The 89,676-nt window shown below is 30.0% G+C and carries 69 protein-coding genes and 6 pseudogenes; 70 read left to right on the plus strand and 5 right to left on the minus strand.

Annotated features, from left to right (window positions below):
• The 46 genes and pseudogenes from HMPREF2801_RS05860 to HMPREF2801_RS06055 form a co-directional block, all read left to right on the plus strand.
• On the plus strand, window positions 1-1,216 hold a 1,216-nt coding region (locus HMPREF2801_RS05860; RefSeq protein WP_210394462.1), incomplete at its 5' end, for an amidase domain-containing protein.
• Between the two features lie 314 nt (window positions 1,217-1,530).
• Complete coding sequence (locus tag HMPREF2801_RS05865; RefSeq protein ID WP_070611162.1) at window positions 1,531-2,895, plus strand: hypothetical protein; 1,365 nt, start codon at window positions 1,531-1,533, stop codon at window positions 2,893-2,895.
• A 71-nt stretch (window positions 2,896-2,966) separates the two neighbouring features.
• A complete protein-coding gene (locus HMPREF2801_RS05870; RefSeq protein ID WP_148130081.1) occupies window positions 2,967-3,464 on the plus strand; it encodes a hypothetical protein in 498 nt (165 codons plus the stop codon).
• Window positions 3,465-3,609: 145 nt separating this feature from the next.
• Entirely contained in the window at window positions 3,610-4,695 is a 1,086-nt protein-coding gene (locus HMPREF2801_RS05875; protein ID WP_070611164.1) for an amidase domain-containing protein, read from the plus strand.
• A 173-nt stretch (window positions 4,696-4,868) separates the two neighbouring features.
• Window positions 4,869-5,159, plus strand: coding sequence for a DUF3847 domain-containing protein (locus HMPREF2801_RS05880; protein ID WP_023054990.1), 291 nt, complete (start codon window positions 4,869-4,871; stop codon window positions 5,157-5,159).
• 337 nt (window positions 5,160-5,496) lie between these two features.
• Window positions 5,497-7,131, plus strand: coding sequence for a MobQ family relaxase (mobQ, locus tag HMPREF2801_RS05885; RefSeq protein ID WP_070611165.1), 1,635 nt, complete (start codon window positions 5,497-5,499; stop codon window positions 7,129-7,131).
• A gap of 73 nt (window positions 7,132-7,204) precedes the next feature.
• Entirely contained in the window at window positions 7,205-7,378 is a 174-nt protein-coding gene (locus HMPREF2801_RS09325) for a hypothetical protein (protein WP_168162839.1), read from the plus strand.
• 184 nt (window positions 7,379-7,562) lie between these two features.
• Window positions 7,563-8,090: a PcfB family protein gene (locus tag HMPREF2801_RS05890; RefSeq protein WP_070611166.1), complete on the plus strand. Its 528-nt coding sequence runs from the start codon at window positions 7,563-7,565 to the stop codon at window positions 8,088-8,090.
• Window positions 8,091-8,292: 202 nt separating this feature from the next.
• Window positions 8,293-8,424, plus strand: coding sequence for a hypothetical protein (locus HMPREF2801_RS09530; RefSeq protein WP_023055007.1), 132 nt, complete (start codon window positions 8,293-8,295; stop codon window positions 8,422-8,424).
• A gap of 112 nt (window positions 8,425-8,536) precedes the next feature.
• Entirely contained in the window at window positions 8,537-8,953 is a 417-nt protein-coding gene (locus tag HMPREF2801_RS05895; RefSeq protein ID WP_023054996.1) for a DUF4829 domain-containing protein, read from the plus strand.
• An 84-nt stretch (window positions 8,954-9,037) separates the two neighbouring features.
• A pseudogene (locus tag HMPREF2801_RS05900) lies at window positions 9,038-9,766 on the plus strand (phage replisome organizer N-terminal domain-containing protein).
• Between the two features lie 152 nt (window positions 9,767-9,918).
• Window positions 9,919-10,143 carry a hypothetical protein gene (locus HMPREF2801_RS05905; RefSeq protein ID WP_004825731.1) on the plus strand — a complete coding sequence of 75 codons (225 nt, stop codon included), beginning with the start codon at window positions 9,919-9,921 and terminating at the stop codon, window positions 10,141-10,143.
• A 3-nt stretch (window positions 10,144-10,146) separates the two neighbouring features.
• A complete protein-coding gene (locus HMPREF2801_RS05910; protein WP_070611168.1) occupies window positions 10,147-11,793 on the plus strand; it encodes a recombinase family protein in 1,647 nt (548 codons plus the stop codon).
• Window positions 11,794-11,796: 3 nt separating this feature from the next.
• Window positions 11,797-11,880: pseudogene (locus tag HMPREF2801_RS09080) on the plus strand (Maff2 family mobile element protein); the annotation flags it as partial.
• A 10-nt stretch (window positions 11,881-11,890) separates the two neighbouring features.
• Window positions 11,891-12,754, plus strand: coding sequence for a VirB6/TrbL-like conjugal transfer protein, CD1112 family (locus HMPREF2801_RS05915; RefSeq protein ID WP_000466913.1), 864 nt, complete (start codon window positions 11,891-11,893; stop codon window positions 12,752-12,754).
• Window positions 12,755-12,763: 9 nt separating this feature from the next.
• Entirely contained in the window at window positions 12,764-13,054 is a 291-nt protein-coding gene (locus tag HMPREF2801_RS05920; protein ID WP_070611169.1) for a hypothetical protein, read from the plus strand.
• Window position 13,055: 1 nt separating this feature from the next.
• Entirely contained in the window at window positions 13,056-13,466 is a 411-nt protein-coding gene (locus tag HMPREF2801_RS05925; RefSeq protein ID WP_004827263.1) for a PrgI family protein, read from the plus strand.
• Window positions 13,378-15,780 carry a VirB4-like conjugal transfer ATPase, CD1110 family gene (locus tag HMPREF2801_RS05930; RefSeq protein WP_371327451.1) on the plus strand — a complete coding sequence of 801 codons (2,403 nt, stop codon included), beginning with the start codon at window positions 13,378-13,380 and terminating at the stop codon, window positions 15,778-15,780. Before HMPREF2801_RS05925 ends, HMPREF2801_RS05930 begins: the two co-directional genes overlap by 89 nt.
• Window positions 15,781-15,787: 7 nt before the next feature.
• Window positions 15,788-18,367, plus strand: coding sequence for a C40 family peptidase (locus HMPREF2801_RS05935; RefSeq protein ID WP_070611170.1), 2,580 nt, complete (start codon window positions 15,788-15,790; stop codon window positions 18,365-18,367).
• 14 nt (window positions 18,368-18,381) lie between these two features.
• Entirely contained in the window at window positions 18,382-18,621 is a 240-nt protein-coding gene (locus tag HMPREF2801_RS05940; RefSeq protein WP_001080402.1) for a hypothetical protein, read from the plus strand.
• The gene (locus tag HMPREF2801_RS05945; protein WP_070611171.1) at window positions 18,608-20,191 is read left to right on the plus strand and encodes a stalk domain-containing protein; all 1,584 of its coding nucleotides are present in this window, start codon (window positions 18,608-18,610) and stop codon (window positions 20,189-20,191) included. The genes HMPREF2801_RS05940 and HMPREF2801_RS05945 overlap by 14 nt, the downstream gene beginning before the upstream one ends.
• Before the next feature lie 14 nt (window positions 20,192-20,205).
• On the plus strand, window positions 20,206-21,066 hold the full coding sequence (locus tag HMPREF2801_RS05950; protein WP_054253447.1) for a CD1107 family mobile element protein: 861 nt from the start codon (window positions 20,206-20,208) through the stop codon (window positions 21,064-21,066).
• Between the two features lie 74 nt (window positions 21,067-21,140).
• Window positions 21,141-21,752 carry a DUF6088 family protein gene (locus HMPREF2801_RS05955; RefSeq protein WP_070611172.1) on the plus strand — a complete coding sequence of 204 codons (612 nt, stop codon included), beginning with the start codon at window positions 21,141-21,143 and terminating at the stop codon, window positions 21,750-21,752.
• A complete protein-coding gene (locus HMPREF2801_RS05960; RefSeq protein ID WP_070611173.1) occupies window positions 21,745-22,728 on the plus strand; it encodes a nucleotidyl transferase AbiEii/AbiGii toxin family protein in 984 nt (327 codons plus the stop codon). Before HMPREF2801_RS05955 ends, HMPREF2801_RS05960 begins: the two co-directional genes overlap by 8 nt.
• A 92-nt stretch (window positions 22,729-22,820) precedes the next feature.
• Complete coding sequence (locus HMPREF2801_RS05965; protein WP_070611174.1) at window positions 22,821-24,542, plus strand: DNA topoisomerase 3; 1,722 nt, start codon at window positions 22,821-22,823, stop codon at window positions 24,540-24,542.
• Window positions 24,535-25,494 (plus strand): DNA cytosine methyltransferase, encoded by a 960-nt coding sequence (locus HMPREF2801_RS05970; protein WP_070611175.1) that lies wholly within the window; start codon window positions 24,535-24,537, stop codon window positions 25,492-25,494. The genes HMPREF2801_RS05965 and HMPREF2801_RS05970 overlap by 8 nt, the downstream gene beginning before the upstream one ends.
• Before the next feature lie 51 nt (window positions 25,495-25,545).
• Entirely contained in the window at window positions 25,546-26,259 is a 714-nt protein-coding gene (locus tag HMPREF2801_RS05975; RefSeq protein ID WP_070611176.1) for a hypothetical protein, read from the plus strand.
• Between the two features lie 82 nt (window positions 26,260-26,341).
• Window positions 26,342-33,985, plus strand: coding sequence for a helicase-related protein (locus tag HMPREF2801_RS05980; RefSeq protein WP_070611177.1), 7,644 nt, complete (start codon window positions 26,342-26,344; stop codon window positions 33,983-33,985).
• 43 nt (window positions 33,986-34,028) lie between these two features.
• Window positions 34,029-34,685 carry a DNA-binding protein gene (locus HMPREF2801_RS05985; protein ID WP_070611178.1) on the plus strand — a complete coding sequence of 219 codons (657 nt, stop codon included), beginning with the start codon at window positions 34,029-34,031 and terminating at the stop codon, window positions 34,683-34,685.
• A gap of 314 nt (window positions 34,686-34,999) precedes the next feature.
• Window positions 35,000-36,547, plus strand: coding sequence for a sensor histidine kinase (locus tag HMPREF2801_RS05990; protein WP_070611179.1), 1,548 nt, complete (start codon window positions 35,000-35,002; stop codon window positions 36,545-36,547).
• A complete protein-coding gene (locus HMPREF2801_RS05995; RefSeq protein WP_070611180.1) occupies window positions 36,519-37,124 on the plus strand; it encodes a response regulator transcription factor in 606 nt (201 codons plus the stop codon). Before HMPREF2801_RS05990 ends, HMPREF2801_RS05995 begins: the two co-directional genes overlap by 29 nt.
• A 197-nt stretch (window positions 37,125-37,321) precedes the next feature.
• Window positions 37,322-37,732 (plus strand): annotated as a pseudogene (gene tnpA, locus HMPREF2801_RS09085) (IS200/IS605 family transposase).
• A gap of 150 nt (window positions 37,733-37,882) precedes the next feature.
• Window positions 37,883-37,957: pseudogene (locus HMPREF2801_RS09605) on the plus strand (IS3 family transposase); the annotation flags it as partial.
• 369 nt (window positions 37,958-38,326) lie between these two features.
• Window positions 38,327-39,877, plus strand: coding sequence for a radical SAM protein (locus HMPREF2801_RS06000; RefSeq protein ID WP_070611181.1), 1,551 nt, complete (start codon window positions 38,327-38,329; stop codon window positions 39,875-39,877).
• A gap of 24 nt (window positions 39,878-39,901) precedes the next feature.
• Window positions 39,902-40,138: a hypothetical protein gene (locus HMPREF2801_RS06005; protein WP_070611182.1), complete on the plus strand. Its 237-nt coding sequence runs from the start codon at window positions 39,902-39,904 to the stop codon at window positions 40,136-40,138.
• Window positions 40,139-40,290: 152 nt separating this feature from the next.
• Window positions 40,291-40,806, plus strand: coding sequence for a VanZ family protein (locus tag HMPREF2801_RS06010; RefSeq protein WP_070611183.1), 516 nt, complete (start codon window positions 40,291-40,293; stop codon window positions 40,804-40,806).
• 338 nt (window positions 40,807-41,144) lie between these two features.
• On the plus strand, window positions 41,145-42,914 hold the full coding sequence (locus tag HMPREF2801_RS06015) for an ABC transporter ATP-binding protein (protein ID WP_070611184.1): 1,770 nt from the start codon (window positions 41,145-41,147) through the stop codon (window positions 42,912-42,914).
• A gap of 385 nt (window positions 42,915-43,299) precedes the next feature.
• Window positions 43,300-43,464, plus strand: coding sequence for a hypothetical protein (locus HMPREF2801_RS09330; protein WP_168162840.1), 165 nt, complete (start codon window positions 43,300-43,302; stop codon window positions 43,462-43,464).
• On the plus strand, window positions 43,454-45,640 hold the full coding sequence (locus HMPREF2801_RS06020; protein WP_070611185.1) for a radical SAM peptide maturase, CXXX-repeat target family: 2,187 nt from the start codon (window positions 43,454-43,456) through the stop codon (window positions 45,638-45,640). The genes HMPREF2801_RS09330 and HMPREF2801_RS06020 overlap by 11 nt, the downstream gene beginning before the upstream one ends.
• Window position 45,641: 1 nt before the next feature.
• Window positions 45,642-45,908, plus strand: a complete 267-nt coding sequence (locus HMPREF2801_RS06025) for a CXXX repeat peptide modification system protein (protein ID WP_070611186.1) — start codon at window positions 45,642-45,644, stop codon at window positions 45,906-45,908.
• A gap of 1 nt (window position 45,909) precedes the next feature.
• Complete coding sequence (locus HMPREF2801_RS06030) at window positions 45,910-46,500, plus strand: ABC transporter transmembrane domain-containing protein (protein WP_246829986.1); 591 nt, start codon at window positions 45,910-45,912, stop codon at window positions 46,498-46,500.
• 200 nt (window positions 46,501-46,700) lie between these two features.
• On the plus strand, window positions 46,701-48,869 hold the full coding sequence (locus HMPREF2801_RS06035) for a radical SAM peptide maturase, CXXX-repeat target family (protein WP_070611187.1): 2,169 nt from the start codon (window positions 46,701-46,703) through the stop codon (window positions 48,867-48,869).
• 3 nt (window positions 48,870-48,872) lie between these two features.
• Window positions 48,873-49,139, plus strand: a complete 267-nt coding sequence (locus HMPREF2801_RS06040; protein ID WP_070611188.1) for a CXXX repeat peptide modification system protein — start codon at window positions 48,873-48,875, stop codon at window positions 49,137-49,139.
• Window positions 49,140-50,876, plus strand: a complete 1,737-nt coding sequence (locus HMPREF2801_RS06045; RefSeq protein ID WP_070611189.1) for an ABC transporter ATP-binding protein — start codon at window positions 49,140-49,142, stop codon at window positions 50,874-50,876.
• Window positions 50,877-51,388: 512 nt separating this feature from the next.
• Entirely contained in the window at window positions 51,389-53,308 is a 1,920-nt protein-coding gene (locus HMPREF2801_RS06050; protein ID WP_070611190.1) for a hypothetical protein, read from the plus strand.
• A complete protein-coding gene (locus HMPREF2801_RS06055; protein WP_070611191.1) occupies window positions 53,309-54,001 on the plus strand; it encodes an ABC transporter ATP-binding protein in 693 nt (230 codons plus the stop codon).
• Window positions 54,002-54,525: 524 nt separating this feature from the next.
• On the opposite strand, the gene HMPREF2801_RS06060 is transcribed toward HMPREF2801_RS06055, so the two are convergent.
• The 4 genes and pseudogenes from HMPREF2801_RS06060 to HMPREF2801_RS09610 all read right to left on the minus strand — a co-directional run.
• The gene (locus HMPREF2801_RS06060; protein ID WP_070611192.1) at window positions 54,526-55,878 is read right to left on the minus strand and encodes a relaxase/mobilization nuclease domain-containing protein; all 1,353 of its coding nucleotides are present in this window, start codon (window positions 55,876-55,878) and stop codon (window positions 54,526-54,528) included.
• 1 nt (window position 55,879) lies between these two features.
• Window positions 55,880-56,236 (minus strand): plasmid mobilization protein, encoded by a 357-nt coding sequence (mobC, locus tag HMPREF2801_RS06065; protein WP_000013363.1) that lies wholly within the window; start codon window positions 56,234-56,236, stop codon window positions 55,880-55,882.
• A gap of 165 nt (window positions 56,237-56,401) precedes the next feature.
• Window positions 56,402-59,116 (minus strand): ATP-dependent DNA helicase, encoded by a 2,715-nt coding sequence (locus tag HMPREF2801_RS06070; protein WP_070611193.1) that lies wholly within the window; start codon window positions 59,114-59,116, stop codon window positions 56,402-56,404.
• Window positions 59,109-59,297: pseudogene (locus HMPREF2801_RS09610) on the minus strand (hypothetical protein); the annotation flags it as partial. The pseudogene HMPREF2801_RS09610 and the gene HMPREF2801_RS06070, both read right to left, overlap by 8 nt.
• A gap of 741 nt (window positions 59,298-60,038) precedes the next feature.
• Between HMPREF2801_RS09610 and HMPREF2801_RS06075 the strand changes: the two are divergent.
• From HMPREF2801_RS06075 to HMPREF2801_RS06140, 14 genes and pseudogenes are all read left to right on the plus strand, one after another.
• Window positions 60,039-60,449: an RNA polymerase sigma factor gene (locus HMPREF2801_RS06075; RefSeq protein ID WP_070611194.1), complete on the plus strand. Its 411-nt coding sequence runs from the start codon at window positions 60,039-60,041 to the stop codon at window positions 60,447-60,449.
• Between the two features lie 434 nt (window positions 60,450-60,883).
• The gene (locus HMPREF2801_RS06080; RefSeq protein WP_004838488.1) at window positions 60,884-61,093 is read left to right on the plus strand and encodes an excisionase; all 210 of its coding nucleotides are present in this window, start codon (window positions 60,884-60,886) and stop codon (window positions 61,091-61,093) included.
• 78 nt (window positions 61,094-61,171) lie between these two features.
• Entirely contained in the window at window positions 61,172-62,407 is a 1,236-nt protein-coding gene (locus HMPREF2801_RS06085) for a tyrosine-type recombinase/integrase (protein ID WP_019132791.1), read from the plus strand.
• A gap of 144 nt (window positions 62,408-62,551) precedes the next feature.
• A pseudogene (locus HMPREF2801_RS06090) lies at window positions 62,552-63,013 on the plus strand (lysine--tRNA ligase); the annotation flags it as partial.
• 648 nt (window positions 63,014-63,661) lie between these two features.
• Window positions 63,662-64,846: a phosphoglycerate kinase gene (gene pgk / locus HMPREF2801_RS06095; RefSeq protein WP_070611196.1), complete on the plus strand. Its 1,185-nt coding sequence runs from the start codon at window positions 63,662-63,664 to the stop codon at window positions 64,844-64,846.
• Window positions 64,843-65,586, plus strand: coding sequence for a triose-phosphate isomerase (gene tpiA / locus HMPREF2801_RS06100; RefSeq protein ID WP_070611197.1), 744 nt, complete (start codon window positions 64,843-64,845; stop codon window positions 65,584-65,586). The genes pgk and tpiA overlap by 4 nt, the downstream gene beginning before the upstream one ends.
• Window positions 65,583-67,085 carry a 2,3-bisphosphoglycerate-independent phosphoglycerate mutase gene (gene gpmI / locus HMPREF2801_RS06105; protein ID WP_070611198.1) on the plus strand — a complete coding sequence of 501 codons (1,503 nt, stop codon included), beginning with the start codon at window positions 65,583-65,585 and terminating at the stop codon, window positions 67,083-67,085. Before tpiA ends, gpmI begins: the two co-directional genes overlap by 4 nt.
• A gap of 28 nt (window positions 67,086-67,113) precedes the next feature.
• Window positions 67,114-68,400, plus strand: coding sequence for a phosphopyruvate hydratase (gene eno / locus HMPREF2801_RS06110; RefSeq protein ID WP_070611199.1), 1,287 nt, complete (start codon window positions 67,114-67,116; stop codon window positions 68,398-68,400).
• Window positions 68,397-68,810 carry a SixA phosphatase family protein gene (locus HMPREF2801_RS06115; RefSeq protein ID WP_070611200.1) on the plus strand — a complete coding sequence of 138 codons (414 nt, stop codon included), beginning with the start codon at window positions 68,397-68,399 and terminating at the stop codon, window positions 68,808-68,810. The genes eno and HMPREF2801_RS06115 overlap by 4 nt, the downstream gene beginning before the upstream one ends.
• A gap of 136 nt (window positions 68,811-68,946) precedes the next feature.
• Window positions 68,947-69,594 (plus strand): response regulator transcription factor, encoded by a 648-nt coding sequence (locus HMPREF2801_RS06120; protein ID WP_070611201.1) that lies wholly within the window; start codon window positions 68,947-68,949, stop codon window positions 69,592-69,594.
• Window positions 69,594-70,457 carry a sensor histidine kinase gene (locus HMPREF2801_RS06125; protein WP_070611202.1) on the plus strand — a complete coding sequence of 288 codons (864 nt, stop codon included), beginning with the start codon at window positions 69,594-69,596 and terminating at the stop codon, window positions 70,455-70,457. The genes HMPREF2801_RS06120 and HMPREF2801_RS06125 overlap by 1 nt, the downstream gene beginning before the upstream one ends.
• 47 nt (window positions 70,458-70,504) lie before the next feature.
• Window positions 70,505-71,185 (plus strand): ABC transporter ATP-binding protein, encoded by a 681-nt coding sequence (locus HMPREF2801_RS06130; protein WP_070611203.1) that lies wholly within the window; start codon window positions 70,505-70,507, stop codon window positions 71,183-71,185.
• Window positions 71,178-73,646 carry an ABC transporter permease gene (locus HMPREF2801_RS06135; RefSeq protein ID WP_070611204.1) on the plus strand — a complete coding sequence of 823 codons (2,469 nt, stop codon included), beginning with the start codon at window positions 71,178-71,180 and terminating at the stop codon, window positions 73,644-73,646. The genes HMPREF2801_RS06130 and HMPREF2801_RS06135 overlap by 8 nt, the downstream gene beginning before the upstream one ends.
• Before the next feature lie 9 nt (window positions 73,647-73,655).
• A complete protein-coding gene (locus HMPREF2801_RS06140) occupies window positions 73,656-73,913 on the plus strand; it encodes a hypothetical protein (protein WP_070611205.1) in 258 nt (85 codons plus the stop codon).
• 389 nt (window positions 73,914-74,302) lie between these two features.
• Here HMPREF2801_RS06140 and HMPREF2801_RS06145 read toward each other — a convergent pair whose 3' ends face one another.
• Window positions 74,303-74,518, minus strand: a complete 216-nt coding sequence (locus tag HMPREF2801_RS06145) for a hypothetical protein (protein WP_070611206.1) — start codon at window positions 74,516-74,518, stop codon at window positions 74,303-74,305.
• 416 nt (window positions 74,519-74,934) lie between these two features.
• Here HMPREF2801_RS06145 and murJ point away from each other — a divergent pair, with 416 nt between their 5' ends.
• From murJ to fusA, 10 genes are all read left to right on the plus strand, one after another.
• Window positions 74,935-76,434: a murein biosynthesis integral membrane protein MurJ gene (gene murJ, locus HMPREF2801_RS06150; RefSeq protein WP_070611207.1), complete on the plus strand. Its 1,500-nt coding sequence runs from the start codon at window positions 74,935-74,937 to the stop codon at window positions 76,432-76,434.
• A gap of 71 nt (window positions 76,435-76,505) precedes the next feature.
• Window positions 76,506-76,829, plus strand: a complete 324-nt coding sequence (locus tag HMPREF2801_RS06155) for a DsrE family protein (protein ID WP_070611208.1) — start codon at window positions 76,506-76,508, stop codon at window positions 76,827-76,829.
• 157 nt (window positions 76,830-76,986) lie between these two features.
• On the plus strand, window positions 76,987-80,727 hold the full coding sequence (locus HMPREF2801_RS06160; protein ID WP_070611209.1) for a DNA-directed RNA polymerase subunit beta: 3,741 nt from the start codon (window positions 76,987-76,989) through the stop codon (window positions 80,725-80,727).
• A 37-nt stretch (window positions 80,728-80,764) separates the two neighbouring features.
• Window positions 80,765-84,355 (plus strand): DNA-directed RNA polymerase subunit beta', encoded by a 3,591-nt coding sequence (rpoC, locus tag HMPREF2801_RS06165; protein WP_070611210.1) that lies wholly within the window; start codon window positions 80,765-80,767, stop codon window positions 84,353-84,355.
• Window positions 84,356-84,776: 421 nt separating this feature from the next.
• Window positions 84,777-85,154 carry a hypothetical protein gene (locus tag HMPREF2801_RS09335; protein ID WP_168162841.1) on the plus strand — a complete coding sequence of 126 codons (378 nt, stop codon included), beginning with the start codon at window positions 84,777-84,779 and terminating at the stop codon, window positions 85,152-85,154.
• On the plus strand, window positions 85,142-85,744 hold the full coding sequence (locus HMPREF2801_RS06175; protein WP_070611212.1) for a hypothetical protein: 603 nt from the start codon (window positions 85,142-85,144) through the stop codon (window positions 85,742-85,744). Before HMPREF2801_RS09335 ends, HMPREF2801_RS06175 begins: the two co-directional genes overlap by 13 nt.
• A gap of 26 nt (window positions 85,745-85,770) precedes the next feature.
• Window positions 85,771-86,379, plus strand: coding sequence for a hypothetical protein (locus HMPREF2801_RS06180; RefSeq protein ID WP_070611213.1), 609 nt, complete (start codon window positions 85,771-85,773; stop codon window positions 86,377-86,379).
• Between the two features lie 181 nt (window positions 86,380-86,560).
• A complete protein-coding gene (rpsL, locus tag HMPREF2801_RS06185) occupies window positions 86,561-86,974 on the plus strand; it encodes a 30S ribosomal protein S12 (RefSeq protein WP_019124174.1) in 414 nt (137 codons plus the stop codon).
• A 92-nt stretch (window positions 86,975-87,066) separates the two neighbouring features.
• Window positions 87,067-87,537, plus strand: coding sequence for a 30S ribosomal protein S7 (rpsG, locus tag HMPREF2801_RS06190; protein WP_070611214.1), 471 nt, complete (start codon window positions 87,067-87,069; stop codon window positions 87,535-87,537).
• Window positions 87,538-87,552: 15 nt separating this feature from the next.
• Window positions 87,553-89,628, plus strand: a complete 2,076-nt coding sequence (fusA, locus tag HMPREF2801_RS06195) for an elongation factor G (protein WP_070611215.1) — start codon at window positions 87,553-87,555, stop codon at window positions 89,626-89,628.
• Window positions 89,629-89,676: the final 48 nt, after the last annotated feature.

The following is an 89,676-nucleotide window of genomic DNA, read 5'->3' on the forward strand; positions in this document are numbered from 1 at the left end:
ATTAATAGCCATGGTTATGTTGTTAACAGCAATGGCAACAAATGTATTTGCTTCATCAGCAAATAATAACTCAGAAGTTAGCCCTAAAGAATGGCAAAAATGGTTTAATGGTCTAAGTAAAGAGGAACAATTAAGTGTAAACTATGAGCCAAGTCAAGTTTTAAAAGCACTTAGTGCTAATGAAGTTTCAAAAGTTAATATTGACGACAAATATGAAACCAAAACCTTTTTGACAGAACTACAGAACCTATATCCGACCATGGAAAAAAAGTCTATAAATCAATATATATCATCTTATATTGAGATTTTCAATATGTACAGGGGTATGTATCCAAATCTTTCAAATAAGGCTATCGCAGAAAAAGCAAAAGCGAATATGTTAAATAAGATAGAGTATACGATTGATGATTCAGAGTATGAAGCTAAGGATATTATAATCCGCTCAGCTAAAGAACCTGATGGGTATGAAGCCATTGTTGACTATATAAATAAAAATCTCAAGCCTAATTACTACGCTACTTTGGACACGACAGAAGAAAATATAAATATTCTAAAAAGACATATTAATAGTTTACCAAACGAAGTCAAAGAATCAGCATTGTTATATATTGAGGATATGGAATCAGAAGATAATTTCGACGAAACAATTGCTAAAAAATATTTAAAAACAAATATTTTATATAGAAGCTCTGAAAAAGATGCAGCTTCAAAATGTGTTGCTTATGCAAAAGAGTATTGGAAAGATTATAATCCCAGCTATCCTGATTGGGATGTTGATTGTGCTAATTTCGTTTCTCAATGTCTGTATGCGGGAGAAAAAAAGATGAAAGACGAATATCCTAAAATAGACGATAGTAGAAACTGGTTTTCTTATGGTTCAAAAAAAGACCCAAGCAAAGTATCTTCTACATGGCGTGGGGCAAATATGTTTAAGTGGCACTGGGTCTCAAGATCATATGCTTATAAGGATTTCGATCTGAGTAAAAATGGAGAACTTACAAGGTTATACAACTATGCACAAGCTGGATACCCTATATCTTTTTTAAACTCTAAAGATGGCGCATATCATACTTTAATAATAACTGGCTTCAACAATAATACAAAAGATGTTGGCGTAAGAAACCATTCAGGTAGAGTCAATAATGAAAATACAGGTGTAAGATGGCTTAGTGGAGATAATGTTAAAGTAAGAGTATATGTCGTTTATAAATTATAACTAGGGTTTGATGAGTTAAGTGTAACAAGACAATATATTAGCCTTTTAGAACGTGGAGAGGCTCAAGCTACAATTTTTATAGGAATAGAAATCGCCAACAAACTAGATATATGTGTTTACACATTATTTGGTTTTGACGAGTGTGAGTGTTGTAATGTAGGCACAGGAGGTAATTAGATGATATATTTAAATCCACAAAGGTATAAGAACGGCGACAAATATAATAAATAAACTAATAATTTGAGATTTATCAGTTTATTTATCAACAAATCAACAGTTTGCTAAAGCGAGAGAAAGTGAAAAAGGAGGATTTTATGAAGAAGTTTTTATTAATTTTATTAGCCTTAGTATTAGCTTTACCAGCAACAGTATTTGCACAAGGCTATATGAATGATACGACTAATTTTCAAAAATCGATGGAAATTTTAGAAGAACTCGGTTGTAATGTGGAAAAAGAACATCAATTATTTAACTTGAGATCAGCAAAAGATACTAATAGAGTTAATCTAGGAAATGAGTCTTTTGCTTTATTAGATGAAGATGATAGGATAATATCAATTGATAGGATAAAAGAAACGAATGGAGATTATTTTAGACAAAATACACCGAAAAAAGATTTTAGAGTTACTCAAAATTTAGTTGAACAAAAACTTGTTAAAGAAGGATACGAGCTTGTTCATTCAGGTTATTTTGATGATACTACTTTAAGGTTAAGATATGAAAAGATGATGCCTTATGGTGGACATAACCAATATGATGCTTATGACGCTTATATAGATACAGAAAATGGTGCTTTAGTCAGTTTTAAGAAGAAAGGTATAGAGAAAAAGGAAATTTCTTTGAGAAGTTTTAGTCAAACTAAAAATCCTATTTCAGAAGATGAAGCTATAAGTATAGCAAATAATTTTCTAGAAAAATATAATAAGGAGCCAATTCAAGATTTAAGAATTGGAACAGCTATTCCTAATGATGATTTTTATAAAACCATAAAAGGAGATACAGTCGATGGAAACCCACTAATTATAAATGAAGACAATATTGCGAATCAGGATATCAGAGAAGCATACATTTTAAAAAATGAGAACATGGAAGTTTATGTCGATTTGTATTCTGGTGAACTTATTGGAGGAGACATATACATGTATGAAGGAGGAGCTATCTCAGCTCCTGACGTTGCCTATGGAACTGCTAGAGCAACTGATGCTCATGCTGGCTTAGCTAGAATGGGATATGATCCAGTCGATGTTGCTGCATCGGTAACTAATTTTAAGTCTAGAGCAAATACGATGTTAGGTTATGGTCTTAAAGCATTTTATGCAGGATGTCATGGTTCTTCAAATGTAATAGGGACAAATAAAAACGGGGGATCATTTCTTAAGTACAATGATGTTCCAAGCAGTAATTACCAATTTGTGTTTTTAGCTGCATGTAATACAGCTGCTAATACGAATTGGTCTGATGCATTTGGAATATATAATGGTATTTCAAAAAATAAAGCATTTTTAGGCTGGTATGAATCCATTAACTCAGTTCAAAATTATAATTATTGCTGGCAACTTTGGAATCAAACATCAAGGGGTAAATCAGTAAGAAATGCAGCTTTAGATGCAGCTAATAAGATAACTGAGTATTGTCCTATAAGATTTAGAGGCGATAGAAGTTATGATGGATTTGATTAATTATGTTTTGGATGTCAAATACCTTTCTAACTGATTATAATAATTCTATTGTAAAAAGAACAGCAGGGTTATTGTTAATAATATTTCTTATGGTTAATTTAAGCTCATGTTATAGTTCAAATGATATACCTATTGATAAAGAAAATAATAGAGAGTCTGTTATTGATAAAGAAAATAATGATGAGTCTGTTATTGATAAAGAAAATAATGGAGAGTCTGTGAAAGTATATATTTATGATGAGAAACAAGAGGGTTTTAAAGAACTAGATATATCTTCAGATCAACAAAGGAAAGTTTTAGAAGAATTGAATAAACTAAATAAGGATTGTAATTTATATGATTCAAATAATCAATATTTAGGGTTGGATACCGCTTATTCTGATGGAGCATATTTAATTAAAATAAAAAATGATGAAGAATATGAGGTTGAGATAGTAGAAGATAATCCAAATAGTGCAGATAATAGATACTGGTACAATGTAAAATCAAGAAATAAAGATATAGAGGGTATATATAAAACCCCTTACAATTTGAAAGAAAAAATAAATAGGATTGTATTAGAACAATGATTTACTTTGAATTGTCGCACTTTGATTTTAATTTGAGTCTCACATTCTAGAATATAGCTAGAAACAACAGTTGGAAAAATAGATAATATTTGATCTTAATGTCAAATATATTGAGGTCAAACAAAATTATAAGAGGAGGTTAGAAATGAAGAGAAGATTTACTCTATTAATAGCCATGGTGATGCTGTTAACAGCGATGGCAACAAATGTATTTGCTTATAACTCAGAGAGCATAGAACATGAAAAGATGTATTCTGTAAGTTCTGATAGCATAGAATATGAGGATTTAATGGAATTAAAAGAAGATGTTAAAGCCATAAATAATGATTATGATTTAGAAGAGGAATTGATTTTCGAAACTGAAGTCGGTGAAATTATAAATAAATATAGTAATAATAAAATCGATTTCAGAGAAAAAGCAACATCTCTTAATTATAATGACAGAGAAGAGGTAATCGCTGAAATATTAAAGATATATGATCTAAGTTCTACAGATGAAAAATTAAAATTAGATATTTATGTTAGAGGTGCATTGGAAACATTAATAACTGAAAATCCTACTAGACAAACAATGAATTTAGAAAAAGCATTTAATTCAATATATGAAAATCAATATAATGAAAAAGATAACTTATCTTTGCGTGCTTCAAATCAAGATCATTTTGATTACCTTGATGCAATATGGTATGCGCATAATTACTATGAAAACTATAATAGTAACTATCCTGACTTAAGTGGACCTATAGGAGGAGATTGTGCAAATTTTGTGTCACAAATTTTACATTATGGTGGTTATAGAACTGACAATAAATGGTATATTAAAAGAAAAAATTATAAGTATAATAACCCAAAAGATATTACAGAGCTGAATTATAGTTGGGATTTAGCTGATCCTAGTCCATGGATCAGTGCTAAGTATTTTAATAATTACTGGTCAAATATTGTAAAAACTGAAACAATTGATGATGATGATTTTGTAAATAAAAATATGTTTAATAAGCTAAATTTTTTTAAAGGAGACACGGTACAGTTATTAAGAAAAAAATATTTTAGCTATTATGGTTATCATACAATGTATATCACCGATTATACTAACAATAGTAAAAATAATCGTGATTTCGCAATGACATATCATACAAGGAATAGAATAGACAAACCTTTAGTTGATGTTGTTGAAGCTTTTATGAATGGTGGAGGAAGTTACAAAGTCAAATTTTTTAAAACACGATAAGAATGGTACTATATAAAATATGAATATAAAAATTTAATTGTAGTTAATCTTACAAATAAAAATTTATAAGATCATAAATGTAAGCTACACAGAGAATGACCTGAACCCCAAAATCCGGAATAAGGATGGAGGGGTTTTTAATTATGAATATTTAGAGATAAGGATTAATAGATATGAAAAAATTAGAACAAATAAGACAAAAGTCAAAAGAAATAAAAGATAAAATTGATGATACAGAAGAAAGACTAAGGCAACTAAAAAATCAAGAAAAAAAGATATTAAAACAAGACATAGTAAAAAGAAGAAAAGAAAGAACTCATAGGCTCATAACAAGAGGAGCAATTTTAGAAAGCCTTATAGAAAATGCAGAAGAACTAACAGATGAAGAAATAAAAATCCTACTAGAAGAAGCAACAAAGACAAAAGAATTTAAAGAAACACTAAGAATAATAAGAGAAAATTAGGAAAAATAAAATAATTAAATCTCCCTTAGATTTTCTAAGGGCGCAATTATACACCCTAAAGGGTGCTTGCGTCCTGCGGAGCCAAACCCTTGCAGGGAGCAACAACCATTCGCTTTTTAAAAGTCAAGGGTAAATAAACTCGCTAACGCTCGCCCTTGACTTTTAAAATTTGAAATGAACAAAACAATTAAGCCGACATACTGAAACAACAAAAATTAATTCAGTAGTCGGCTTTTTTTAATTCTATCATTTCAAAACGCTCATTCACAAAGTGGATATAGAAAATCTTCTAAGCCTCCGCCTAAAACAACAAAAAAAGAAAAAGGAAGTGATAAAAATGGCAGACAGTTTTCATTTTTCAGTAAACATAATATCAAGAGGAAAAGGAAAAAGTGCAGTAGCAAGTGCAGCATATATAAGTGGAGAAAAAATAAAAAATGAATGGGACGGAGTAACCCATGACTACACCAAGAAACAAGGAGTAATTAGCAAAGAAATATTTTTACCAGATCACGCACCAGAAGAATATAAAGACCGAAAAACCTTGTGGAACTCAGTAGAACTTTTTGAGAAAAATTCTAATGCCCAACTTGCAAGAAACTTTATCATATCCCTACCAAAAGAGTTAAGCATAGAAGAAAATAAAAAGATGATAGAAGAATATGTTCAAAACAATTTTGTAAAAGGGGGAATGATAGTAGACCTAGCAATTCATGATGAAAGTAGAGAGGGAAATCAAAATATCCACGCTCATATAATGACCATAGTAAGACCAATAAATGAAGATGGAACATGGGGGCAAAAAAGTAAAAAAGAATATATCCTAGATGAAAAAGGAGAAAAGATTTTAAACAAAAATGGAAAACCAAAGACAAGAAAAGTAGAACTAACAAGCTGGAATGATAAAGGCAATGTAGAAAAATGGAGAGAAAATTTTTCAGACCTTTGTAATAAATATCTGGCAAAAAACAAGATAGAAAAAAGAGTAGACCATAGGAGTTTTAAAAGACAAGGCATAAAACAAATACCGACAATACATCTAGGAGCAAGTGCCAGTGCAATGGAAAGAAAAGGAATAAGAACAGAAAAAGGAGATATAAATCGTGAAATAAAAAAACAGAATGAACTATTAAAAAACATAGGCAATGAAATAAAGAAAATAACATCATGGTTAGCAGGCTTTAAAGATAAGCTAAAAGAATCATACAAGGAATATAAAGACCAAAGTAAAAAGCAAATCGAAAATGAATCAGGACTCTTTAACCTCTATGAATATTTAAGCTTCTATCAAGAAATGCAGGAAAATAATAGAGCTGGATTATCATTTTATGGGAAAAGAAACAAAGCAATCTATGATCTAAAAAGATATGCAAGTGGAATAAATTCTCTAAGAGAAAATAAAATAAAAACCATATCAGACCTACAAGGACATATAAATAACCTAAGAAGTAAAAACTCTGAAATATATAAGACCATAAAAGAAAACAGTCAAAAGATAGAAGACCTTAATAAGTGCTTAGCCTATGCAAAGACTGTAAGAAAAACAAAGGCAACCTACCAATACTATGAAAGCAAGAAAATATTCAAAGAAAGCTTCTACAAGAATAATCAAAAGGAAATAGACCAACATATAAGGGCAAGAAACTTAATTGAAAAAATCAGTGGAAAGAAAAATTTAAGAGAAAAAGAATGGTTAGGAGAAATCAAAACCTTAGAAGATGAAATCAGTAAATTAAATACAGAGTCAGAAAAGATAAGGGAAAGATACAAGGAAATAAATCATATTAAATATGCAGTAGAGGTAGTAAATAAAGAATATGGTATTGACCTATCAATAGAAATTGACAAGGCAATTAAGAGAGGAGAAAAAGAAAGTATCATAGAAAAGATAAAAGAGTATAAGCAAGATAGTGATAGCTTTAATAAAAAAAGACAAATGACTAAAGACTATTACAAAAATCAAGAAAGATAAGACCTGGTAAAAATATCTTATCCAAGCTATAATATGACCAAGAAAATAAAGACCGTTTTAGGAGGTAATAGAGATGAATAAAAGGCAAGAGCTAATAGATGAACTCATAAAAGCAGATCAAGATGGAACATACAAAACATATAAAAGCACAGAAGAAGTAAAAGCAATGAACAATGAAGAAGTGCAGATATTATATTCCAACATGAAAAACTATCTATCAGACAAAAGAACACACATAAACTACTAAAAGTGGAAAGGTATTTTAAGCTATTTAAAAGTATAAAAGGTACAAATACCTAAGAAATATATAAAAACATCAAAAATAAGTATTCCACCACCAAGAACAATAAAATAAAAACAAGCAAAGGGAAGTATAGAAAAATTAAAACCTATACTTCCCTTTTTTTAATTCAAACAAAGGAGAGAAAAGCATGATAAACGAAGAAATAAGCAAAGAAGCAAGTCAAGCAGCACAAACCATAATAACATACACAATAAAGGCAGCAAAAGAATCAATCAACTTAGACAAAGAAATAAGAAAAAAGATGAATGATACTTTAGAAAAAGCAAACGGAAACTTAAAAAGCCTTATGGGAGATGAAATGAAAATAAAAGACCTCTACAAAAAAGGACAACTAGAAAATATAAGCATAGATCAAAGCGACCTCAAAGACTTAAAAAAAGAACTAAACAAACTTGGAGTAAAGTTTTCAGTAATGAAAAACAAAGAAAGCAAAAACTATGAAGTATTTTTCCAAGCCAAAGACATAAAAGTAATGGAATATGCCTTTAAGCAAGTCATAGCCAAAGAAAATAAAAAAGAAAAAGAAAGTATTCTAAAACAAATAAAGAAATACAAAGACCTATCCAAGAACAAGGATAAAACAAAAGAGAAAGTCAAAAGAAAAGTAAAAGAAAAAGTAAAACCAAGTAAAAAAGATATGACCAGAGAAATTTAAGGGAGTAACGAAAAGTTACACCCTTAAATAACCATAATAACAAGACTTCCGAAAAGCAGAAGTCCAGAATTCCGAAAATCGGAAATCAAGAATTTCGATTATCGAAAATCTGGAATATATCAATGTAGAAAGGATATAAAATAGAATAAACACAATATTTATGATATAATTAAAGCAGTTAAGAGGTCAAAGAGGTGCTTGTATGAATAAGAAAAATAACATAGATAGAGTTCATGATGATGTTTTTAATAGCATAAAAACATTAATGGATAAGGCAAGAAATGAAGTCGCAAGAGAAGTCAATCATCAGGAGATGAAAACAAAAAAGTCCTAGACCAAGCCCTTAAAGGGCAATGAAATAAATGAGACAGCCAAACAAAGAGTAAACCTCGGCAAGACACGTTATTATGTGGACAAGGTATTTTATAATTAAAGGAGAAAATATTATGAAAGGTGGTTTTAGAATTCTTCTTGCTATAATGATTTTATTTTCATTAACAGGATGTAAAGGGAAAACAGATGGAGATATTACAATTGATAAAGGTGATTCAAATAAATTTAGCCAAGAAGAAATAGATTCTGCAATTAAAGTAGTAAAGGATAATTTTTCATTCCCAGGCTCAGAATTAAAAGCAGTACGCTACGATGAAGCTAAATCTGATGATGTGATAAAAGAATTTATGGAATATGGAGCAGGCAAGGGCACTGATATAGATCCAAATAATATTATCGTTCTATTTTCAGAATTTGATGTGACTGGTAAAAATCCTGTATTAAGTAAGGATGAATACAAGAATTACAGCTGGACCTTAGTTCGACCAGACAAAGATGGGGAATGGAAGATAGAAGATCAAGGTTATTAAAAAATATAAGGAAAAATAAAATATAAATTATAAGGAGAAGTAGAGAAAAAATCTACTTCTTTTTTTATTGCAAGGAGGATTAGAATGGCAACAAACAAAAGATATTATTGGATAAAATTAAAAGAAGAATTTTTCACAGACAAAAGGATAAAAAGATTAAGAAGAATATCGGGAGGAGATACCTACACGATAATCTACCTCAAACTTTTATTATTAAGCCTAAAAGATGAGGGCAAACTCTATTATGACGGAGTAGAAAGTGATTTTATAAAAGAGTTAGCACTAACCATAGATGAAACAGACGATGATGTAATGGTTACGGTAAATTATTTAATCAATCAAGGCTTATTAGAAGTTGTAACAGAAAATGATGAATACTATTTAACTGAAATACCAAACTTAATAGGATCAGAAACAGCCTGGGCAGAGAAAAAAAGAAGATACAGACAAAATAAACAGAGGACATTGTCCTTAATGAGTCCAACCAATGTCCGACAAGAGATAGAGATAGAGAAAGATATAGAGATAGATAAAGAGAGAGAGGGAGAGATAGATAAAAAGTCCACCCCCATCTTTTATGGAGAGTACAAAAATGTAAGGTTAAGCAAAGAAGAATATAAAAACCTTAAATAAAAACTAAACTCATACACAGAAATAATGATAAATAAACTATCCAGATACATGGAAAGCAGTGGTAAGACCTATCAAAACAACTATGTGACAATCTTAAAATGGTATGAAGAAGATAAAGAAAAACTAAGACATCAAGGAGGAAATAAAAAAATGAACTATGATGTAGGAGAATCTTTATAGATAAAAAGAGGTGGAAAGCCACTATTAAAGACTTTAAGTCTAAAAAGGTATCAAAGTATGCCAGAGATAATAAAAATGTAAATATGACACTTAAAAGGCGATTAGAAAATTAAAAATCTAATCGCCTTTTTTATTGCATGAAAGGATAAGCTATGACAAAAAGACAAACAAAATACATTGTAAAAAGAAATTATGATAATAGAAGAACAGATACGGACGCTTTTCTAAGACTAATAAAAAAATCAAGCAAATTAAATAAGACTAATGAAATTGAGTATAACAAATATAATATTGATAGCAATAAAAAAGAGTGCTATAATAAAAATAGTTTTAGAGAAAGTTGTGTTATTTCTGAAAACTCAAACAAGGAGGAATAGGAAATGATACAAACAAATTCAAATCAATTTTCATTCAAAGCTGCAATTTATTGCAGACTATCTAAAGATGATGAGCAGAAAGGAGAGAGTGCCAGCATACAAAACCAAAAGGAACTTTTAGAAAACTATGTAAAATCAAGAGGTTGGAGTATTTATGATGTATATATAGATGATGGATATACTGGATTAAATACAAATAGACCATCATTTCAAAGACTAATCAGAGATATTGAAAATAAGAAAGTGGATATAGTTATAACTAAGGACTTATCAAGGCTTGGAAGAAACTATTTGCAGACTGGATACTATACAGAAAATTTCTTCCCAAAGAACAATGTCAGATATATAGCTTTAAATGATGGAGTAGATACCTTTCAAGATAACAACGAAATAGTTCCTTTTAAAAATGTTTTAAACGAGTTTTATTCAAGAGATGTTTCCAAAAAGATGAAATCTGCCTATATGACAAGAGCAAGGCAAGGAAAATTTATTGGTTGTCTTGCTCCAATAGGATATAGGAAAGACAATGATGATCCACATAAATTAGTAATCGATGATGAAACTTCATGGATTGTTGAAAAAATTTTTGATCTTGCTTTTAGTGGTTATGGAGTACAAGCAATTAGAAGAAGACTTTTTGAAGAAAAAATACCTACACCTACCTGGTGGAATAGAAAAAAAGGACTTAGAAATAAAAAAACTAAGTTAGAAATGACCGTAGATGGTGGAGAGTATTGGTGGGACTGCACCACCCTAAAAGAAATTATTGAAAACCCAGTTTATATTGGTCATATTGCTAGTCAAAAAGTTAATTATAAATTCAAAGTAGGTTGGTTATCCGATAAACCCAAAGAGGAATGGATAATAGTAGAAAATACACACGAACCTATTATTTCTGAAGATATTTATAATATAGCAAATGAAAAATTAAAGAGCAGGAGAAGACCATTTAAAAATGGAGAAGAAAGTATATTTGCAGGCATTGTGAAATGTCCCGATTGTGGAAAATCTTTAAATCTTGGAAGAAACAAATCGAAAAAAAGAGAAAAGTTACTCACTTGTAACACTTATAGAAGATATGGAAAGTCATTATGTAGTCAACATAGAATTTATTACGATACTCTTTATGAGATAGTGCTTAAAGATATTAGAAAAAATGCAGAAATAGCATTGAAAGACGAAAAAGAAATCATAAAAGCACTTGAAAAATCACGAGAAGTTGATAATGAAGAAGAACAAAAATTTATTATGGATAAGATTTACGAAGATCAGATAAGAGTAGAAGATTTAACTAAAAAGATTGAAAGACTATATGATGACTGGCTCGATAATAAGATAAGTGAAAGTAACTTCCAAAAAATTCTTGAAAAATCACAGAAAGAACAAGATTATCTAAACCAAAGAATAGAAGATAATCAAAAATTGATTGTTAAAGAAGATCTTGAAGATATTAATGTCAAAAAATGGATTGAACTCATAAAAAAACATAGGGATATAAAGAAGCTGGACAAAGAAACCTTAAACGAACTCATCTCAAAAATCTATGTTCACGAAAAAGAAGTAGTGAATGGAGAAATCACCCAAACAATTGATATTTACTACAATTTCATAGGAAATACAGACACACTACAAGTATTTTACAATCTCTAATTAGGCATAAAGCAGCTTATGGCTGGTGGAGGAATTGTGCTAATCGGGATCAAATTAATTCCACTACTTGCAAATGCTTTAAAATAGGAGAAAGTCTATGTTTGGTATCTTTGACAAGCTAACTGAATTTTTTAAGGATATGCTACTCGGAGGTATCAAAGCAAATCTTGAGTCCATGTTCTTAGATATAAATGACAAGGTAGGAGTTATTGCAACTGATGTTGGGAAGACACCAATGGGTTGGAATGGAGAAGTGTATAACTTCATAAAAAACATTAATGATAATGTGATCGTTCCAATAGCAGGTCTTATCATAACAGCAGTTTTATGTATTGAACTCATAAATATGGTTATGCAAAAGAATAATATGCACGATACAGATACTTTTGAGTTTTTTAAATACATTATAAAGATGTTTATAGCAGTCTACCTTGCAAGCCATGCCTTTGAATTTTCAATGGCAGTCTTTGATGTGGCACAAAATCTTGTAAACAAAGCGGCAGGGGTAATCACTACTTCTGCCACTGTTTCAGGAGATCAGATAGTTGCAATGGTTGATACATTAAAAGAAAAAGATGTTGGTGCATTAATTATGATATTAGTTGAAACAAGCCTTGTAAGGATTGCAATTCAATGTATATCTTTAACTATTACCTTAATAGTATATGGGCGTATGTTTGAAATATATGTCTACTCATCAGTATCATCCATACCATTTGCGACTATGGGAAATAAAGAATGGGGTCAGATTGGAACAAATTATATCAAGGGACTTTTTGCCTTGGGACTACAAGGTTTGTTTTTGATGATATGTTTAGGTATCTACACCGTTTTAATAAGAACGGTACAGATTACAGATATTCACGCAAGCTTGTTTAGTATATTAGGATATGCTCTACTACTTGGACTTATGATGTTTAAGAGTGGAACAGTTGCAAAAAGTATTATGAATACGCACTAGGAGGAATAAATGTTAAAAAAGAAAAATTGTGCTTTATTAGGACTTGGAATTTTATTGGGAGGAACTTATGAAATCTTAAAAGAGAAAAAAAGAAATGAAGAGATTAGAAACTTAAAGAGGAGAATAAATAGACTCGGAAGATGTCACAATGAATTTGTTATGTATCAAGGAGAATACAATGACAGAAATGAAGAAAAACAAGAAGAATTAGAAGAAAGAATTAGCTACCTGGAAGAGGAAACAACATCTAATTATGACCATATACTTGAACTTTCCAAAGTAGAAGTAGAGGGAGATTAAAATGGCATATGTACCAATACCAAAAGATTTGGACAAGATTAAAACAAAGGTTGCCTTTAACTTAACTAAAAGGCAACTTATAGGTTTTTCTGTGGCAGGACTAATTGGCATACCAACCTATTTATTTATGAAGAAATATCTACCTAATGATGTTTCAATCATTGTAATGCTAATAGTAACCCTGCCAATCTTTTTTATAACCTTATATGAAAAAGATACCTTAACTTTTGAAAAATATTTTAAATTTTTCTATCTTCATAAGTTTTATCAACCAACTAAGAGAATAAGAAAGGAGGCATACCTTGAAGCAAAGAAAAAAGCAAATCAGCGACTTAAATCTAAGGGAAAAACAATTAAAAAAAGACCGAAAGGAAGTAAGAAAGCTAAAAACAAAGAAAGATCCAACAAATAGTCTTCTAAGTGTAATTTTAAATAAACAGAAAAAGAGATTTACTGTTGAAGATACTATTCCCTATATAAGAATGTTACCAGAGGGCATTTGCCAGTTAGATGAAAAAAATTATTCAAAGACAATTTCATTTCAAGATATAAATTACCAGTTGGCATTGGAAGAAGATAGAGATTTAATATTTAGCCAATTTGCCAACTTTTTAAATTCTTTTGATCCAAGTGTCCACATTGAACTTTCGTATGTAAATCAATTAGGAAGAAATAAAGACCTACAAGACGCAATTAAAATTGCTGATAAGGGAGACTTCTATGACGATGTAAGAAAAGAGTTTAGGGAGATGTTAAAGCTTCAACTTGCAAAGGGGAATAACGGACTTAAAAAGATGAAGTATATAACCTTTACAACAGAAGCCGATAACCTAGAGCAAGCAAGGGCAAAGTTAAATAGACTTGAAGTAGATATTTTATCTAACTTTAAATCTATGGGAGTAAGAGCAGAGAGTCTTGATGGCGAAGAAAGGTTAAGGCTTGTTCACGATATGTTAAATCCAGATAAGAGCTTTGATTTTTCATATAAAGATTTGAAGAAGAAAGAGTCTACAAAATCACATATAACTCCCAATATCTTTAATTTTGCACCAGCAAACAATTTTAAATTTGGGAAATTCATTGGGGCGACAAGTCATTTTCAAATACTTGCAAGTGAGTTATCAGACAGAATGTTATCTGAGTTTTTAGATATTGATGACAATATTTATGTAGCTTTTCATATAGATGTAGTTGAACAAGCAGAAGCTATTAAACTCATTAAGAGAAAGAACACAGACCTGGACAGAATGAAAATTGAAGAACAAAAGAAAGCAGTTCGTGCTGGATATGATATGGATATTATCCCTTCAGATATAAATACTTTTGGAGCTGATGTTAAGTCCATGTTATCTGACTTACAAAATAGAGATGAAAGGCTCTTTGTAGTATCCATAGTAATGATGAATTTTGCTAGGACTAATCAAAAATTAGAAAACACTATTGCTCAAATCTCATCAATTGCTAACAGACATAATTGTCAGGTAAAAAGATTATCTCACCAACAAGAGCAAGGACTTGTTTCTGTCTTACCTTTAGGAGTTAATCAAGTCGAGATAAAAAGATTTTTAACTTCATCATCAACAGCAGTCTTTATGCCTTTTACAACAGAAGAGCTATTTATTGATTCGGCAAATTCTTTGTACTATGGCTTAAACGCCCTTAGCCAAAACTTGATTATGGCAGATAGGAAGAAACTAAAGAACCCTAACGGATTAATATTGGGAACACCAGGTTCTGGTAAATCTTTCTCAGCAAAGAGAGAGATGGCAAATGCAATTCTTGTAACAGACGATGATGTAATTATTTGTGATCCAGAAGGCGAGTATTCAAACCTTGTAAAACAATTTAATGGAGAAGTTATTAAAGTTTCGGCAAAGTCAAAGGACTATCTAAATCCACTAGATATAAATATGAACTATGGAGATGGGGACGCACCTTTAAAGGATAAGGCAAACTTCATAATGTCTATGCTTGAACTTGTAGTAGGAGGATCTGGTCTTACTGCTGCAGAAAAATCTGTTATAGATAGGTGTTTACCAAAGATATATCAAAAATATTTTGAAGACCCAAAACCAGAAAATATGCCTATATTAGGAGATTTATATGATATGCTCCTATCTCAAGAAGAGGGAGTTGGTAGAAAACTAGCAACAGAAATGGAAATTTATGTTAAGGGAAGTCTTAATGTCTTTAACAATAGGTCAAATGTTGACCTAAATAGGCAACTGCTCTGTTTTGATATAAAAGAGTTAGGAACACAACTTAAAAAAATAGGTATGCTTGTAATTCAAGACCAGGTTTGGAACAAGGTTTCGCTAAATAGAGGAAGCAAATCTACCAGATACTATATAGATGAGTTCCACCTTTTATTAAAAGATCCACAAACTGCTTCATATTCAGTAGAAATCTGGAAAAGATTTAGAAAATGGGGCGGAATTCCAACAGGTATAACTCAAAACGTAAAAGACCTTTTAACAAGTCAGGAAATTGAAAATATATTTGATAATACAGACTTTGTTCTAATGTTAAATCAAGCATCTGGAGATAGGGATATTCTTGCTAAGAAATTAAAAATATCGCCTTATCAGTTAAACTATATTACTAATTCAAATGCAGGTGAGGGACTATTATTCTTCGGAAATACTATTGTTCCATTTATAGATAAGTTTCCTAAAGACACCATGCTATATAAGCTAATGACAACAAAACCAGAAGAAACTAAGTAGGTGTGATATGGATAAAAAACTGAAAAAAGATTTTCAAAAGAAAATTATACGAAATAGGGACGCTCCTGAAAAGAATGTAGATAGTAAACTTGTTCATTCAGATGATTATACCAATAAGATAATTAAGACTAAGGATAGGTTCGGAGATAAAATTTCAGAAAAAGAATCTAAACTTATTCATGAGAATGTATTAGCTAAAGATCAAAAACAAGATAAACTAAAAGATTTTCAGAAGGCTAAAAACAAGGAAAGAATTAGAAAAGAAGTTTTAGATAATAAGGATAAGGCTGGAGAAACAAAACAAGCTAATCTTGAAATAAGGGCAGATGAAAGCTTCAAACTTGATGAAGATTTAGATGTAGACCTTAAAAAGGTGAACTTTGATAGTGAAAACAGTAGAAATATTAATTCTAATAAACTAACAACAGATGATATTTCAGCTAAGGCTCAACCAATAAGCAATAAGAAGGCATCAAGTAAAAGACAAGTTCTTAAAAATTATGAGGATAAACTTATCCATAGTAAGGATAAATTCCAAGACAAAATCAACGAGAAAGAGTCTAAGCGAATCTACACAAGTGAAAATAAACCTATCGAAGCAAGTAAAAGCAAGAGAATATATAGAGAAGATAAGCTTGTTAAAAACGAAATAAGTAAGAACGATAGTAATAATATCATCGATAAAAAGCAAAAGCAGAAACTTTATCAAGAAAAGAAGTTTAGAGATAAGGAAAAAATTTCTAAAGAAATAGATAAAGAAAATAAGCTAAGCGAAGTTGATACAGATAAGACTTTTGATAATCCTGAGTTTAAAGACAATAATCCTGAATTTATAAAAGATGAAAATGAAACAAGCCTTAAACCTTCAGAACAAAAGAAAGCTAATAAAAAGAAGACTTACTACAAGAGAAAAAATTATAAAAGTGATAAATTCACTCGAAAGAAAATCGATGACTTAAAAAATGACTCTAAGAAAGGTACACCGAAAGATTCTAAGAAAGCACAAGATGTTAAAGATTTTATCTCAGACAAAAAGATTGGAGAGCTTGAAAAGTCTAAAAGTAAGCTAAAGGATAATATCTTAAAGAATAAAACTAAAGGAAGTCTATCTTCTGGGGTTTTATTATCTGGAGCTAAGTCATCAGAGTTAGTGAGAGATTATTTAAATTCAGGGTCTGATAATACTGGTGTAGAATCTGGAGAAAAGGTCGCTAATGTAAGCTCTAAACTTCAGCATGGAATAAGGAAGTATAAGCTAGACAAAAAGAAAAAGTCCTTAAAAAAGCTATCTAAACTTGATAAAAAAATAAGAAAGAGAAAAAGCAAGTTGGAGTTTAAAAGTCGCTTGGAAGATTTAAAAAAGTCAGATGCCTATATAAAGAAAAATAGATTTAAGAAGTTTTACCAGAGAAAACAAATGAAGAGCATGATAGCTAAAAAGCACGAAACAAGACTTGTAGATAGAGTTAAAAAAGCTATTTTAAGTTTAGGTAAGGCTTCTAAAGAGCTAATCGTAAGAAAAAGTAAGATGGTTCTATTTGTGGTAATAGGATTAGGTCTTATGCTATCAATCATGATTGGTGTTGGAAGTGTTGGTATGAGTGGACTAAGTAACTCAGTAAACTCAGTAATGACAACAACATACCTATCACAAGATACAGTTCTAAGTGAAGTTAATCAAGAATTTTCATCAATGGAATATGACCTACAATCACAAATAGAAAGTGTAAAAACAAGTCATCCTGGATATGACGAATATATCATAAACAAAGAAGGAGAAATTGGTCATAATACCCATGAACTTTTATCCTATATAACTTCAAGATGTGGGGAAGTAAAATCAGCACATGAAGCAAAAGGCATTTTAAAAGAACTTTTCGATAAGATGTATAAGCTTGACTTTAAGGAAGAAATTGAAATTAGAACAAGAACAGTAGCAAGAACTAGATATGATAGTCGTGGCAATCCTTATACTAGCTATGAAAAAGAAGAGTACGAATATAAAAAGTTAATTGTAACTTTAAAGAAAAAAGAAATGGATGAAGTTGTTAGGGAAATATTTAAAGATTATCCAGACAATGTAGTTCATTATGAAGCTCTTCTTGAAGCTAAGGGGAATATGGGTGATGTTTTTGGATCAGGTAATGGGGACTTAGGAGAAATAGTAGATAATCCAAACTTTGGAAATCCTGGTCTTGCTTTTGATTCAGCTACTGCCAAAGCCTTATTTAATGAAGCAGAAAAACATATAGGCAAAAGATATGTGTTTGGAGCAAGTGGACCATCTAACTTTGACTGCTCAGGATTTGTATGTTGGTCATTTACAAAGTCTGGTGTAAAGAGTATGCCAAGAACAACTGCATGGAGAATATACAAAGACTATTGTAATCCAGTAAGTCCAAGTGAAGCTCAACCTGGAGATATTATATTTTTCCACTCAACATATAACAGTGGAACTCCAATATCTCACGTAGGAATATACGCAGGTAACGGAATGATGATTCACGCAGGAGATCCAATTCAATACACATCAATAAATTCAAAATATTGGAAATCACACTTTTATGGTTTTGGAAGACCAAGATAGAAGGGAGATATTATGTGAACAGAAAACTTATAAGTATTAGAAACAAAAAGAAAAAAATAGAAGAGAAATTAAAAGATTTAAATGCAAAATACAAGGAAATTTGCGATGAAGAAATACAAGTTGAAAATGAAGAAATAATTGTAACTCTTAGGAGGAACAATATTAGCTTGGAAGAATTAATGGAGAAAATCAATGATAGAAAAAGAGAAGAAAAATTAAAAGAAAAGGAGAACATTCATAATGAAGAAATTTAATACGAACAGACTAAGAGCCTTTTTTATGGCTCTTTTATTAGTTTTAACATCAACCTCAACTACTAATGTACTAGCTAAAGCTGATGATACAGATGGTAGTAAAAAAGTTATAGAAAGTTCAATAAGTAAAATTAGTGATTTAGAAAATCAGATCAAAGACTTAAATGATAAGAAACAAGAAGACCAATCAAAGATAGATGATTTAAAAGAAAAGTTAGAAACTTTCAAAGATAATGGAGAGAAACTAAAACAAGAAAAAGCTAAGATAGAAGAAGAGATTAGAGATAAAGATAATAAGATTGCTCAATTGAATAAAGAAATTGAGAATCTTAAAAACTCCAATAATGATGAACTAATAGCAGAAATTACTCAGCTTAAAGATGAATTAAAAAGATTGCAAGATGAAAATGCAAAACTAAAAGAAGATTATTCATCTACAAAATGGGAGTTAGAAGCTGAGAAAGAAAAGACCGATAAAAACGAAAATAAAATCAAAGAAATGCAAGAAAAACTCGAGTCTTTAGAAGAGGAACTTGCAAAGAAGACTAAAGAAATTGAGGATAAAGATAATAAAATTAAGGACTTAGAAAAAACTCTTGATGAAAAAGATACTAAGATAAAAGACTTAGAGTCTAAAAAGAAAGAAGCAGAAAATTCTAAGTCAGAATGTTGCAAGAAAATTGAAGAGCTTCAAAAGGCTATTGATAGTTTAAAAGAATCTTCTGAAAATACAAAAAAAGAATTAGAAGATAAGGTTAAAGGACTAGAAGAAAAACAAAAAGCTTCTGAAGAAGAAATTAAAAAGCTAAAAGAAGAATTAGATAAGAAAATTGAAGAAGCAAAGAAGTTAATCGAGGAAGCAAATAAAAAAGCAAAAGAAGAACTTGAAAAACAAGCTAAAGATGAAAAAGAAAAAAATCAAAACCAAGACTTATCTAAGAAATTAGATGAACTTCTAAAACTCCAAAAAGAAAACAAAGAGAAGAAAGAAGATAAGAGATCTCAAGATAAAAAGTGGGACGAACTTTTGAAAGCTGATGACAATAACATTCTAAATCAATTTGATCTTAACAAGATGAAAAAGCAAGAGGAACAACAAGGCAAAAAACAAGTTAAGGATGAAAAAGAATTTGCAGTTTTCCAAGTAGACAAAAACTTTTATAACATTATCAACAAAGATGGTAAGACAACAGTCTATATGGATGTAAAAACTTATGTGGATCAAGGAAGAACTATGATTCCAGTAAGATATATTGCTTATACTCTAGGTTTTAATGTTGAGTATGACAACTCTACTCGTGAAGCCATTTTCTCAAACAAAGAGAATAATATCTTAGCTAAAAAGACATTAAGACTAAATATTGATACTGGTGTTATGAAAGATTCAGATGGAAAGGTCTACAATTCAGATGTTAAGCCAGTGATTATAAATGGAAGAATTCATGCTTCAATTTCAAATATTGCTAAAGCTTTTGGAGCAAGTCATGGAGATATTAAAGATGGCAAAAACCAAACAATAGAATGGGACAATGCTAGAAAAGCAGTCTATGTATTTAAAAATGTAAAATAAGAAAGGATAGAAAAATGAATAAGAGTATTAAACGAGGAGTAGCCATAGCGTTACTCCTTTTTACATTTACAGTACCAGCAACTACATTTGCGATGACAAATGAAGGACAGATTGAAAGTCAAAACAAATCAATCTATGAACCACAAAAAGAAGAATTTGAAAAAATGTTGAAAGAAGATGTTTTTACACCATCAAAAGAAGAAATTCCTTATCAAGATGTTCCAAGAATACCAGGAAATACAAGTGAAGCAAATAAGCCTTCAAATAATCCTCCTAAGAAAACACCACTTGTAAAAGGTGGTAATACAAAGGCAGTAAATAATCTTGCGACTGGGGAAAATAAGGCAAGAGGTTCAGTAATTGAAAATGTCGATAGGAATGGAAAAGATATTACACCAAGTGGAGATACAGAAAAAGATAAAGAAAATCCAGTAGATGTAAGACAATTTTTAACATTTCAAACTAAAAGTGGAAAAACTATGCACCTAATAGTAGATCACTCATCAAATCAAGATAATGTAAGATTATTAACAGAAGTAGGAGAGCAAGACCTACTTAATATGATTGAATCAGAAGATAAAAATACTATAAAGGTTGAAGAGCCTAAGAAAGAAGAAGTAAAAAAAGAAGAACCTAAGACTGTTCCAGTAAAAGAAGAAAAGAAAAGTGGGATAGGTTCATTTCTAATTGTTGTACTTGTAATTGGAGGAGTTGTAGGAGCAGGATATTATTTTAAGGTAGTCAAAGCTAAAGAAGATAAAATGTTGGAAGACTTTGAAGAAGATGATGAGGATTATATTAGTGAGTCAGAAGATGAATCTGACAATGAAGAAAGTCATGAAGAATTTTTAGATGAAGATGATGAACTATTATAAGGATATGAAAATTTAATCTAAATTGAATATTTCTCCCGAATATGATACAATATTCGGGAGAAAGGTGGTGCAAAATGAATTCTTATTTAGATCAAATAAAAAATAGAATTAATGATTTTGATAGCAGGAAAGTTTTTATAAACAATGATTTTTTAGATATAGCAGGAAATGAAACTGTTCGTAGAACTTTAAATCAACTAGTTAGTGAAAATAAAATAACAAGAGTAATTAATGGATTCTATTATAATCCAAGATACAGTGAATTAATTGGAGAGTACGAAGCAGTATCAATTCACGAGTTGGCACTTGCTATAGCAAGAAAATACAATTGGAATATTGCACCATATAATAGCACAGCCTTAAACTTATTAGGACTTTCAACACAAGTTCCAACTCACTATAAATATATATCTAGTGGAAGATATAAGGAATATAAAATTGGGGATACGGTTTTAGAATTTAAAAAAGTAAATCCAGGAGAAATTGCTAATATGTCACTAAAGACTGCAACAGTTATTCAAGCAATTAAGTCTTTAGGTAAAGAAGATATAACCAGCGAAGTTATACAAAAGATAAGAGAAAACTTAAGTGAAAAAGAAAGAATAGACTTAATGAACGAGTCAAAATCAGTTCCATCATGGATATATGAAGTAATAAGAGAAATTTGTGAGGGTCAAAATGAATAAGTTTTATATAGAAAACAAAGAAGACTTAAGAGTTTTAATAGTAAATACAGCCAGAAAGAAAAATATATCTGAAGCAGTCATTGAAAAAGACTATTGGGTTACTTTTATCTTAGACTATCTATTTAATGAAAATAAATGGAAAGAATATTTAACCTTTAAGGGTGGCACATCACTTTCAAAATGTTTTGGACTCATTGAAAGATTTTCTGAAGATATAGATTTAATCTTAGATTGGAGAGTATTAGGCTATGAAGAAAAAGAACCATGGATTGAAAGGTCAAATACCAAGCAAGGTAAATTCAACAAAGCAGTTAAAGAAAAGACAGAAGAATTTTTAAGAGATGAATTTTTAAAAGTTTTAGAAGAAGATTTAAATGACATGGACTTTGAATTTTGGGTTGATAGTCTTCATCCACAAACAATTCTATGTAAATATCCTAAAATCTTTGAATCTAATTATTTAACACAAAATATAAGACTTGAAATAGGAAGCCTTGCAGCGTGGACACCTGCAATTGGAGTTAAAATTTCACCAATAATTAGTGAAGCATACCCAAATGTATTTAAAGAAAAAACTAATATAAGAACAGTCTCAGCAGAGAGAACTTTTTGGGAAAAGGCAACTATACTTCATCACGAAGCAAATAGACCAGAATCTTATCCTATGCCACATAGGTATGCAAGGCACTTTTATGACCTATATAAAATAGCAAATTCAGATTTTAAAAACAAAGCCTTAGAGGATAAAGAATTACTAAAGAAAGTGACTGAATTTAAAATGAAATTCTACCCTAGAAAGTGGGCAAGGTATGAAGATGCATTAAATGATAGATTGAAGTTAGTTCCAAGAGAGTTTCGATTTTCTGAAATAGAAAAAGATTATAAGGCTATGTCAGAAATGATTTATGGAGACTATCCAAACTTTGAAGAGATTATAAAAGTTCTTAAAGAACTAGAAAAAGAAATTAATAAGTAAGTAGAATTCTCCCAAAAATAATATGATATTCAGGAGAAATACTTTGAGCGAGAGAGAAATCTTTCGCTCTTTTTTTATTTATGGAGGTATTAATGAAGTTAGTAATAGCAGAAAAGCCAAGTGTAGCAGTTACAATTGCAAAAGTAATTGGAGCAAGAACAAGAAAAAACGGATATTATGAGGGGAATGGATACATTGTTTCTTGGTGTGTCGGTCATTTAATTCAAATGGCAAGTCCAGATAAGATAGACGAAAAATGGAAGAAATGGACAATAGACACTCTTCCTATAATTCCAGAAGAATATATTTATGAAGTATCTAAAAGTACTAAGAAACAATATGGAGTTTTAAAGAAACTTTTAAACGATAAGAACATCGACACAGTTATAAATGCTTGTGATGCTGGAAGAGAGGGAGAACTTATTTTTAGGCTTGTATATAATCAAGCTAAATGTAAGAAGAAGATTCAAAGACTTTGGATATCTTCAATGGAAAACAAAGCTATTGAAGATGGTTTTAGAAATCTTAAAGACGGAGAAAACTTTGAAGACTTATATAGATCTGCAAGTGCAAGAGCCATTGCAGATTGGCTGGTAGGAATGAATCTAAGTAGGCTTTATTCTTGCATTTACAAGGAAACATATTCAGTTGGTAGAGTACAAACACCAACTCTATATTTGATAGCTAAAAGAGATAGCGAAATAAACCTATTTAAGAAGCAAAAATATTATACAGTTGACCTATCTTATGAAGGATTAAAACTTGTATCAGATAGGATTGATAAAATTGAAGTTGCTGAACAACTATTAAATCTACTAGAAGATGAAATAGTTATTACAGAGGTAGAAGATAAAGAAATAAGCACAAAACCAGATAAACCTTATGATCTCACTACCTTACAAAGAGAAGCAAATAAATATTTTGGGTATTCAGCAAATGATACTTTAAATCTGGCACAAGGCTTGTATGAAAAGAAGCTAATCACATATCCAAGAACAGATAGTAGATATTTAACCGATGACATGGTTAATACTATGAAAGAATCATTAGAAGGACTTGAAGAAGATTTTAAAATCAATGAATCAAACTTTAAGTCTATTTTTAATTCATCTAAGGTTACAGACCACTATGCAATTATTCCTACTATATCAGGTATTGGAAAAGCCAAAGATTTATCTTATAAAGAATGCAAAATCTATAATCTAATTAAGGATAAATTATTTGCTTCATGTTCGGATAACTTAAAGGAATCAAGTAGAAAAATCAGATATGAATATGACAAGTTTAACTTTAATGCAAGTGGAAAGACTGTAATAGATGAAGGCTATACAAAATATCTAAAGACTTATGGAAAGGAAAGACAAGAAAATGAATTACCAGATGTAAATACTGGAGATAAAATTAAACTAACTTCTAAAAACATATCAGAGAAATTTACAAAAGCTCCAAGTCATTATAATGAAGATACACTTTTAAAGGCTATGGAGAGTGCAGGAGTAGAATCCTTGGATAAAGATATAGAAGTGGAGAGAAAAGGTTTAGGAACACCAGCCACAAGAGCAGGAATTATCGAAAATCTTATCCATAAGGATCTCATAAGAAGAGACAAGAAAAATTTACTAGTAACAGAAAAAGGCAATAGGCTTGTATCGATTGTAGAAGATAAGTTTAAATCAGCTGAAACAACATCTGAATGGGAAATGAAACTTGCAAAGATTAGCTCTGGTGAAGTAGATAAAGAAGACTTTTTAAGAGAGATCGAAGATAGTATAAGGGAGCTTGTAGATAGGTACAAGAATAATCTAAATGAATAAGGTGAAAATATTAGAGCTTTTCGGGGGCATAGGTGCTATTAGAAAGGCTTTTATTAATTTAAAGATACCTTATGAAGTTGTTGATTATGTAGAAATAGATAAGGCTTGTGTTAAATCATACAATGCACTTTATGGAGAAGATTATAAGTCAAAATCAGTAGTAGGATATAAAGGTCCTAATGAAAAGATAGACTTAATTATGCATGGAAGTCCTTGCCAAGACTTTTCAAGAATAGGAAAAAAGCTAGGAGGAGTAAAGAATTCAGGAACTAGATCAAGCTTACTATTTGAAACCATTAGAATAATTAAAGAAATGAAAGAAAAACCTAAATGGATAATTTGGGAAAATGTAAAGGGAGTCCTTGATAGAAATATGAGGGACTCCTTTTTTATTTATCTAAAAGAGTTAGAGAGCCTAGGATATGAAAGCAAGTATGAAATCTTAAATGCAATGGATTTTGGGATACCTCAAAAAAGAGAAAGGATATTTGTTGTTTCATGTCTTGGAGCAAATAACTTTTCTTTTAATAAATTGGAGAGGAAAGAAACAAGCCCACTAAGTGAATTTTTAGAAAAGGATGTAAGTGAACTTTATACAATAACCCAACCTTATATGCTGAAATTTTTAAATAAAGGCATAGATAATAGTTTTAAAGGGCGATTAAAAGTGATTAAAGCTTTTTCTTATACTATTTCTACAAAACAGATGAGAGTTCCTAATTCTGGAATAATTGATATTGGAAATAGTCAGTATAGGTATTTAACAGAAAGAGAATGTTTAAGACTCATGGGTTTTGATGACAGTGATATAGATAAATTAGAGGAAGTACATCCAAGAAGAAAAGATTGCACCTCAAGTAAACTATATAAGCAGGCCGGCAATTCTATTGTGGTCGATATTTTAATGGCTATTATAAAAGAAATTCATAGAATGGAGGTAGAAAATAATTAATTTAAAATGGGTATATATAATTAAATAAAAAATTAATGAGAGGTTTTATTTATGAGTAATGAAATTAATGAATATAATAATTTAAATCCACAGTATCTGTATTTAGAATTTGAAGTTAAATATAATGACAAATATAAATTTACATCAAAAAAATATTGGGATGATTTCAAAGCATGGTTTAAATCATATTACAAATCAGAATTATTTGTATTTTTTATAATTATTTTAATATCTACATCTTTATGTTCATTTATATATAAAGGCAACAATCTATATAAAATAATTTATGTTTTTTGGATGCCGACTTTCCTTATATGCTCTATAATAGATTATTATTTAGATTTCAAAATTGAAGAAAAAATAATTGCAAATAAGTCTGTAGATGAGATTTTCTTAAAAGAGAGAATAGAGATAAATAAGGATAATTTGGATAAATTAATAAAATCTAGTCAGGATGTGGGTAGTAGGGAGTCAAGAATTTTTATGGAATTAAGAAAAAGCAACTTATATTTAAATATAAAGTCTCTAATTATTGGATTTCTAGGAATAATCTTGGGGTATTTCTCTTCAATAATAACTAAAGGAAATATAGACAATTTTATGGAAAACATAGGATATGTATTTATCATATTTATTTTGACAATTTTATACTTGTTGTGTTTTTATATTTTGTATTATTCCATAATTAAAACCAGAAATAGAACAGTTGACTTATATATTCAAATATTAAAAGATAAAAAACTTACGTTAGATTTAAGGAAATAATCCAGTGAAATTTAGAGATAATAGACGGTAGAAAAATAAAACTCTGCCGTCATTTTAGTTTCAAAAATGGAAGGAGTAATAAATGCAAGTAAATGATTTTAAGAATATACAAGAAGCAATAAAGTATGAAGTTTTGCAAGATGAAAAAGAATATTTAAAACTCTTAAAAGTTATAGGTAACAATCAAAAATATGATTTTTCTAGCCAACTAAGTATATACAACAAAGAACCTGAAGCTAGAGCTTGTGCGACATTTGATATGTGGAAAAAATATTTTGGCAGAGTTGTTATGAGAGGTCAAAAGGGTATTCCAATTTTAGTTGGAAGTGATATAAATCAAAGAATTTCATATATTTTTGATATTAGTCAGACCACATCAATGGATAGGAATATTAATGAGGTTAGCTTATGGCAGTTTGACCACGAAAACCATAAGGAGGCTTTAAAAGTAATAATAAGAGATTCTTCATTTGAAGCTAGTGATTCACTCAATGAAAATATATTTTCTTTGAGTCGAATTTATGGAGATGAATATATTAGCTTGGCTCTTGCTGACTTGAGAATAGATATAGAGGATAGACTGAGTTTTGAAAAGTTTATGAGGGACTCAATATCCTATGCGGTAGCTAATAGGTTTAATACAGTTTATCCTATGGATATGGAAAATTTAAAAAATAATTTTTCGAGGATTAATACAATTTCTTTAGAGCAGATAGGTCTTGTAATATCAAGGGTTAGTGAAGATATTATAGATAGCACAATAGAAAGATCTAAGGAAATAGATCGTGCTAGGCTGCTGACAGAAAGGACCGGTGGCGACTATAATAAAGATATAGAAAATATAAATGAATATAGAGGAGGTCAAGATGATTTATATAGACGAGATGATAGGTCAAGAATTAGAGATGGACGAGTTTTCACAGATGGAAGCGACAGAGGAAATAGCGATGAAGATCGAGGAGAAAACCTTGGACATGATGGAGAAGGATCTGGAATTTATGGAGAGATTTCCGAATCCAACATACGCAGTTCTAAGACTGTCTTATCTAGTGGGGAGCGAGGACATGGAGAACTGGAAGAAACTTCAGGAAATGTACGAGGAGAAAACACTTTTGAATCATCTGAAGGAAATTCAGAATCAGGCAGTGGACTTTATCAAGAGAGAGAAAGTCAAGATGATGAAGGCACAAGGATTGACAGAGAAGATGATGAGAGAGAATCCAGAGGAATACCAAGGACAGATGAACAACTTGATGGCAACAGTGAAGAGAATAGCAATCAAGGAATACGTGGAAGCTTAGAAAATGAAATAAGCCAAGAAAAGGAAGCTGATGAAGCTTCTTTTTTTGATGGCAAAAACACTGAAAACGGAAAAGATTATTGGATTGTAGAATTTAATGGAAACCACGAATTAGTTCCCGATTATAGTGGGAAGATAGTAACCAAAGACTTAATCAATATCCTAAGACAAAAGGATATAGATGTTAAAGCCCATAATCAAACTCTTGGAGAAAATGAATTTGGAGAAATGACTGATGATTATATCGGATATTTCAAATTCTATTTTGACCACTATATAGATGGCGAAGTTGTCGAGCACTATAGGCTTGACCTTGGTGATGGTGAAGAAGTAAATGAGCGTGAATTTTCATATTTAGAAGAACAAGTTACATTAAGTGAGGAAAAATCTTTACAAGAAGAAGTTAAGGAAAAGATAGAGCCTAAATTTAAAATAGGTGATCAGGTTAGATATAAAGATAAGGACTTTACCATTACAGATTTTGATAAACTAAGTGGAGGACTTAAAACTGTAACCATTAGAGATAATATGGAATATCTAGGAGGTATGATTAGGGGTTCGGAGGTAATTCCATATAGAAACGATTCATACCTTGAAGAAATCTTTGAAAATATAAGTCAAACATCAGAAAAACTAGTAGTAAAGGTTGGTAAGGAATTTATTTTCGAAGATGAGAAGATCTTTGATGGAATTAACTTGATTGAAACAGGAACTAAAGTAGAAGTTAATGGAGAAGAAATTCCCTTATATAAGGGTGAAACATTTGAAGAAAGTAGAAAGATTGATGACCTTTTAGATAGTGGAAATTATGAGATATACAAATTATCTGAGTATGAAAAACAAACTGAAAGACAAGTAGAACAAGAAAGCTTTATTGATAAGTTCAATCCAGAAATTGACCAAATGATGGATAGATACAATGTGCCTAGGGAAGCAGCCAAAAACTTATTGAGAGGTAAAGAAGATTTAAAGAATCTAGGATATGAACCTAATAAGGAAAGGCTAAGTTTTGCTAGAAATTATGATTTGAAAAATCATATCTACTCAGAATACCTAACACCATCAGAAAAGCTAGATAAAAATATCAAAGCTATTAAAATGCTAAAAAGACTTGAAAATGAAAATAGGAGTCCAAGAGAGTATGAACAAGCATATCTTGCTGACTATTTAGGTTGGGGTGGTCTTGCCGATGTCTTTGATGAAGAAAAAGGAGGGCAATGGCTTGAAGCAAGGAATATTTTAAAAGAAAATCTAACAAATGAAGAGTATTTGAATGCTAAAGAGTCTACCTTAACATCGTTTTATACACCTAGAGAGGTAATGGATGGAATATATAAGACTCTAACAGATATGGGATTTAAGACTGGAAATATCCTTGAACCGTCTGCAGGAGTTGGTAACTTCATTGGTAATATGCCAAGTGAAATAAAAGGCTCTAAAGTATATGGAGTAGAAAAAGATAGTCTAAGCGGAAGAATAGCAAGAGAGCTTTATCCTGAAGCCAATATTCAAATTAAAGGCTTTGAAGAAACAAACTTCTCAAATAATTTCTTTGACTTAGTTATAGGAAATGTTCCCTTTGGAGATTTTAAAGTAAACGATCGTGAATATAACAGAAATAACTTTCTGATTCACGATTATTTTTTTGCCAAGTCAATAGATAAGGTTAGGAATGGAGGAATTATTGCCTTCATAACTTCATCTGGAACTATGGATAAAAAAGATGAATCTGTTAGAAAATATATTAATGCTAGATGTGAGTTTTTAGGAGCTATGAGGCTTCCTAATACAACATTTAAAGGTCTTGCTGGTACAGAAGTTACTTCAGATATTATTTTCTTAAAAAAGAGAGATTCAGTTATAGAAAGAGATGACGATTGGATACACCTAGCAACTGATAAAAAGGGTTTGACTTACAATAAATACTTTGTAGATAATCCTAAAATGGTATTAGGGGATATGAAAGAAGTATCTGGTAGATTTGGCAATACTATTACTTGTGATGAAAGAGAAGATGAAAATCTAAAGGATTTAATGGATCTTGCAAGTAAGGAAATATCTTCAAATTCAAAATATGAAGAGGTCGAACTATTGGAAGATGAAGAATTAAGTCTTCCAGCAACAGATGATGTTAAAAACTTTTCTTACACTATTATTGATGAAGAGGTCTACTTAAGAGAAAACTCAGTCTTAATTAAGCAGAATATATCAGATAAAAATAAAGAAAAAATAAAAGATTATCTTGATGTAATGAATGCTTTAAAAGATGTAATAGAAAAACAAAAGGACGATTTTTCAGACGAGGAAATAAAAGAGTCACAAACAAAGTTAAATGAGGTCTATGATAACTTTTCAAAGAAACATGGCTTTATTAACTCTTTATCAAACACTAGAGCCTTAAAGGAAGACTCGAACTTTCCTTTGGTTTCATCAATAGAAATACTTGATGATGAGGATAATTTCAAAGCTAAGAGTGATATATTCTCAAAAAGAACAATAACAAAGGCAAAAGTAGTAGACCATGTAGATACTTCCCTTGAAGCCTTAGTCTTATCAGTTTCACAAAAAGGATATGTAGATTTTGAATATATGGAATCTATCACTAATAAAGATAGGGACACATTAATTGGTGAGCTTGAGGGCGAGATATTTTTAGATATTAAGGATACAGACCTAATAAATAACAGAATGCCCTTTGAGAACTTTGACAATGACGATCCATTTCATTTTTCATATGTATCGGCTGATGAGTATTTAAGTGGAAATATTAGAGAAAAGATTGGCTATCTCAATTCATATATTGGAGAAATTGAAAATGTAATAGCTTTAGCAGCTTCTGAAAAGAAAGACACATTATTAAACGAGTTAGGCAAGCTCAAATATCAAAGAGAAAAATTACAAGAAGTTATGCCTGAAGAACTCACTGCTTCTGATATAAATGTAAGGTTAGGAGCAACTTGGATACCTCAAAAAGATATAGAAGATTTTACTTTTAATCTTTTAAAAACACCTGGCTATGATAGGTGGAATATAAATGTTAGGTTCTCACCACATACAAGTGAATGGAATATTGAAGGTAAAAGTGTTGACTCAACTAATGACCTTGCTAACATGACTTATGGTACAAGTAGAGTAAATGCCTATAAGCTAATTGAAAATGCTCTTAATCTAAAAGATACAAAAGTATTTGACCAAGTAATAAATGATGATGGTTCTAAGACTTCAGTATTAAACAAAAAAGAAACTATGCTTGCAAGTCAAAAGCAAGAACTGATTAAAGAAGAATTTAAGAATTGGATATTTGAAGATCCTGATAGAAGATATAGGCTAGAAAAGATTTATAATGAAAAATTCAATTCAATTAGAAATAGAGAATTTGATGGTTCTAACTTAACTTTTGATGGAATGAATACTGAAATCAGACTTCGAGAACATCAGAAAAACGCCATAGCAAGGACACTTTATGGTGGAAATACACTACTTGCCCATGTAGTAGGAGCAGGAAAAACTTTTGAAATGGTAGCTTCTGCTATGGAATCTAAAAAGTTAGGACTTGCAAGTAAATCATTATTTGTAGTTCCTAACCATCTAACCACTCAAATCGGGAGAGAGTTTATGCAATTATATCCGTCAGCAAATATTATGGTGGCAGATAAAAAAGACTTTCAACCAAAAAATAGGAAAAGATTTATTGGTAGGATTGCAACAGGAGAATATGATGCGGTCATCATAGGACACTCTCAATTTGAAAAAATACCGATGTCTAAGGAATACCAGGTAAGGCATATACAAGACCAAATAGATGATATAGTTTCCTTTATTGATGAGAATAAAAGAAATAGAGGGGAAAATTTCACAGTAAAACAACTAGAAAAGACAAAGAAGAAACTCTTGGTAAGACTTGGAAAACTAAATGATGACTTTAAAAAAGATGATGTAATAACCTTTGAAGAACTAGGAGTAGATAAGTTATTTATAGACGAAGCTCATAATTACAAAAACTTATTCTTGCATACAAAGATGAGAAATGTTGCTGGTATCGGTCAGAGTGAAGCCTTTAAGTCTTCAGATATGTATATGAAATGTAGGTATATGGATGAAATGACAGATGGCAAGGGAGTTGTATTTGCTACTGGTACACCAATATCAAATTCAATGACAGAGCTTTATACTATGCAAAGATACCTTCAATATGACGATTTAAAGGCAAGAGGATTAGAACATTTTGACGCTTGGGCTTCTACTTTTGGAGAAACAGAAAACACCTTTGAATTATCTCCAGAAGGCACTGGATATAGGCAAAAGACAAGATTTTCAAAGTTTTATAACTTGCCAGAGTTGATGTCTATGTTTAAAGAAGTAGCAGATATAAAGACTTCAGATATGTTAAATTTGCCAGTACCAGAAGCAAATTTTGAAGTTATTAAAACAAAACCTACTGAGGAACAAAAAGAAATATTAGAAGCTATTTCAGAAAGAGCTGACGCAGTTAGAAATAATCAAGTCGAGCCAACAGAAGATAATATGCTAAAAATTACAAATGATGGTAAAAAACTTGCCCTAGACCAAAGATTAATAAATCCACTACTTCCCGATGATCCTAATTCAAAGGTAAATGTATGCGTTAAAAATATCTTTTCGATTTGGGATAAGACAAAAGAAAAATCATCGACCCAATTAGTATTTTCAGATATGTCCACACCAAAGGGAGATGGAGAATTTAATATCTATGATGATATTAGAAATAAGCTAGTGAATATGGGAATACCTAAAGAAGAAATAGCCTTTATCCACGAAGCAGATACAGACAAACAAAAAGACGAATTATTCTCCAAGGTAAGAAGAGGAGAAGTAAGAGTGTTATTAGGCTCTACTCAAAAAATGGGAGCAGGTACAAATGTACAGAACAAATTAATAGCCTTACATGATTTAGACGTCCCATGGAGACCGTCTGACCTAGAGCAAAGAAGTGGTAGAATTGTTCGTCAAGGCAATGAAAATGATAGGGTAAATATTTTTAGATATGTTACAGAGAATACCTTTGATTCTTATTTGTGGCAGACGATAGAGAATAAGCAGAAATTCATTTCTCAAATTATGACTTCAAAAACTCCAGTAAGAGTTGCAGAAGATGTTGATGAAGCAAGCCTATCTTATTCAGAAATTAAAGCTTTAGCTACAGGCAATCCTCTGATTAAAGAAAAGATGGATTTAGATAACGAAGTTACAAAATTAAAAATGCTTGAAGCAAACTACAAGTCTAATAAATATAAGCTTGAGGATAAGGTAAATAAAATTTATCCTCAAAGTATTTTGAAAACTGAAATGGAAATACAAGCAGTTAAAGAAGATATTGCAAGTGTCGAGAAATTAGGAGAAGGAGACAGCAAATTTACTTCAATAAGTCTTGGTGGAAATAAAGTTTTAGATAAGAAAGAAGCTGGAGAGAAGCTATTAGAAGAAATAAAAAAGGTAAAAATAAATGATAGCAAGGTCATTGGTAAATATAGAAATTTAGACTTACAAGTTTCATATAACTTTATGACTAATACTCACAATTTTAAACTCCTAGGAAAAGCAGAATACTTCGGAGAGTTTTCAAACTCTACTGATGGCAATATAACAAGACTTGATAATGCCATTGAAAAAATGCCTGCAAGACTTGATAGATTAAATCAAAACCTTGAAAACTATAAAGAATCTTTAGAAAATGCCAAAGTAGAATTAACTAAACCATTTGAAAAAGCAGATGAGTTAAGGGATAAGACTCTAAGACTAGCTGAGATTAATAAACTTTTAGATATGGGAGAAGTAGAAGAATTAGAAAATCAATCACCATTATTAGAAGATTTAAAGAGAGCGATAGTAGATTATTCTAACTATGAGTTTTCAGAATCTAATAGCTATGAAGACTTTGACAAACTATACCCTGATTTAAGCCATATAGGACTTGCTTATACAGAAACACCTGATGGGAAGCACTCTATACAATATGAGGTAAATTTGGAAGAAAAAACATGGACTCAGTATGTAGATAATGTAGCTATTAGAACAGAATCTTTTGTAGAGGAAGATATATCTAACTCACAAGCTATTAAAGATATGACTGAAGCCATAAAGATGTCTAGTTTTGATTATCTGGTATCAGTAGATGAAGAAGATTTAGAACAAGCCTTAGGCTTAGAAATAGATGATGATGGAAACTTCTATGATCCACTAGCAAAAGATCTTGATAATGATGGAATACCAGATAGGTATGACAATGATTTTAAAGATAGTGATTACTTTGAATCAACTTATGATGTAGAGGATAATCTTCACGCAAGAGAAGAGAAACCATCAATATTGGGACAAATATCCAAATTCAAATCGGAAGAAGAAAAAGATAAAAATCAAGAAAAAAACGAAAAAGCACAAGAAAGATAGAGGAGGGCGAAAGGCTCTCCTTATTTAGTACAAGGAGGAAATTATGGAATACAAAGATATTAGAGAAAACTTAGAAGAAATGATGAATGATAATTACAAGGATTTTATAAAAGCACTTGTGAGCATAGAAAAAGGTGTTACTGACGAAAAGGCACTTGAAGAAGCCTATGTTTTATTTATGATCAAAGACACAACAGGTCTATTAAATGATGACTTTGACTATATGATTGATGATATGAAAGAACAAGGTAAGATTGTTGAAAATACCAATGAACTAGAAGAAAAAGACGACCTCATAAATCTCGTGGGTAATATAGCTGGCAAAGTAGAAAATCTGGAAAGAGAAAATGCTAATGGAGAAAAGTTCAAGGTAAGCAACTTTTCAATTGTTTCAAAAGATGACGATGGGAATAAAATTTATACCAATTGTTCAGCCTATGGAGATAAGACAAAAGATATAGAGAACCTAAAACAAGGAGATTTTGTTAAAATCTTTGGACAAGTAAAAACAAGCATTGATAACAACGGCAAGGAACATAAGAATGTTCGTATTTTGTCTTCTAAGCTCTTAAAAGCAAAAGAACAAGTAAAGAGTAAAGATAAAGATAAAAAGTCCATATTAGGGCAAATAAAAAGCTTTAAGACAGATGACAAAACTAAATCAAATAAGAAAGACCATAGCAAAGGTGCAGAAAGATAAAAATCGGCAGTCTTCGGACTGCCTTTATTTTTTGTTGAATAAACAATGATTATTAAAGTATTATTTGAATCTTTTACAAATTTTTGCTTAATACACAAAAGTTAGCTGTGATTTATTATTGATAAGGTTACAATAAATAAAAGAGTAAAAAATAACTAGAAAGCAGTAGGCAAAATATAAGATATTGAAATAACTAATTTATACTGAGATATAGTATATAATAATATTAGAAGAATATTGATATAAAATCACACATTGTCTATATCATAGAGTTACAATTATTTGTTTTTATCCAACATTTATAAGGAAAAATCATGAAAAGAAAAGATTTGGTTTTGATTGCTCATATTATATTACAAATTATTTTGTTCATACCTATAATTCCTTTTATAAAGTATCATCAACGAAAAGATATAGGAATTATAATAATAATTTTGCTGAGTATTGTAAATTTTATTTCGTATGTAATTACTATTTTAAATTCTGAAAATAAATTTGTAATAAAGCATAGTATACTCATTATATTATTTATAATATTTACATTGATAGAGGATTTAATATTAAGAGGTTTGTTAATAGGAAAACACATTGAATTAATCATATATAGCTTATTATTGCTAGAAAGTTTAGCGCTGATAAATTCAACATATAGGTTAAATATTAAAAAACTAATTATAACTATTATTCTTTTTATTTCAGCTTTAACAATGAATTATAATTATTCGTTATCCGATTTTATATATAAATATGTAGTTATTATTTTATTAATGAGTCCTAGTATTTCATATATATTAGATAAAAAAATAAGACATAATAATAAAGGGGTAATTTTATATTTACAAATATGTTTTATTATTTCTTTTTGTATTTATAAGAAAATCAATAGTATTGAGATTATTTCAATTAGTGAGTACCTACTATTATCAATTATATCAATGGAGTTGGTATTACTATATAAAATTATGATAACGGATGTAAGAAAAGGATTAGCACTATTTATCAAAGCCATGAGGAACCTATTTTTAGGTTATATTGTTTTATTTGTAATGCTATATTTAGTTGGTATTTCTGTAGTATATATTACTTTATTATCTTTTTACTTTTTTATATATTTAGCAGAATTTAGAAGTTATAAGGAATATAAGAAACATCAAAGTGTTACTTTTGATGAATTATTAGATAGTTATTATGTTGAAATATATAGAAACAGAGAAATTGAAAGACTTAATACTTTAAAAATTCAGACATTCTTACATGATGATATACTTCAAATTATAATAGCTATACGTAGATGGATTGAAGATAATTTGTTAGGCTCAGATAAAAATTATATATTACAGAATTTAGATAAATTGAATGATTTAATTCGACATGAAATTGATTCATTTAATCCTAAGATTAAAGAGTATAGTTCTTTGTACGATGCATATAATAAACTTATATCAGATTTAGAAGATATGTATTTAAGTAAACAGATGCTTATTGAATTTGAATGTAAAAAAGATATTGAACTTTCATCACCTTATGATGAGCTAGTATATAAATGTATTAATGAGTTATTAATAAATGCGTTTAAGCATTCTAAAGGTTACAACACTAATATTAGTCTGAAAGTAGAAAAAAATATAATTTACTTAACAGTTACAAACGTTGGAGATTATATAAAAGATAAAGATAAAATTAAAGAAGGCAATATAGGATTAAATATTCTAAGACTTAATTTAAAACAATACAGAGGCGTATTTGAATATAAAATATTTAAAAATAATGAAGAATTAGAAGAATCATATGTACAATTTAAAATAAAAATTCCATTAGATAGGAGAGTTATAAATGAAAATTTTGTTAATAGAAGATCATAAGATGGTAGCTACTTCCTTAAAAATGAGTTTAGAAACAGAACAATCTATTTCTGTAGATGTAATAGACTGTATTGAAAAACTTAATACAGATAAATCAATTCTTAGTTATGATCTATTACTAATAGATATTAATTTGACAGGAATAGAAGGAACAATAAATGGCTTAGATGTGGCTGAAGAATTGATTAATAAATATGAAGATATAAAAATCGTAATTTTAACAGCGTATAAATTAGACTTCTATATTAAAAGAGCTAAAGAAATTGGATGTAAAGGATTTATTTCTAAAGAAGAAGAGACAAGTAAACTAATAGATGATATAAAATCTATAGCTCTTAAAGGTAAAGCGATCTTTCCAGAAGAAAATCATATGTTAGAACCATTAACAAAAAGTGAACTTCAAATAGTTAAACTATATTCAAACGGATTATCAAGGAAAGAGTTAGCTAAAGAAGTAAATACAAATGTAAGAAGTCTGGCAGTATCTTTATCAAGAATATATCAAAAGTTAGGCGTTAGAAATTACCAAGAAATGATAGATAAAGTGCGTGAATTAGGATATGTTGATTCATTTTAGAGACAAGCATTAGAAATTTAGAATTCTAGTGCTTTTTTATTGTACACTTTAGCATGAATAAATCATCAGCTATGCTGGTGGTAGGAAAATAAACTTTAGCTTAAAGTAAAAACTCCCGTGATAAACTATATATGTTACTGGCAGTATCATAAATAGAATAGGGAGGTATCATAGATGGATAAAATAGTTTATCACATATATCTTGGGATTGTAAATATCACATAATATTTGCTCCAAAATACAGAAGACAAGTAATATATGAAAGATTAAAAAAAAATATAGGAAAAATTTTAAGGAATCTATTTGATAGAAAAGGAATATATATAATAGAAATAGAATGTTGTTCAGACCATATTCATATGTTGTTTGAGATTTAACCAAAATACAGATATCTCAAATAACGGGTTATTTAAAAGGAAAAAGTGTTCTAATAATATTTGATAGACACACGAATTTAAAATATAAAAATGAAAATATATATTTTGGGTGTAGAGGATATTATGTAGACACAGTAAAAAAATGCTAAAAAGATACAAAAATATATAAAAAATCAATAAAAAGAAGATCTCATGGAAGACCAAATAAGTATTAAAGAATATGTAGACTAATTTACGGGTAAGCAAGAGAACAAAATCAAAAAATGAATTGCTAGGATAATTCACCTATGGAGAATTTCTTCGGGATATAAAAAAAATTTACTATGGCAAAACATTTAAATCATTTAACGAACCAAAAAACAATAGAAGAATATATAATATTACAACGAAGAAAGAATAAAGACAAAACTTGGATATTTAAGTCCGATTGAATATAGAAAATTAAATGCAGATTAGCTATGATTTTTCCTAGGGGAAATCTTTAGGACAAAAAACCAGAGACAAATATTTCTAGTTGTCTCTGGTATAAAGTCCAACTTTTTGGGATCACCTTATTAAGTCGGTGGTTATGATTTATTATATATTTTTACATAGACATAATATCATTTTTATAAATTATTCTCAATGGAACATAAAAAATTAGATGTTAGAAAAATATTCACAAAAGTTAGCAGATTTATAAATTTATTTAAGTTACAATGCAACCAAGTAGATAAGAAAAGTAAGATTAGGGTTTGGGGATAATCCTCAATAATTGAAAATTAAGAACATCGGAATAAGGATTGCAGTAGGTAGTAGTTTAAATTCAAACCAAGGAGTACAAACATGAAAATTGATAAATATATAAATGATATTAAAAGTCATATGATTGGTGAAAATTTTTTCAGGCTAGGTAAAGCATTCAGGACATTTAATAATTTTTACTTTTTGGATACAGGGACAGGGAAAGTATTTCAAGTAAGTGAACCAACTTATAGAATCTTGGACTGTATCTTTAAAACTAATTCACTGGAAAAAATAAAAGAGATAGATATGGATGAAGATTTAATGGAAAAAGCCTTAGTTGAAATATGCTTGGAGATGAAGAAAAATAATTTGTTCTTAGCACCAGTAATTTCAAGAGAAAACATTGTTGGAAATCATATGAACTTAGAAAAAAATTTATCGAGCGAAATGAGTTCAGTTACACTAGAACTGACTGAAAAATGTAACTTGCGTTGCAAGTATTGCATATATGGGGAAACGAATGAGAACTACAGATGTTTTGGCAGTAAAGATATGTCATTTGACACAGCAAGAAAAGCAATAGATTTTTTGATGGAACATTCTAAAAGAGATAAAAAAGTTTATATTGGGTTTTATGGAGGAGAACCTCTACTGAAGTTTGATTTAATTAAGGAGATTTGTGAATATACAGAAACGAATTTCCCTGATAGAGAAATAATGTATTCTATGACAACAAATGGAACTCTGATTAATACTGAAATAGCAAAATATTTAGCGTCTAAGAGGAATCTCTCGTTAGTTATCAGCCTAGATGGTCCAGAAGATATTCATGATTCAAATAGAGTTTTTATAAATAACAGAGGTTCATTTTCAGAGACAATGAAAGGACTGGAAAAATTTGTAAAATATAAAAACTTATTAGACGGGACTCATTTCTTTCTAGTAAGTAGTGTGCTAACACCACCCTATAATAATGAAAAAATAGAAAAGATTGATAAATTTTTTAATAAAATGGCGGAAAAATATTGTTTTGGATTTTTGACCTCATATGTATCTAGAACAACTAAGGAAGAAGACTATGTTCCAATAATTATGAGAGAAGAAAATCAATGGGAAGATAATTTAAATGATTATTGGGTTTATGATCCATTAAACATCTGGACTTTGGCAAATTTGGATAGAGATCCTTTTTTAAAGAAAACTCTTGTTAAAGAATCGTTAATTGGTATTCACAGAAGAAATATATCCGATTCCCCAATTAGCTATTATTCTCTAAATGGATGTTGTGTTCCAGGTGGTAGACGATTATATGTTACGGTAAATGGCGAATATCTTCCATGTGAAAGAATAGGAACGACACCATATATAGGCGATGTAAATAGAGGCCTAGATATAGAAAAGATAAAGAAAGAATATATTGATAAATTTATTGATGAAGAAATAAGATATTGTGGAGAATGTTGGGCAATAAATTTGTGTAATAATTGTTATATAGACTGTTTTGATGATCACGGGATTAATTTTTCCCATAGACATGAGCTTTGTAAAAACACTAGAGGTATTTTATGTGAAAATTTGTCTATATACCATGAAATTTTAGAAAAAAATCCTGAAATAATCAATGGTCTAAATGATATTATAATTGAATAAAATAATTAAAAAGGAGGGAGTAAAGTGAAACAAATTAATCCAATAGGAAGGAAGCCAGGAGATTCTATTTATCCTATGGCTTGTTTCTGCTCATCAGATGGATCAAATGATGGTGGAGTAGCGAATTTTAACTCAGCAAAAGGTAAAGATACCTGCAGCCATTGCGGTTGTTATTGTGATAGCTATGGGTTACCTTTTCAAGTAAATACTGGCACATATAAAAGCAACGCATCGTATACTGACAGAACCTCATCAATATAATATGCAAGAAGTTAAATTATTATGTAGGTTAAGATATAGGTAGTAAGCAATTATAATAAGATCATGGTTATTTCAAGTTTTCAGAGCATACATATTGTTTTTCATATGTATGTTCTGTTTTTGAATTGGCTTATTGAATAGGAGAACTTTATATGAATAGAAATAAATTAATTAATATAATATTTTATATAAGTGGATTGGTATATTTATGTATATTAATTATGCTTTTATTTAAAGGGTTTTGGAAAAGAATGGATTCACAATCTATAAATTTAATTCCATTTAAAACAATATTTAACTACATAACTCTAATTGCTAGTCCTAAATTTGGATTTTCCGTAGAAAATATTGTTGGCAATATTTTATTATTTTTGCCCATGGGGATTTATTTAAATGTAATAACAGATCGGAATAAATTAAGTTTAACCATTATCATTTTGATTAGTATTTTAGTGGAAGTTATTCAATATTTGTTCAATCTTGGCATTTTAGATATTGACGATATTATATTGAATTCTATTGGTGGATTTATAGGAATAAAGACTTATAATTTTCTACTAACTAAATTCAAAACTAGAGATAAAATAAAAAGAATCACTATAGCAGCTTCTATCATGATATTTATTTTGATATGCGTTGTTTTATTCTATCAAAATATATATTTATAGTAAGAGAGTATGGGTTAATATAAATGAATATAACTTATTAAAATATGGGCAACTAAATATTTTACGGAGACATAATGTATGTTATGAGAATATATATTTATAAATAAATGGATGATTTAATTAATCTTTATTAAAGAATAAAACTTGAAATTATTCAATTATTACACTTATTGAACTAGTATCAACTATTATCCAAGTGATATCTACAATTATTTTAGCTTATTTTTGAATAAAGAATTAAAGGAAACAAGAATAGAATCATCTCAGTGAGAAATGTATCGCAAAGAAGACAATCTAAGATATTTGATGTACTAAAAGTTATGATAGGGGATTTCAATATGTGTAAGAACAGGTTCAAAACAAATATATTTTCAAATTTAAGCAAAATATTCAAATGTATTATGAACTTAGATAGCAAATATATTTTCATTTCTTTTGTATATACTATAATAGGTGGGGTACTACCATCATTATCTATCATTACTATGCAAAGAATCATTAATAAAATACAAACTGGGAGTGATTTGAAAAGTACTGCTTTAATTATTTTTTTATATCTAGGTATAGAAATATTTTCGATAATTTCAAGTAATATTATTTCCTATTATAATTCAAGCTTTAGTTTAAAATTTTCATTAAAATCATCAGAGAGGATTTTGTTTAAAGCTTCAAAGCTTTCTTTGTCTGATTATGAAAATAGTAAAACTTATGATTTAATAAATAGGGCTCAAAATGGAGGTGGAACTAGGCTATTAGATTATTATTTTGAGTTTACAAATATTATAAAACAGTTTATAACTTTGATATCATACTTATTAATTTTATTAACTTTTAGATTTTGGTTGGTATTCGCAATAATAGTTCTACCTTTTGTGCGATACATTATAAGCAATAATTATAATCGGAAAAGCTTTAATATTATAAAAAAAAGAACTAATGAACAAAGAAAAAATTGGTATATTACATATCTATTAACATACGGGAGTTTTTTTAAAGAATTAAAGATATTTAATTTATTCAATTATTTCATTAAAAAATATAGAAACTTTAATGAAAAATTTAATGATGAAGATTTACAACTTTCTAAAGATAGAACTATCACAAATAGTTTTTTATCGTTATTAGATATAATTATTGATGGAATGTTGTTATTTTATATTTTGAAGATGGGAATAGATGGAAACATATTAATAGGTAGTGTAATGATGTATGTTAGTACATTAACCGATTCAAAGGAAGGCATTTCTATGATACTTACGGGGATTTCAAATCTTATAAATGAAAGCTTATTTATAGATCAATTATTTGAGTATTTAAATTTACCTGAGGAAAATAATAGCGGAAAAATTAAAATAGACTTGATAAAATCTATTGAATTAAGGGATGTTTCATTTAAATACGAGAATGATGATAAATATGTATTAAAAAATATCAATTTAAAGATTAATGGAGATGAAAAAGTTGCACTCTTAGGAGTAAATGGAAGTGGTAAGACAACTTTAATTAAACTAATTATGGGATTTTATCAAAATTATGAGGGCGAAATTTTAATTAATGAAATTAATCTTGAGTTAATAGATAGGTTATCCTTATTAGATAGAATATCGACTTTATTTCAAGATTTTGCTAAATATGAAACGACATTAAGGAAGAATATAGCATTTGGCAACCTCGAAATATTAAATAAAAATGAAGATTTAAATATTATATTAAATAAATTTAAAATAAATGACATGCTTAATGAAAATGAAATTGAGTTAGACACTCAACTTGGGTCATTATTTGATAATGGGATAAACTTGTCAATGGGACAATGGCAAAAAGTAGCTTTAGCAAGAGCATTTACTAAAAATTCTGATTTATATATCTTAGACGAGCCAAATGCATCAATGGATTTGATTACTGAGTATGAAATATTTGAACTCTATGAAAGCATATTAGAAAATAAAATGGGTATCATAATTATTCATAAACTGAACAATATAACTAAAATTGTGGATAGGATAATAGTTTTAGATGAGGGAGAATTAGTTGAATCTGGAACACATGAAAATTTAATTAAGAATAACAAACTGTACTATAGGTTATATAATTTAAATAAGATTTAGAAAAGAACTTTCTCAAAAGCTAAATACTAATGTGAGAAGTTTATCAGTTACCATATCTAGGATATATCAAAAGTTGAATGTGAGAAATTATCAAGGAATGGTAGATAGAGTAAGAGAGCTAGGATATATTAATCCATTTTAAAGAAAAATATTATATAGAAAATACATTGAATAATAAAATTAGATCAGAGATATTAGAATATTTTAACTTGTATCTCTTTTAATTTGTATAAAAATATGTATAAATTTACGTTAATCTATATGCGTTAGTTAATTTTATGCACAAAAGTTAGCTGAAAAAATGGTATCTAGATATAAAATTATAAGTGATGATTAAATTGTAAATAGTAATAACATTAAAAAATTTTGAAAGGTGAGTGAGATAATGAATTATTCAAGCAAAATTAAAACAAAAGAACAAACAGTAACTCCACTTAACGTATGTAAATTTGTTTGCGTACAAACATGTAGGTATAGCTGTACAGCTAAAAATGCAGCAGATCATCCAAGATTTGGAAGTAAAAATTTAATTAACAAAAATGATAAATAATACTAATTATAAAATAGGAAAAGAAATTAATATTTGGAAAGATGGTATTGCACAAACATTAACATTTATTGTAACTGAGGATTGTAATTTAAGATGCAATTATTGTTATATTACACATAAATCTTCAAACAAAAAAATGTCATTTGATGTAGCTAAGAAATTTATTGATTATGTACTATCAGAAGAAATGATAAGACCCAAAGGAGTTATATTAGATTTTATAGGTGGAGAGCCACTACTTGAAATAAAACTAATTGATCAAATATGCGACTATTTTAAATTAAAAACATATCTACTAAATGATGAATGGTTTTGGGATTATAGGATTAATGTAACAACAAATGGGATCAATTATGCTAGTAAAGACGTTCAAGATTTTATAAAGAAAAATCAAGGGAAACTCGAGATTGCAATTACGTTAGATGGTACTAGAGAAAAACATGATATGCATAGAATTTTCCCAAATGGTAAAGGTTCTTATGATGAAATAATAAAAAACATAGAATTGTACAAAAATCAATTTCAAGCTTCGACTAAAGTAACATTTGCAAGTAAAGATTTGAAATATTTAAAAGATAGTATAATTCATTTATGGGAATTAGGAATATCTGATGTAGCAGCAAATGTAGTATTTGAAGATGTTTGGCAAGATGGAGATGAAAAGATTTTTGAAGATCAGTTAATTGAATTGGCAGACTATATCCTGGAAAATAGACTATTTGATAAATACTCCTGTACTTTGTTTGATGAATCTATAGGGTTACCAAACAGTGAAGAGATATTAGAAACTACTTCATGTGGTGCTGGAAAGATGATAGCAGTAGGTCCAGGAGGATCATTATATCCTTGTATGAGATATAAAGACTATTCACTAAACAATAAGAAAGAAATTACAATTGGTGATGTAGAAAATGGTATAGATTTTGATAAAATAAGACCTTATTACCTAATAAATACCAAGCTTCAATCAGACGATGAATGCCTTAATTGTGGGATTGCAAGTGGATGTACTTCATGCTTTGGTCATAATTATGACTCAGCCAATAGTAATACAAATTTTCAAAAAGCTAAGTATATTTGTAAAATGCATAAAGCAAGAGTTAGAGCAAATAATTATTATTTTGCGGAAATTTATAATAGGTATGGAATTAAAAGAGAAGTTAATAATGAAGGAAGAGATAAACTTTATTTTCTGTTGTCTAATTCACCAGTAAGAACTTGTGCTAGTAGTGAAAATAGAGGTGGAACTACTATTATGTCTATTGAAACTATAATACAAGGATTAGAATATGCTAGAAATAATTTCTTAAGACCAGTATTTATACACAATAAAAATGGATTATCGTTTGATATTAAAAAAATCAATTTAAAAGGACATAATATTTTACATATTTGCTCAGTAAAAAATCAAATAGATATAAGAAGAATAACTGATAATTACATACTCGTACTTGAAGCAGATAAGGACGAAAAAAATATTCAAAATATGGACTTTGAAAAAAACATTATATTAAATATTTCATTTAGAGATATAAGCAATATGAATAGAATTGTAACGAGTATCTTTGAGAAAACTGATAGGATTAATCTCAATATATTAGATTTTGATAAACAATTCGATCTTATATTATATGAAAAACAGCTCAAAAAAATTTCTGAATATATTTATCAAAAGTTTGTCAGTGAAGGCGTGATTAAAGAGCTAAATATGATAACTGATGAATTATTTATGAGAGAAAAAGAATTATGCGATAGTGGTTTAAATTCTTTTACACTTTCAAGTAATGGAAAATTTTATATCTGTCCAGAATTTTATTTTAACTCACCATTAGATGATATTGGTAATTTAAAAGATGGAATAAAGGAAAAATATAACAGTCATTTATATTCGGAAGAATATTCTCCTCTTTGCAATAAATGTAGTATTTGCCATTGTAATTCTTGTAGTTTCGAAAATTATATAAATACAAATGAAGTTAATATACCGCCTAAGAATTCATGTGTAAAATCTAGCATTGAATATAGAGTATCTTATGAATTACAGAAAAAATTATCAAAGTTAATGGACTTTGATAGATATATAAAACCATTAAATTATTTAGATCCATTTGTTGATGTTTTAGAAAAAAATCCTGTAAATGGAATTTTAAATAAAAAATACTTGGAGGATAACTAAGTTGAAAGAAGTTGGAACATTAACACAGGAAGAATGTAGTCATATAGAAGAGCTTCTTGAAAAGAAAATAGCTTTAGAAAACCTGTTGAAAATTTTATTTGAAAGTCAAAAAATTTATAAAAAAGTAAATAGAGATTATAAGAATATAGTAGAAGAATATGAGAAATGGTGGAGAGATACATCCGATAAATATATGTGGGAAAGTACTGAAAATTCTTTTTGGTCAATTGATTTTAAATCTAGAAAAGTATATTTAGTAGATGAATAATATGTATAATTGGCGTGAACATAAAATAATAATTGACAAATTTATATTATCACAGAAAAAGAAAATTATATATTTAATAATAGTCATACTATTAGGAATAATTGCAAGTATGGCGATTCCTTATATATTTGGAAAAATTATTGATTTAATAGTAATAAAAGATTTGCAATTAGTATTAAAGTTTATTCTTATAAGTCTATCTTTAAATATATTTCAAAGTTTAAGCAGTATTTTGGAGGAATGGATAGGAAATATATTATCTGTAGATTGTTCAAATAGTATAAAAGAAGCGATGTTCTCTAAAATATTAGATACGAGATGTGAATTTTTAAATTTGTATAGTGAAGGAGAACTTGTAAGCAGAATAGAAAATACAGGTGATAAAATTGTCAGTTTCTATATAGATTTATTTTCAAGCATAGTAATGATCATGTTTAGCATCATTATATTTGTCTATATTATGATTAGGATATCATTAAAGTTATTTATAATTGCAATTATATTACTTCCGTTGACCTACGTAATTAACTATATATTCAAAAGGACTATTATTAGTAAACAAAGATATGCACAAAAGTTAGCAGATTTTTGAATTTGTTTTAGTTATCATATGATTAGGAAGGCGAGAAAAGTTAAATTGGAGTTTGGGGATACTCCTCAACAAGTAAGAATTAAGACAATTAAGGTAAAAATAACAAGCTATTAATTTTCTATGAGTGCATATGCACTTGCTGTGTTTGCTATATTAGCTACACTAAACTAATTATTTTTAATGATTGAGGAGGACATGAAATGGCAAAAATGTATTCAGTTGGAGCTGGGGTTAAAGAGTGGAAAAATGGCATATCACAAAATATAACTTTTGTTGTAACAGAAGATTGCAACTTAAGATGTAAATATTGTTATATTTGTCATAAAAGTCCTGGAAAATCAATGAGCTTTGAGGTCGCTAAAAAATTTATAGATTATATTCTTAGTGATGAAATTTATAGACCAGAAGCAGTGGTTCTTGATTTTATTGGTGGAGAACCTTTATTAGAAATAGAATTAATTGATAGAATATGTGATTATTTTATAGTATCAGCTTATAACAAAGGCTCATCATGGTGGTGGAATTATAGAATTTCAATGACCACAAATGGTATAAATTATGATTCTGGGAAAGTTCAAGCATTTATAAAAAAATATTATGAAAAGTTAAACATTTCTATAACCTTAGATGGTAATAAGGAAAAACACGATTTACAAAGAGTATTTCCAGATGGTAGGGGTTCTTATGATTTCGTTAAGAAAAATATGGATTTATTATTAACACAGTTTACTGGGGCAACTAAAGTAACATTCGCGAGTGATGATCTTCCGTTTTTGAAAGATAGTATTATTGAGTTGTGGAATAATGGAATAACTGAAGTTGCTGCAAATGTTGTTTTTGAAGATGTATGGAAAGATAATGATGACAAGATTTTTGAACAACAATTAATAAGTTTAGCAGATTATATTTTGGAAAATAAACTATATAACAGATATTCTTGCACTTTATTTGATGATTATATTGGAGAGCCTTATTCAAAAGAACAGTTAAGTATGACAAGCTGTGGGGCTGGGAAAATGATAGCAGTCGATGGATATGGTAAAATATTTCCTTGCATGAGATATAAATCGTATTCTTTAAATCATCATGAAGAATGGGTTATTGGAGATGTGGATAATGGAATAAATTTTGAAAAATTAAGACCTTTTATAGGAGCTACAATAGCATTACAGAGTGATGAAGAATGCCTGAATTGCAATGTAGCTACGGGGTGTAGTTTTTGCTTAGGATTAAATTATGATGAAGCTAAAACTCCAACAAACTATGAAAGAAATAAATATATTTGTAAAATGCATAAAGCTAGAGTTAGAGCTAATAATTATTATTTTTCAAAGTTATATAATTTGTTTGGCATTGAAAGAAAAAATTTCAAAAATGAACAGTATAAATTGTATTTTCTTTTGAGTAACAACTACATAAACTATTGTTCAGAAGATGCAGGATCTAATAAAAGCATTCAATACATGGATAAAGAAATTATAAGAAAAGGGCTTGAGTTTGCATATAAAAACTTTATGTCCCCTGTTTTTGTACATGATAAAAACAGTATTAAGATTAGATGGGAGGAGTATTATGACAATTTTAGAATACTGCATATTATTCCTTATAGTTTGAAGAAACAAATACCAAAGGAATTTAAGAATATACTTTTTGTATTGGATGATTCATGTGATATTAATGATGAATTTTTAAGTAATTGTATATTGAATATAGATTCTTCCAAGATATTAGATATGCATAAAAAAGTAATACACGTTTTAAAATTTGTTGATAGAGTTAATATAAATATTGTAAATTTTAAGAAAAATTTTGAAATTGAGACTTATAAGAACGAGTTAAAGATAATTTCTGAATTTATTGCGAAAGAATTTAGAAAAACTAATAAATTGAAAGAGGTTAATGTAATAACAGACGATATATTTATAAATGAATTTTGTAATTGTTCAGCTGGAGATAAGAGCATAACATTATCTCCAAAAGGAAACTTTTATGTTTGCCAAGGGTTTTATTCAAAAGAACCTAATAATATAATTGGAGATGTTGAAAATGGTCTAAATAACTTTTGTAATAAGCAATTATTTACTATGAATTATGCTGCATTATGCAGAGAATGTAATGTATTTCATTGCTCATTCTGTGTATATAATAATTATAAAGAAACTGGAGAAGTAAATATTTCATCGTCTTTTCAGTGTATAAAATCTCATGTTGAAAAAGAAATTGGAGATCAATTAAAGCAAGAGTTAGAGATTGCAAGAGAGCAGAAAAAGAATATAGACAATAAATATTATAGGGATAATATTGAAAGAATAATGGAGTTAAATAATTTAGCCAAGAGGGGAATTTTAAAAAACATTGTGGAGGTGTAGAAAATGAAAAAAGTAGGAATGGTCACAGATAAAGAAAAAGATGAAATCGAAGAACTTTATGACAAAAAAATAGCTATTGAAAAATTATTAAGTTTAGCGACATCTAATAACAATAATGAACTATACGGAAAAGCTATTGAGGATTATACTAAGGTTAATAAAAAATTTGATGAATGGTGGGCTAAAATGGGAGAAAAATACCAATGGCAAGGCAATGAGAACGGGCAATGGAGTATTAATTTTGATACATGTGAGGTATTTCTAATATAAATGGTTGAGACCAATTTTTTAAAAATAAGCCGAAATATATATAAAACATTTATTACTCAAGAAAGGTTAAAAATGTTTATACTAATCGCAATAATATTCATGGGGATATTATCAAATAGTATAGAACCGTATATATTTGGTAAAATAATAGATCAAATAACAGTATTAAATATATATGAATTAAAAAAATATATTTTAAGTTATTTTTTTATAAGTCTCATATCATTAGTTTTAAGTATTTTAGAGACCATATATGCTCAAAATTTAATTATAAATATAACTAATAATTTAAAAAGTATGGTTTTTAAAGATGTTTTAAAAATTAGAGTTAAAAATTTAGAGAAAAAAGAGCGTGGAGGACTATTTGAACGTTTGGAAGGCGATACTCAAAAAGTGATATCCTTTTACATAGATGTGGTTTCAAGTAGCATAGTTATAATAGTTAACTTAGCTGTTGCAACATATTTTATGCTAAAAATATCTTTTAAACTAGCCATGTTTTCCATGCTATTTATACCAATTTCTTTTTTAATTAACATATATTTTAAAAGGAAGAAAACAATTATACAGATGGAATTAAAAAAATTTTATGATAAATATATTGGTTTTGCGATGTTTTCTATTTATCATATTGAAGATTATAAAGTATATAGATTAGAACAAAATTCATTAAATAAATTTAATGAATACTTAATTAAGTATAAGCATATATTGATGAAGGATGTTAAAAACCATCAATTGTCAGAAGGATTAAAAGATTTTTTTTCAATAGTATTCAATATAGGGAATTTATATTTAGCTAGTAAGTTTATTTTTAAGAAGAATTTAACGATAGGTCTATATATAGCTTTTAATAGTTATGCTGTAAAATTATTTTCTGCGATAAATAATATAATGAATTTAAACATGGATGCAGGTGGAGTAATTGTAAGTATAGAAAGATTAAATAATATTATAAGTGAAGAAAAAGAAGAAAATCCTATAAATAATGTTAGTATAAAAACAACAGATGTCTCAATACTTTTAGAGAAACTTAGTTTTGGTTATGAAAAAAATAAAGTTTTAAGAGAAGTAAATTTAAAAATTTATAGACATGGTTTATATTCTATTGTTGGTGAAAACGGATGTGGTAAAAGTACATTGTTAAAATTATTAGTAAAATTTTATGATAGGGATTCGGGAAAAATTTTCATAAATAATCAAGATATTGATTATTTAAAATATGAGGAGATTAGAAAAAACATATTATATATACCAAAGGAAAATTTTATATTGAATGAAAGTATATATGATAATTTAACAATAGCGGATGATAAAATATCAATTAAAGAAGTAGAAAAGGCATGTAGAAAAGTAGATCTTCATGACACAATAATAAAAACTTACAATGGATATAATAGTATTTTAGGAACAAATGGAATTAATTTTTCAAGTGGACAAGAACAAAAACTTATGTTAGCACGAATTCTTTTAAGTAAAGCACCGATAATTATTATAGATGAAATAACTGCGAATTTGGATGGATATGCAGAAAAAGAAGCTATAACTATAATACATGAAATCTCAAAAACAAAAATAGTCATAGCAGTTACTCATAGTTTAAATGTTGCTAAAGCTAGTGATGGAGTGTTTGTTTTAGATAATGGCTATATTGATAATTATGGAGACCATTTAAGCTTAATACAATCATCAGAAATGTATAAAAAGCTATTTGAGAACTATAATTCAATCAAATAATAGTTTATTATAAATAAATTTCAAGGAGGTGTAAAAATGAATAATTACGAAAGTAAGATAAGTGTATCTAATGATAATATATTATTTTCAGGATGCACGGGATGTAAAGGGAGCTGTAAGGGAGCTTGTACAGGTAGTTGCAGAGGAAACTGTTCAGGAAATTGCAAAGGTTCTTGTGTAAGCAAATCAGCATGGAGTTAATTTTTTAAAAATTTTTTAGGAGGACAGTTTATGAGTACGTATAGTAGTAAAATAAGTGAAAATAATACAGAAAATGTTGCAATGTTTACATGTGGATTAACTTGTAAAGATGGATGCAGATACAATTGTTACGGACATTGTTCAGGAGATTGTTCTGGGTCTTGTAAATCAGACTGTATGTATTCATGCAGTAGTTCATGTAGTGGTAAATCTAAGTAATTTTTTATTGAAATTAATGTGGGTATTTTATTAACATTTTATATGTTTATAAAATTATCTGCATTAATTTCAATTGTAATAAGGTATTATTGATGTATTTAACGAAATTATTTTTAAAAACTAACATAAAAGAAAAAGATTGTATATCTGTGTTACTTATCGGGGCTTTAACGGTAATGGTATTCAATATATTACCTATGGTTCTACAATCAATATTTTATTCCTTTGATAAATATGGTGCATTTCTGATGGAATATTATACATATAAAACGATTATAAAGTTTATAAAAATTATCTTCATAGGATATTTTTTATACGCATACTTTAATTTTATTAAAAGTAGAGGGGATTTATTCTATCTTTATAAACTCTTTGGGTCCGATATGTTAGAAATAATAGAACTAAATTTAATATTTGGATTTATTGTTTATATTTTGAACATATTATTAGGTTCTATACTTCTATATTTTTCTACTAGAATTTTTTATATAGTGATTAATTCAATATTTAATATAAACACATTTCCTAATAATATAAATTTTTCTGTGTATATGAACACCATTATAATATGGGGGATACTTATTCTATTAGCATCTGTATACAATAGTGCATATATATTTTTAAATGGTGGAGAAAAGCTTTACATAAAGAGTAAAGTAGATAAAAAAAGTATTAATAAAAATTATAAAAAAGAAAAAATATTTGCTATCCTACTTATAGTTATTAGCATTACTTTCATAAGCTTGTATTCCTTAAGGATTATTTCTTTTGAAATAGGAATTATGGTTTCTTTATTTTCATTTGTCTTAGGTTATACAATTTTAATTAATAGGTATATCTTTAATTATCCATTGAAACTTCGTAAGAATAATAAAGTTTTGGATGGTATAGCATTAGAAAGTAGTTTGAATAGATCTATAAAATTAAATAAAATTATTGTAAACTCGAATACCATAAGTGCTTTTATTCTTATGTATGTATTCAGTATATTTTTACTTTCGTATTGGGGTAGCGTTTCAGATAATGATATTGAGAAGCCATATATTTATGATGCTTTAATAATTGCTAACAATAAAGAAGATATTGAAGAATTAAATATTGATTTCGAAAAAGTAGAAAAGTCAGTGATATTTCCTTCTTATACTGTGCAGCTAGGAGTTAATGAATATAATGTAACTTCTGAAACTTTTTATAATAAGATACTTGATGAAAAATTACATTTAAAAAACGGACAAGGGAAACTTATTGAAACAACATCAAATAATGATAACTGGATTATTTATGAAGGAGAAAAAAAGAATTTTCATGTAAGTAGTAATGGAAAAAATAAAGATATACTAATAAATTCTTTAGATGGTAGATATGTATTTAGAGGTTTAGTTGAATGGGATAATTGGCTAATACTATCAGATGAAGATTTCAGAGAACTAATTCCAGAAAATGAGGACAACATACATTACTCAGAATTAATTAGATATGACAAAGATTATCGAAATCTATTAACGAATGAAATAAGTAACAAAGTAAAAGACAATGAAAAAGTACATGTATATTATAAGGATGTAATCGTAAATTTATTAAAAGGCTCTCAAAAATTAATGGTTATTATAGTGGCTTTAATTGTGCTTGCTATAAAAGGCTTTATATTATATTTGTATGAAATTAAAATAAAGAACGATTCTAATTCTATTTTTGAAAAGTATAAATTATTAGACTTACTTGGAATGGGAAATAGTCGATATAGACTGTTACGTAAGGAAATATTTTTAATGTATTTTAAGCCAGCAATTATTACTTATTTTGTAGTACCATTTATTGCTATCTTTCCTTTTTTTATAGATGTTGAAACAGAAAAATCAGTCACAAGTTTTTTAGAGCTTACAAAATTTGGTGTTAATGGTTTTGGATGTATATTAATAATATTTATTGTGTTTGATATAATCGTATATTTGAAAATTTCAAGAAATGTTATAAAAAATTTAAAATCAAACCGAATAGAGGTGAATGATTAAATGGATGAAATTATTAAAGTTGAAAATTTAAGTAAATCATATGGACAGAAGGGAAAAGGAGCTTATTGTCAAAAGGTATTAGACAATTTAAATTTAGACATTTATGGCGAAGACTTTATAGCAATTATGGGACCTTCAGGGAGTGGAAAAAGTACTCTCCTAAAAATAATTGGGCTAATTGATAATAACATAGATTCGGGAGATGTTTTCTTTTTAGGAAAAAATATCAAGAAAATGAATTTTTCTGAAGTTGCAAAATTTAGAAGAGAAAAAATTGGATATGTTTTTCAAGATTTCAAAATATTGCCATCAATTACCATATTGGATAATATTGTATTACCAAACTTAATAGCTAAAAAATCTCTGGAAGAAGCTAAAGAGAAAGCGTTAAGATATTTAGATGAATTTGAAATAAGCAATATATGTAATAAATACTCATATGAAATTTCTGGTGGAGAACTCCAAAGGGTTGCTATAATTAGATCATTAATGAATGATCCGGATATTATTTTTGCCGATGAACCCACAGGAAATTTGGATAGTGATAATACAGAACAGATAATTAGAATGCTAAAATACTTAAATGATAATTTTGGGAAGACAATAGTTATAGTAACACATAATAGCGAATTTATTAAATATGTAAAAAAGGTGTTTATTTTAAAAGAAGGTAAATTAACGCTAAGTTATTAAAAAGTAAACTATCATACAATGGAAGCTTTATTAGTAATTAAAAATTGAGATATAAATGATAGTGTGAAAAGTTTTGTGTATCAGGCTCCTGATAGGTGTATGTTGAGAAAATTAGTAGATCTTCTAGTTCTCTTTCTTTTAGTTGATTTAAGAGTAACAGCCAGTATTTGCTTGATTCGTTTTCGCCAATTCCACATGTCTAATATTTCTTTAAATCCTTCTAAATAGTATCATAGAGCTATATAAGCTGCTTTTTTTTACAATTATATTGTTTTCTCTCACATGGTAGTGGATATTATCGAGAAAATTATTGGATAAAGTTGTTCTAATGATATATTTTACCATTTTTTAATGGTTAGTAGTATTTTGTTTAGTCTTGTTTCCGGTCTTTTTTTACCATAAAAATTCCTCCTAACTATTATTATCTTATCAGGAGGAGTTTCTATACACAAACTATTTTACTGCTGCCTTATATAGACAGAATCAAATTTATAAAAAGTTTTAATAAAATTCAGTTGTATTGTTTAAACACTTTTGAAATTAGTTTTTAATTTTATATCTTTCTTGTAATAATTTTCATAGTTTTTCCTATACTGAACAAGGTCAGAAAATTGTTCTTTATTTAAAGAATACTCTTGCATAAGGGTGTTCTTTTTTTCTTGCAATCTATCGAGATTTGATAGTATTTCTTTTGTATTTGGTAATTTTTTATATTTTTCTAAAATTTCTTTAGCGGCTATTTTATAGACGGAAAGTTCGCTATAATACTCCTCTGCAAATTGCTTATCTTCAGGATTTTTCTTGTGGTATTTATAGATTTCACGATACTTATTTATAGTATTTATATTTTCCATATCTTGGGATAAACTCTTCATCTCAGTTTCAATTTTCTTTATTTTATCTAATAAGTCTTTTCTATCATTAGCAGATTTTTTAATTAGATCATCAAGTTGAGTGATTGAATTAATTCCTTGTTCTCTAAGTTTAATTATTGAATCAGCCATTGTTTTGATATTATGTTTTCTTGCCCAAACTTCATAACCTTTAGAGGATTGAGCTTTTTCATTAGTAGATATATCAATAACATTTCCTACACGCTTTTTAATAGGATTAGCTTTATTTTTAATTGCTAAATCTATTCTTTCTTTGATTTTTTCTTCGGTATAATCTTCTCCGATAGTCTTAGCTCTTGTAAATCTTTGCTTATCTTTATGGCGAAAAGCGATGTGTTTACCAAACTTAATTTCATAATCAAGAGATTTCATATTTTCTAAAAATTCTTCCCACGATTTAGACTTATTAATCATTCTGTCTATATCAAATTGCAGTTTAGATTTCCAGGAATTTCCTTTCTTGTTTTGGTCATATTCGTACCAAGATTTACCAGCAGTTTTATATTTTCTTTTGTAAGCTTCATAATATTTATCAATGACTGAAAGCTTATTTTCTTTACATAATTCATCGCTTTGATACCTGATTTTATGGTAAGTTTTTTTGTTAGATTGGTAGCATTTTCCAGTCTTGTAATTAACATTATTAAAAATAATATGGTTATGGATATGCCCTCTATCTATATGAGTTGCAAGAACAAATTCATAATCTTCTTTTAAAATTTTCTTACATAATTCCATTCCAATTTCGTGAGCTTTTATAGGATCAACCTCTCCTGGTAGAAAAGATTGGATTAAATGTCTAGCCAAAACTGTACCCTTAGTATCATTATCTTCTCGAGTTTTCAAAAATTGAATATGGGCAGTAGCTGGGTGACATTTAAATGAAGATACTAAAATTTTTTCATCAGTTTTTTCACTCTTAGTAATGTAGTCTATTGCCAAATTTAGAGTTGATTTTATAGGATGTATTTTTGTAATTGCCATATTAGTCACCAGAACTTTCTTTTGATTTATTAAGAAGTAGGGAATGAATCTGCCATATTTCTTTTGATAATTTTTCTATCTGCTTATTCATAGACTCAATTTCATTTTTGTATATAACACCAGTTGTATTAGTAGCTTTTGCAATCTGGTTTATATTATTTGTTGCATTTGAAAGCAGCCATTGTAGATTTCTAAATGGTTCTAAATCTACTACGTAAATTTCTTTTTCCAATACACACTTTCTAAGAAAGTGGGACATTGTTTTACAATTTGCAAGTTTCATTTTCTTTTCAAATATTTCTTTTTCTTCTTTAGTTAGTTTTATTTCTATTCTTTCATTTCTAAATCTATTTGCCATTTCATTCTCCTTTATAAAATAAATTTCGGGGTCTTAGGGTTCTCCCTAACAAGGTAAAAATTAAAAAAAATGGAGCATTCCGTAAAGGGCTGCTCCATTAATTTTCTCGTAAGTGTACGTACACTTACTGTGCTTGCTATTAAAGTTATAAGCGTTAAGCGAGTATTAATTATTATTTAAAATTTTTATTCCTGATATAGTTGATAGCAAATTAGCATCTCTATTTATATTTTTATGTTCCAAGTTATTTAATATATATTGTTCTGTTTCTGGACTCCAATATATTTTTAATTTCTTCTTTGCTCTAGTAATTGCGGTATAGAAAATATTGTGAGTTATTCGTTCTTCGGAATCTTTAGTTATTATTATTTTTACGGAATCATACTCTAATCCTTGAGCCTTATGAATAGATATAGCATAAGAAACTTGAAATGGAATACTGGACATTGCATCGTCATCATCATCAGTGTTATTTGCTTTTTCAACATCAAAAGAAATAATAGAATTTCCTGATTCTGAAATTCCTTTAAGTTGGAGATTATATCCCCAAGCATCTAATTCATTTATTGAATATTCTAATTCTATATCAAAAGTTATTCCATTATTAACATAAGAAATATCTTTTATTATACCCTTGGCGTTATTATGAATTAAAGGGGAAAATCGATTATTCTCATTGAAAAGTACCGGATCATTAACTTTATAAGAGTTCATTTCCCAAATAAAAGGTTTATTAGGGTTTTGATTTTGTAATAGTTTATTTATGTTGTTAATTCCATAAAGCCCATCATAATTTAAGCATAAAATTATTTCATCTATATATTGTTTTTTAAATATTGAGTCATTTAACATTTCAACATTTTCATTATCAATCATAGATTCAAGAATTTCAGGATTAATTTCACGAACATTATCCCAAACTTTTTTTAATTTATCATTTGTAGTTCTATAAGAATTAGTTAAATTGAATAATATTTTCTTAGTAACAAATTTGTTTATTAAACTGAACCAGTTTCCAAAATTTATTGATTCAATTTGATAAACATCTCCTACTAAAACAAGTAATTTAAAATTCATCTTTTCTAATATTTTAGCCATATTTAAATTACTAACTGTACTGCATTCATCTATAAATAATATATCACAGTTAATACTATCTTTGGAATGGAGATATTTACTTATAGTCATAAATTCACAATTTTTAGTGGCAATTTTCCTTCTCATATTCTCAACGGCGGGATGAGTATTAGCTATAAATACTTTATTTCTGTTTGACCAAAAATTAGAAATATGTTTTATAAAGGTAGTTTTACCTGTTCCTGCTGCTCCATAAATTATTGAAACACAAGATTGTGAAAACATATGTTTCAAAGCTTCCTTTTTATATTCATCGTCAATATTATAATTTTCAGTTTTTAGCCAAGATTCTACAGATTCCTGATATTGAACAACACCTTTATTAGATAAGTCCTTAATTCGATTAATTATTTTAACAGTATCATCCAAATAACCAGAAATATATAAATAATTTTTATACCTTTGTATATTTCTAGATTTATGTTTGTAATATAAAGAATTGTTATAATTTTCAATTAAAGATTCTATATTTTCAAAGCCACAAAGTTCTTCGATAGGTGTAAATAATTTACCATGAATTTCTGAATTGTTTTTTAATACTCGTGCAAGTAGTTCATGTTCATGGGAATCTATAGGTATTGAATCATAAAGGTCTTTAAGTCTAGGATTATGAAAAATCAAAGAAGAACAATATGGCATTTCATCAAACGGTATTGCTTTATAGCTTAAAAACAAGTTAGATAATTTCTCACATGAAGAATTAGAAAGTTGTCTTTTAATCGTTTCATTATTCATTCTATTAAGTAGATATAACAGGATATTAGCACCAGGATTCTTACTATTAACTATATCTCTACTCTTATCAAATAAAGAAGAAAGGAGTGTTTTTTTAGAATTAAAAATTTTATTTGAATAGAATCTATATTGTGCTTCATCCAGACCTATAAATTCATTTAATGAAAAGTTACTAGTAGTTAGAAATTGCATTAGATGGAAATATTCTGACGACTTGGTTTTTATTTTTAAATCTAAATTGAATATTTTAGCAAAATTATTTAATTCGCAAGGTCTTATAGATATCTCATAATTATCTATAATATAAATCGGCATTGTAGTGCCAAGCATATTAATACTATCTTTATATAAAGATAATTTAAGAGAATAGTTATCTGGAATATCTAAATTAGTAAATGCAATAATTCGACTATATTTACTAGTATTTGAGTATGCAGTTACAAAAGTAACTTCATAATAAATTTCACAGTCAATAAAAAATGGTTTTATTTTTTGTATATAGCATCTATCGTTATAATTTACTTTATTATTAAAATATCCTTTATTATTAATTTTTCTTGATATTTTAGTATGATATTCTAATAGAGAAGAATCAGTATTTAACGGAAATTTACCAAGATTATTTATAACATCAATATTATAATTATTTTTTAAAAATAATTTTGCTTTAAAAATATATTCATAATATTTAAGCATTAATCTTTCGGATGCTTCTTTATCATTTGTATAGTGAGAAACGGAAATGTTAAGTAATTTATAAAAATCAGATAGAAATTTATATTTATTATTTGATTTTATAAAATTAATTGCTTTTACTCTAACACCATTATAGTCTTTAGGGTCTAAATCTGTTCCGTTTGAAAAAACTTTTATGGCTATATCTTCAACTAGATTTCTTAGTTGGCTTAGTATATTTTGGCTTAATAGTCCTCTGTCATTGTTAAAGACATTAATATTATCATCAATAGATTTGCAAGTTATTGATATTGAATTATCTATTTTATTCATAATTCCCTCCATTAATAAATTTCATTCTACTTTCATATACAATCAAGCTTATTAGTAATACAATCACATAATGTATAAAGGAATTTATTATCATACTTTTTATTATTGGTAATTGATGATAAGTTTGACCTGTTATCTTAAAAGCGGTTAGTGTACTTGTAATAAAATCAAGTGATGACCATTGGACAACTGATAATTTTATTATATCAATTTATACTGAAAAAATCTTCTAATCACATTTATTGTTTTATCTTTTACCTAACAAATAAGCATGAGTGATGTCTTAGTTGGCTACATCATTATATTCATCATAAATTTTGTTACTAGGAAACAAATAACTTAGACTTTCCTGTTATTACTATTAACTCTACTTTTTCTTTTTCTATTCTTTTATAACTACGATTTTAATTATTTCTTTATTCTAAAAAATAATTAAAATCGTAGTTTATAATTTCTGATACTTTTTGCAAAGCTCTGTATATTTTATTTCTTTATTATAAATTTTTTTATAACTATACCCATCACATTTACAAATGATGCAAAACAGTAATCGTTTATAAAAATATGCACAAAAGTTAGCAGATTTATAAATTTATTTAAGTTATACTATACTTTAAAAGATAAAAACTTAGTTTCGGATTTATTATCACTATGTGAAAATTATCTAGTGAGAATAAGATCTTTATCAATTCAGAAAAAAAGGAAGGACTTACTTATGAAAATAACAATAATGGATCTAAGTAAATATTCCTTTTTCTATAATTTACTATGGTTATCATCAAGATAATTCTGATGAAAAATTAAATATTATCAACACTAGAAAGAGTTTCTTTCATTTTAGAGGACTAACCATGCCCAAGAGCAGGAGTCCTCCTTTTTTTGTCTAAAAACAAAAGACAAAAAAAGAATGGAGGAACCATATATGACAAAAGAATATTATATATATGTCGGTGGACAAAAAATCAAAGTAAGCGAGCAGATATACAAAGTCTACTGGCAAGAAAGAGAACACGAAAAATATTTAGAGCAGGTGGACAAGAAAAACCACTTGCTCTTTTTTTCATCTCTAAATCACGATGGGAATTTTGAAGATAATCTAGAAGATAAAAATGTTGATGTTGAAAAAGTTGTAGCTACACAAATGATGATTGAAGCACTAAGAAATGCAATGTCAAAGTTAAATAAAGATGAACGTGAAATAATTGAAAGATTATATTTCAATGATGAAACACTTCGTGCAGTAGCAAAGACTCAAAATATATCACATCCTGCTTTAATAAAAAGACGAGATAAGATTTTAGAAAAACTAAAGAAATTTATAGAAGAAATATAATTTCTGGTTACCAAAGAGGGCAAATTTTCCTTTATAAAGTGAGGGGAGTTTTGTCCTCTTTCTATTTTAAAAGAAATTTAAACAATATTTGAACCATAACAATTAAATAGACCAAGACAAGACATTAATCATTTTTGGAGCGTAATAATCTATCCGCCAAGATCTTTCTGCTGAATAATTCGGCAAAACAAGTACTGCTAAGCAAAAAGCAAGGGAAGAAGAAAGGGAGCGATAAGTAAGAGTTTGAATATAGGGAGGGATACCCTATTCGCTACGAAGAAAATGAGGATAATGATACTTCTAAGGTTGAAGCCGGCTCATCCTGAATAGAGGCGGAGGTGAGATACCTATGTTGCTAATCCAAGGCACTTGTCAATGTCAAAAAACTTTAAAAATATCAAAATTAATTTTTAAATATATTATTTGGAGGATTTATGATTAACGAAAATATAAAAGGTGTTCGTGTTTCTGAGAAAGCATTTCTAACATTAAAAGAAGCATCTGAATACTTCAATATTGGTCAAGATAAAGTTAGACAATTAACTGATGAAGATGATTGCAATTTTGTATTATTTAATGGTAGTAAGCGTCTTATTAAGAAAAAGTTAATGGAAGAATATTTAAATAGACAGTTCTCTATTTAATCTAAAACTATATATAAAACACGCTTAATGCGGTATTATAATTATAGCGTGTTCTTTTATCTAAAAAGGAGCATTTTTATGGTAAAAAGACGCAAAGATAGTAAAGGGGTTGTTTTAAAAGACGGTGAATATCAAAGGTCAAATGGCACTTATGAATTTAAGTGGCAAGACAAAATAGGTCGTAGAAAATCTATCTATGCGAAAACTCTAAAAGAATTAAGAGAAAAGGAATTAGATATTTTACGCAATACTATAGATGGAATCAACAACGAAGGAAGTAGCTTATCTGTAAATGATACTTTTAAGCTATGGACAAAGGTAAAAAGAGGTTTAAAAGATAATACCTTTAAAAATTACATCTATATGTATCAACAATTTGTCGAACCGACTTTTGGTCGTATTAAACTATCTGATATTAAAAGATCTGATGTAAGAAGTTTTTATAACAGATTAAAGGAAGATCAGGGATTGATGGTTTCTACCATAGATTGTGTCCATACTGTCTTACATCAGGTATTAGAATTAGCAGTGGATGACGAATATATAAGGTTTAATCCATCTGACAATGCTTTGAAGGAATTGAAAGTAGCTTATCGAAATGAATCTCCGAAGAAAAAAGCCATGACAATAGAAGAACAGGTGCTATTTGAAGAATATTTATCTAATAGTGATGAATATAAAAAATGGTATCCAATATTCATTGTTATGCTTTGGACAGGAATGAGAGTTGGAGAAGTCACAGGATTGCAATGGGACGATCTAGATTTTGATAATGGTCTTATAAATGTAAATAGGACTTTGGTATATTATAGTAAAGGTAAAGGATTAAATAATAGATATGCTATTAATACACCGAAGACAGCATCAGGTAAGCGAAGTATTCCTATGGTTCAAAAAGTAAAAGATGCTTTTCTTATGGAAAGAGAGTTACAAAAGACTTTTGGAATCGAATGTTGTGATTCAATCGATGGATTTAAAGACTTTGTATTTTTAAATAGGTTCGGAAAGGTTCACAATAATGGAACACTTAATAAAGCTTTAAGAAGAATTGTTAGAGATTGCAATTTAAGTATAATGGATAAAAATAAATCGAACTCTAATGATATTCTATTAGTTCCACATTTAAGCAATCACATTTTCAGACACACCTTTACTACAAGGCTTAATGAACAAAATATAAATACAAAAGCAATGCAGTCTATTCTAGGTCATTCTGATATTAGTACAACAATGGATATATATGTAGATGCAACAGAAGATTTTAAGATAGAACAGATGGGAGAATTTGAAAAAGCGATGAAATTTATATTTTAGAATTTACGACAGCTTACGACAAATTTACGACAATTTGCTAGAAATCTATAGGCACTTATAGAGAGTTAGCAAATTGTCGTAAATGGAGAAGTGCCATAAAATAGACTTTTATAGAGATTTAGACAATTATCTAAGGTAGAGGGGATTTTCCCAACAATGAAGCCAATAGGAAAAGAAGTTGCAGAAATAAATGCAAATAAAGCAGCAGATGAAAAATCAGCAGTAAAACTTGACCTATCAAAGGTAAAAGTTGAACCACTATTTGAAGAATTTGTTGACTTTGACACTTTCTCAAAATCTGATTTTAGAGTAGTTAAGGTTAAAAATTGCGAAGAAGTTCCAAAATCTAATAAACTTTTGAGGTTCACTCTTGATGACGGAACAGAAGAAGAAAGAATAATCTTATCAGGAATTAAAAACTTCTACTCTGCTGAAGAATTAGTTGGAAAAACTCTTGTTGCAATAACAAATCTTCCACCAAGAAAAATGATGGGAATAGAATCCTGCGGCATGCTCCTATCAGCAGTTTGTGATTATGATGGCGAAGAATTATTAAATCTTCTAATGCTAGATGACAAAATCCCAGCAGGGGCAAAATTATATTAATAAAAATTTTATTTATAAAAGTAAAAGGAACTGAGACAAATTTATCTCAGTTCCAATTTTTTTGCTTATTTTATTTTTTAAATTGCTTTAAGAGATTTAATATTTTAACCAGTAAAACAATTTTAATCACATGTAAAATGGTGTAGGGAATAAGGCCTGTTAGGATTGTCATGGTCGCTTCATATTTTTCCATAAAATCACATCTCCTTAAATAGCTCTTTTAATTTATTTAATATTAAAATTAAAAGGATAATCTCAATTATGTTAAAAAGATAATGAGGCTGGATCATTGTTAGGAATTTTATTATTTGCATTTTCATAATTAAGCTCCTCCATTAAAAGTCTAAGTAAAAATCTTTTTACAAATTTTTTCGTCTCCATTTTTATATCTATGTAAGTTAAAGTACATTTTCACACCTTCTTATTAGCTTTAATTGAAAAAAATTAAAGGACCTATACTTTTATCGATTTACCACATTATATCACAAAAAAAGAAAGTAAAGTTATAAAATATTTAATGGGAAATTTTTGTTAAATTAAGCGACAATAAATATTTATAAAGCCCTTCTAGTAACTTCAACTCTTTTCTTTTTATGGTATAATTTAAGTGTTAAATTTTAAGTGCAAATCGAAAATAAGAGGTGTAATGTGAAAAAAACTATTAGAGATTTTGATTTTAATGATAAAACTGCTCTTGTCAGAGTTGACTTTAATGTCCCCCTAAAGGATGGCAAGGTTACTGGCGACGATAGAATTGTTAAAGCTATTCCAACTATTGACTATTTAATTGAGAATGGAGCAAAAGTTGTGCTTATGAGTCACCTAGGAAGACCTAAGGGAGAATACAAGGAAGAATTTTCTCTTGCTCCCGTTGCTAAAAGAGCTGCTGAAATTTTAAAGAAGGACCTTAAATTTATCTCATCAAGAGAAGTTGTTGACGAAAAAGTTATAGAAGAAGTTAAAAATCTTAAAAGTGGAGAAATTGCTCTACTTGAAAATTTGAGATTTGTTAAGGGTGAAGAAAAAAACGACCCTGATTTTGCAAAAAAACTTGCAAGCCTTGGAGATATTTTTGTAAATGATGCCTTTGGAACTGCCCACAGAGCTCACGCTTCAAATGTTGGTGTGACAGAATTTTTGCCTTCCTGTGCAGGTCTTTTAGTTGAAAAGGAAATTAAATATTTTGAAGATGCCCTTAAAAATCCAGAAAAACCCTTTGCTGCAATTCTTGGCGGCTCAAAGGTTTCTGACAAAATTGGCGTAATCGAAAATCTATTGGAAAAAGTTGACACTCTTGTAATTGTTGGCGCCATGGCAAATACTTTTTTAAAGTCCAAGGGTCTTGAAGTTGGTAAATCTCTTGTGGAAGATGACAAGCTGGACCTTGCAAGAGAAATTATGGCTAAGGCAATTGATAAAGATGTAGATTTAATCCTTCCTAGAGATGTAATTGTGGCTCCAGAGCTTTCTGAAGATGCAAAGGGAACTTTAAAAGATGTTGAAGATGTAAGTGAAGATGACATGATTCTTGACATAGGTCGTGAAAGCCTAGAAGATATAAAGGCAGCTCTTGAAAAGGCAAATACAGTAGTATTAAATGGTCCTTGTGGAGTATTTGAAATCGAAGAATTTTCTCACGGAACTATTGAACTTGCAAAAATTTTGGCAGGTCTTGATGCCATAGTAATAGTTGGTGGAGGAGATTCTGTTGCCGCTGTTGAAAAGGCAGGCGTTGCTGATAAACTAACTCACATATCCACTGGTGGCGGTGCAAGTCTTGAAATGCTTGAAGGCAAAAAACTTCCTGGCATTGAGGCAGTTGAAGAAGCATGAGAAGAAAATATATTTGTGGAAACTGGAAGATGAACAAGACATCATCTGAAGCAAGAGATTTTGCAGAAAAAATAAATGAATTTAATTTTGAAAAGTCTGATGTTCTTCTTGCTCCATCTTTTGTTTCTCTTGAAAGTTTCAGAAAAAATTTAAATAAAAAAATTGAAGTAAGTGCGCAAAATCTTTCACAGTTTGACGATGGTGCCTACACTGGCGAAGTTTCAACTTCTATGTTAAAGGACATTGGAGTAGAAAATGTCATCATCGGTCACTCTGAAAGGCGAGAAAAATTTTTTGAATCCAACGAAATTGTAAATGCAAAGGTGAAAAAAGCTCTTGCAGATGATTTTCATGTAATACTTTGTCTTGGCGAAGCTATTGAAGTAAAAAATGAAAATAAAGAAGTTGAATTTGTAAAAGATGAACTTTTAAAGTCCCTTGATGGAATTAAAAATATTGAAAACATTACAATTGCCTATGAGCCAATCTGGGCAATTGGCACTGGCAAAACTTGCTCAGCTGATGATGCAGAGAAGATGTGTAGAGAAATTCGCCAGATAATTAATAAAAATTACGGAGAAATTTCTGAAAAAATTAGAATTTTATATGGCGGCTCTGTCAAGCCTTCCAATGCAAAAGAAATTTTGTCACAAGAAAATATTGACGGAGTATTAGTTGGTGGAGCCAGCCTTGATGTAGATAGTTTTGTTGAGATTATTAAAGCTGGTGAAAGTCTATGAAACCAACAATGTTAATAATTTTAGATGGCTTTGGTATAAGAGAAAGCCAAGTTGGCAATGCAGTTAAGCTTGCTAAGACTCCAACTATTTATGAATTATATAAAAACTCTCCTCACACAGAAATTTTTGCCAGCGAAGAATATGTAGGTCTTCCCCATGGACAAATGGGAAATTCTGAAGTTGGCCACTTAAACATTGGTGCAGGCAGGGTAATTTATCAAAATCTTACAAAAATTACTGAAGCCATAAAGTCAGGTGAATTTTTCAAAAATCCTGAATTTAAAAGAGCCATTGACAATGCAAAAAAGAAGGATTCAAAAATTCATTTAATAGGACTTGTTTCCAAGGGTGGAGTTCACTCACACTTTGACCACCTCTTGGCTCTTATCAAGTTAATGGCAGATGAAGGAATAGAAAAAACTTACATCCACACAATTACAGATGGTCGGGATGTTTCGCCTCATGCTGCTATAGATGACATTAAAGAACTTCAAGATGAAATCAAAAAAATTGGCAAGGGAAAGATTGCCACAATTTCTGGCAGATACTATGCTATGGATCGTGACAATAGATGGGAAAGAAGTAAAAAATATTACGACAACTTGACAAGTGATGGAGATTTTGTAGATGAAGATATTTTATCTTATATAAAATCTTCCTACGACAAGGACATCACTGATGAATTTTTATTACCTGCAAAATTTGCAAAAAATTCTGAAATAGAAGATGGGGACTCAGTAATAATTTTTAACTTCAGACCTGATAGGGTTAGACAAATTACTAGAGCCCTAGTTGACGATGACTTTAAGGGCTTTGAGAGGGAAAAAATAAATACCACTCTCGTTACAATGACAGACTATGATAAAGATATAAAAAATAAATTTGTTGCCTTTAAGGACGAAATACCAAGGGATACTTTGGGAGAGATTTTAGAAAAAAATAAAATCATGCAACTTAGAATTGCCGAGACAGAAAAGTATGCTCATGTAACATTTTTCTTTAATGGCGGACGGGAAAAGCCCTTTGAGGGAGAGGACAGAGTTCTCATTCCTTCGCCAAAGGTTGCAACTTATGACCTAAAGCCAGAAATGTCTGCCAATGAAGTCACTGATGCTGTAATTGAAAAATTAAGGGAAGACAAGTACGGCACCATAATTTTAAATTTTGCAAACACAGACATGGTTGGTCACACTGGCGACTTGCAGGCAGCCATAAAAGCTGTGGAGACAGTTGATAGTAACCTAGGCAGAATTTTAAAAGTCTTAAAGGAAAAAGATGGGGTGGCAATAATTACTGCAGACCATGGAAATTGTGAATGCATGATTGATGATGAGGGCAAGCCTGTCACAAGTCACACTACAAACCCTGTGCCAGTTTTCCTTTTCAATAAGGATGCAAAACTGAGAAGTGGCGGTGCACTTTGCGACTTATCGCCAACAATTTTAAAGATTATGGGAATTGAAAAGCCAGAACTTATGACTGGCCAAAGTTTATTTTAAATTTATAAATTATTAATTAGGAGGAATTATGAGTTTAATTGATTATGTTTATGCGAGAGAAGTCCTTGATTCAAGGGGAAATCCAACAGTTGAAGTAGAAGTTGGCACACTTAATGGTGGCTTTGGCTCTGCCATTGTGCCAAGTGGTGCCTCAACTGGAGTTCACGAAGCTGTTGAACTTCGTGACGGAGAAGAAAGATATAATGGCAAGGGCGTTGAAAAGGCAGTTGCAAATGTAAATGAAAGAATTGCCGAAGAATTAATTTGCTTCGATGTCTTTGACCAACTTGGCATCGACAAAATGTTAATAGAGCTTGATGGCACAGAAAACAAGGGAGAACTTGGTGCCAATGCAATTCTTGGAGTATCTATTGCAGTTGCAAGGGCTGCTGCTAATGAAGCAGGTCTTCCGCTTTACCAATACCTTGGTGGAGTAAATGGAAAAACAATGCCAATTCCAATGATGAATATAATAAATGGTGGCGAACACGCTGACAACAATGTAGACATTCAAGAATTTATGATTATGCCAATTGGAGCAGAAACTTTTAAGGAAGCTCTAAGAATGGGTGCAGAAGTTTATCATGCCCTTAAAAAAGTTTTAAAGGACAAGGGACTTTCCACTGGAGTTGGCGACGAAGGTGGCTTTGCACCAAATCTTGAATCAAATAAAAAAGCCTTCGACTGCATACTTGAAGCAGTAAAAGCAGCAGGTTATGAGCCAGGTAAAGACATTGTCCTTGCTATTGATGCAGCAGCTTCAGAATTTTATGATGAGGACAAGAAAAAATATGTCCTTGCAGGTGAAGGTCGTGAACTTACATCAGAAGAACTTTCAAAATTCTACCAAGAACTTGTAAATGAATATCCAATTTATTCAATTGAAGACGGACTAGCAGAAGACGATTGGGAAGGTTGGAAGCACTTGACAGAACTTATTGGCGACAAGGTTCAATTAGTTGGCGACGACTTTTTCGTAACAAATACTAAGAGACTTCAAGAGGGAATTGAAAAGAAATCTGCAAATTCAATTTTAATAAAATTAAATCAAATTGGAACAATTACAGAAACTCTTGATGCCATAGAACTTGCAAAGAGACACAATTACACAGCAATTATTTCTCACAGGTCAGGAGAAAGTGAAGACTCAACAATTTCTGATTTAGCTGTTGCAACAAATGCAGGCTTTATAAAAACTGGTGCACCAGCAAGATCTGAAAGAGTTGCAAAGTATAACGAACTTCTTCGCATAGAAGATGAACTAGGCGACCTTGCAATTTATCCTGGCTTTGATGCCTTCTTTAATTTAAAATGAAAATCTATTTTATAAGACATGGCGAGGCAGAAATTTATGCAGATGACGACTTCAAGAGAAAGCTCACTACTTTAGGCAAGAAAAAATTAGAGGAAAGCTTTAAGGCCTTTGCAAAAAATTTAAAAGACAAAAGATCCTTTAAAATTTACTCCTCACCTCTTGAAAGGGCAAAGGAAACTGCAGAAATTTTGGCAAAGCACCTGGACTCAACCTATGAAGTGAAGGACTACCTTGCCGGCGGAAGAATAAAAGATATCTTAAAAACTTTAGATAAAGATGACAATTACATCTTTGTCTCCCATGAGCCCTTTATATCAAATTGGATCTACCAGTTAACAGGCGACATGAAAATTATTTCAAGGGGCAGCATAAATTTAGTAGAAATTGATCCAAAAGAATTTACAGAATAAAATTTTTAAAACACAAGCACTGGCAAAGGTCGGTGCTTTTTTGTTGGGAAGACTTAAAAGAAACCAAGATGATTATGAATTCTTTTTAAAACTAAAGTGTGATAGAATTTGTTTACAAGATTGTGTTGGTGATTAAATGAAAAAGATAATTTTAATAGAAGACGATGAAATTTTATCAAGTGGCATTGAGTCTTACTTGTCAAAAAATGATTTTGAAGTAGAAACTTGTAAAAACTTTGAAGAAGCAAAGATAAAAATAAACAATTCTTTTGACTTGGCAATCTTAGACATAAATTTGCCCGATAATGATGGAATCGGTTTGTTGAATACTTTAAGAGAAAATAATGTTAGAGTAATAATAACTACAGTAAAAAACGATGAGAAATTTATCGTGAGAGCTCTTGACAATGGAGCAGATGATTATATTACTAAGCCTTTTAAACTAGCTATTTTAAGAGCAAGGATTGACAAGACTCTAAGGACTGCTCTTGTAAAAGATGATTTTATTAGCTTTAAAAATCTAAGCCTAAATAAAAATGAAGGAAGTTTTTATTATAAAGACGAGAAACTTGATTTAACAGCGCTAGAATTTGAAGTTATGAATTTATTTATAAATAATCCCAATAGAATTTTTACTCGAGATTTTTTGCTTGAGAGATTTTGGGATAGAAGAGAAAAGTTTGTCAATGACAATACACTAACTGCCACTATAAAAAGAATTAGAGATAAAAGTGACAGAGATATTATTAAAACAATCCGTGGAATAGGTTATAGGATGGACTGATGATTTATTTATTTTACTTTGTGAGTTTATTTGCTCTATATTATTTTTTGAAAACAAGAGAGAAAAAGAGAATAAAAGAACTTGAGAATTTAATAGATAGGCTGGGAGAAAAAAATTATTCGATTCCCATGGTGCAAGATGACTTTTCAATACTGGAAGACAAGATTTATAAGATATTTATAGAACTTGTTGAAGCTAGAGAATTAGTAGAAAAAAACTCAAAAAAGCAAACACAAAACCTAGAAGATATTGCCCATCAAATAAAGACTCCAATTACTTCAATGTTTTTTGACTTAGAGATGATCGATAAGGATGAGGATAATAAAAAAGAAATTGAAGGCCTTGAGCTTCAACTTGAAAGGCTTAACTCTCTTGCTGATATTTTATTAAAGCTATCTAGTCTTGATGCAAATGTAGATAAAATGGAAAAAAATGAAGTTTTAATTTCAGAAATAATTGAATACGCCTTAGATATTTTAAGAAAAAGTATTGATGAAAAAAACATTAAAATTATATTTGATTATGAGGACTCTGAGATAAAAGTTGATTATTATTGGGTTTCTGAAGCCCTAATAAATATTATTAAGAATGCCTTAAGCCTGGATAGAATTACAAAAATTAAAATTTCTACAAATAAAAATCCGATTTACACAGAGATAATAATTGAAGATGACGGCGGAGGTATTAAAGAAGAAAACTTCAAAAAAATATTTGAAAGATTTTACAAGAGTCCTGACTCTAAGGGCTTTGGCATAGGCCTTGCTATGGCAAAATCAATTATTGAGGCGAACAATGGAGATATATCTGTAAAAAATGGCAATGATGGTGCGGTTTTTAAAATTAAATTTTACAATGTCACTTAAAAGTCATTTTAACCCTTTATTATTGAGACAAATAGAGGGAGGTACATATGGAAATTGTTAGAACTGAAAATTTATCGAAAACTTATGGAAGTGGAGAAAATCTTGTAAGGGCAATTGATGATGTTAATTTAAAAATAGAAAAAGGAGAATTTATTGCAATTGTTGGACCAAGTGGATCAGGCAAGTCAACTCTTCTTCACTTGTTAGGCGGTGTGGACAATCCAAGTTCTGGAAAAATATTTATAGACGGCAATGACATCTCAAAATATTCATCAAAGGAATTAGCACTTTTTAGGAGGAGAAAAGTTGGCTTAATTTATCAGTTTTATAATTTAATTCCAAACTTAACTGTTAGACACAACATAGAACTTCCATTAAAGCTTGATAAGAGAAAAATCAATGAGGAAGCCCTATTAGATACAGTTAGAAAGCTAGGGATAGAAAATAAGTTGGATTCTTTTCCAAGTGAACTATCAGGAGGTCAGCAACAAAGGGTTGCCATAGCAAGGAGTCTTATCTATTCTCCGTCACTTGTACTTGCTGATGAGCCAACAGGAAACTTAGACAGAGAAAATTCAAGAGAAATAATTGAAATTTTAAAATATTTTAATAGGACTTTAAAACAGACAATTATTGTAATCACCCATGATGAGTCCATAGCCCTAGAGGCAGAAAGAGTAATAACAATAGTGGATGGAAAAGTAGTGGGAGATGAAAGAAATGAATAAGAAGAATCTCTCAATCTCACTTTCACTTTTTATAACTGCAATTTTCTTTACATTTTGCCTTTACTTTGGATATGTAAATAATAAGTTTGATTATGAACATTTTAGGAACAGATCAATTTATGATGCTAGAATTAAGACCGATACAGTTTCTGGTGAATCAAGTAAATTAAAAGAAATAAAGAATATTAAAGAAGTGGGAGAAGTTGCAGTAGAAAATAATTCTGCCAAGCTATCTCAAAATGTCTTAGTAATAAATTACACAGACCTGGGTTTTAACAAAATGTTAGAAGATAATATGTTAAAAGAGGGAAGTTTTGCCGCAAAGGATAACGAAATTACCATACCAAAAAGTCTTGCAAAAAAAGAAAATTTAAAAATTGGCGATAAGGTAAAAGTAGAATTTGGGAATAGATTAGTTGATGGAAAAATTATAAAGCCAGTTTCCAGTGTTACTAAGGATGAAGAATTTGCAAGAAAAAATAGCAAAGAATATGTAATAAGTGGTCTCACAAGAAATCTTTACAATGAAAATATGAAGATTTTTTATGCGTCTACTGTCATACCAAAGGATGCAAAAACTAATAGCTTTGTAAGATTTCATAATTTTAGAAAAGCCTACAATAATAAAGATAATTTAGAAAAAAATCTTGCATCTGTCTTGAATAAGGATAAAGTAGAACTTGAATTTAGCGAGATAATGAAAGATTACTATAATGTTGATGGAAGTCTTTTACAACAATATAGGCAGGTGATTGTAGACTCTCTTTTAATTTTTGCTACAATCCTTATTTTTATATTTTTTGTAAAAAATATTTTTACAGTTTGGGGGCTAAGAAAGATAAGAGAAATTTCAATGTACAAGTCCATTGGTTCAACAGATTATCAAATTTATAAATTGCTTTTAAAAGATGGATTAAAAATTTCACTTCTACCAATAGTTATGGGACATGTTTTCGGATATGGGGGAATCAACCTCCTCTATCTTGGTCTTCAAAGGATTGTAGAGGAAGAGGAAAAGTACAAGTATATAGAATTTTCGCCAAGCCTTTCACTTGTAGTTTTATTAATTTGCTTTTTTATAATTTTCATAGCAATATTTGCTCCAGCTAAAAAAATCGCAAGGATAAATATAATTGATGGTATAAAAGGTAACTTTAATGACAAAAGTATAAAACTAAAGAGAAATAAAGAAATTTGGAAGGAATTGAAGATAAATAATTTAAAAACTATTTCCTCTCAGAGATATATTTCTGCAATTGGAATGATAATTGTCTCAATTTTTTTGATAGTTTTCTCTATGGCAAAGTACAATAGGCTGAAAAATACTTACACTTATAATACGAATATTAATATTTTGATTCATTCAAATGAAGCTGAAATTCCAAATGTCTTAAAAGATATAATGAATACTACAGAAAATGACAGAGCCTTTCTTTCAACTGAAAAATATATTTCTCTTAGTAAGGAGCAAAATTATTCAGATGAGTTTAGATCTCTTAATTTAGATGAAAAAATGCGTAAATATTATGATAATGGCGAAGAATTTTATCTCGACGGAATTATAACGGCTTTAGATGATGAAACTTTTGAAAAGATAGGTGGCAAAAAGGGAGAGGCTTTGCTATTAAATAAAGTCCAAGTCAATCCAAACGCACCAATTGATGGATCAGAAACAACAAAATATTTTGAAAATATGGATATTTTAAATTACTCTATAACAGAAGAGAAAAATTACAATTATTCAATCAAAGTAGATAAATTAATCGATAGCACAAAGGACTTTAGGCAAAGAAGGCTACCCTTCTATGTGTATTTATACGTTGACTTTGACACATATTTTAAACTCTTAGATGACTGGAATAAGTACTATTTAAAAAATAATAATGACTTGAGAAGAAACACCTATGAACTATCAATGCAAGTTGATGAAAATAAGTTAGACGATATAAAGAATGAAGTTAAAGAAAAATTAGATTCTTCCATTGCCTATAATGAAACTTATAATTTAACTACAAGCAAAGATGTAGAAGCAAATCGCATGAAAGACGTAAAAACTTTTGGACTTATGATAATTTCTATTGCAAGTATAATTTTTATTTTAAATATAACTAATGGATATTCTTCCATTAATTTAAGTTTAATGGCAAGGAAAAAAGAAATTGGCTCTTTAATGTCTTGTGGAATAGATGAGGAAGAACTAAAACATAAATATACAAGAGATTTTATATTAGAAGAAATTAAATCACTGGCAATAGCTTTAATAGTAAGTTTTGCTGCTTTATTAATAATTGCAAAAATTTCGCCAACAATGGATATGAAAATTTTATTATCCTATTTTGAATATAAGTACTTCATTGCTTTTGCCATTTTGATTTATGGTATAAATATACTAATCTACAATTTATCTTTAAAAAATATTTTAAAGATTGATCCCATTGATTTGATAAGAGGATTTGACTAGGAGGTAGTCATGAAAAAAAGCCTTAGCAAGTATTTATTTGTCACAGGAGTTTTGATTTTTATAATTTCATATTTACTCCCAGTAGATTTTTTTGAAAATTTTACAAATTTAAGGCCCACAGGTCTTACCAGTTTATTTATCTGTAGGATTATTGGACTTATTGGTCTTATCTTTGCAGTAAAAGAAAAGTCAGTTTTGTTTGGAGTATTAAATTTTTTATTAATTATAATATTTCCACTCTTTATGTTTATTAACAGTTTAATATAATTTATTTTAAGTGATGTTAGGGATAATTAATTTTATTTTTAGCATCACTTTTTATTCAATAATTTTTATGAATTCGACTATACTAGAAATAAATTAAAAAATAGCAAAATGTTTCGAGTATAATCGAAATAAACAGAGAGAGGATTTAATTGGATTATATTTTTAGAGATTAGTTTATAGAAAAAATTAAGGAATTTATTGATATTAATGAAAAATAATTAAAATTGATTATGGAATAATTTAGATTAGAAATTAAATGACATCCTTAAGTTGGATTTATAGTCCAATTTAAGGATGCCATTTTTAAAGTTAAACAATAGCTTTAGAGTATCTTTTATATTTTATGTTAAAGGATATTATAAAGTTTATGGATTTAAAATTTTTTCAATTTATTTATCTTTATCAGAATAGTCTTTATATAAAAGATAAGTTCCCAATATGGTAGAAGCATATAAGTACTTTTTCATAAATTCTGCTTCCTCCCAAAATCTCATGTTAAAGAAACTGCCAGGAAGCACATTTAAAAATCTATCAAGAATAAGGATTACAAAGCTTAATATTATAGGGCTAATAAATACTAATATTAATAAAAACTTTTTTTTCATATTATATCACTCCTTAAAATGGATTCATTTACAGAAATGTGCTTATAAAAGTATGAAGTGTATCTTGCATTAGAGGAAGAAATACTAATAGTTTTTCAACTGATTCCAATCCTTGCATAAGAGCTAGTGCTAGCAAGCTTAAATGTTTCATATATCACTTTAATTATAATAATTTGCAAAGGTTTTGTCAAAAAATAGTGTATATCTATATGATGATAGCAAAACTTTAAGAGAAAAGCCCATAAACAATAAATATTTTTTATAATAGATGTATTTTTTCATCCATTAATTTTTATAATTATTTTTAATTAATATTATCTTATAACTTAATACTAAGTAAGTTGCTTGTAATATATCTTAAATAACTATATAATAACTTGGGGTTAAACCCGAGTTTTTTATTTAAAGGAGAAATGATGAAGACTTCATATATATTAATGGTGATTACAATTGTCTCAAAAATCTTTGGACTTTTGAGGGAAAAGGCCCTGGCATACTTTTTTGGCGTTGGCATGGTGGCAGATATTTTTCTAATTGCCTTCCAACTTCCCATGACCTTTACCAATGTCATTAGCGGCGCTGTTGCCAATGGCTACATACCCATGTATGACAAGATAAAGGAGAGAGAGGACAAGAAAAGAGCCGACATCTTTACTGCTAATCTTTCCAATATTATTTTAATTGTATTTATAATTGTTACTATTCTTTCTATTATTTTTGCACGACCTCTTGTAAAGTTAATGGCTGAAGGTTTTGAAGGCGAAAAGCTTGAGACGGCAATTTTTGTTTCAAGAGTTGCCATGCTCTCCATAGCTGTTACGGCTGTGAGCTCAATTTTTAAGGCCTATCTACAAATTCATGAAAAATTTATAACTTCAGTCCTTCATTCAATCTTAATGAATGTGATTTTAATTGGGGCCATGGCAATATCAAGAAATCTTGGCATAAATTATCTTGCAATAGGAATTTTACTTGCCTTTGTTTTGCAATATGGGATTTTTATTTTGCCAATTAAAAAACTTGGCTACAGGCACAGCCTAAAAGTTGACTTCAATGAAGACATGAAGGCAATGTTTGTCTCCATCCTTCCAATTTTAATTTCAACTTCAGCAATTGAAATTAACTTTATGATTTCTCGTTCCCTTGCATCGGGAGCCTACGCTGGCGGAATTTCTATTTTAAATTACGCCTACAAGCTTCAAAGTTTTGTAACGGGTATAGTTGTTACATCAATTATAACTGCAACTTATCCTAAGCTTGCCAACTTTGGTTCAAAAAAGGACTATGTAAACTTAAAGTCTGCCCTTTCAGAAGGACTTTCAAATATGCTACTACTTGTTGTGCCTGCAGCCTTTGGTCTATACATTTTTTCCTTTCCAATTGTAAATCTTTTATTTGTGGGGGGAGAATTTTCTGTTGATGACGCAAGGATCACTGCCACAGTTTTATCCTTCTTTGCCTTTGGTGTAATTGGTATTGGGGTCCGTGAAATTATTTCAAGAGTTTTTTATTCTCTTGGCGACAACAAAACTCCTGTCATAAATTCTGTATTAATAGTAGGAATTAATGTCGTCCTTGCCCTTTTACTTTCAAAACTAATGGGGATAAGGGGAATTGCTCTTGCAACTTCAATTTCTTTTTTAGTTGGAGCCCTTGCCCTTTACCTTTCATCAATTAAATTAATTGGAAATGTATTTAACAAGAAACTTTTTACAAATGTCATTAAAATCACTCTGGCATCAGCTGTCATGGCACTTGGCTCAAAATTTTTCTACAATATTTTAATAAAAAGCTTTGGAATAAATTTATCTCTTCTTATTTCTATAATTATTGCAGGCTTAATTTACCTTATTTTATTAATCGCCTTTAGGGTTGACGAGATAAGAGAGCTTTTGAAATTAATATTTAAGAAATAGCTAAAATAGGAATTTGCCTTTTATTTTCCTCTTTAATAGTGTAAAATATTAATTAATAAGGAGTGATAGATATGAAGGTAATTTTTCATGTAGTTGAAGCGGACAAATGGGAAGCTGTATTATCTAATGTTAGAGATTTACTAGACAATTTCGATGATATAAAAGTGGAAATAATTGCAATGGCAAAAGCTGCATCACTTTTCAACAGATATTTTGGAGTTGATTTCCATGGTGTACTTGGCAATCCTAAAGTAAACATTACTATAGGAAAGAAAGCCTTGGAAGAAAATCGCCTTTCAAAGGAATTAATACCTGCTGAAATCAAAGTAGAAGATTTGGTTATTACAAAAATAGTAAAACTCCAAAACGAAGGTTACGCTTATATTAGACTTTAAAAAAAAAGATTCTGCCAAAGGGCAGGATTTTTTTTGTTTTAAAGCTTGCAAGTTGTGTCAAAAAATGATAAAATACCTATTTGCATAATAATAATTAGAGTGGTGATTTGTACTCTAATTTGGTACACTCATTTGAAAGGCTAGGGTGAGAAAATTAATGGTACATCCTGTTAAATATGGGAAACGTGAGAGAATGAGTTTTTCTCGTGTAGACGAAGTTATGTCGCTACCAAATCTCCTTGACGTGCAGACTTCTTCATACAAATGGTTAATTGAAGAAGGGTTAAAGGAAGTATTTGATGATGTATCTCCTATCGAGGATTACTCAGGTAATTTAATTTTGGAGTTTGTCGATTATCATTTATCTGATGAAATCAAATATGATATTGACGAATCTAAACAAAGAGACACTAATTACTCTGCGCCATTAAAGGCAAAGGTAAGACTTATCAACAGTGAAACGGGAGAAGTTAAGGAACAAGAAGTCTTTATGGGCGACCTTCCTCTTATGACACCTACTGGAACTTTTGTAATTAACGGAGCAGAGAGAGTAGTAGTTTCACAACTTGTAAGAAGTCCAGGAGCATACTACAAAGAAGAAAGAGACAAGACAGGCAAAAAAATCTATTCGGCAACACTTATTCCAAATAGAGGAGCTTGGCTTGAATTCGAAACTGATGCTCAAGGCGTAATTAATGTAAGAATCGACAGAACTAGAAAAATCCCAATAACAATTCTATTAAGAGCATTGGGAGTTGAATCTAACCAAGAAATAATTGATGTTCTTGGCGAAAGTGAAGCACTTTTAAAGACACTAGAAAAAGATACTACTACTAATAAAAATGAAGCTTTACTTGAAATTTATAAAAAGTTAAGACCAGGTGAACCACCTACAATTGATTCAGCACAGTCACTTTTTGAAAATATGTTTTTTGACGACAGAAGATACGATCTTGCCAAGGTTGGAAGATATAAATTCAACAAAAAGTTGGGCATCAGCGCAAGAATAGAAAACAATATTCCTGCAGAAGACATAATAGACCCAATGACTGGTGAAATCTTAGCTGAAGAAGGAGAACTTCTCACTAGGGCTAAGGCTGAAAAAATTGAAGCAGCTGGTGTAAACCAAGTTCTTATAAAGACTGACGAAAACTTTGAACACGCAACAGATAAGACAATAGTAATAGGAAATAACTTTACTTTTGTTGATGCTTATGAACTTGACTTTGACATGGAAGAACTTGGCTTTAAAGAAAAAGTTTATAGACCACTTTTTGACCAGCTTTACGAAGAATATTCAGAAGATACAGAAAAATTCAAAGATGAACTTGTAAAAGCTCACAAAGAACTTTCTCCAAAACATATTTTAATCGACGATATTATCGCAGGAATTAATTATGAATTTGGACTTATGAATAATATTGGTTCAGTTGACGACATCGACCACCTTGGGAATAGAAGAATTAGGTCCGTTGGGGAACTTCTTCAAAACCAATTTAGAATTGGTATTTCAAGAATGGAAAGAGTTATCCGCGAAAGAATGACAGTACAAGATGTTGACGCAACTACACCACAATCACTAATAAATATTAGACCTGTGACAGCTGCCATAAAAGAATTTTTTGGCTCTTCACAACTTTCACAATTTATGGACCAAAACAATCCTCTATCAGAATTAACACACAAGAGAAGGTTATCTGCACTTGGACCTGGTGGGTTAAGTAGAGATAGAGCTGGATTTGAAGTGCGTGACGTCCATAACTCACACTATGGAAGAATGTGTCCTATTGAGACACCAGAAGGTCCAAACATTGGACTTATAACATCACTTACAACTTACGCAAGAATTAACGAATATGGTTTCATTGAAACACCTTATAGAAAAGTTGTTGACGGAGTTGTAACTGACCAAATTGATTATCTAACAGCCGATGTAGAGTACGAACAAATCATAGCTCAAGCTGACGAAAGGCTTGATGAAAATAATAAATTCGTTGAAGACAGAATTGCAGCCAGAGGTCATGGCGGTAATGCCGATATATTTGACATCAAAGATGTAAATTACATGGACGTTTCACCTCAACAAATAGTTGCAGTTGGTACTTCAATGATTCCTTTCTTGGAAAACGACGACGCCAACAGAGCCCTAATGGGTGCCAACATGCAGCGTCAAGCAGTGCCTCTATTAAAAACTGAAGCTCCTGTTGTTGGAACTGGTATTGAATATAGAGCTGCTAAGGACTCAGGCGTTGTAGTAGTTGCTAAAAACAAGGGTAGAGTTAAAAAAGTTGATGCCGTTCACATTGAAATCGAAAGAGAATTTGACAAGGGCATTGACACTTATAAATTACACAAATTCATGGGCGGAAACCAAGGCACTACAATTAACCAAAGACCAATAGTAAAGGCTGGCGACTCTGTAGAAGCTGGCGAAATCATTGCCGATGGACCAAGTACAGACCAAGGTGAAATGGCTCTTGGTAAAAATATCCTAATAGCCTTTATGAACTGGGAAGGATACAACTACGAAGATGCCATGCTTGTAAGTCAAGAACTTGTAATTGACGATGTACTAACTTCACTTCACATTGAAGAATATGAATCTGAAGCAAGAGATACAAAACTTGGACCTGAAGAAATCACTAGAGATATTCCTAATGTTGGCGAAGATATGTTAAAAGACCTTGACGAAAGAGGAATTATAAGAATTGGTGCAGAAGTTAAACCTGGAGATATCCTTGTTGGCAAGGTAACTCCAAAGGGTGAAACTGAACTTTCTGCAGAAGAAAGACTTCTTCGTTCAATCTTTGGTGAAAAGGCAAGAGAAGTAAGAGATACTTCCCTTAGACTTCCTCATGGTGAACAAGGAATTGTCGTAGATGTAAAGACTTTTAATAGATCAGATGGCGACGAACTTCAACCAGGCGTAAATGAAATGGTGAGAGTTTTTGTCGCTACTAAGAGAAAGATTCAAGTTGGAGATAAGATGTGTGGTCGTCACGGCAACAAGGGGGTTATTTCTAGGGTAATGCCTAAGGAAGATATGCCTTACATGCCAGATGGTACACCTATCCAAATTGTTCTTAACCCACTAGGGGTTCCTTCTCGTATGAACCTTGGACAAGTTCTTGAAGTTCACTTGGGGCTTGCTGCCAAAAAACTAGGATGGCACGTTGCCACTCCAGTATTTGACGGTGCCAATGAAAATGACATTTTCGATACACTTGAAGAAGCTGGATATTCTAGAGATGGAAAGATTCAACTAAGAGATGGTAGAACTGGAGAAGAATTTGACCACCCTGTAACTGTTGGTTACATGTATATGTTAAAACTTCACCATTTAGTTGATGAAAAGATCCACGCTCGTTCTACTGGACCTTACTCACTTGTTACACAACAACCTCTTGGAGGTAAGGCACAATTTGGTGGACAAAGATTTGGAGAAATGGAAGTTTGGGCTCTAGAAGCTTATGGTGCAAGCCATACTCTTCAAGAAATGCTTACAGTTAAGTCTGACGACATTGTTGGTCGTGTTAAGACTTACGAAGCAATTGTTAAGGGCGAAAATATTCCACAACCAGGAGTTCCTGAATCCTTTAAGGTTTTAATAAAGGAATTACAAGCACTTGCTCTTGAAATTCAAGTACTTGATGAAAATGGAAATGAAGTTGACCTTGAAGTTGATGAAGATGAACTAACAAAGATTGACAACATTGACGACAAAAATACAGAAACAGATGACGAAATAAAGGAACTTATTGAACACACAGGAACTGCAAATATTGGCATCAGAACAATTTCCAATGACGAAGTTGAGTCTTTTGAAAACAGTCACTTCTTCGAAGATGAAGATGACGAAGAAGACGATTTTGATGAATCCGATGAAGCTGAAGATTAATTAGTTATTTTAATTAATAGGAAAGGAGAAGTGCTCCTTGAGCGAACATGAATTATTCCATTCAATAAAAATTGGACTTGCTTCACCAGAAAAGATCAGATCATGGTCTTATGGCGAAGTAAAAAAACCAGAAACAATAAATTACAGGACATTAAAACCTGAAAAGGAAGGTCTATTTTGTGAAAAAATATTTGGGCCTACTAAGGATTGGGAATGTTCCTGTGGAAAATATAAAAGAGTAAGATACAAGGGAGTAGTCTGCGAAAAATGTGGCGTTGAAGTCACAAAGGCTAAGGTTCGTCGTGAAAGAATGGGTCATATTGAACTTGCTGCTCCAGTATCACATATTTGGTACTTTAAGGGCATACCTTCAAGAATGGGTCTTGTGCTAGACATGAGCCCTAGAGCTCTTGAAAAAGTTCTTTACTTTGCATCTTATGTTGTAACCTATGTTGAACCAGGCGAAACAACTCTTTATGAAAAGCAACTTCTTTCAGAAATTGAATATAGGGAGTTCAAAAGAGAATATGGCGACAAGTTTACTGCCAAGATGGGTGCTGAAGCCATTAGAGACCTTCTTGTAAAAGTTGACCTACAAAAGGAAAATGACGAACTACAAGAAGAACTTCAAGATGCAACAGGACAAAAGAAAATTAGAATCACAAGAAGACTTGAAGTAATAGATGCCTTCATCCAATCAGAAAACAAACCTGAATGGATGATACTTGATGCAATCCCAGTAATTCCACCAGATTTAAGACCAATGGTACAACTTGACGGTGGCAGATTTGCAACAAGTGATTTAAATGATTTATATAGAAGAATTGTAAATAGAAACAACAGACTTAAAAAGTTAATGGACATCAACGCTCCAGACATTATCGTTAGAAATGAAAAGAGAATGTTACAAGAATCTGTTGATGCTCTTATAGATAATGGAAGACGAGGAAGACCTGTAACTGGTCCTGGCAACAGACCACTTAAATCTCTATCAGAAATGTTAAAGGGTAAACAAGGCCGTTTCCGTCAAAACTTACTTGGTAAGAGAGTTGACTACTCTGGTCGTTCTGTAATCGTAGTTGGACCAGATCTTAAATTCTACCAATGTGGTCTTCCAAAGAACATGGCTCTTGAACTTTTCAAGCCTTTCGTAATGAGAGAACTTGTAAAGAGAGAACTAACTTACAACATTAAGTCTGCAAAGAGAATGGTTGAAAGAGGAAAAGACGAAGTTTGGGATGTACTTGAAGATGTTATTAAGGACCATCCAGTTCTTCTTAACCGTGCACCAACACTTCACAGACTTGGTATTCAAGCCTTTGAACCAGTTCTAGTAGAAGGTAAGGCTATTAAGCTTCACCCACTTTCTTGTACAGCCTATAATGCCGACTTTGACGGTGACCAAATGGCTGTCCATTTGCCACTATCAACAGAAGCACAAGCTGAAGCAAGACTACTAATGCTTTCAACAAATAATATCTTGGCACTAAAGGATGGTAAACCAATTACTACTCCTACTCAAGATATGGTACTTGGTTCCTACTATCTAACTCTTGATAGAAAAGATAAATTAAAGGGCGATGGCTCAATTTACAGAAATTTTGATGAAATGTTCCACGCTTATGAATCAGGCTTCTTGCACCTACAATCTCATGTATCTGTGAGAAGATTTGCTGACGAAAATGACAAGAGAGGTAAAATTGTCCCATCAACTGTTGGTAGATTTATTGTAAATGAATTTATCCCACAAGACCTAGGTTTTGTAAATAGAGATGAAGACAAATATTCTCTTGAAATCGACCAAGTTGTAGATAAAAAACTTCTTGGTAAAATAATTGAAAAAACTTACAAAAAACATGGAAATATAAAAACTGCTGAGCTACTTGATAACATCAAGGCTACAGGCTATCACTACTCAACTATTGGAGCTGTATCAATTTCAATGGGTGACGTTGAGATTCCTGACACAAAGCCAGAACTTTTAGCTAATGCAGAAAAAGAAGTTGCTAAATACGAAAAAGCCTTTAGAAGAGGTCTTATTTCTGATGAAGAAAGATATGAAAAGGTAATTGAAATTTGGAACAAGGCAACTGATGACTTGACTGACGATGTAATGGACGGCTTTGATGCTTTAAATAACATCTACATCATGGCAGATTCAGGAGCCAGAGGTTCAAAGAATCAAATCAGACAACTTGCAGGTATGCGTGGACTTATGGCATCACCTTCAGGTAGGACAATTGAAGTTCCAATCACTTCAAACTTTAGAGAAGGTCTTTCTGTACTTGAATTCTACATGTCAGCCCATGGTTCCAGAAAGGGACTTGCCGATACAGCACTAAGAACTGCCGACTCTGGATATTTAACAAGAAGACTTGTAGATGTTTCACAACAAGTAATTGTTTCTGAAGAAGACTGTGGAACTGATGAATATTTAGTAGCAAGAGCCTTTAAAGATGGCAAGGAATTAATTGAGTCCCTTGCTGACAGAATCGAAGGAAGATATTCTTTCGAAGATATAATAAATCCAGAAAGTGGAGAAGTTATTGTTAAGGCAAATGAAGTTATCTCTGATGATGACGCAGTTTTAATTGAATCTCTTGGCATAGAAGAAGTTAAGGTAAGATCAGTTCTTGGATGTAAGGCTAAACATGGAGTATGTGCCCACTGCTACGGCAGAAACCTAGCAACAGGTTCTCGCATTGGCATTGGAGAAGCAGTTGGTGTAATTGCTGCTCAATCTATAGGTGAACCGGGTACACAACTTACAATGAGAACTTTCCACACTGGTGGTGTAGCTGCAGCAGCAGATATCACACAAGGTCTTCCAAGAGTTGAAGAACTTTTCGAAGCAAGAAAGCCAAAGGGACTTGCAGTAATTGCAGAAAGAGGCGGTCTTGTTGACATTAAAGAAACAAACAAGAAGAGAGAAGTTCTTATAACTGCAGAAGATGGAACAGTTGACTCCTACAACATCGTCTATGGCTCAAGACTTAAAGTTAAACAAGGCGATGAAGTTGAAGCAGGGGACGAACTTACACAAGGTTCCGTATATCCACAAGATTTACTAAGAGTAAAAGGCGAAAAGGGTGTACAGGAATACATTGTTAAGGAAGTTCAAAGAGTTTACAGACTTCAAGGTGTAGACATTAACGACAAGCACATTGAAATTATAGTTAGACAAATGCTATCAAAGTGCAAAATCGAAGATGCAGGAGACACAGACTTACTTCCAGGCTCACTTGTTAATGTAGTAGACTACAAAGAAGCGAATAAGAAAGCAAAGGAAGAAGGCAAGGAGCCAGCAATTGCAAAAGTAAATCTTCTTGGAATTACAAAGGCATCACTTGCAACAGATTCCTTCCTATCAGCAGCATCCTTCCAAGAAACAACAAGAGTTCTTACAGATGCAGCAATAAAGGGCAAAGAAGATATGCTTGAAGGCTTAAAGGAAAATATTATAATCGGACAACTTATACCAGCAGGTACAGGCGCTCGTATAAATTCCAAGGTACAAATTGGAATCGACGAAAGCCTAAAGGAAGATTACAATATCCTTGAAGACTCTGAAGTAATAACACAAGAAGATGTAAAAGTTGAACTTGAAAGTGTAGCAGAAGAAGAATAAAAAAATAAATTTTAAGTAGGTTGATTAGTCAGCCTACTTTTTTTATGCAAAGAGGATAAAAGGAAACTCCTTTAAAAATTTATGGGGGGGGGTGCTATAATAAATTAAGAAGGAAAAGTTTTTATTTATTAATAAAAGATTTTGAGGTGATTTAATGAGTGACTTATCAACATATATATTAGTGGCAATTTTTACATCAGCCTTAGTCACTTTTATTTACATAAGAGAAAATAAGAAAGAAGAAAAAGATTCTGAGAATGACATGATATACTCCTTCCTAATAACAAATTTTTTAATCTTACAATTTTACGATAGAATTTATCAAAATATTGGTCTCGTAATCATTATAAGCATGTTTGTATATTTTGTGATTTGGGCTATTTATAAACTTTACACAGATAGCTTAAGGGGAAAGAAGTTATTGGAAAATAAAAATGAGCCTAAGTGGAGGATTTTATTTATTTCCATATCTTTTATATTAATAGCAAGCCTTAGCTTTTTAGAATTAAAAGATGGGGATACTATTTATTCAACCAGCAAAAGTGACTTTCAAAAAATTTTAATAATTTCAACTCTTTTTGTTACTTACATTAAAATTATTTTAGACATGAGACTTTTAAAAAGTATTTTATTTGAAAAAGATATTTGGAGAAGAGCTTTTATTATTTCAGAGATTATCTTGCTTTTAATACTGGCTTTAGGAAGTGCTTACAACATAAAAAATATAAGTCGTTTTGAGTTCTATGTAGGAAGAGAAAGTCATCAAGAAATATCAGGAGAGGAAATATGGAATCATTAATTATATTTTTTATATTTACATTTATTTTATGTTCACAAATTCCAATTGCAGATAGGTATAAAGAAAAAAAAGGAATAGAAACTAACAGTAGAGATATAATGAAGACCTATATTTATGCTTTTATAGTTATAGAATTATGGATTTCAATGTTTTTTTGTCAAGACAAGCTATATTTTTATTTAGCAGTTTTTGGTCTTGTGGCATATTTTCTTTACAGAACTTACACAGAGGATATTTTGAAAAATAAGTACAAAGACGCCCCAAGACTTTATAAAATAACGACAATTATTGTACAAGCGATTCTTATAATTTATCAACTAATATTCTTTATGACCCTTGAAGATGGTCATGGAGTGAGTTCCTTTAAAAAAATTGAGTTTTCAATAGTTTTGCCAAGCCTTATACTAGTTGTCTTGTGGCTTAGCTATTATTTATCAAAAAAGTCACTTTCTAAAATATTTGTGGAAAAAGATACCTATAGAAAAGTTTTTATCATTCTACAAACTTTGTTTATTGTAATTTTTGCTGGATTTATAATCTATAACTTCATAAATATCAATAGATTTGATTTTTATCTTGACAGGATGTAATAAGACGTCAGATAAAGGAGAAAGAAATGACTGATACAATGATAAATGTTTTTGCAGGATTTATTCTAGCCTTAATATTTTTTAAATTTATTGAAAAACTTTCCAAGGAAAAATTTTTAAATAAAAACACCAGTAAAGAAGAAAGGCTTGTCGATTATTACTCTAGTGCAAGTCTTATAATTTGTACTTTCATTAGTTCAGTTTATTCAATAGAAAAGTTAGTTTTGTACCCAATTGGAGCTTATTTATTAATCCTACTTTTTTTAAAAGTATTTATGAGTGATAGAAAAAAATTTAGAGAAATTGATATTTTAAAAACAAAAGGTACTATTATTTCATTAATTTTTACAATTTATCAAATTACATTTTTTCTAACACTAAAGGATGGAACTGTAATAAAAAACTTTAACAGGTCAGCTTATGTTAGCACTATGATTTATTTGTTAATAGGATTTATTATCTTTAATCTATATTTTTTAATAAAGATTCTTAGGACAATTTTTATAAAGAAGGATATTTATAGGAAAGTTTTTACTATAATAGATATAATTTTTATCTTATCCCAAGCTTTCTTTATAATTTATAATCTTGTAAGAGCAGACAGGTTTGTTTTTTACCTTGACAAATTTATGTAAATTTTTAATAAAAATAATATATAATGAAAAAATATGGAAATTTAGCTAATTTCTCATATTTTTTGTTGACTTAATGGCTTTGTAATGATAAAATTGATGAGTATTTGAGACGGAAAGACTACCTAAGACTGGGTAGTCTTTGAAATGTCCAATACTATTATTAAAACAGGAGGTGCAATTAATGCCTACAATTAACCAATTAGTAAGAAATGGTAGAAAGAAAATTCACAGTAAATCTAAATCACCAGCTCTTGATGTAAACTATGACACACTTAAAAAAGTTGAAACTGAAGTTAATTCTCCACAAAAAAGAGGAGTATGTGTTGCAGTAAGAACAGTAACACCTAAGAAACCGAATTCAGCTCTTAGAAAAGTTGCCAGAGTTCGTTTGACAAATGGCTACGAAGTTATGGCTTACATTCCAGGAATCGGACACAACCTACAAGAACACAGTGTTGTTTTAATCCGTGGTGGAAGAGTTAAGGATTTACCAGGTGTTAGATACCATATTGTAAGAGGTACTCTTGATACAGCTGGAGTAACTGACAGAAAGCAATCTAGATCTAAATATGGTACTAAGAAACCTAAAAATTGATAGAATTTTTTACGAGAATTTATAGATTTTTGGCTTACGGGCTCAACCTGAGTACCAATGAATCGACTGAAAAATAGTTAAGGAGGGAAGTTATGCCAAGAAAAGGACATATCCAAAAACGTGAAGTTATGGCTGATCCAATGTACAGTGATGTAGTTATCACTAAGCTTATAAACAATGTTATGCTTGACGGTAAAAAAGGTACTGCTCAAAAAATTGTTTATGGAGCACTTGAAACAATTGCAGAACAAACTGGAGAAGACGCACTTGAAGTATTTTACAAGGCACTTAATAATGTAATGCCTGTACTTGAAGTAAAGGGAAGAAGAATAGGCGGTGCTACTTACCAAGTTCCAATGGAAGTTAGACCGGAAAGACGCCAAACACTAGGACTTAGATGGTTAGTTAGATATGCAAGAGCTAGAGGCGAAAAGACAATGCACGAAAGACTTGCAAAAGAAATCCTTGATGCATCTAACGGACTAGGCGGAAGCGTTAAGAGAAAAGATGAAATGCATAGAACAGCAGAAGCTAACAAGGCCTTTGCTCACTATAGATGGTAATAAGGGGAGGAATTTATGGCTCGCGAAATACCATTAGAGAAATATAGAAATATTGGTATTATGGCCCATATTGATGCTGGAAAGACTACTACTACTGAACGTATTCTTTTCTACGCTGGTAAGATTCACAAAATCGGTGAAACTCACGAAGGTGCAGCACAAATGGACTGGATGGAACAAGAACAAGAAAGAGGTATCACAATTACTTCTGCAGCTACTACTGCTCACTGGAAAGGCTACAGACTTAACATTATCGATACTCCGGGACACGTTGACTTCACAGTTGAAGTTGAAAGATCTCTAAGAGTACTTGATGGTGCTGTTGCACTTTTTGATGCAAAAAGTGGTGTAGAACCTCAATCTGAAACTGTTTGGAGACAAGCAGATAAATATCACGTTCCAAGAATTGCACATATTAACAAGATGGACGTTACTGGTGCTGATTTCTTTAGATCAGTTGACACTATTGACAAGAAATTACATGGTAACCCAATTCCAATTCAAATCCCAATGGGAGCAGAAGATACTTTCATTGGAATGATTGACCTTGTTGAAATGAAGGCAGAAATTTACAAGGACGAACTTGGTAAGGAAATCGAAATTACAGATGTTCCTGAAGAATATTTAGACAAGGCAAATGAATATAGAGATAAATTAATTGAAAAAGCTTCTGAATTTGATGAAGATTTAATGATGGCTTATCTTGAAGGAGAAGAAATCGATAAGGAACTTCTTAAAAAAGCAATAAGAAAGGGTACTCTTGCAGTTGAGATCACTCCAGTATCTTGTGGTTCTTCCTACAAGAACAAGGGAGTTCAACTTCTTCTTGATGCAATAATTGATTACCTTCCATCTCCAATTGATGTACCAGCTATTGAAGGTACTGATTTAGATGGAAATGAAGTTCAAAGACATTCTTCAGATGATGAACCTTTCTCAGCACTTGCATTTAAAATCGTTACTGACCCTTATGTTGGTAAGCTTGCATACTTTAGAGTTTATTCAGGAGTTTTAAAAGCAGGTTCTTACGTAATGAACTCTACTAAGGGAAAGAGAGAAAGAATCGGAAGAATTCTTCAAATGCACGCTAACAAGAGAGAAGAAATCGAAGAAATCCGTGCAGGAGAAATCGCTGCAGCTGTAGGTCTTAAAGACACTACTACTGGTGATACACTTTGTGATGAAAAAGAACAAGTAATTCTTGAAAATATGGAATTCCCAGAACCAGTTATCTCTGTAGCAATTGAACCAAAGACAAAGGCTTCTCAAGATAAGATGGCTCTTGCCTTAGCAAAACTTGCTGAAGAAGATCCAACTTTCAGAACATACACTGATGATGAAACTGGTCAAACAATTATCGCAGGAATGGGTGAACTTCACCTTGATATCATTGTTGATAGACTTTTAAGAGAATTTAAAGTTGAAGCCAACATTGGTAACCCACAAGTTTCATATAGAGAAGGTATTAAGAAGAACGCTGAAGGCGAAGCTAAATACGCTCGTCAATCTGGTGGTCGTGGACAATATGGTCACGCTAAGATTAGAATTGAACCTAATAAACCAGGTGAAGGCTTTGTATTTGAAAATGCCATCGTTGGTGGCGCAATTCCTAAGGAATTTATTGGACCAACTCAACAAGGTATTGAAGAAGCACTTCAATCAGGTATTATCGGTGGATACGAAGTACTTGATGTTAAGGTAACTCTTTATGATGGATCTTACCACGAAGTCGACTCTTCTGAAATGGCATTTAAGATTGCCGGTTCTATGGCAGTTAGAGATGCTCTTGCAAAGGCAGACCCAGTACTTCTTGAACCTATGATGAAGGTTGAAGTTACAACTCCTGAAGAATACATGGGAGATGTAATTGGAGACATTAACTCAAGAAGAGGAAGAATGGAAGGTATGGAACTTGTAGCTGGAGCTCAAATCGTTACAGCTTATGTACCACTAGCAGAAATGTTTGGTTACGCAACTAGCCTTCGTTCAAACACACAAGGAAGAGCTAACTACTCAATGCAATTTGATCACTACGAAGAAGTACCTGCATCAATAGCTGAAGAAGTAGTTGGAGATAAAAAGAAAAACTAATAATTAGGAGGATTAATAATGGCTAAAGCAAAATTTGAAAGAAATAAA

This window comes from Peptoniphilus sp. HMSC062D09 (assembly GCF_001811425.1).
GTDB lineage: Bacteria > Bacillota > Clostridia > Tissierellales > Peptoniphilaceae > Peptoniphilus_A.

What these genes read in the sequence shown, in the direction of transcription:
- HMPREF2801_RS05865 (WP_070611162.1), top strand. Translation starts at nt 1,531, where the DNA reads ATGAAGAAGTTTTTATTAATTTTATTAGCCTTAGTATTAGCTTTACCA.
- HMPREF2801_RS05875 (WP_070611164.1), top strand. Translation starts at nt 3,610, where the DNA reads ATGAAGAGAAGATTTACTCTATTAATAGCCATGGTGATGCTGTTAACA.
- HMPREF2801_RS05880 (WP_023054990.1), top strand. Translation starts at nt 4,869, where the DNA reads ATGAAAAAATTAGAACAAATAAGACAAAAGTCAAAAGAAATAAAAGAT.
- mobQ (WP_070611165.1), top strand. Translation starts at nt 5,497, where the DNA reads ATGGCAGACAGTTTTCATTTTTCAGTAAACATAATATCAAGAGGAAAA.
- HMPREF2801_RS09325 (WP_168162839.1), top strand. Translation starts at nt 7,205, where the DNA reads ATGAATAAAAGGCAAGAGCTAATAGATGAACTCATAAAAGCAGATCAA.
- HMPREF2801_RS05890 (WP_070611166.1), top strand. Translation starts at nt 7,563, where the DNA reads ATGATAAACGAAGAAATAAGCAAAGAAGCAAGTCAAGCAGCACAAACC.
- HMPREF2801_RS09530 (WP_023055007.1), top strand. Translation starts at nt 8,293, where the DNA reads ATGAATAAGAAAAATAACATAGATAGAGTTCATGATGATGTTTTTAAT.
- HMPREF2801_RS05895 (WP_023054996.1), top strand. Translation starts at nt 8,537, where the DNA reads ATGAAAGGTGGTTTTAGAATTCTTCTTGCTATAATGATTTTATTTTCA.
- HMPREF2801_RS05905 (WP_004825731.1), top strand. Translation starts at nt 9,919, where the DNA reads ATGACAAAAAGACAAACAAAATACATTGTAAAAAGAAATTATGATAAT.
- HMPREF2801_RS05910 (WP_070611168.1), top strand. Translation starts at nt 10,147, where the DNA reads ATGATACAAACAAATTCAAATCAATTTTCATTCAAAGCTGCAATTTAT.
- HMPREF2801_RS05915 (WP_000466913.1), top strand. Translation starts at nt 11,891, where the DNA reads ATGTTTGGTATCTTTGACAAGCTAACTGAATTTTTTAAGGATATGCTA.
- HMPREF2801_RS05920 (WP_070611169.1), top strand. Translation starts at nt 12,764, where the DNA reads ATGTTAAAAAAGAAAAATTGTGCTTTATTAGGACTTGGAATTTTATTG.
- HMPREF2801_RS05925 (WP_004827263.1), top strand. Translation starts at nt 13,056, where the DNA reads ATGGCATATGTACCAATACCAAAAGATTTGGACAAGATTAAAACAAAG.
- HMPREF2801_RS05935 (WP_070611170.1), top strand. Translation starts at nt 15,788, where the DNA reads ATGGATAAAAAACTGAAAAAAGATTTTCAAAAGAAAATTATACGAAAT.
- HMPREF2801_RS05945 (WP_070611171.1), top strand. Translation starts at nt 18,608, where the DNA reads ATGAAGAAATTTAATACGAACAGACTAAGAGCCTTTTTTATGGCTCTT.
- HMPREF2801_RS05950 (WP_054253447.1), top strand. Translation starts at nt 20,206, where the DNA reads ATGAATAAGAGTATTAAACGAGGAGTAGCCATAGCGTTACTCCTTTTT.
- HMPREF2801_RS05955 (WP_070611172.1), top strand. Translation starts at nt 21,141, where the DNA reads ATGAATTCTTATTTAGATCAAATAAAAAATAGAATTAATGATTTTGAT.
- HMPREF2801_RS05960 (WP_070611173.1), top strand. Translation starts at nt 21,745, where the DNA reads ATGAATAAGTTTTATATAGAAAACAAAGAAGACTTAAGAGTTTTAATA.
- HMPREF2801_RS05965 (WP_070611174.1), top strand. Translation starts at nt 22,821, where the DNA reads ATGAAGTTAGTAATAGCAGAAAAGCCAAGTGTAGCAGTTACAATTGCA.
- HMPREF2801_RS05970 (WP_070611175.1), top strand. Translation starts at nt 24,535, where the DNA reads ATGAATAAGGTGAAAATATTAGAGCTTTTCGGGGGCATAGGTGCTATT.
- HMPREF2801_RS05975 (WP_070611176.1), top strand. Translation starts at nt 25,546, where the DNA reads ATGAGTAATGAAATTAATGAATATAATAATTTAAATCCACAGTATCTG.
- HMPREF2801_RS05980 (WP_070611177.1), top strand. Translation starts at nt 26,342, where the DNA reads ATGCAAGTAAATGATTTTAAGAATATACAAGAAGCAATAAAGTATGAA.
- HMPREF2801_RS05985 (WP_070611178.1), top strand. Translation starts at nt 34,029, where the DNA reads ATGGAATACAAAGATATTAGAGAAAACTTAGAAGAAATGATGAATGAT.
- HMPREF2801_RS05990 (WP_070611179.1), top strand. Translation starts at nt 35,000, where the DNA reads ATGAAAAGAAAAGATTTGGTTTTGATTGCTCATATTATATTACAAATT.
- HMPREF2801_RS05995 (WP_070611180.1), top strand. Translation starts at nt 36,519, where the DNA reads ATGAAAATTTTGTTAATAGAAGATCATAAGATGGTAGCTACTTCCTTA.
- HMPREF2801_RS06000 (WP_070611181.1), top strand. Translation starts at nt 38,327, where the DNA reads ATGAAAATTGATAAATATATAAATGATATTAAAAGTCATATGATTGGT.
- HMPREF2801_RS06010 (WP_070611183.1), top strand. Translation starts at nt 40,291, where the DNA reads ATGAATAGAAATAAATTAATTAATATAATATTTTATATAAGTGGATTG.
- HMPREF2801_RS06015 (WP_070611184.1), top strand. Translation starts at nt 41,145, where the DNA reads ATGTGTAAGAACAGGTTCAAAACAAATATATTTTCAAATTTAAGCAAA.
- HMPREF2801_RS09330 (WP_168162840.1), top strand. Translation starts at nt 43,300, where the DNA reads ATGAATTATTCAAGCAAAATTAAAACAAAAGAACAAACAGTAACTCCA.
- HMPREF2801_RS06020 (WP_070611185.1), top strand. Translation starts at nt 43,454, where the DNA reads ATGATAAATAATACTAATTATAAAATAGGAAAAGAAATTAATATTTGG.
- HMPREF2801_RS06030 (WP_246829986.1), top strand. Translation starts at nt 45,910, where the DNA reads ATGTATAATTGGCGTGAACATAAAATAATAATTGACAAATTTATATTA.
- HMPREF2801_RS06035 (WP_070611187.1), top strand. Translation starts at nt 46,701, where the DNA reads ATGGCAAAAATGTATTCAGTTGGAGCTGGGGTTAAAGAGTGGAAAAAT.
- HMPREF2801_RS06040 (WP_070611188.1), top strand. Translation starts at nt 48,873, where the DNA reads ATGAAAAAAGTAGGAATGGTCACAGATAAAGAAAAAGATGAAATCGAA.
- HMPREF2801_RS06045 (WP_070611189.1), top strand. Translation starts at nt 49,140, where the DNA reads ATGGTTGAGACCAATTTTTTAAAAATAAGCCGAAATATATATAAAACA.
- HMPREF2801_RS06050 (WP_070611190.1), top strand. Translation starts at nt 51,389, where the DNA reads ATGTATTTAACGAAATTATTTTTAAAAACTAACATAAAAGAAAAAGAT.
- HMPREF2801_RS06055 (WP_070611191.1), top strand. Translation starts at nt 53,309, where the DNA reads ATGGATGAAATTATTAAAGTTGAAAATTTAAGTAAATCATATGGACAG.
- HMPREF2801_RS06060 (WP_070611192.1), bottom strand. Translation starts at nt 55,878, where the DNA reads ATGGCAATTACAAAAATACATCCTATAAAATCAACTCTAAATTTGGCA.
- mobC (WP_000013363.1), bottom strand. Translation starts at nt 56,236, where the DNA reads ATGGCAAATAGATTTAGAAATGAAAGAATAGAAATAAAACTAACTAAA.
- HMPREF2801_RS06070 (WP_070611193.1), bottom strand. Translation starts at nt 59,116, where the DNA reads ATGAATAAAATAGATAATTCAATATCAATAACTTGCAAATCTATTGAT.
- HMPREF2801_RS06075 (WP_070611194.1), top strand. Translation starts at nt 60,039, where the DNA reads ATGACAAAAGAATATTATATATATGTCGGTGGACAAAAAATCAAAGTA.
- HMPREF2801_RS06080 (WP_004838488.1), top strand. Translation starts at nt 60,884, where the DNA reads ATGATTAACGAAAATATAAAAGGTGTTCGTGTTTCTGAGAAAGCATTT.
- HMPREF2801_RS06085 (WP_019132791.1), top strand. Translation starts at nt 61,172, where the DNA reads ATGGTAAAAAGACGCAAAGATAGTAAAGGGGTTGTTTTAAAAGACGGT.
- tpiA (WP_070611197.1), top strand. Translation starts at nt 64,843, where the DNA reads ATGAGAAGAAAATATATTTGTGGAAACTGGAAGATGAACAAGACATCA.
- gpmI (WP_070611198.1), top strand. Translation starts at nt 65,583, where the DNA reads ATGAAACCAACAATGTTAATAATTTTAGATGGCTTTGGTATAAGAGAA.
- eno (WP_070611199.1), top strand. Translation starts at nt 67,114, where the DNA reads ATGAGTTTAATTGATTATGTTTATGCGAGAGAAGTCCTTGATTCAAGG.
- HMPREF2801_RS06115 (WP_070611200.1), top strand. Translation starts at nt 68,397, where the DNA reads ATGAAAATCTATTTTATAAGACATGGCGAGGCAGAAATTTATGCAGAT.
- HMPREF2801_RS06120 (WP_070611201.1), top strand. Translation starts at nt 68,947, where the DNA reads ATGAAAAAGATAATTTTAATAGAAGACGATGAAATTTTATCAAGTGGC.
- HMPREF2801_RS06125 (WP_070611202.1), top strand. Translation starts at nt 69,594, where the DNA reads ATGATTTATTTATTTTACTTTGTGAGTTTATTTGCTCTATATTATTTT.
- HMPREF2801_RS06130 (WP_070611203.1), top strand. Translation starts at nt 70,505, where the DNA reads ATGGAAATTGTTAGAACTGAAAATTTATCGAAAACTTATGGAAGTGGA.
- HMPREF2801_RS06135 (WP_070611204.1), top strand. Translation starts at nt 71,178, where the DNA reads ATGAATAAGAAGAATCTCTCAATCTCACTTTCACTTTTTATAACTGCA.
- HMPREF2801_RS06140 (WP_070611205.1), top strand. Translation starts at nt 73,656, where the DNA reads ATGAAAAAAAGCCTTAGCAAGTATTTATTTGTCACAGGAGTTTTGATT.
- HMPREF2801_RS06145 (WP_070611206.1), bottom strand. Translation starts at nt 74,518, where the DNA reads ATGAAAAAAAAGTTTTTATTAATATTAGTATTTATTAGCCCTATAATA.
- murJ (WP_070611207.1), top strand. Translation starts at nt 74,935, where the DNA reads ATGAAGACTTCATATATATTAATGGTGATTACAATTGTCTCAAAAATC.
- HMPREF2801_RS06155 (WP_070611208.1), top strand. Translation starts at nt 76,506, where the DNA reads ATGAAGGTAATTTTTCATGTAGTTGAAGCGGACAAATGGGAAGCTGTA.
- HMPREF2801_RS06160 (WP_070611209.1), top strand. Translation starts at nt 76,987, where the DNA reads ATGGTACATCCTGTTAAATATGGGAAACGTGAGAGAATGAGTTTTTCT.
- HMPREF2801_RS06175 (WP_070611212.1), top strand. Translation starts at nt 85,142, where the DNA reads ATGGAATCATTAATTATATTTTTTATATTTACATTTATTTTATGTTCA.
- HMPREF2801_RS06180 (WP_070611213.1), top strand. Translation starts at nt 85,771, where the DNA reads ATGACTGATACAATGATAAATGTTTTTGCAGGATTTATTCTAGCCTTA.
- rpsL (WP_019124174.1), top strand. Translation starts at nt 86,561, where the DNA reads ATGCCTACAATTAACCAATTAGTAAGAAATGGTAGAAAGAAAATTCAC.
- rpsG (WP_070611214.1), top strand. Translation starts at nt 87,067, where the DNA reads ATGCCAAGAAAAGGACATATCCAAAAACGTGAAGTTATGGCTGATCCA.
- fusA (WP_070611215.1), top strand. Translation starts at nt 87,553, where the DNA reads ATGGCTCGCGAAATACCATTAGAGAAATATAGAAATATTGGTATTATG.